This window comes from Streptomyces sp. NPDC001904, assembly GCF_040297005.1.
In the GTDB taxonomy this organism is placed as follows: domain Bacteria; phylum Actinomycetota; class Actinomycetes; order Streptomycetales; family Streptomycetaceae; genus Streptomyces.
Window position 1 is genome coordinate 224,507 of the sequence record NZ_JBEOYI010000005.1, and the last position, 114,008, is coordinate 338,514.

Consider the following 114,008-nt stretch of genomic DNA (forward strand, 5'->3'; position numbering starts at 1 on the left):
GTACCGGATGTACCCGGCGACGGCGCCGTCGGCGCCGCCGACCCGGGCGCGCAGAAAGCCGGCGTCGCGGTCGTCGTGGATCTCGATGTCGCTCATGGGCACTCATTCTGGAGCGTTCTCCGCCGGTCGGCCCGCGCACAGAACTAGATTCCACCTACACCCACATGCATCATGCGCTTATGCATAAGAAGGTTATGGACCTTGGCTCCGGGCCCTCCGCCGAGGAGTTGATGCTCGCGGTCGAGGACACGGTGCGCTTCGTCCGGCAGGGCACCACGGCCGGCGGCCTGAGCCGGGCGTCCTCGTCCCTGCTCAACCGGCTGCACCGGGAGGGGCCGCAGCGCCTGACGGAGCTGGCGCGGGCGGAGAACGTCTCGCAGCCCAACATGACGCAGGTCGTGTCCCGCATGGAGAAGGCGGGTCTGGTGCGCAGGGTGCCCGACCGGTCCGACGGCCGGGGCGTCCTGGTGGAGCTGACGGGCGAGGGCCGGCGCACCGCTGAACAGCGGCAGGGCGAGCGCGCGCTGGCCCTCCAGCAGCTCCTGGAGGCGCTGTCCGAAACGGAGTCGGAGGCGGTTCGAACCGCCTTTCCGGCACTGGCCCGCGCCGTCCGGGAGCACACGGAGGGCTGAGCGCCCGCGTCCACAGCCTTCGCGTCCGCCCCGACGGAAGAGGAAGTGGTCATGAGCACACCGCACCACCGGGCCGCGAGCCCGTTCAAGCAGCCCAAGGCCGTCTGGGCCGTGGCGTTCGCCTGCGTGGTCTCGTTCATGGGCATCGGACTGGTGGATCCGATCCTGCCGGCCCTCGCCGGCAGCCTGAACGCCTCGCCCAGCCAGGTGTCGCTGCTGTTCAGCAGCTATCTGATCGTCACCGCCGTCGCCATGATCTTCGTCGGCTGGATATCCAGCCGGATCGGCGCCAAGCGCACCCTGGTCATCGGCCTGGCCGTGATCGTCGTCTTCGCCGCGCTGGCCGGCTCGTCCGGTTCGATCAACGGCATCGTCGGCTTCCGCGCGGGCTGGGGCCTCGGCAACGCGATGTTCATCGCGACGTCCCTGGCCGTGATCGTCGCCTCCGCCAGCGGCGGTTTCGGCGGCGCGATCATCCTCTACGAGACCGCCCTCGGCCTGGGCATCGCCGTCGGCCCGCTCCTGGGCGGTCTGCTCGGTGACGTCAGCTGGCGCGGCCCCTTCTACGGCGTCGCCGTCCTCATGGCCGTCGCCCTCGTCGCGACCGTCACCCTCGTCCCCGAGACCCCCCGCCCCGAACGGCCGACCTCACCGATCGCGCCCCTCAAGGCCCTGCGCCACCGCAGCCTGCTGACGATGGGCATCGTCGCGCTGATGTACAACTGGGGCTTCTTCACGATGCTGGGCTACGCGCCCTACCCCATGGAGCTCGACGCCCTCCGGCTCGGGCTGGTCTTCACCGGCTGGGGTCTACTGGTCGCCGCCTTCAGCGTGTTCGGCGCCCCGCGTCTCCAGGCCCGCTTCGGCACGGCTCCGACCCTGTACGCCAATCTCGCCGCCCTGGGCGTGATAGTGGCGGTGATCGCCATATGGGTGGACACCCCGGCCGTGGTCGTCGTGGCCGTCATCGTCAGCGGCGCCTGCATCGGCATCAACAACACCCTCACGACCCAGGCCGTCATGCTGGTGGCGCCGGTCGAACGGCCCGTGGCGTCCTCCGCCTACGGCTTCCTCCGCTTCATCGGCGGCGGCATCGCCCCCTACGTGGCGGGCAGGCTGGCCGACGCCGCGGGGCTGAGCCTCCCCTTCGCCGTGGGCGCCGCGTCCTTCCTGCTCGCGATCCCCGTGCTGGCGACCGGCCACACGATGCTGCGCAGGGCGGAGTCCGGCCTCGCGGAGGAGGAACCGGTCGCGCCGTCCTTCACGACGATCGGAGCTCCCGTCCCGGCCGGCTCCCCGCGGGTGATCGTCGCCGTCGGGGACCACGAGCGGGCCGACGGCATCGTGGAGGCAGCCGCCCGCATCGCCGCCGACGGCGGCAGCGTCCTCGAAGTGGTTCATGTGCAGGAGACGGCCGTCGTGGAGGGGCAGGCCGCCGAGACCGAGACGGCCGGCCGGGCCCGTGCCACGGTGACCGCCCATCTCGCCCGGGCCGCCGCCCACGGAGTCACCGCCCACGGCCAGGTCCTCACCGGCATCGGCGACCACGCGGCCGCCGGACGGGCCCTCGCCCGGCACGCGGAGCGCGTGAACGCCCGTACCGTCGTCATCGGCCGTTCCCCGCGGGGCGCGCTCGCGCAGTTCGCGGACGGCAGCTTCACCACCGCGCTCACGCACGCGGCCCACTGCTCCGTCCTCGTCGTCGGTGAGGACCATCAGCCCAGGCCGCTGACCAGCGCCGAGCTGGCGGAGCTGCGGACCGGCAGGGCCTGAGTCCACCGGTCGACAGGGGTCCGGGCGTCCCTGCCCGGGCCCCTGTTCATCGATGTACGGCGATCATGGTCCGAACTGCCGCAGCCCCGCCAACTGTCGGGGCAAATGGGCCGATTCGCCGCCCGTGCGGGACCGGTGGGGCCGGAGAAGAAGTTCTGACGCGGAGTCTGTACAGCCGACTTACAGCGTTGTAAAAGGCAGGGGCAGCACTACGGGAACACGACTGCCACTCCGACAACTCCGCCGAAGGAGCACCCCCATGCCCTTGCGCCCCACCGGCTTAAGACCCGCCGGTATTCTGCTGGCCGTTCTCGCCCTCTTCCTGGGCGGCGTCACGATGCTGGCCCCTGCGGCCGTGGCGGCACCCACCGCCTGGAGCCCCAAACCCGCGCCCATGACGACCCCGTGGACCGCTCAGGTCTCCCGGGACAATCCGCTGCCGGAGTATCCGCGGCCGCAGCTGACCCGGCCCGACTGGGCCAATCTCAACGGCATCTGGGACTTCGCCGTCACCGGGAGGGACGCGGGGCAGCCGGCGTCCTTCACCGACCAGATCCGGGTGCCGTTCGTCGCGGAGTCCGCGCTCTCCGGCATCCAGCGCAAGATCACCGAGAACGACAAGCTCTGGTACAAGCGCACGTTCACGGTGCCGGCGGGCTGGAACGGCCGCCGGGTCCAGCTCAACTTCGGCGCGAGTGACTGGCGTACGACGGTGTGGGTCAACGGCCAGCAGGCCGGAGCGGTCCACAGCGGCGGCTACGACGCGTTCGGCTACGACATCACGCCCCTGCTCAACGGTGGCACCAACACCATCGTCGTCTCGGTCTTCGACCCGACCCAGACCGGCGGTCAGGCCGTGGGCAAGCAGCGCATCAACGACGTGACCCCGCACCCCGGCGGCGGCATCTTCTACACGGCGGCGTCCGGCATCTGGCAGACCGTCTGGCTGGAGCCGACCGCGGCGGCCCACGTCACCCGGCTCGACATGGTGCCGCGGCTGTCCGACTCGACGCTGCGGGTCACGGTCCAGGGCGCGGGCGTCAGCGGGCAGAGCGCGCGGGTCACGGTCGGCTCCGGCGGGACGACGGTCGGCACGGCGACGGGCGCGGTCGGCTCGGAGCTGACGGTGAGGATCACCAACCCGCACCTGTGGTCGCCGGACGACCCGTTCCTGTACGACGTGAAGGCCGATCTCCTCTCCGGCTCCACGGTCGTCGACTCCGTGGGCTCGTACACCGGGATGCGGTCGATCTCGCGCGGCACGGTGGGCGGCAAGCAACGCCTGCTGCTCAACGGCAAGTTCGTCTTCCAGACCGGCACCCTCGACCAGGGCTACTGGCCGGACGGCATCTACACCGCGCCCACGGACGACGCCCTCAAGTACGACCTCCAGAAGCACAAGGACCTCGGCTTCAACATGGTCCGCAAGCACATCAAGGTCGAGCCGCAGCGCTGGTTCTACTGGGCCGACAAGCTGGGCCTGCTGGTGTGGCAGGACATGCCCGCGATGGACACCCGCACCCCGGACTCGGCGGCCCGCACCCAGTGGGAGGCGGAGTTCGACCAGATCATCGACGAGCACCGCAGTTCGCCGTCGCTCGTGATGTGGGTCGACGAGAACGAGGGCTGGGGCCAGTACGACCAGGCCCGCATCGCCGACAAGGTGAAGGCGGCCGACCCCTCGCGGCTCGTCGACAACATGAGCGGCATCAACTGCTGCGGCGCGGTCGACGGCGGCAACGGCGACGTGATCGACCATCACGTGTACGTGGGGCCGGGGGTGACGAGCCCGTCCTCGACCCGGGCCGCCGTGCTCGGTGAGTACGGCGGCCTCGGCCTGCGGGTGTCGGGCCACGAGTGGTCGCCCGGCAACGGCTTCAGTTACGAGGACCAGGCCGACACCGCACACCTGAACAACCGGTTCGTCGGACTCATCGACGCGCTGCGCCTGCAACAGATGCCGGCCGGTCTTTCGGCCTCCGTGTACACGGAGATCACCGATGTCGAGAACGAGGTCAACGGCCTCCTGACGTACGACCGTCAGGTGGTCAAGGTCGACGCGGCGCGGGTCAAGGCCGCCAACCAGGCCCTGATCGCCGCCTCCGCGAACCCGGCGGGGCCGACGACGCTGCCCACCGGCCTGAAGTCGCTGCGGGTCACCACTCCCGGCTACACCGACCGCTACATCCGCCACCGGGACGCCCTCGCCTACACGGAGGTCGTCAACTCCGCCAGCAGCGATCTGCTGAAGAACGACGCCACCTGGCGGGTCGTGCCGGGGCTCTCCGACAGCTCCTGCTACTCGTTCGAGTCCCGCAACTACCCGGGCGAGTACCTGCGCCACCGCGAGTTCCGGGTGCACCGGGAGGCCGGTGACGGCTCGGCCCTGTTCAAGGCGGACGCCACGTTCTGCGCGGTGCCCGGGCAGGGCGGTGTCCGGCTGATGGCGCAGAACTATCCGGGCCAGTACCTGCGGCACTACAACTCCGAGGTCTACCTGGCCGTACCGGGCGGGTCCCGGGCCGCGGACAACCCGTCGCTGTTCACCGAGGACACGACGTGGTCCGTGGAGGCGCCCTGGGCGCCCTGACCCCGCGGGGACACGCAGGCGCCGGACCCCGGTCCGGCGCCTGCGCACGCCCCGCGAACGCACGCCTTCTCCAACGATGGAAGTGAACGTCATGAGTTCAGGAATACGGCGCCGCAGCGTCCTGTCCGCGGCCGCGCTGGGCGGCGCGGCCGGTTCGCTCGGCCTGTCCGCGCCCGCGTCGGCACGACCGCGCACGGCGGCTGCCGCACTGCCCGCCGAGGACGGGTACGACCTGTGGCTGCGCTATCCCCAGGTGGCCGACGCCTCTCGACTCACCCACTACCGCGATGTGCTCGAGGACCTGGTCTGGCAGGGCGGCGGTCCTCTCCAGCGCTCGGCCGTCGAGGAGTTGACCCGCGGTCTGTCCGGGCTGCTCGGCCGCCGGGTGACGGCGCGCGGCACCGCCCCGTCGGGCCCGGCCCTCGTGGTGGGCACCCCCGCGAGCTCCGCACTGGTCCGCGCGCTGGTGCCGGACGCCGACCTGGCCGGTCTCGGCGACGAGGGGTACGTCGTGCGCCGGGTCATCCGGGACGGCAGCACCCGCATCGTCGTGGCGGCCCCCGCCGACCGCGGGGTGCTCTACGGCGCCTTCCATCTGCTGCGCCTCGTCCAGACCGGGCAGCGGCTGGACCGCGTCGACATCACGGAGCACCCCGCCGCGCCGCTGCGGGTGGCCGACCACTGGGACAACATCGACGGGTCGATCGAGCGCGGCTACGCGGGCCGGTCGTTCTTCGACTGGGAGGAGCTGCCCCGGCTCGACGAGCGGTACACGGACTACGCGCGCGTGCTCGGCTCGCTCGGCATCAACGCCGCCGTGATCAACAACGTCAACACGCCCTCGGACTACCTCGCCGAGCCCTTCCTGACCAAGCTGGCCGCGCTCGCCGGAGTGCTCCGCCGGTGGGGCGTGACGCTGTACGTCACGGCGAACTTCGCGGCGCCCATCGACCTGGGCGGCCTGAAGACCGCCGACCCGTTCGACGCGGGCGTGCGCGACTGGTGGGCGAAGAAGGCCGCGGAGATCTACGACAGGATCGAGGACTTCGGCGGCTTCCTGGTCAAGGCCAACTCGGAAGGGCGGCCCGGCCCGCTGGACTACAAGCGCACCCACGCCGACGGGGCCAACCTGCTGGCGGACGCGGTGCGGCCGTACGGCGGCGTCGTGATGTGGCGGGCCTTCGTGCACGACACGGACGCGGCGTGGGACCGCCAGGGCTACCTCGACTTCACGCCCCTCGACGGGAAGTTCGCCGACAACGCCGTCGTGCAGATCAAGAACGGGCCGATCGACTTCCAGGTCCGCGAGCCCGCGCACCCGCTGTTCGGCTCGCTGCCGCACACCAACTCGATGATCGAGCTCCAGGTGACGCAGGAGTACACCGGACACGCCACCCACCTGTGCTACCTCGTCCCGCAGTGGAAGGAGGTCCTGGACTTCGACACCCTGAAGGCGGGCGAGGGCAGCACCGTGGCCGGGGTCGTGACCGGCAAGGTGCACCCGTACACGCACCACGGGTTCGCCGGGGTGATGAACGTCGGCGACGCCCGCAACTGGACGGGCTCCCACCTCGCCGCCGCCAACACCCACGGCTACGGACGCCTCGCGTGGAACCCGGACCTGTCGGCCGCGCAACTGGCCGACGAGTGGACCCGGATGACGTTCGGCAACGACCCGGACGTGGTCGGAACCGTCTCCGCGCTGCTCCTCGGTTCCTGGCGCACGTACGAGGACTACACGTCACCGCTGGGCACGGGGTACCTCACGCACCCGCCGGACGGCTCGGTGACCGGGCACTTCGACCCCAGCCCGACCACGACCACCCAGTTCCACAGGTCGGACCGCACGGGCATCGGCTACGACCGCACCGTGGCGACCGGCGACGGGTACCCCGCGCTGTACGCGCCCGCGATCCGCGACGCGTACGAGTCCCTGGAGCGCTGCCCGGAGGAACTGCTGCTGTTCCTGCACCACGTCCCGTACACCCACCGCCTGGCCGCCGGGGACACCGTCATCCAGCGCATCTACGACACGCACTTCGACGGCGCGGCCCGGGTGGCGGACATGCGGGCCGACTGGGACGCGCTGCGCCGCCGGGTCGACCACCGGCGGCTCACCGAGGTGTCCCGGCTGTTCGGGGAGCAGAGCGACCGGGCCGCCGAGTGGCGGGACACGCTGGTCGCCTACTGGTTCGAGCTGAGCCGGATCCGCGACGAGCGGCGCAGCTGGCTCCAGGCGGTCGTCGCCCCGGCGGACACGGTGCTGCTGGGCGGCGAGCGCAACGAGCTGCCCGTGCAGATCGTCAACGCGACCGGCTCCGGGCTGCGCACGGTGACCGGGCTCGACGTGCCCGAGGGCTGGCGGGCCGAGGAGGCGACCGGGTACGTGGACTCCGGGAGGGACATCACGGTCGCGCTGCCCGTCGTGCCTCCGCCGGCCCCCGCGCTGGCCACGCTGCACGCGCGGCCGCGATCGGGTGCGGTGCGGGTCCTGGACTCCTCGCTGCGCAGCCGGGCGCAGGCGGTGGTCGTGCCGCCCGCCGCCCGCTGTGTGCACGCGCTCGACGCGGGGACCGACGGGTCGCCGGTGGTGACGGACTACGACCGCCTCTCCCCCGCGAGCGTGTGGCGCGCGGGCGCGGCCTTCGGCTGGGTCGGGAACACCCCGGACGCCACCGACACCGGTCTGTTCGACGTGGTCCGCCGCGACTACGTCCGCGACAGCGCCCCGGCCGTGCTCCGTCTGACGCTGCCCGCCGGTCCGTGCACCGCACACCTGCTGACCGGTGATCCCAACACCCTCAACAGGACGCTGGTCGTCCGGGTCGACGGCGTCGAGAAGGCCCGCAGCGAGCAGCTCGACGGCCGTGCGTTCGCCTGGCTCCGGGTGCCGCTGGACGGCGGGTCCGCCGGGCGCGAGGTGGATCTGGAACTGTCGGCGAAGGAGGGCCAGACCTGGCACCTCGGCGCGTGCGTGGTGCTGGCGGACGGCCGGTAGGAACGGGGGCCGTCGACCGGCCCCACGACGCCCCGGGCCCGGGGCGGTGCCGCCGGCGCCGCTCCGGGGCCTGCGGGAGGCACGGTGTCCATGAGCCGCCGGGAAACGCCCACGGCCGGTCCGGCGATCCTCCTGCCGCACACTTGGATGGATGCGTGACGCGACACGCGACGCGTCTCGTGACCCATTACGTGGCTTCTGCAGAAGGACTCTCACATGACTGACCGGCCGTTGACGCTCATGGCTGTGCACGCCCACCCCGACGACGAGGCCACCAGCACCGGCGGAGTCCTCGCGCGGTACGCGGCCGAGGGCATCCGCACGGTTCTGGTGACCTGTACCGACGGGGCCTGCGGTGACGGGCCGGGAGGGGTCAAGCCGGGCGACACGGGCCACGATCCGGCGGCCGTCGCCCGGATGCGCCGTCAGGAACTCGACGCGAGCTGCGAGGTCCTGAAGATCAGCGACCTGGAGACGCTCGACTACGGCGACTCCGGAATGATGGGCTGGCCGAGCAACGACGCCCCCGGAGCCTTCTGGCAGACCCCCGTGGAGACGGGCGCCGCCCGGCTCGCGGAGCTGATGCGGCACTACCGGCCCGATGTGGTCGTCACCTATGACGAGAACGGCTTCTACGGCCACCCCGACCACATTCAGGCCCACCGCATCACGATGGCGGCGCTGCCCATGACCGACCTGACCCCGAAGGTGTACTGGACCACGATGCCCCGGTCGGGGATGCAGCGGTTCGGGGAGATCATGCGCGAGTTCCACCCGGAGATGCCGGAGCCGGATCCCGCCGAGGCCGCCGCGATGGCCGAGATCGGCCTCCCCGACGACGAGATCACGACCTGGGTGGACACCACCGCGTTCAGCGGACAGAAGTTCGACTCGCTGGCCGCGCACGCCAGTCAGGGCGAGAACATCTTCTTCCTGAAGATGGGCAAGGAGCGGTTCGGCGAGTTCATGGGCGTGGAGACCTTCGTCCGGGTCCAGGACACCACCGGCGCGGCCCTTCCCGAGAACGACCTCTTCGCCGGACTGCGCTGACCCGGTACGCCGCCCCCGGCCGGTCACATCAGCGAGCTGATGGCGGTGACCGCGGAGTCGAGCGTCGAGGACACGGCGGACGCCGCCGACGTGCCCGCCAGGTAGAAGCCGAATGCCGCGCCCACCGCGATGTGGGAGAGCTTTCCGCCGCCTTTGCGCAACAGGAAGAACACCGCGCCGATCAGGATGACGATCACGGGCAGGTGCAGGGCGTCCATCGTTCTCACCTCGTGGCCCGGCATGGGAGCGGGCGCACCCCCGCGCGCGCCGGTGGCAGCTTCGTGCCGGGCGCTGCCACAACGGCCAGGCTAGGACCGGTCCGTCGCTCCTGCCACTCGGGTGAACACGGAACGTGAGGGCGGGCCCTTCGGCACACGCCGTAGGGTCCGCCCCATGGACCGACTCGACATCACCCCGGACCGGCTGGCGGGCACCTGGCACATCGTCTGCTCGTCGTTCCCGCTGTGGCAGGGCGACCGGCGCACCGGAGCGACCTTCACCTACGCCCCGCTGACGCGCGACGGCACGGGCCCGCCGCGGATGACCGACGACGTCGCCTATCGCACCCGGAGCGGGCGGCAGCGGCACATCCTCGGCGTCGACACCCGTCTCACGAAACGCCCCGGCTCCGTCTACCGCTGGCGGGGGCGCGGGGTGCTCGCGGCGCTGACGAGCGAATGGGAAGTGCGTGAGATGGGCGCCGACGACGCCTGGGCGGTCATCGTCTTCAGCAAGTCCCTGGTGACGCCGGCCGGAGCGGACGTCGTGGTGCGGGCCGATCGGCTCGCCGACTCGGAGGTGATCGGGGAGGCGCTGGCGGCCGGGGTGCGTCACGAGGCGCCGCCGGTGCCGGAGTGGCGTTCCGCCTAGCCGTCCGGCTCGACCGCAGTGTCCACGGTCCGGCCGCGTCCGGGAGAGCGGTGCGGAGCCTCTCGTGGCGGCGGCCGGGCCGACAGCGCGTCGCCCCGCTCCGCGCGACAGGGCGCCGGGCCCGCCGGAGCATGGGGGCATGGAGGCTTCCTCGTGGGGTGTGCCGGGCCGGGCGCTGCCGCTGATCCTGGTGGCGGCGCCGGTCGACGTGCCCCTGGGCTGGCTGGCCGAGCTGGAGGACCCCCGCTTCTCGTACCGGCTGCAGACCTCGGGCCACGAGGTGGTGCGGGACGTGTACCGCTACCGCCCCGATCTGCTGATCCTCGGGCTGCGGCTGCGCGACCCGGGGCCCTTCGAGGTGCTTCGGCGGGTCCGCGAGATGTCCGAGGAGCTGCGCGTCGTGGCGGTCGACCGGGCGTTCCGGCGGGCCGAGGCGGAGCATGCGCTGGAGAGCGGCGCCGACGACCTGTTCTGGTACGGGATGCCCGACGGGCTGGCCAAGGCGCTGATCATGGCGCGGCTGCGCAGGGCGACCCCGGTGACGCCGTCCGCGCAGCTCATCGAGGACGGCTGGCTCCGGCTGGACCTCGGGGCCCGTGAGGCGACCGTGCAGGGCCGGTTCGTGCCGCTGACGTCGCTGGAGTTCGACCTGCTGCACGTCCTGGCCCGCAACCCCGGGCAGGTGCTCTCCGCCGAGCAGCTGCTGCGCCACGCCTGGCGGTCCCGCCCCGACGGCGATCCGTCCCGGGTGAAGTACGCCGTGCTGCGGCTGCGCCGCGCCGTCACCCGCGCCACGGGCGCCGAGGCCCCCGTCGAGACCGTGCGGGGAGTCGGGTACCGGTACGTCGTGCCCGGCCCGCACCCGGCGTAGGTCCCGGGCCGAACGTCCCCCTCCGCTCTTCGGAGTCCGCTGCAACCGTGCTGCAACCCGCGTGCTCCCGGGCCGCTCCCCCGCGCGTCCATCGTCGTGGACGTCGCCGGGCGATCCGCCGGTGACGGACCCCGGCAGAGCAAGGGACAGCTCGTCAATGACCCTCGTCGCACTCATCCCCGCGCACAACGAACAGGACCGCATCGTCGCCACCCTCGCCGGTCTGTACCGGCAGACGGTGCGCCCGGACCGGATCGTCGTGGTCGCCGACAACTGTACGGACCACACCGCGCGGATCGCCGAACACTGCGGCGCCGAGGTCTTCGTCCCCACCGCCAACGAGGACAAGAAGGCCGGTGCCCTCAACCAGGCCCTCGTCCCCCTGCTGACGGATCTCGACGACGAGGCGCTGGTGCTGGTCCAGGACGCGGACACCGTCCTGAACCCCCGGTTCGTGGAGTGCGCGGTGGAGGCCATGGCGGACGAGACGGTCGGCGCCGTCGGCGGTGTCTTCTACGGGGAGCCGGGCGGCGGTCTCCTCGGCCAGTTGCAGCGCATGGAGTACCAGCGCTACGCCCTGGAGATCCGCCGCAAGGACAACGAGGCCGTGGTGCTGACCGGCACCGGCAGCCTGTTCCGCGCGTCCGTGCTGCGCCAGGTGCGCGAGGCCCGTCTCGACGGCGTCATCGGCGGCGGGGAGGGCTACTACTCGCTGGCCTCGCTCACCGAGGACGACGAGATCACGAAGGCGGTCAAGACGCTCGGCCACCGCACGGTCTCCCCCGACGGCTGCTGGCTGGTCACGGAGGTGATGCCGTCGCTCGGCAAACTGTGGCACCAGCGGCTGCGCTGGCAGCGCGGCGCCCTGGAGAACCTGCGCGACTACGGCTGGACGCCGGTCACCAGGAAGTACTTCTTCCAGCAGTTCATGCTCGGCATCGGTGCCCTGGCCCTCGCCCTGTTCCTCCTGTTCGTGGTCCTGAACCTCACGCTGGTCGGCTGGGCCGGCTTCTCGCCGTTCTGGTCGGCGATCATGATCATCTTCGTCGTCGAACGCACCCTGACCGTGCGCCGCCTGGGCCCGCGGGCCACGCTCCTGGCGCTGCCCCTCGTCCCGGAACTGCTCTACGACCTCTTCCGGCAGGCCGTGTTCGTCCGCTCCCTGTTCGACCTCGCGCTGCGCCGCGAGGCCCATTGGGTCGCCACCTGACCGGCTGCCCCTCCCCCATCCCCCCTTCTTCTCCGTGGAGTTGACCCCTGTGTACGGAAACCCGATCAGCGCCGGAGCGCTCGGCGGCGCCGGCACCGGCGCGCTCGCCATGACCGGCCTCAGCCCGCTCGCCCTGCTGGGCCTCGTCGTCGGATGCTTCACCCTCATCGCCGCGGGCCTCGCCCTGCGCAGTCTCTCCCCCGTCATTTCGGGCCGGGACCGCGGCCCCGGCCCGAACGACTGACGGTCAGCGTCCGCGGAACGCGTTGTGGACGGCGACGGTGGACGTGTTGCCCTGCCGGTCGACGACCTCGGCGCGCAGCGCGACGCCCTTGCCCCTGGCGGGGGCCTTCAGGGACGCCCTGCCGTGCTTCACGGACAGCTTCTGCCAGGTGGCGCCGTCGTCGTACGAGGCCTGCACCGTCAGGGACTTGAGGTTGTCCCCGGCGGCGGCGCCCTGCACCTCGACCGGCACCTTCACGTTCCGGCCCGCCCTGACCGTGGACTCCAGGTCCAGTTCAGGGTGGAAGCGGACCGTCGAGGCGGGGACCGTCTTGTCCCCGTCCTTGGAGCGGAAGGTCCAGCTCGCGTCGATCCGGGTGCCGACCAGAGCGATGTCCTCGCTCCGGGTCGACGTGGTGCTCAGCGTGTACGCGCCGTCCCCGGCGGGCACGGCGAACGACGCGTACTCCACGTCCTCGTCCCTGTCGAAGAGCGTCTCGCCGTCACGGGTGAGCTTGGTGTGCGCCGATTCCACCGTCGTGGAGCCGTCGTGGCCCTGGCCGTCGTCGAACATGCGCAGGAACGCGTACAGGGTGTTGCCGCTGCGCACGATGCCGTCGCTGTCGTCCATCAGCGGGCCGAACACGCCCGTGTTGAAGACCTCCCGGTAGGTGCGACCCGCGCGGTAGGTCTCGAAGGAGACGGTGTGGCGGGATTCCGTCGGCTGCCAGCCGTTGGGCAGCGGCGCGCCGACCTGCTCCGTGCCGAGACTCCACGTGGCCTTGTCGGCGGTCGACAGATAGAGCTTCCTGCTCGTCGGCCCGGGGGTGATCCGGCCCGAGGCGAAGCCGAGCAGGGACCCCTGGACCTCGCCGATCGGGCTCAGCCACACGTCCTTGCCGGGCTTGGCCACGCCGAGCGACGCCGTCACGGCGGCGAGATCGCGCCGCTTCTCGTGGCGGGTGTATCCGGTGGCGAGGCGCTGCACCGGCCCGCCGTACACGAGCGAGTACTGCTTCGCGTCGCCGACGGCGAAGTCGGCGTCCCAGAGCTGCTGGAGGGACCCGTCGGTGATCTCGGGGCCGAGATGGGCGGCGCGCAGGTTCTTGTAGGAGTCCAGCTGCCAGCCCGACTGGAAGTTCGTGTAGCCCTTCTTGACGGCGTAGTACATGTACGCCTGCTCCGCCTTCGCCTTGCCGTCGGGCACGGTGATGTCGACCGGCTCGGCGGTACGCGCGTCGAGGGTGACCTTCTGGTCCTTGTCGACGATCAGCTTGGGCTGGGCGATCCAGTCCGTGCCCTTGGTGGGGTCGGCACGGTCGACGAGGATCACGCCCTGCACGGTGTACTCGCCGGCGGGCAGCCGTACGGTCGTGGAGTCGCTGTTCTCGTCGACGGCGTACTCGGTGCCCGCGGCGTCGCCCGTCAGCGCCTTGACGTAGGTCTGGAAGTGCGCGGCGGCCTTGCCGTCCCTCCCGATGTGGCGCAGGTCGACGGCGTACGAGGCGACTTCACGCTCGACCGCGAAGGCCGTGCGCACGCTCTGGTCCGGGCCGGCCGCCACGACGGCGCCGGAGTACCGGCCGTCGGCGGCCTCGACCCCGGTGTCGGCGGCGACGGTGACGTCGGCCGTCTTCCCGGCGGGCACGGTGACCTTCGCCGGGCTGACCGTGAACATGCCGTCCGGGGCGGTCCTGCCGTTTGCCGACGTGCCGCTCGCGGTGAGGTCGAGGGTGACGTCGGAGGTGCCCGTGTTGCGGTAGGTCAGGGTGCGGCTGACCGGCTGGTCGTCGTCGTGCGGCCAGGCGGCCGTGCCGAAGTTCAGCGAGGTCTGCTCCGCGTACACGCCGGTCCTGATCGCGTGGTCGACCTGGATGCGGCCGGCGCCCTGCTCGAACGCGCCGAACCCGGTGTCCTTGGCGGAGGCGGTGAGCACGCCCTTGAGCTGTGCGGCCTTCCAGTCCGGGTGCTGCTGCTTCAACAGGGCGGCGGATCCGGCGACATGGGGCGTCGCCATGGACGTACCGGAGATGGTGACGTACCCCTCGGGGTTCTCCCCGACCTCCTGGGCGATGGCGCTGCCCGGCGAGGAGGCGGCGGTGATGTCGACGCCCGGCGCCGTCACGTCCGGCTTGATCGCGCCGTCCCCGAGGCGTGGGCCCCGGCTGGAGAAGTCGGCGGTCTTGTCGTCGCTGTCGACGGCGCCGACGGTGAGCGCGCCGTCCGCGGAGCCGGGGGTGCCGACGGTGCCGGCGCCGGGGCCCTCGTTGCCCGCGGCGACGGCGAAGAGGACGCCGTCGCTCTCGCTGTAGTGGTCGACGGTCGCTTCGAGCGGATCGGTGTCCGGGGTGTCGGTGCCGCCCAGGCTCATGTTGACGATGTCGGCGCCCTGCGCGACGGACCAGTCGATACCGGCGATGATGTCCGAGTCGGCGCCGCTGCCGGTGTCGTCGAGGACCTTCGCGGCGACGATGCTCGCGCCGGGCGCGACGCCCTTGTACTTGCCGCCCGACTTCGCGCCGGACCCGGCGATCGTGGACGCGACGTGCGTGCCGTGGCCCTGGTGGTCCACGTCGTCGGCCGAGGTGGAGAAGTTCTTGGCGGCGACGACCTTGCCGGCCAGGTCGGGGTGGTCCGCGTAGACGCCGGTGTCGACGACGGCGACCTTCACGCCCGTGCCGTCGTAGCCCGCCTGCCAGGCCGCGGGGGCGCCGATCTGCGGGACGCTGACGTCGAGCCGGGCCTTGACGGGGGCGTCCAGCCAGACGTGATCGACGCCCTGGGCCGCGGTGGTCCGCGTGACATCGTTGTCCGACCGCGTGAGGGACTTCCACAGGGCGGGCAGGTCGTCGGCGGATGCGGTGAGGGCCTGGGCGTTGAGGGCCTTGAGGCCGCGGTGGACCGTGGCGCCCGTGTCCTGGATGTCGGCGCGGGTGCCGGCGGCGCCGCCCCGGTAGCCGACGATGACCTTGAGCCCGTTCTTGTACAGCTTGCGGGCGGCGGCGGTGTCCAGCTGCTCGATGTCGAAGAGGCGCTTGTCGAGGGTGCCGTCGGAGATCAGCCGCTGGGCTTCGAGGGGGACGACGAGGGACTGCTCGCCGTCGCTCTCGATGTGTACGGGTATGTTCGCGCGGCCGGCGGCCGGGGTGAAGCCGGTGACCTTGCCGTCCGTCACCTGGACGACGTCTCCGGTGATCAGCTGGACGCGGTGCTGCGTGGGCCGCTTCGCGGTCGCGGCGGCGGGACCGGCGGTGGCCGGGACGGCGGCGGTCGCGGTCGCCGCGACGACCGCGGTGGCGGCCAGCGCGACGAGGCCGGGTCTTGTGACGAGTCTGCGCACGGGGTTCCTTCGGTGGAGGCAGGGACGACGGTGGTGCTGGACGCGCGCGGGGTGTCCGGCGCGCGTCCGTCTCGGAGGCGCGCGTCCGGGTGGGGACGCGCGCGGGTACCGCGGGGTGGGGTCAGTGGCGGTGTGCCGACGGCGCGGCGGTGAGGGTGAGGGTCTGTTCGGCGGCGGTGCGGGCGTCGCCGACAGCTCCGCCCGTGGTGTCCTGCCAGGCCCGCACCGGGGTGGTCTCGGCGGTCCTGTCCGGGTCGCCGGAGAGCCCGACGACGAGTCCGCTGTAGCGGTTGACCAGCCGGTACGTTCCGGCCGGTGTCCCGTCGGGGTGGGTGGAGGGGATGACGAACCACTGCTGTCCGACGGTGGGACCGCCGGCGGGCGCGGCGGTCACGGTCGGCCGGGCGCCCCAGGCACGTCCGGCGTCCCCGGTGGCGTCGACGCCGAGCAGACCGCCGGTGGCCGCGTTGGCGACGCGGTACGAACCGTCGTGGTTGCTGGTGAAGACCCAGCGGCTCAGCGCCGAACTCCCGGTGTCCGTACCGGAGGTGGTCCGGGTGCTGCCGGAGACCTGGGAGAGGCGGCGGCCGTCGCCGCTCGCGACGGTGTAGGCCGTGCCCGAGGTGACGGGGGCGGCCGGGCTGTCGGTGTCGATGACCGTCTCGTAGTACTCGCCGTCGGCGCCGTTCGAGCACTGGAAGGAGCAGTAGCTGCGGAAGGTCTTCCCGACGACGGTGGAGCCGGTTCTGTTCACGGAGTCGAGCATCCAGCGGTACCAGGAGCCGGTCCGGTAGTCGCCGGTGTCGCCGAGCAGCCGCCACTTCTGGGTGGCGAGGTCGTCGGTGGCGTAGAAGCGCTGCGGCTCGGTGGAGTCCTGGACGACGGCTTCGGGCTGGCCGATGTACAGGCCCAGATGGGCGTCGTAGGCGATGTTCATCGTCAACAGGTCGGACTTGGCGGTCAGTTCACCTGCCGCCTGCTGCTCGGCCACGGTCCCGGCGTTGTCCGGGTCGTAGTCGTGCTCGACGGCCGCGTACCCGGTGGGGTGGTCGGCGTCGACGGGTTCCATGGTGCTCTCCAGGCCGCCGAGTCCGGGCTGCGACCAGGAGCCGTCGTACCACTTGCGCCACGAACCCGGCGCCATCTTGGCCGACATGGGGGCGCGGGCCACGTGCGCCAGGCTGCCGTCGGTCCAGCCGCCGGGGACGCCGCCCTTCGGGATCACACGGGAGTTGTAGTAGACGTAGAAGTAGCCGGACGCGGTGTCCACGAACAGCCGGGGGTCGCCGTCGCCGTAGGAGTAGGTCTCGTGCGGGAAGGCGGCGTCGTCGCCCCTGCGGGTGCTGTACGGCGAGGTGAGGACGTGGCTCTTGATGTCCCACGTCCTCCCCCGGTCGGTCGAGAGGGCGTAGTCGATCGCGTCGTAGTGCAGCCCGTCGTCGAACGGGCTCGGCGTGAACTCGTTGTGGACGAGGCCGTACCAGTCGCCCGTGTCGGGATCGACCCAGACGCCCATCAGGTCGCAGTAGTTCTTCCGCGCGTAGGACGACGTGTCCGGGGCGGGCGTGGCCTCACGGCCGGTGGGGCTGTTGTCGCAGCGCCAGGTGGTGTCGTCGTTGCGGTCGTCCGGGTTCGCCGGGTTCACGGCGTCGCTCAGGACGGCGTCCCGGGTCGCCGAGTCGAAGTCCGCGCCCCGGTAGAAGGTCCATTCACGGGGGTCGTCGGCGCCGTACAGGGCGTGGGCGGACTGATAGTGGAACGAGCCGTCCCTGTCGATGTACGGGGACGCGGGGCTGTCGTCCGGGTTGCCCCACCCGCCCTTGGCCCCGACGGAGACGGTGTAGCCGGGGTCGGCGGCGGACGCCGGTCCGCCGGAGAGCACGCCGAGCAGCATCGCGCTCGCGGCGGCCAGCGCACAGACGGCCTTGGTTCTGGGACGACCGGGACGAACGGACACAACTGCTCCTCTGACCGTGGGGGGTTGGCCGAGCGTGCACCACGTGGCGTGATTTAGTTCGACTAGAATCCGAACTAATGCAGATGCTGTCAAGCGATCCAGGGGACCGCGTCGAGATCCCCTCAGCCCCCTCAACCGGAGAGCCGGGCACGCGACTTGTCATCATGGGAGCGACGGCTCTCGCACCGGCCGCGGCCGGCGGAAGGAACACGGGTGAGCACGAAGTGACCGATCTCGGTACGGCGACGGCATCGCACGCCGCGCCCATGGATGCCTCCGGCACCCGGGACCGGGCCTCGATCCGGCGCACGAACCTCGGCGCGGTGCTGGAGCTGCTGCGCGACAACGGCCCGCGTTCCCGCGCGCAGATCGCCGCCGACACCGGACTGCCGAAGCCGACGGTGACCAGTCTCGTCGCCGAACTCGTCGGCCTGGACCTGGTCCGCGAGGGGCCCGCGCAGCGGGAGGGGGCCGTGGGCCGCCCGGGCACGCTGGTGCATCTGGACGGCGGCGGCCTCTGCGGTGTCGGCGTGGAGATCAGCACGAGCTACGTCCATGTGCTCGCCCTGGCGCTCGACGGCAGCCAGGTCCACGCGCACCGGGTGCCGCTGGCGGTCAGGGACGAAGGGCCGGACGCCGTACTGGACTTGACGGCACGTCATGTCGCGGACTGTCTTGCTTCCCTGGAGCGCGAGGGGTGGCGTCCGGTGGGCCTCACGCTCGCGGTGCCGGGTGTCGTCGACAGCGCGTCGGCCACCGTGACCTTCGCCCCGGGCATCGGCTGGCGCGACGTCCCCGTGGCCGACGCGCTGCGGGCGCGCCTCCAGCGGGCCGGGACGGGGACGCTGCCGCCGATCGCCCTGGACAACGACGCCAAGCTGGCCGCGCTGGCCGAGTACGCGCGGGTCCGCGGCTCCGGCGTCCGCGACATGCTCTCCCTGACCGGGGAGCGCGGCATCGGGGCCGGCATCGTCAACGACGGGCGGCTGCTGCGCGGTGCCGACGGATTCGCCGGCGAGGTCGGCCACATGCCCCTCGACCCGGCCCGCGATCCGTGCGTCTGCGGCCGGCACGGCTGCTGGGAGACCATGGTCGGCCTGGACGCCATCCTGCGGCTCGCGGCTCGCGGCAGCGATCCCCTGCACGATCCCGACGTCGCCCTGGAGGACCGCCTGGCGGACCTGCGCCACCGCGCCGAGGCGGGCGACCCGCGCACCCTGGAGGCGCTGGACCGGGTGGCGCACGACCTGGGCCTCGGCCTGGCGCTGCTGGCCGACGTCCTCAACCCCCGGCTGATCGTCCTGGGCGGCTACTTCACGTACATCGGCGACCTGTTCCTCGACCGGCTGCGCGCCATGCTGCGTACGCGCGTGATGGCGCCCCGGGCGGGCGGCTGCGAAGTCCGCCTGTCCGCACTGGGGTTCGCGGCGGCGGCACACGGAGGGGCACACCTCGCGCTCGACGCCGTCTATCTGCGGCCCGTCCCCTAGGGCGTGTGCTCAGCCGTGCAGCGTGTCCCGCGGCGAGCGGCCGTACTCGGCGCGGTAGGCGGCCGAGAAGCGGCTCGTGTGGAGGAAGCCCCACTGGGCGGCGATCCCGGTGACGGTGGCGCCGTCCAGCGGGTCCGCGGCCCTGAGCGCGGCGTGGACGTGTGCGAGGCGCACGCGGCGCAGGTGGGCCATGGGTGTGGTGCCCAGGTGTCGGCGGAAGGCGTACTGGAGGGCGCGGGGCGTGACCTGGGCGGCTTCGGCGATGTCGGCGAGGCCGATGTCGGTGTGCGCGTGATCGTCGATGTAGGCGGTGGCGCGGACGGCCGTCGAACGGGTGGCGTCCCGGGTGTCGGCCAGGAGCGGTTCGTGGCCGACCACCGTGTTGGGGAACACCTGGAGGACCGCGTTCGCCAGCAGGTCCGCCAGGGGGCCGATGATCAGCGGGACGTCGTCGGCCCCGAGGTCGCACACGCTGCGCGCGTAGGCACGGACGCGGTCCCAGTGCGCGGCGAGCCGGTGGTCGGCCGGGGCGTGCCGCGTGAACCGCAGCGGGCGGCCGCCGCGGGGGGCGACGGCGGCCACGGCCCGCGCGAGGAGTTCTCCGGGCAGGGTGACGGCGGACGCGTACAGGTCCACCGAGGCCCCGGAGCAGGGCCGCCCCGGCACATGGCCGAGGAAGCTGTCGCCCGCCGCGAAGGTGCCCTGTTCGCGCCCGAGGGTGCGCTGGACCCGGCCGCCCGCGACGCGCACGACGACCAGATCGCTCTGGGGTTCCTTGGTGAAGGCCAGCGGGGCGGGCAGGACCATCTCCCGGTACGCGAAGCGTCCGGCGTCGAAGTGCCGGATGACGTACGCCCCGCCCCGGGGCACGTCCTGCGCGCTGAACTCCCGCCCGAAGGCGGCACGCATCAGACCCCGCGCCACGTCCCCCGATTGTGTACGTGCCTCGACCGGCCCCACAGGCTTGCCGCTCACCAGCTCGACCCCAATCGAGCGCGGTCCGCTCACGCATACCGTCGTATGGACATCTGTCCTACACGGTAGTGCGACGGCCGGGAGCGACGCAGGGATTTTGCCTCACAGCGCGTGGAGGTCCGCGCGCCCCTCGGTGATGTCCGCGGCTATCTCCGTGATCTTGCGCCGGTGCGCACGGGCGTAGTTCCGCAGGAGGGTGAACGCCTCGTCGACGGTGACGTTGCGTCGGACCGACAGCACCCCCTTGGCCTGCTCGATGACGATCCTGCTGGTCAGCGCGTGCTCCAACTGCCCCACCAGATCGCGGTTCTGCTGCACCGCGCGCACCAGGGACAGCAGGTCGGCCCCCATCCCGGCAAAGGCGCGCGCCCGGGTCAGCGCCGGCTCGCCCAGGGAGAAGCCCGGGCCGCCGTGCAGGACGAGCGCTCCGACCGTGGCGTCGCCGTCGGCCAGGGGCAGCGCCGTGACTCGGGCGAGCCCGAGGGCCTGGGCGCGCGGCACCCAGCGGGGCCAGCGCACGCGGGCCGGACGGCCCGTCACGTCGAGGTCGATGAGCGGGCGGCCTGCCGTACGTGCCTCGTAGCCGGGGCCCTCTCCCCAGGCGGCGGCGTCGGCCGTGAGCGCGCGCAGTCCCGTGCTGGTCCCCTCGGTCCGCACCTCCACGTCACCGGGCGGCACGTACTGCACCCCTGCCCCCTGCGTGCCGACCAGTCGGCGGACACTCTCGACGAACGCGGCGAGGAGCCTGCCCACGTCGAGCGGCTCGGTGCCGGCCTCGTCCGTCAAACGCACGGCCAGTGCCGCCAGTTCCATGTCCGTCACCATCACGACTACCTCTCAGGCGCACCCCTGGGCACGCAACCGGCATCAAAAGACCTGAGCCGCGAAAACGCTCCCCCTCCCCCCATCTTCTCCACCGGCACCTCCTCACGCAGCCCGCAAAACGAAGGACCCACCAGGCGGGCCGGGAAACAGTCCGGAAAACGAAGCGCTTCCGTCCAAAACCCGGCGGGGAACTCGACTTTCTTACTTACCGGTAAGTAAGATCGCTGGTCCGTCGCTGCCGTCCCTGGAGGCTCCTTTGCGCCGCGCACCTTCCCACCAGCTCCTCGCCGGCCTGCTCGCCGGGGCGGGGGTCGCCCACTTCCTGCTGCCGAAGCCGTTCGACGCGATGGTGCCGCGCTCGCTGCCCGGCACACCGCGCGCCTGGACCCGTGCCAGTGGTGCCGTGGAACTGGCGCTGGCGGCTGGTGTAGCGCTTCCGCGGACCCGGGCCCGCGCCGCCACCGCCGCGGCCGCGTTCTTCGTCGCGGTCGTGCCCGCGAACATCAAGATGGCCGCCGACTGGAACGAGCGGCCCGCCCCGCTCAGGAACGCGGCGCGGGCCCGGGTGCCGCTTCAGGTTCCGCTGGTGCTGTGGGCGCGCAAGGTCGCGCGCGACGCGGCTTGACAGGCCCCTGAGCCGGGCCCGCGCTCCGTCAGGGCGTGTCGCCCGAACCGGGTGGCGCGGTGCGGGGCGGCGCGGCCCACGGTGTCCGGCAGCAGCGCCTCCTGCCAGGAGAGGTCACCGTCATGGCGATCGCCGAAGCCGCCCGGTCGCTCACGGCCCGCGTCGGGCGGCAGCTCGTCCGGATCACCGTCCTCGACATGTCGACACGGCTCGCCGCGCAGGCGTTCCTCGCCGCGCTGCCGATGCTGATCGCCGTCGGCTCGCTCTGCCCGGCGCCCGTGCGGCACGAGCTGCGGCGCTCGCTGCACACGCTCATCGGCACGAGCGGGCCCGTGGTGGCGGACGCCGACGTGCTGACCCGCGGCATGGACAGCTCGTTCTACAACTGGGGAGCCGCGGGCCTGCTCGTGGCCCTGCTGTCGGCGACCTCGTTCACCCGGGCCCTGCAGCGGTTGTGCGAACGCGCCTGGGAGCTCCCGCGTTCCGGGGTGCGGTACGTGGCGTGGCGCTGGGCGCTGTGGCTGGTGGTGTGGATCGCGGTGCTGGTGCTGCAGGGTTCGCTGCACCGGGCGTTCGGCGCGGGGCCCGTGCTCGGGGTGGCGCTCCAGGCGGTGGGATCGGTCCTGATGTGGTGGTGGACGCAGCATCTGCTGCTGGCGGGCCGGGTGCCGTGGCTGCCCCTGCTGCCGGGCGCGCTGCTCGCCGGCGGTGGGGCGGTCGCCCTCTGCGCCGCGTCCGGGCTGTGGCTGCCGCGGGCGCTGCGGGTGAGCGAGCAGCGGTACGGGCCGCTCGGTTCGGTGTTCACCCTGCTGTCCTGGCTGATCGTGTTCTTCACCGTGGTGGTGGCCGGTGTGGCGATCGGCCGGGTACTGGCGCAGGAGGAGTGGGTGCGGCGGTGGACGGGCCACCCGGCCGACTCCTAGGACCTGCCCGGCCCGCTCGGCTCGTGCCGGCTGTCCGGTTCCTCTGTCTCGGACCGCACCCGTCCTGCCTTCACCGCGGCCGTGAGCGCCGCGAAGTCGCGCTCGTTCTGGTCCGCGTACGCCTCCGCGAACCGGGCGACGGCCCGGTCGAAGGTGTCGGAGCGGCCGAGGTAGGCGGCGATCGCGACGCGGTCGCCCGAGCGTGCGTGGGCACGGGCCAGCGTGGTGCCGCAGGTGCGGCCGAACAGGCGCATGACGTCCGGACTCATCAGGTCGGCCTGCGGAATCGCCTTCCAGTCCCGCAACTGGCGGATGTAGAAGTCGCGTTGCCGCCCGTCGATGCCTTCGGCCCGCTCCCAGCCGAGGAACATGTCACCGGCGGCCTGCATGAGCCGCTGGCCCGCGACGACGCGTTCGCCCTGGTTCACGAGGTCCGACGCCCCGGCGAACGGGGCGAGGACCGAGGACTGCGCCTCCTTCGCCTGGAGCAGCAGCGGATCGCGGGCGTCCCGGCCGAGCAGCAGGATCACCCAGCAGCGGGTGCCGACGCTGCCCACGCCGACGACCTTGCGCGCCATGTCGACGACCCGGTACTGGGCGAGCAGCGCCCGCCGGTCGGCGGGCAGCGACCGGGCGTAGCGCGCGACCAGTTCCCGCAGCTGGTCCTCCAGGTGCTTGCGCTCCACGCCCGGCAGCAGCGTGTCGAGCGGGGTGATCAGCGGCGGGTCGGGGACGATGCGCAGCTCGCCGTCGACCACCCCGGCCAGTTTGTCCAGCGCCTGGAGGTGGTCACGGGTACGGGCCTTGGCGAGCGCGGCGGACATCCGGCGCCGGGCGGCCCGGTCGACACGCGCGGAGAGCCGCGCGTACAGCTCGTCGGCGTCGATCCGCGCGTACCAGACGTCGAGCGTGCGCATGGCGGCGAACTCCGCCATCGCCCCGCGGTACGCGCCCACGGCCGTCCGCACCACACGGCGGCGCTGCGCCGTGTCGAAGCCGTTGCCGCGCCCGGCGATGACCAGGCTGGCGGCGAGACGCTTGACGTCCCACTCCCAGGGGCCCGGCAGCGTCTCGTCGAAGTCGTTGATGTCGAACATCAGGCGCCGCTCCGGCGAGGCCAGCAGCCGGAAGTTCAGCAGGTGCGCGTCACCGCAGAGCTGGGCCCGCAGACCGGTGACGGGAGTGGCCGCGAGGTCGGTCGCCATGAGGGCGGCGGCGCCGCGGTAGAAGCGGAACGGGGACTGCGTCATGCGTCCGTAGCGCAGCGGCACCAGCTCGGCGAGCCGGGTGGCCGACTGCCGCTCCAGGACGTCGACGGGGTCCGGGCGGTCGGCCGGCGGCGCGAACTCGCCGTGGACCGAGCGCGGAACCCGGGAGCGGGCGCTCCTGCCCCGGTCCGCCCGCTCGGCGGGCGAGGCCGATGCGTGTGTCTCCCGGGTGTCCTGCTGTGTGCTGCGGGTCCTGGTTCCGTCCATGGCGGTGCTCCCCTCACGGCTGGCCCCGACACTGGACCGGGGCGGGGCCCCGGGCGTCACCCCGGCCGTGTGAGGTCCGGCCGAGTCGCCTGCCGGGGGTGAGGAGCGGCGGGCCCGCGGGCCGCAGACTGTCCGGCATGGAACCGCAGATCCCAGGACTTCGGCGGCGGCGCCGGCTGGCCCGCGTCTGTCTGCTCTCCGCCGTGGCGGCGCTCGCGGTGCTCGGCGTGTTCGCCGGGCTGCGCACCCTCGCCCTGCTCGTGGTGGGGCTCGCGGGTGCGGTGCTCACGCTCGCGGCCGTGTGGTGGCTCCTCAGCCGGCGGGGGGTGCTGCGGTATCTCGCCGTGCTGCTCGCGCTCGCCGCCCCGGTCTGGGTGGTCGTGGCGTACGTGCGGGCCGGTCTGCTCTGGGTGGTGCTGGTGTCGGGCGCGCTGTGGCTGGCGGCCACGGGTGCCGGGCGGGCGGCGCTGGCCGGACCGGCGGCTCCGGACACGACGCGGGAGCGGCCCGCGCCGCGGTTCCGGCGTCCCGTGCTCATCATGAATCCCCGCTCCGGGGGCGGAAAGGTCGAGCGGTTCGGCCTGCGCGAGCGGGCGGGCGAACTCGGCGCCGAGGTGGTGCTGCTGGCCACGGACGCCGAGACGGACGTCGCGGCCCTGGCCCGCTCGTGCGCGGCGCGCGGCGCCGATCTGCTCGGCGTCGCCGGCGGTGACGGCACCCAGGCGCTGGTCGCCGAGGTCGCCGCCGACCTCGGACTGCCGTTCCTCGTCGTTCCCGCGGGCACCCGCAACCACTTCGCCCTCGACCTCGGTCTGGACCGCGACGACCCGGCCGGCGCCCTCGACGCGCTGCGCGACGGGGTGGAGATCCGGGTGGACCTGGGCCGGGCGGCGGGGCGGCCGTTCGTCAACAACGTTTCGTTCGGCGCGTACGCGGAGGTGGTGCAGAGTCCGGCGTACCGGGACGGGAAGACCCGTACGACGTGGGAGCTGCTGCCCGACCTGCTGGTCGGACACCGCGGCGCCCGGCTGACGGCACGCGCGGGCGAGCACACCTTCGAGGATCCGCAGGCGTTGCTGGTCAGCAACAACCCTTACGGCGAGCGGGACATCGCGGGGCTCGGTCGGCGCACCCGCATCGACGGCGGCGTCCTCGGCTGTGTCGGCGTCCGCGTGACCAGCGCCGCCCAGGCCGCCGGGCTGCTGCGGGGCGGCCGGGCGACGGGGCTGACCCGGGCGAACGCGACCGCGGTGACCGTCGACGCCGACCAGCCGGAGCTGCCCGTCGGCATCGACGGCGAGGCGGTGCGGCTGCCCGTTCCCGTGCACTGCGAGATCCGGGCGGGCGCGCTCCGCGTGGTGGTGCCCCGGCGGCGGCCCGGCGGCTACCGGGAGCGGCCCGCTCTCGACTGGCGCACGATCGCCGAACTGGGCCTGACCCGCCGGAGTTGACCCCCCTCCGCGCGGCGCACGGCTACAGGGAGGATCCGCGGACCTTGCGCGCTTCGCGGGGCCCGTACGCCACCAGCGCCCAGATCACCAGCACGTCGAGCACGATGATGATCGCCGACCACACCGGGTGGTACGGGGTGAAGAAGAAGTTCTCCAGGGCGCTCAGGGTGGCGATGACGATACCGACCACGCGGGCCCAGGTGCGGCCCTTGAACAGGGCGAAGGCCGCGCAGAGCATCACCGCTCCGGTGATCATCTCGGCCCAGCCCCGGCCGGTGGTGTCGAAGTCGAAGGCGTAGTCGTGCTGCGCCTGGTAGTAGTTGCTGTTCAGGATCTCGGAGAGTCCCGAGATCAGATGGAACCCGCCGGTGATGCCCAGGACGCACGCGGCGAAGAGGACTCCGCCGAGCGCCATCACACTGACGTGGGGTTCCTGCGGGGGTGTGCCGGAGCCCGGGGTGGGATCCGATGAGATGTGCCCGGCCATGTCGCGTCCCCTTGTCGTCACGGAGCTTCACGGAGCTTCACCTCCGGAGCATCCCGCCGCGCGCCCGCGCCACCGTCACCCGCACGAGGTGATGCCGCCGCCCGCGCCGTCGCCACAATGGCCGAGGGCCGATGGCCGAGCCGTCGTACGGGAGGTGTCGGCATGGGCGACTTCGAGATCCGGGTGCGCGGCAGGATCGGTGAGGCCTTCCGTTCGGCGTTCGGTGAGCTGACCGTCGTCCTGCACCCCTCCGAGACGGTCCTGGTGGGCTCCGGGCTCGACCAGGCCGCCCTGTACGGGATCCTCGACCGCATCCAGGCGCTCGGCCTGGAACTGCTGGAGGTGCACAGGTTGCCCGACAAGCCTCTTCCATGACCGCGGCGACGCCCCTCACCGTGGAGGTGGTGCCCTCCACATGGGGAGGTGAGGGGCATGCCCGCAGTCCTGTACGACCGGCAACCGAGATCCGGCTCCGCGCCGGGCCCGACCGTGACGGCCTGCCTGGTGTGGGTCGCCGGCACGCTGGTCAGAGTCGCCGGCGCCGTGGCGGATCCACGCAGCGCCGTGGTCCTCGTCGACGAGGCGGCCGCCGTGCTGGCCGCGGTGCCGCACGAGGAACCCGTACGGCCGCGGACGCCGCCCGTCCAGCCGCTGACCGAATGCCAGTTGGCGGTGCTCGGCCGACTTCAGGAGGAGGTGTCGCTGCGGCAGATCGCCGACCTGCTGTACGTGTCGCACAACACGGTCAAGAGCCATGTACGCGCCGTGTACCGCAAGTTGGGTGCCAGTTCCCGGGCCGAGGCCGTGCGGCGCGGCCGTGAGCTGGGCCTCGTCGGGCCCAGCCCGGCGTCGCAGGAGAGGTTAACGGACGGAGCGTGATCACAGGATCTGGAGTTCGCGTGCCCGCCGTACCGCGGCCGAGCGCCGCGTCACGGCGAGCTTGCGGTAGACGCTCTTGAGGTGCGTCTTGACCGTGTTCACCGAGAGATACAGCTCCGCGGCGATCTCCTCGGTGGTCATCATCTGGGCGAGACGGTCCAGCACATCGCGCTCGCGCGGGCTCAACTGCTCCGCGCGGGCGGGCCGTCCGCCCACACGGTCCGGGAGGGCCGGGCCGAGGGCGCGGCCGCCGCGGGCCGCGCCCAGCACGAAGGCACAGGCCGGGGTCACGGTGCGCAGCACGGTCACCGGCAGCCGGGCGGAGCGCACCAGTTCGTCCAGGACCTCCGGGCCGCAGCCGAGGGGGCCGGCGCGCTCCACCGCCGCGGCGACGCCCGCGGCGAGGGCCCGCAGCTCTGCGAGGAACGCGTCCGGCGACGAGCGCAGCACGCCGTCGGCGCGGGCGAGTTCGTGCCGGGCCCGGCCGGGTTCGCCCCGGGCCAGCTCGACCCAGGCGCGCACCAGATGCAGGGCCGCCTGCGAGCGTTCGGCGGCGCACCAGCTGGGCAGCGGCGGCTGGGTGGCGTGGGCGGCGAGTTCGTCGGCGGCCCGGAACCGGCCGCGTACCGCCTCCAGGAGCGCGAGTTCGACGAGGCAGTCCCGGCGCAGCGCCCCGTTGCCCGCGGCGCCCGCCGCCTTCAGCGCGCCGGTGAGGGAGGCCTCCGCCGCCTTGAGGTGCCCGGCCCTGACCTCGTAGGCCCCGCGCACCGCGAGGGTGAGCGCGGGGATCTCCGGGTGCTGGGCGAGCGCCGTGTGGGGCAGCAGCGGCCCGGCCGCCTCCACCTCCAGGGCGGCGGCGTACGCCTGCTCGGGGTCGTCGGCGCGCAGCCGGTCCATCCGGATCACGGCGTGCGCCAGCCGGCAGCGCACGATCCGGTCGTTCTCCTCCTGGCCGTCGTGCTCCTGGCTGCCGGCCAGCAGCTTCTCCGCCAGTTCCAGGTGCCGGCCGCACGTCTGGTCGTCGCCGCGGACGCGGGCGACGGCCGCGGCGAGCAGCGCCGGTTCCGGTCCGCTGCCGGACCCCGGTTCCTGTGGGCCTGCGCGCGTGAGGCCGTCCGGCAGCGGGGACCTGGACAGGCCGAGGACCTGGCCGATCGCGAGGTGCCGCACGATGAGTTCGGCGGCCAGGTCCCGCTCGTCGGCGGCGAGCAGATGCCCGACGGCTTCGGCGAGGCGGCCGTGCGCGCCGAGCCAGGCCGCCGCGCGGCGGTGCAGCGGGACGACGAGGCCCGGTGTCTCGTGGCGCAGGCACATCCGCAGCACGTCGGCGAACATCTGGTGGCAGCGGTACCAGCCGTGTCCGAGCGGGTGCAGGAAGGAGTTCTCGCGGACGAGATCGGCGAAGTGACCGCCGATGTCGTCACCGCAGAGCGCGGCGGCGAGTTCGGCGTTGACCCGGTCCAGCACGCTGGTGGTGAGCAGGAGCCGGCGCATGGCGGCCGGTTGCAGGTCGAGGACCTCTTCGACGAGGTAGCTGGCGACCGCCTCGTCGTCCCCGGCGAACCGGTCGACGAACCGCTCGGGTTCGCCCTGCCGCTCCAGCTTCTCCATGGACATGGCGGCGAGCCGGATGCCCGCGGCCCAGCCGTCGGTGCGCCGGCGCAGCACGCTCACGGTCTGTTTGGGCACGTCGATGCCGTGCTGGGCGAGCAGGGCCGCGGTCTCCCGGTCGTCGAAGGCGAGGTCTGCGGTGCGCAGTTCGGTGACATCGCTGGCGAGCCGGCCGCGGCGCAGGTGCAGCGGCGGGTCGCGGCGGGCCAGGACGACCAGGCGCAGCAGGCCGGAAGTGTGCCGCAGCAGGCTGCTGACGCCGTCCGCGACCGGCGAGCCGGGTGCGGGCTGGAAGTCGTCGAGGAGCAGCACCACCGGTTCCGTGCGCCGGTTGAGCTCGGCGGCGAGCGCGGCGACGAGCAGCGGTCCCTCGCCGCCGGCGACGGCGTCCGGCACCAGGACGCCCGCGTCGCGCAGGGCCGAGGTGACCCGCGGCCAGAAGACGGCGGGCTGTTCGGCGCGGCCGTCGCAGGTCACCCAGGCCAGCGGGCCCGGGAGGCGCCGGGTGTGCGCCCACTCCAGGGCGAGGGCCGTCTTGCCCGCGCCCACCGGTCCGACGACGACCGTCAGCCTCCCGCGCACCGCGCGGGCGAGCCGGTCCGTCAGGCGGGGGCGCGACACGATCCAGGCGGGCAGCGCGGGCGTCGTGCGGGATGCCTCGTGGTCGGCTCCCTCGTCCTCGGGGCAGAGCCGCTCGGACATCGGCGGCACCTCGCTCTCGGGAAGGCCTGCGGTGCGGCACAGGACAGTGTGGGCCCGCCCGGGCGGAACGGCGGCCCGGCGGACGCCATCTCACCCGGGTGAAGTTCCGGGGTGCGGGGGCGCCCGGCCGGGCCGGCCGACGACGGTGCGATCACGCACCTTGCAGGGCGTTGACCAGCTCCTCCTCCCGGTCCTTGGTGAGGGAGGTGCGGAGCACGCTGGGCTTGAAGGGGCGCAGCGCGTCCCGGACGCGGTCGGGGGTGGAGCGGCGGACGAGGGCGAAGACGGCGGCGTGGCCGGGTTCGAGGGTGGCCGCGATCTCCTTCACGAACGCGTCGTTGATGCCGACGTCGCTGAGCTTGCCGGCGACGGCACCGGTGGCGGCCCCCACCGCGGCGCCGAACACCGGCATCAGGAAGAGCATGCCGAACAGCGTGCCCCACAGGGCGCCGCCGGTTGCGCCGGCCGCCGTGGTGCTGAAGGTCTGCTGGACGTGGATCTTGCCGTCCATGGTGCGCCAGGCGAGGGCGGCGTCCTCCAGGTCGAGCAGTTCCTGGCGGGACAGCTCCTTCGACAGGCGCAGCACCGATTCCGCCTTTTCCTTGTCCGAGAATCCGAGCACGACGAGATCGGCCATCAGGGCCTCCTGGGGTGGTGGTGCCCCGTCCGGTCGCCGCCGCCGTTCGGGGCGACGGGGTCGCCGAGCCGCTGCGCGGCGGCGGTGACCTGGACGGCGACGGGTTCGAGTGCCTCCTCGGTGAGGAAGCCTTCCGCGACGGGTACTCCGCCCGCGTCACGGATCGCTGTGCGCAGGTACTTGGCCCAGACGTGTTCCAGGAGGACGAACGCCGCGGCCGTGCCCGGGTCGAGGGCGTCGGCCATCTCCCTGATCTCGTCCAGGCTCAGGCCGAAGGCGTTGCCCTCGACGAGGCTCGGGTACTCCTTCTGGGCCGCCTTGACCTTCTCACCGGAGATGCCCAGCAGGGCCGCGACGGTCTCCCCCATGCCTTCCGCCTGGAAGTCCATGGTGAACAGGTCGCCACCGGGCTCCTTGCTGACGAAGAGCATGTCGAGGACGCGGATCTGACCGTTCGCCTCAAGGATCGACAGCTCTTCCATGATCCGGCCTTCGAACTTCGCTTCCGGCCCGAACTCGACCGTGAGGAGCTGCACCGGTCCGATCCCGGCCATCGTGTCTCCCTTCCACGTAACGGCCCCCGTCACGACCGCCATCACACCGTCCGCGGGGGCCGTGCCGCGTCACCCGCCGCAGGTGAGGGAGGGGGCCCGGCGGGCGGCGACGGTGGGACGCGGAGGTGACGCCATGTCCCAGGACCAGGGGCCGGGCCCCGTCGAACCGGCCCGGGCGGCCGAGGCCGGCGAGGTGGAGCGGCTGCGCGCCGAGGTCGCCGAGCTCCGTGACCGGGTGGGGACCGAGCGGCGGCGCCGGGCCCGGCTGCTGGTGGCGCGCCGGATGCTGGCGGCGGTGCTGATCGCGCTGGTCGCCGTGGTGGGGGTGACGTCGGTGGTGGGTCTGTGGGGTGCGCGTACGGCGTTGAGCACGGACCGCTGGGTGTCGGCCGTGGGCCCGCTGCCGCAGGACCCGGCGGTGAACAAGGCCGTGTCCACGTACCTCACCGGCCAGATCCTCGACCGGCTCGACGTGCAGCAGCGGCTGTCCGACGCGCTGCCGCCGCGCGCCGCCTTCCTCGCGGGGCCGGCCACGGGGGCCGTTCACGACTCCGTGGGGCGGTCGGTGTCGAAGCTGCTGGCCACGGACCAGTTCCAGGCGCTGTGGGAGGGCGCCAACCGGCTGGCCCACGAGAAGATGGTCGCCGTCGTCGAGAAGCGCGACACGAGCGTGCGGGTGCACGGTGACACGGTCACCCTGAACCTGCTGCCGATGGTCAACAACCTGCTCAATTCCCTGGAGCAGCAGCTCCCTTCGCTGTTCGGCAAGAAGCTGGACCTGCCGACGCTCACCTCCGGTGAACTGCCTCCGGGGCTGCACGACCGTATCGAGAAGGCACTGGGCGTCCAGCTCCCGGCCGACTTCGCGCAGATCCGGATCTACGACCGGCACGCCCTGGGCCGGCTCCAGCAGGCGGTGCTGGTGTCCAAGCGGGCACTGGTGGCGCTGCTGATCGCCGTGCCGGTCCTGCTCGCGCTCGCGCTGTGGGCCGCTCCGGACCGGCGCCGCACCCTGCTCCAGCTCGGCGTGTGGCTGGTGGTCGCGGTGACCGTGCTGCACGCGGTGCTGCGGGCGGTGCGCGGGCAGTTGCTCGGGCAGGTGCCGCAGGGGGTCTACCGCGACGGGCTGCGCGCCGCCCTGTGGACGGTGTTCACGACGCTGCGCGACCGCGGCGACCTGCTGCTGTGGCTGGGGGTCGGGCTCGCGGTGCTCATGTATCTGATCGGTCCGGGGCGGCTGCCGGTGGCGCTGCGCCGCCACGCCGCCCAAGGGGTCCGCGCCGGCGGGCAGTTGGCGGCCCGGACCGGCACACGGATCAGCACGGAGCGGGCGGTGCGGCCCTGGATCGCGCGCCACGCCGACGTCCTGCGGGTGGCCGGCGTGGTCGTCGCCGTCCTGGTCGCACTGCTGCTGTCCACGTGGTCCGCGCTGTTCGTGGTCGGCGTGCTGCTCGCCGCGTACGAGATCGCGGTCACGCTGCTCGCCCGCGGCGGTGGCTCACCCCCGGCAGGTGAGGCGGGCGGCGCGGCCCCCGCGAAGACTGGCGCATCCGGCTGACCGAGGCAGGGAGTACGCGCATGAAGAAGCAGGAACACGGCGCGGGCGTGGGGCCGACGGCCACCGGGAACCAGCGGGCGCGGCTGTGGGGGCCGTACCTGAGCGAGCGGCAGTGGGGCACGGTCCGCGAGGACTACAGCCCCGGCGGTGACGCCTGGTCGTACTTCCCGCACGATCACGCCCGCTCGCGCGCCTACCGCTGGGGCGAGGACGGGCTCGGCGGCATCTGCGACGACAAGCAGCGCCTGTGCCTGGCGATCGCCCTGTGGAACGGCCACGATCCGATCCTGAAGGAGCGCGCCTTCGGCCTCACCAACGGTGAGGGCAACCACGGCGAGGACGTCAAGGAGTACTACTTCTACCTCGACAGCACGCCCAGTCACTCCTATCTGCGCTACCTGTACAAGTACCCGCAGGCCGCCTACCCGTACGAGCAGCTCCTGTCGGTCAACCGCTCCCGCGGGCGGCAGGAGTTCGAGTACGAGCTGATGGACACGGGGATCTTCGACGAGGACCGGTACTTCGACGTGACGGTGGAGTACGCGAAGGCGGACCACGACGACATCCTGATGCGGATCACCGTGGCGAACCGGGGCCCGGACGAGGCGGCGCTGCACGTCCTGCCGACGCTGTGGCTGCGCAACACCTGGTCCTGGAACGACGGGCGCGCGCCGGATCCCGTGCCGCGGCTGCGCGCGGTCGAGGGCCCCCGGTCGGTCTCCACCGTACGCGCCGACCATCCCGGACTCGGCTCCTACGACCTGCGGTGCGCGGGTGCGCCCCGGCTGCTGTTCACGGAGAACGAGACGAACAACGAGCGCCTGTTCCACACGCCGAACGCCTCTCCCTACGTGAAGGACGGCATCGGCCGGTTCCTCGTCGAGGGCGAGGGCACGGCCGTGAATCCGGACCGGGAGGGCACCAAGGCGGCGGCGCACTACACGCTGGTCGTCCCCCCGGGCGGCTCCGAGACGCTGCGGCTGCGCCTGGGACCCGCGGGCGGGCAGTTGTCGCTGGCCCGCGGCTTCGACTCGGTGTTCAAGCAGCGCATCGCCGAGGCGGACGACTTCTACCGGGAGCTGACCCCGGCGCGGGCGAGCGAGGACGAGGCGCGGGTGCTGCGCCAGGCGCTCGCCGGAATGCTCTGGTCGAAGCAGTACTACTCCTTCGACCTGGAGACCTGGCTGGCGGAGCACCATCTGTCGCCGTGGAGCCTGCCGCGGCCCGGGGTGCGCAACCGCGAGTGGTTCCACATGATCAACGACGACATCATCTCGATGCCGGACAAGTGGGAGTACCCGTGGTTCGCCGCCTGGGACCTGGCGTTCCACACGCTGGCGCTCTCCGTCGTCGACGTCGAGTTCGCCAAGCAGCAGCTCGAACTCCTGCTGCGGGACAGCTACTTGCACCCCAACGGGCAGATTCCCGCGTACGAGTGGAACTTTGGCGACGTCAATCCGCCGGTGCACGCCTGGGCCGCGTACTTCGTCCATCTGATGGAGGAGCGCACGACGGGCCGCGCCGACATCGCCTTCCTGGAGCGCACCTTCCAGAAACTGCTCACGAACTTCACCTGGTGGGTCAACCGCAAGGACCCCTCGGGCCGCAACGTCTTCCAGGGCGGCTTTCTCGGCCTGGACAACATCGGTGTGTTCGACCGCAGCGCCCCGCTGCCCACCGGCGGCACGCTGGAGCAGGCCGACGGCACGGCGTGGATGGCGCTGTACTGCCAGTCGATGCTGCAGATCGCCCTCGAACTCGCCCAGCACAACGACGCGTACGACGATCTGGTCCTGAAGTTCGTCGAGCACTATCTGTGGATCGCGGCCTCGATGGACCGGATCGGGGACCTCGGCGACGAGTTGTGGGACGAGGAGGACGGCTTCTTCTACGACGTGCTGCGGCTGCCCGACGGACAGGCGGTCCGGCTGAAGGTGCGCTCGATGGTGGGGCTGCTTCCGCTGTGCGCCTCCACGGTGTTCCGTCCCGAGCAGCTGGCCCATCTGTCGGGTCTGGGCGAGCGGCTCCAGCGGTTCGCCGCCCGGCACCCCTCGCTGTCGGTGACGCTGAGCGCGGCGCAGTCCGGCACGGCGGGCGGGCCGCGGCTGCTGTCGATCCTGGACGAGAAGAAGCTCGTACGGGTCCTGGGGCATCTGCTCTCCGAGGACGAGTTCCTCAGCCCGTACGGGATCCGCGCCCTGTCGCGTCATCACGCCGAGCACCCGTACACGTTCTGGGCGGGCGGCCAGGAGTACCGGGTCGGTTATCTGCCGGCCGAGTCGGACTCCGGCATGTTCGGCGGCAACTCGAACTGGCGCGGCCCGGTGTGGCTGCCGATGAACGCGCTCCTGGTGCGCGCCCTGCTGAACCTCTACGGTTTCTACGGCGACGAGTTCACGGTGGAGTGCCCGACGGGCTCGGGTGTGCACAAGAACCTGTTCGAGGTCGCCGAGGAGATCACGGCGCGGCTGACCCGGATCTTCCTGCGTGACGAGGAGGGGCGGCGGCCCGTCTTCGGGGGCCAGGCGAAGTTCCACGACGATCCGCACTGGCGTGACCTGCTCCTGTTCCACGAGTACTTCCACGGGGACAACGGCGCGGGGATCGGTGCCTCGCACCAGACGGGCTGGACCGGCCTGATCGCCCCGCTGATGAAGATCTTCGGCACGCTCGGTCCCGACGCGTTCCGTGCCGACGCCACGAGGAGGCGCAGCCGATGACCCAGGTGCCCGTGCAGCCCGTCATTCATGAGGTCAACACCCGGGTCTGGTTGCGGGAGTTGGCATCGCGCTCCGGCCGGCCCCCGAGCCTCGCCGAGGTGCCCAAGGACGCGTGGGACGAACTGACCCCGGCCGGGATCGACATGGTGTGGCTGATGGGGGTGTGGGAGCGCAGCCCGCTGGGGCGGTCCATCGCCCTGGAGAACCCGGCGCTGCGGGCCTCCTTCGACGCGGCCGTCCCCGGCGTCGGCGAGGAGGACATCGCCGGGTCGCCGTACTGCATCCGCCGTTACGCGGTGGACGAGGCGCTCGGCGGCGCCGAGGGTCTCGCGGCGGCCCGTACCGCCCTCGCCCGCCGGGGCGTCGGGCTGCTCCTCGACTACGTGCCGAACCATGTGGCACCGGACAGCCCGTGGGTGGCGGAGCATCCCGAGTACTTCGTGCGGGGGGACGCCGAGGACGTGCGCCGGGATCCGGCGGGCTTCCTCGACACCGGACGGTCCGTGCTCGCGCGCGGCCGCGACCCGTTCTTCCCGCCCTGGCCGGACGTGGTCCAGCTCGACGCGTTCGCGCCACAGCTGCGGCGGGCCACGACCGGGACGCTGGCGGAGATCGGGGAGATGTGCGACGGGGTGCGCTGCGACATGGCGATGCTCCTGATGAACGCCGTCTTCGCGCGGACCTGGGGCGAGCGGGTGGGCCCACCGCCCGAGCGGGACTTCTGGGCGGAGGTCGTGGCCGGGGTGCGCGAGCGCCACCCGCGCATGCTGTTCGCCGCCGAGGCGTACTGGGACCTCGAATGGGCCCTTCAGGAGCAGGGGTTCGACTTCTGCTACGACAAGCGCCTCTACGACCGGATCCTGCACGAGAGCGCCGGTTCCGTCCGTGACCACCTGCGAGCCGGGGAGGACTACCAGCGCGGTCTCCTCCGCTTCCTGGAGAACCACGACGAGCCGCGCGCCGCGCACACGATGGCGCCGGACAAGGAACGTGCGGCGGCCGTGCTGATCGCCACGCTGCCCGGCGCGACGCTGTGGCACGAGGGCCAGTTCACCGGACGCCGGATCCATCTGCCGGTGTTCCTCGACCGCCGCGTCGACGAGCCGCCCGACCAGGGCCTGCGCGCCTTCCACGAACGGCTGCTGGCGCGGGTCCACCGCAGCGGCATGCGGACCGGGAACTGGCGGCTCCTGGAGTGCCGGATCTGGCCGGACAACGCGTCGGGCCGCGATCTGATCGCCTCGTGCTGGACCGGCGACGCCGGCCGCTTCCTGACCGTGGTCAACCTCTCGGACCATCGGGCCCAGGCGCGCATACCCCTGCCCTGGCATGAACTGGGCGCGGAGACGTGGGAGTTGACGGAACTGCTCTTCGCGGAGGACCGGTACGGCCGCTCGGGCGCCGAGCTCCTGGAGAGCGGCCTGTACGTGGACCTGCCGCCGTGGGGCACCCATGTGTTCTCGGTGGCGGCCTGATCACTCCTGCCACCGCGCCCCGCTCTGCGCCCGGAAGGCCACCACGGCCTCTTCCAGGGTGGGGAAGAACCGCTCGGGTGCGAAGGTCCGCGCCAGCCCGTACTGCTCGATCTTGCGGCGCACGGGATCCTTCATCTCCGCGAACACCAGCCGGACCCCCTTCTCCTGGAGCGCGGCATCCAGCTCCAGGAGAACGTCGGCGGCGGTGGTGTCCACGTCGGTGACCGGCTCGGTCGCGAGCAGCACCTGGCGGACCCCGGGGGCGTGCCGCACGCTGCGCAGCACCTCGTCGCGGAACGACTTGGCGTTGGCGAAGAACAGCGGGGCGTCGAAGCGCAGGATGACCAGCCCCGGCAGGTGTTCGGCGCGCGGGTGCGAGCGCACGTCGTGATAGCCCGCCAGGCCCGGCACCCTGCCGAGTTCCGTGCTGTACGGCCACCAGGCGCGCCGGAAGACGTTGAGGATCGACAGTCCGACGGCGATCCCGATCCCGGGCAGCACGCCGAGCAGCGCGACGCCCAGGAACGCGGCGATGGACAGCCAGAACTCCGCCTTGCGCTGCCGCCACAGGCGCCGCGTCCCGCGCAGGTCGGCCAGTGACAGGGACGCCGTGATGACGACGGCGGCGAGCGCGGGCTGCGGCAGATCGCGGAAGAGGCCGGGAAACAGGACCAGCATGAGCAGGATGAGCCCGGCGCCCACGACTCCGGTCAGCTGGGTGCGGGCTCCGGCCCGTTCGGCGACCGCGGTGCGTGATCCGCTGGTGCTCAGGGGGAACCCCTGGAAGAGGCCGACGGCGACGTTCGCGGCGCCGATGGCGAGCATCTCGTCGTTGCCGCGCACCTCCTGCCCGGTGCGCGCCGCGAAGGCGCTCGCGTTGGAGATGGTGTCGGCCAGGGAGACCAGGGCGATGCCCAGGGCGCCCGCGAACAGCGGCCCGAGGTCGTCGAGGCCCACGTGCGGGACGGTGAACGGCGGGAGTCCCTCGGGCAGCCGGCCCACGGTGCGCACGCCGTGCTCGTCGAGGTGGAGGACGACGGACGCCGCGATGGCGAGGACGACCATGACGAGCACGGCGGGCACCTTCGGCAGGAGCCGCTGGAGCAGCAGGATCAGGGCGAGGCCGCAGACCCCGACCGCGACCGCGGCCGGCACCGTCTTCCCGGCCGCCAACGCCCGGATGAACGCGTCGATTTCGCCGACGATGCCGTGGGCATCGGTGGAGAAGCCGAAGAGTTTCGGCAGCTGCCCGACGAGGATGGTCAGGGCCAGGCCGTTCATGTAGCCGATCATCGTGGGTTTGGAGACGAGGTCGGCGACGAAGCCGAGGCGGGCCACCGCCGCGAGCACCATGATCGCCCCGACCATGAGGGCGAGCACGGAGGCGAGGGCGACCGCCCGCTCCGGATCGCCGTCGGAGGCCACCAGGGGCAGCACCGTCGCCGCGATCATCGGGCCGAGCGAGGAGTCGGGCCCGAGCACCAGGATGCGGGACGGGCCGAAGACGGCGTAGGCGAGCAGGCAGAGCACGGAGGTGTACAGGCCGGTGATGGCCGGCAGTCCGGCGAGTTCCGCGTACGCCATGCCCTGCGGCACCAGGAGGGTGCTCAGGACGACGCCCGCGACGACGTCCTTGACCAGCCAGCCGCGGCGGTAGTCACGCAGGTTCCGTACGCCGGGCGGCACCCAGCCCATGGGGTCTCAGCCCTGCTGCCGGCGGCGGCGCGCGAGCAGCTTGCCGAGCTCCCACAGGCCGAGCAGGGCGAGGGCGGGCAGCAGCGCCCAGGCGAACTGGCCGATGTGCAGGGGGGTCGTGCCGAGCAGGCGGTTGAGAGCGTCCGTCTGGGTCGCCAGGACCGCGAGCACGAATTCGCCGAGGACCGTCCAGTTGAGCTGCTTGCTGTCGAAGGTCTCGGTCGTCAGGACGGTGCCGGTCTGGTCACGGCATTCGAGCGCGGACACGATCAGGCAGAACGCGAACGCGGTGAAGGCGATCGAGTTGCCGATCCGCAGACTGTCGTAGCGTGCCTCGCCCAGCTTGATCAGGGCGAGCAGCGCGACGGCGACGAAGGTGCCGACGAGGCCCACGGTGAGCATCAGGCCGCCGGTCATCACGGGTTCGCCGCGCGGGCGCGGGCGGCGGGCCATCAGGCCCGGCCTGACCCGGTCGAAGCCCAGGGAGAAGCCGAAGGCGGCGTTGACGAAGAAGTGGATCCAGAGCACCTGGGCGGGGCTGAAGGGTTCGCCGCCCGCGATGTCGAACAGGGTCGCGCCGAGGAAGCTGAGGACGAAGACGACCAGCAGGACGAGGACGAACCGGATGTACTTGGTGAGGTTGTCGTAGATCTTGCGGCCCTGCTCGACGGCGTGGACGATCGTCGCGAAGTTGTCGTCGGACAGGATCATCCGCCCGGCGTTCTTGGCGACCTCGGTGCCCGAGCCCATGGCGATGCCGATGTCGGCGGCCTTGATGGCGGGGGCGTCGTTGACCCCGTCGCCGGTCATGGCGACGACGTCGCCGTGCTTCTTGAGGGTGTCGGCGAGGAGCACCTTGTGCTCGGGGGCGACGCGGCCGACCACGCCGATCCGGTCGATGCGGGCCAGGCGTTCCGCTTCGGGCAGGGCCGCGAAGTCGGTGCCGAGGATCGCCTCGCCGTCGATGCCGACCTGCCGGGCGATGGCGGCGCCGGTGATGATGTCGTCCCCGGTGACCATGCGGACCCGGATGTGGGCGGCCTGCGCGGCGGCCACGGCGGCCTTGGACTCGGCGCGCGGCGGATCGGCCATGCCGACGAGGCTCGTGACGCTCAACTCCGTGACGAGGGCGAGGAGATCGCCGCCCGGTGCGAAGCGGTCGGGGTCGAGGTCCCGCACCGCGGCGGCCATGACGCGCCGGCCCGCCCGCTCCATCCGTTCCACCGCGTCCTGGGCCCGTTCGCGCAGATCGGCGTCGAAGGGGAGGTCCTTGCCCTCGGAGAGGGCCGTGGTGGTGCGCGCCAGAACGGCCGGCGCCGCTCCCTTGACGAAGCAGCGCACGACCGCCCGGCCCCTCCCGTCGCGGGCCTCGTGGAAGGTCGCCATGAGCTTGTGGGCCGGGTCGAAGGGCAGGGTCGCGAGCCGGGGCAGCTCCTGGCGCGTCGCGTCGATGTCGAGGCCCGCCTTGTGGCCGAGGACCAGCAGGGCGCCTTCGGTGGGGTCGCCCACCACCTGCCCGTCGACGAGCGTGGCGTCGTTGGCGAGGAGGTAGGGCAGGATCGCGTCGTCGATGCGCGCGGTGGAGCCCGCGGCGTGGTGGACGCGGCCCTCCAGGGAGTAGCCGGTGCCGGAGACGGTGTACCGGTCGAAGGCGTCCACGACCTCGACGACGGTCATCTGGTTCATCGTCAGGGTGCCGGTCTTGTCGGAGTTCACGGCCGAGGTGAAGCCCAGGGTCTCCACCGACGGCAGGTCCTTGACGATGGCGCCCCGCCGGGCCAGTTCGAGTCCGCCGAGCGAGAGGATCGTCTGGGTGACGGTGGGCAGCGCCTCGGGGATCGCGGCGATCGCGAGCGAGACGGCGGCCACGAAGAGCGCGTCCCACGCCTCGCCGCGGGCGCGCCCCAGGGAGAACATCACGATCATGGTGAGTCCTGCCGCGCCGACGATCCACAGGGTGAGCCGGTTCAGCTCGACCGTCAGCGGGGAGGGTTCGGGCCGGGTCCGCGTCAGCATCCCCGCGATCCGGCCGAGCTGGGTTCCGGTGCCGGTCGCGGTGACGAGCAGGACTCCGCTGCCGTGCGTGACCGGGGTGGTCATGAACGCCATGTCGGTCTGGTCCGCGGGTCCGAGGTCGCTGCCGCGCACCGGTGCCGGGTCCTTCGCCACGGGGACGCTCTCGCCGGTGAGCGCGGACTCGTCGATCTGGAGGGAGCTGGCCGACAGCAGGCGGCCGTCGGCCGGGACCTCGTCGCCCGCGGCGAGCAGCACGACGTCACCGACGACGACCTCCTCGGCCGGGATCCGTGCCTCGTTGCCGTCGCGGCGGACACGGGCGGTGGCCTTGGACATCTCCTTCAGGGCGTTCATGGCGCTCTCCGCCTTGCCCTCCTGGCGCAGCCCGATGACGGCGTTCAGGACGGTCAGGGCGAACAGCACCACGGCCGTCGCCCACTCCTGGACGGCGAGCGACACGACGGCCGAGGCGGTGAGGATCAGCTGCATGTAGGAGGTGTACTGGCCGAGGAAGCGGCTCAGTGCGCCGCGCGTGCGTTCCTCCGGCAGCGCGTTGGGCCCGTCCTCGACGAGCCGGGCGGCGGCCCGTGCGGCGCTCAGGCCGAGGTCCGGGTCGACGCCGAACTGCCCGGCGACCGCCTCGGCCGAGCGCGTGTACCAGACCTCCGGTGCGGTGTGCGCGGTCATCGTTTCCGCCTCCGCTCCCGCCCGTGGCCGGCGGCGTACGGATCCGCCGCCGCACCGGCCGGTGCCTCGCGCTCCAGCTTCTTCTTCTCGCGGGCGAGTTCACCGCGGCTCTTGTCGTCGACCTCCGGGTAGCGCGGATCGATGTCGATGAGGGTGTGCGCGAGGACGGCGGCCGCGCAGATCCGGGCGAACCACTTGCGGTCCGCGGGGATCACGTACCAGGGCGCCCACGCCGTGCTGGTCGCGGAGAGCATCTCGGAGAACGCGCGCTGGTAGGCGTCCCAGCAGGCGCGTTCGCGGACGTCGGCCGCCGAGAACTTCCAGTTGTGGTCGGGCAGGTCGATCCGTTTGAGGAAGCGGACGCGCTGCTCCTCCTTGGACAGGTTCAGGAACATCTTGACGACGCGGACGCCGTTCTCGGTCAGGTACCGCTCCCAGTCGTTGATCTCCCGGTAGCGGCGGTTCCAGAGTTTGCGGCCCGTGGTGGCGCCCGGCAGCCGCTGGCGGCTGAGGAGTTCGGGGTGGACCCGCACCACGAGCACTTCCTCGTAGTGGGACCGGTTGAAGATGCCGATCTCTCCCCGGCTGGGCAGGCTGCGGGCGTAGCGCCACAGGTAGTCGTGGCCGAGTTCGTCGGCGGACGGCACCTTGAAGCCCGCCACGCGGACGCCCTGCGGGTTCACCCCGCTCATGACGTGGCGGATGGTGCCGTCCTTGCCGCCCGCGTCCAGCGCCTGGAGGCACAGCAGCACCCCGGTCGTGCCGTCGGCGGCGAGCCGTCGCTGGTAGTCGGCCAGGAGTTCGACGCCGGTGCGCAGCAGCTCGCGGCCGGCCTTCTTGTTCTTCACGCCCGCCTTGGATGCGGGGTCGAAGTCGTCCGCCAGGTGCACCTTCGCGCCGGGCCGCACCTTCAGCGGAGCGATGAACTCGGCGATCCGCTCGGCTCGTTCGTCCGGCGTCCGTGCAGGTCCTTCGCGCATACGTCACCTCGGCCCGTCGGGCCCGACTCGGTTGGTCTCGGGGCGGGTTCAGAAGAGGGTGTCGCGCCGGACCACGCACAGCGCCCAGATGATGAACCCGTCCATCGCGATGAGGGTCAGGGACCAGAGCGGGTGGTAGGGGATCGAGAGGAAGTTGGCGATGATCATCAGTCCGGCGATGATCACGCCGATGACCCGGGCCCACTTCATCGCGACGAAGAGGCCGAGGCTCACGGCCACCGCGATCGCTCCGAGGACCATGTGGGTCCAGCCCCAACCGGTCAGGTCCCACTCGTAGACGTAGTCGGGGGTCGTCAGGAAGACCTTGTCCCTGAGCACGGCCGACAGGCCCCGGCAGAAGTCCAGGGAACCGGAGATGAACAGCATCACGGCGGCGAAGACGGTCAGCCCGCCGGCCGCGGCCATCTTTACATCGGAGCGTGGGTGCGAACCCGTCGAGGTGGCCATGTCACTACCTCCGTGTTCGGTGCCGGTGCTGAGCGCACCGCGGTGCCCCGAGTGTCGCGCCCGGTACCGGGGGTGGGTCGTCACCCTCCGGGGGTGACGACCCGGAGGGTGCCGTCCGGCACACTTTCCGCCGTCCCGCCCGTGATCCGGAGGGGGAACCGGTCAGCGTCCGTCGTAGTGGACGGCGGCCCGGACCACGAGGTCCGGCACCGCGGCCCGGCGCCGGCTGAACGGGATCCACAGCAGCCCCAGCGGGAACGACACGCTGAGCGCGGCCCTGACGAGGGCCCGGAGCAGACCGAGCCGCCGTCCCGCCCGGTCGCCGACGCGCACCCCCATCAGCCGTCCGCCGACGCTCTGCCCGGTCAATGCCCAGGCCCCGCCGAGATAGCACACGGCGAACAGCCACCCGATCGCACCGGCGAGCCGACCGTCCCAGTGGGGCACCCGCAGCGGCGGGCCGACGAGCAGCAACCGCGTGCATCCCGCGCCGAGTTGGACGGCGAGGCCGGTCAGCGCCACCAGCAGCGCGTCGAGCAACCCCGCGACCCCTCTGGTGACGAGCCCCGCCGCCTCGCCCTCCTCACTCATCGCCGCGCCGCAGCATCCGGTCGGCGAACCGGTTCACCCCACGGTCCCCCCGCCGTCCGATCCCCCGCACGGCGGTCCCCGTGTCCGCGGCCATCCCTCCCCCGGTCTCCCGCACGATCCGCCCGAGATCGATCTCGCGCAGCACGTCGCGGGTGAGTCCCACGAGGTCGATGCGGGCGATGATCCGGCCGATGTCGACGCGATCGGCGATGCCGTTCACGTCCACGCGGGCCGCGATGGGGGCGACGCGGACGCGGTCGGCGATCGCGTCCACGCCGACGCGCGCGGCCACGGCATCGACGTCGACCCGGGCGGCGACGGCATTCACGTCCACGCGAGCGGCGACGGCGTCCACGTCGACCCGATCGACGATCGCCTCCACATCCACACGCGCCGCGATGGCATCGACGCCGACCCGTGAGGCGATCGCGTTCACATCGAGGCGTGCCGCGACGGCGTTCACGTCGACGCGGGCCACGATTCGGCCGATGTCCACGCGGGCGATCACGGCGTCCAGGTCCATCCTGTCCAGAACGAGACCGACGGCGGCGCGCACCACCGCGCCCGCGACCGACTCCGCCGTGTTCCGGGCGTGACGCGTCACCCGTGCCAGGAATCGGGTGAGGGCGTCCGCGTGAGCAGGCATCATCCGAAGACCGCAGCAGAGGACCGGACGCGCGGCATCATCCGTCGCGGGTGATTCGGTACCGGAGTGTGTCAATGCCTGCACAGACAGTGGCACTGCGCCGTAACCTGTTCGTCCAGGCCGTCCCTGACCCCGGTGGCCGAATCCCGTCGTCCTGCTTCCCGGGCTTCTGTGGAAGTCCGATCGACCTAGGGGAAGTCGCCATGCTGGAAGGCAGCGCATGGCCCGCCGGGCACATCCGAGTCCGCGAGGTCCACGGAGTCACCGTGGTCGAGCTGCACGGCGAGATCGACATCGCCGCCGCTCTCGACCTCCTGCCGGCCCTCGACGCGGCCACCTACGACGCCAGGAGGACCGTGGTCCTCGACCTCGGTCCCGTGACGTTCTTCGACATCTACGCGCTGCGGCTGCTGTGCCGGGCGCAGGACCGCGTCGTCGCCCGGGGCGGACGGCTGCTCGTCGTCTGTGCCCACCGGACCGTCCTGAAGCTGCTGCGCGCGGGCGGCCTGCTGGACCGGTTCGACCCCCTGCCGACCGTGGCGGACGCCCTGGAGCGGGGCGCGCGGGAGGCCACGGGGTGACGGCGGCTCCGGCGGCAACGCGGTGCCGCCAGCGAGGAGTTCGGGCCGCGCGCCGATGAGGCCGAAGGACTGGCCGCTGCGGTCGGCGAGGGTCCGGGCGAGCCACAGGACGCTGACGCCCGCGGCGCCGAGCTGCCCGGTGTGCCGCAGGTCGACGAGGACGCCGGTGCCGCCGGGACGGATCGCCTCGTGCAGCAGCCGGCCGACCGGCGCTTCGGCGGCCGGCCCGAGCGCGGCCCGCACCTCGATCACCAGGCATCCGCCGACGCGCCGCACCACCACGGGCGCCGGTGTCCGGCGGCGGAGCCGGAGCACGGGGCTCCATGCCATGGCGCCCACCCCCCCTGGGCTCGGCGAACGCACACCGTCGCGCCGTGAGCGGCGGCGCGGGAGGGGCCACACGGCCCTCACCCGCGGGGCCGGTCGGCCCCGCATCCCGGCGCGCGCCGACTACACCGGACGGCGTACACCACTGGTCCTCGATCCCAGGGTTTTCACCGTGGCCGGGGCGCCGCCGGGCAGTCATCGTGGAGGGCACGGAAGTTGACGGGGGCTTTCGTACATGGGGGAACACGGGGGACGGGGGTGTCCGCACCGGGCACCCCCGCTGTTCCGGCCCGGCGGTCGTGGTGGTCCGCCGGGCCTCCTCGTGCCCGCTCAGGTGTCCGCCGACCGGCTGATGAGACGCACGAGTTGGGCCCTGCGGTGCACCCCGTCCAGCTTGCGGTAGATGTTCCCGAGGTGGAACTCCACCGTCTTGACGCTGAGGAAGAGCTGTTCGGCGACCTCGTGGTTGGTGACTCCGCGTCCGACGGCGAGCGCGACCCGCAGTTCCTGCGGGGTGAGGCCGTCGAGCGGGGTGTGTCCCGCGCCGCCGGTGCGGGCACCGTCACCGCCCGCGGCGCGGAGTTCGGCGGCGGCACGGTCCGCCCAGCCGCTCGCGCCGAGCCGTTCGAAGAGGCCGAGTCCGAGCCGCAGCCGGCGCCGGGCCTCACCGCGCCTCCCCTGCCTGCGCAGCAGCTCGCCCCGGGCGAACTCGGTACGGGCCCGTTCGAACGGGGCCGTCACGTCGTCGAGGCGGGCCAGCGCACGGTCCATGTGGTGGTCGGCGCGGGCCGGTTCGAGCATGCCCCGTACCCGGGCCGCCGCGGCGGCGGTGACGGGGCGGTGGCCCCGGCCCGCCTCGTGGTCGAGGACGCGCAGGACGTCGTACGCGTCGTCGGGGCGGTGGAGATGGACATAGGCGTCGGCGAGGTCGGCGGCCCAGCACAGATAGAGGCCGTCGCCGCGGCCGTTGGCGACGGAGAACTCCCTGACCTGCTCCAGGTGCCGGGCGGACTCCTCGAAGCGGCCGCGACCGAGTTCGAGCAGGCCGAGTGCCCCCTGGGCGCGGGCCGCGTCCAGAGGGAGCCCGGTGACGGCCGCGAGGGACGTGGCGCGCGCCGCGTGCCGCCGGCAGTCGGCCTCCTTGCCGCGGGCCGCCTCGGTCCTGGCCTGGGCGGCGAGCGCCCGGCAGACCTCCAGCACGCGTCCGGTGTCCTCGCCGAGCCGGACGGACTCGTCGGCGTGCGCGAGCGACGCGTTCCAGCGGCCGCTCCAGAACTCGAGCACGGCGGCCGTGCCGAGGAGATGGGCGAGCAGCCCGACGGTGCTGGAGGCGCGCGCGTCGTGCACGGCGCGGTCGAGCAGGGCGTGGCCCGCGTCCAGCTCCTCGGCCGCGAGATGGCACAGGCCGCCGACCCCGGAGACCGGGTACGGGAACGCCAGGTCCGGTGCGGCAAGGGGCTTTTCGAGGTCGTGGAGGAGCGTGCGGCCCTTCTCCGCGTCGCCGCCGAGGAGTTCGACGAGCGCGTGCAGGAGACGTACGGGCAGCGTGGCGGAAGGGTCGCCGAGCGCGTCGGCGAGCCGCATCGACTCGGCGGAGGCGGCGCGTGCCGCGGTGAGGTCGCCGATGGCGAGTTCGGTGAAGGTGATGCCGCCGAGCATGACGGCGGCGAGCGCGGGATCGACGTGCCGGGCGTCCTCGACGGCGGCGCGCAGCCGGTCGCGGGCGAGCGCCGTGCGGCCGCGCTGGATGTCGACGTAGCAGCGCACTTGGCGGATGTCGAGCCGGGTGCGTTCCCGGGCGGCGTGCCTGAGGGCACGGTCGAGCAGGTCGGCGGCCTCGTCGAGGGACCCGGCGGCCTGGGCGGCGCGGGCGGCGGCGAGCAGCCGCAGTGCCCTGCGCTCGTCCTCGGGGGTGAAGCGGGCGGCGTGGGCGTACAGCCGGGCGGCGAGCGGCAGGGTGAGGCTGCCGGGTCCGCCGGAGGCGGCGCGTTCCAGCGCGGCGGCCACCTCTTCGTCGGGGTCGGCGCCGGACTCGGCCAGGTGCCAGGCGTAGCGTTCGACGGCCGATGGGGCCGTGGCGTCGCGCAGGGCGTGGGCGACGGTGCGGTGGGCCTGCCAGCGGCGTACGGCGCTCGCCCCGTGATAGACGCTGGAGCGCACCAGCGGATGGCGGAAGACGTACGCGCCTTCCTCCACGGTCAGCAGCCCGGCCCGCTCGGCGGGTTCGAGCGCGGCGTAGGTCAACTCGTGGGCGCGCAGGACGCGTTCGGTGCCGGCGAGCGGGCGCGGTCCGAGGACGGCGAGCAGCAGCACGGCGTCCTGGGTGGACGCGGGGAGCCGGGTGACGGCGCTGTGGAAGGTGCGGGTGAGCATCTCGCCGATGGGCAGCGGGGCGCCGGTGTCGGGTCGGTGGCCGCCGCGGGCCAGCAGGGCGGGGAGTTCGACGAGGGCGAGGGGGTTGCCGCGGGCCTCGGTCAGCAGCCGGTTGACGTCGTGCGGCGAGAGCGGTTCGGCGGCGACGAGGCGGCGCGCGGATGCGGCGTCGAGGCCGCTCAGGTCGAGGGTCTCCACCGGGGCCAGCCGGGAGGCGGCCCCGTCGGCGTCGCGGGTGGCGTAGAGGGCGGCGACGCCTTCCCGCTTGAGCCTGCGGGTGGCGAAGGCGAGGGCGTCGAGGGAGTACGGGTCGAGCCACTGCGCGTCGTCGACGACCATCAGGACGGGCCCGGTCTCGCTGACCGCGCCGAGCAGGCTCAGCGTGCCCGCGGCGACGGCGTACCGGTCCTGGTCGACGGCGGGGCCGAGGGCGAGGGCGCCGGTGAGGGCGGCGGCCTGGCGGGCCGGGATCCGGTCGAGCCGGTCGGTGACCGGCCGGAAGAGGTCGGCCAGTCCCACGTACGGCAGTCCGGTCTCGGCCTCGATGCCGTGGGTGCGCAGCTGGATCAGGTCCCCGGCGACCGACGACGCGTACGCGAGGAGGCTCGACTTGCCGATCCCCGCCTCACCGCGCACCACGAGGGCGCCGCTGCGCCCGCCGCGTGCCGCGTCGACCAGGTCGTCGAGCCGCGCGCACTCCGCTGTCCGCCCCAGCAGCATGCGGCCAGGGTAGCCGCGTCGCGTGCGGTGGCGTCCGGTCGGATCGGGCCCGGCCGGGCCCGGTCACGGCGACCGTGACCGGGCCGGCGCTCACGCGGGTTCCGCCACCGTCTCGCGCTCCCCGTGCGCGAACTGTGTCCGGTACAGCTCCGCGTACCGCCCCTCCACGGCGACGAGTTCGTCGTGCGTGCCGCGCTCCACGATCCGGCCGCTCTCCACGACCAGGATCTGGTCGGCGGAGCGGATCGTGGAGAGCCGGTGCGCGATGACGATGGCGGTGCGTCCGTCGAGCGCCTCCGCCAGGGCCTCCTGCACCGCGGCCTCGGAGGTGTTGTCGAGGTGGGCGGTGGCCTCGTCGAGGATGACGACGCGCTGGCGGGCGAGGAGCAGCCGGGCGATGGTCATGCGCTGGCGTTCGCCGCCGGACAGCCGGTAGCCGCGCTCGCCGACCACCGTGTCGAGTCCGTCGGGCAGCTCGCGCACCAGGCTCTCCAGGCGGGCCCTGCGCAGGACGTCCCACAGTTCGTCCTCGGTCGCCTCCGGCCGGGCGAGCAGCAGATTGGCGCGGACGCTGTCGTGGAAGAGGTGGCCGTCCTGGGTGACCATGCCGAGGGTGGCGCGGATGGACGTGGCGCTGAGGTCGCGTACGTCGACGCCGCCGATCCGTACGGCGCCCGCGTCGGTGTCGTAGAGGCGGGGCAGCAGTTGCGCGACGGTCGACTTGCCGGCGCCGGAGGAGCCGACGAGGGCGATGGTCTGGCCGGGTTCGGCCCGGAAGGAGACGCCGTGCAGGACCTCGGCGCCGCCGCGGTTGTCGAGCGTGGCGACCTCCTCCAGGGAGGCGAGGGAGACCTTGTCGGCGGCCGGGTAGCCGAAGCGGACCTCGTCGAACTCCACGGCGACCGGCCCCTCGGGCACCTCCTCGGCGTCCGCTTTCTCGTCGATCAGCGGCTTGAGGTCGAGCACTTCGAAGACGCGCTCGAAGCTGACCAGCGCGCTCATGACCTCGACGCGGGCGCCCGCCAGGGACGTGAGCGGCGCGTACAGCCGGGTGAGGAGCAGCGCGAGGGAGACGACGGTGCCCGCCTTCAGGCTGCCGTCGAGGGCGAGATAGCCGCCGAGGCCGTAGACGAGGGCCAGCGCGAGGGCGGAGACGAGGGTGAGCGCCGTGATGAACGCGGACTGTGCCATGGCCGTGCGCACCCCGATGTCCCGCACCCGCCGGGCCCGGGCGGCGAACTCCTCCGACTCCTCCTCCGGGCGTCCGAACAGCTTCACGAGCGTGGCGCCCGGCGCGGAGAACCGCTCGGTCATGCGGGTGCCCATGGCCGCGTTGTGCGCGGCGGCCTCGCGCTGCAGCCGCGCCATCCGGGAGCCGGTGCGGCGGGCGGGGATCACGAAGACCGGCAGCAGGACCAGGGCGAGCAGGGTGATCTGCCAGGACAGGGTGAGCATCACGGCGAGGGTGAGGACCAGGGTCACGACGTTGCCGACGACGCCCGACAGGGTGTTGCTGAACGCGCGCTGGGCGCCGATCACATCGTTGTTGAGACGGCTGACGAGCGCCCCGGTGCGGGTCCGGGTGAAGAACGCGACGGGCATCTTCTGCACGTGGTCGAAGACGGCCGTACGGAGATCGAGGATCAGGCCCTCGCCGAGGTTCGCGGAGAGCCAGCGGGCGAGCAGTCCGATACCGGCCTCGGCGAGCGCGATCACCGCGATGAGAACGGCGAGTCGCACCACGACCGCCCGGTCGTGACCGCCGACGATGGTGTTGACGACGTCGCCCGCGAGCACCGGGGTCGCGACGGCCAGCAGCGCGGTGAGGACGCTCAGCAGCACGAACTGGACGATGCGCCGCCGGTGCGGTCGCGCGAACGCGGCGATGCGGCGCAGGGTCGCGCGGGCGAAGGGGCGGTTGTGGGAGCCGCCGTTCTGGGCGTTCATGACGCTGTGCAGCTGCGTCCAGGCTGTGGTCTCCATGCTCATGCCGACGACAGTAGGACCTCAACCTTTCTTGAGGTCAACACATGGGATGCGAGGAGCCAGGACGTGCCGGAGTTGGCAAGACGTACGTTGCTGTCCGCGATCGGCGTCACCGCCGCGACGGGCCGCCCCTCGGCCGCGCGGGCGGCTCCGGCGGATCCGGCGGTTCCGGCCGCTCCGGCGAACGAGGACCGGCGCGCGGGCCCGTACGAGGACAAGGTGCGGGATCTGCTCGCCCGGATGACGCCGGAGGAGAAGCTGGGGCAGTTGCAGCAGCTCCCGTGGGCCTACGACCTGAATCCGGGGTCGGGTTCGACGAAGGACGTCGAGGACGCCGCGCGCGCGGGCCTGCTCGGTTCGGTGCTCAGCGTCTTCGGCGCCCGGACGACCAACGCGCTGCAGCGGCTCGCCGTCGAGGAGTCGCGGCTCGGCATCCCGCTGCTGTTCGGCCTGGACGTGATCCACGGCTTCTGGACGACCTTCCCGATCCCGCTCGCGCAGGCCGCCGCCTTCGACCCGGAGGTGGCACGGGCGGACGCCGAGGTGTCGGCGCGGGAGGCCCGGTCCAACGGCGTGCACTGGACGTTCGCGCCGATGATGGACGTCACGCGCGAGCCGCGCTGGGGCCGCGTCGCCGAGGGGAACGGCGAGGACCCCTGTCTGACCGCGCGGTACGCGGCGGCGAAGGTGCGGGGCTACCAGGGTTCGGCTCTCTCCGCGAAGACGGCCGTCGCGGCCTGCGCCAAGCACTTCGTCGCGTACGGCGGCGCCGAGGGCGGCCGCGACTACAACACGGTCGACGTGTCGGAGTCCCGGCTGCGCAATCTGTACCTCCCTCCGTTCAGGGCGGCGCTGGAGGCGGGCGCGGCGACGGTGATGGCGTCGTTCAACACCGTCGGCGGCGTCCCGGGGCACGGCAACGCGCACACGCTCACCGACATCCTCAAGAGGGAATGGGGCTTCGAGGGGACGGTGGTCAGCGACTGGACGGGCGTCCAGGAGCTGATCGCGCACGGCTTCGCCGAGGACGGCGCCGACGCGGCGCGGCTGGCGCTGACCGCGGGCGTCGACATGGAGATGACGAGCACGAATCTGCGCACCCACGGCAGGCGGCTGCTGCGCGAGGGAAGGATCTCGCAGCGGCGGGTCGACGACGCGGTGGCGCGGGTGCTGCGTCTGAAGTACGCGCTGGGACTCTTCGACGATCCGTACGTCGACGAGGACGCGGCACTCACCCGGCCGTCGGCGGCGACCCGGGAAGCGGCCCGTGCGGCGGCCGCCCGCTCCATGGTGCTGCTGAAGAACGACGACCGGACCCTGCCGCTGAGCAGGACCCTCGAATCCCTCGCCGTGGTGGGCCCGTTCGCCGACACGACGGATCTGCTCGGTACGTGGGTGGTGCCCGCGGCGGCCGAGCGGTTCCCGGCGGTGACGATCCTGGACGCCGTCAGGAGGGCCGCGCCCGGCACGAAGGTGACGTACGCCCGGGGTGTCGCCCCGGAGGGCGGGGACACGGCGGGGATCGGAGCGGCGGTCGGGGCGGCGAGGGCCGCGGAGCTGACGGTCGTGGTCGTGGGCGAGCCGGCGGCGCTGAGCGGGGAGGCGGCGGCGCGCAGCGACCTCGCGCTGCCGGGCGCACAGGAGAAGCTGATCACGGCGATCGCGGAGACGGGGAAGCCGCTCGTGGTCGTCCTGGTCAACGGCCGCCCACTGACGGTCGGTTCGTGGCTGGAGAAGGCACCCGCCGTCCTCGAGGCCTGGCATCCCGGCATCGAGGCGGGACACGCCGTCGCGGACGTGCTGTTCGGCGCGGTGAACCCGGGCGGGAAGCTGCCGATGTCGTTCCCCCGGACGGTGGGCCAGCTCCCGGTCCACTACAACCACGAGTCGACGGGCCGCCCCTACGACCCGGACAACAAGTACACGTCCAAGTACCTGGATCTGCCGCCGACTCCGCAGTTCCCGTTCGGGCACGGCCTGAGCTACACGAGCTTCGTTCTCGGCGCCCCGAAGCCGAGCCGGGCGCGGGTGTCCGCGCAGGCGCTGCGCCGGGGGGACACGGTGGAGGTGTCGGTGTCCGTGCGCAACAGCGGGGACCGCGCGGGGGACGAGGTGGTGCAGCTGTACGTGCGCGACGTGGCGGCGAGCATCGTCCAGCCCGTGCGCAGGCTGTGCGGGTTCCGGCGGGTCACGCTCGGCGCGGGTGCGGCGACGACGGTCCGCTTCCGGCTCGGCGCGGAGGAGCTCGGGTTCTGGACGAACGATCCGGGCGGGGAGTTCCGTGTCGAGGAGGGGACGTTCAAGCTGTACGTCGGCACGAGTTCGACGGCCGACGCCGAACTCACCCTCAACGTCACCTAGTTCCACCGGGAGCAGCCCCATGTCGTCCGTCCGCGTCGAGCGCACCGCCCACGTCACCACGGTGATCCTGTCCCGCCCCGAGGCCCGCAACGCGGTCGACGGCGCGACGGCCGCCCGGCTGGCCGACGCCTTCCGGGCGTTCGAGGCGGACGACACGGCGCGGGTGGCGGTGCTGTGGGGTGAGGGCGGCACGTTCTGCGCGGGCGCGGACCTGAAGGCCGTGGGCACGGAGCGCGGCAACCGGGTGGCGGCGGACGGCGACGGGCCGATGGGGCCGACGCGGCTGCGGCTGTCCAAGCCGGTGATCGCGGCGGTGAGCGGTCACGCGGTGGCGGGCGGTCTGGAGCTGGCGCTCTGGTGCGACCTGCGGGTCGTCGAGGAGGACGCCGTGTTCGGGGTGTTCTGCCGCCGGTGGGGTGTGCCGCTGATCGACGGCGGCACGGTCCGGCTGCCCCGGCTGATCGGGGAGAGCCGGGCCATGGACCTGATCCTCACCGGGCGGCCCGTCCCGGCGCCGGAGGCCCACACGATGGGGCTGGCCAACCGCCTGGTCCCGCCGGGCACGGCCCGCGCGGCGGCCGAGGAACTGGCCGCCGGCCTCGCGGAGTTTCCACAGGCGTGCCTGCGCAGTGACCGGGCGTCGGTGCGCGAGCAGCACGGTCTCGACGAGGAGACGGCGATGCGACGCGAACTCGTCCACGGGACGGGTGTGTTGCGCGAGGGGCTCGAAGGGGCCGGGCGGTTCGCGGGCGGAGAGGGCCGGCACGGAGCGTTCGGCGAGGCCCTCTGACATGGCGAACATCACACATGGCGATACCCACGTCACCTACGGGAGCGAAAAGTCGTACCGATCCCCTAGGCTCGTTCACATGTCCTCCACCCCTGCCCCTCGCTCCGCACGCCCCGCCCATGTGGTCAACGAGCAGATTCGCGGCCTTTGGGCGCGTACGGGCGGGCAGTTGACCGCGGACGACCGGGCGGAGTACGAGGCGCTGGTGACGGAGTGGGCGGCCGCGACCGGTGAAGGAGTCGTGCAGAAGGCCTGACCGCCCCGCAACCGCACATCCTCAGGACTGAGGACGACTTCCATGGTTCGCCGCGTGCTTGCGGCGGGCCTTCTTTTTGCGTCGACGCTTCGAGGACATGAGGACCTCCTCAGGAGTGAACGGGCATTCAGGGCATTTCGCCCCATCACCATTCCACACGGCCCCCCCACGCGCGATCCGGCCCCGGCTTCCGAGTTCAGTGGGGCATGTGGGGCACATGGGGCATCGAGGCGGTTCTGCGCCAAATGTTCACAGCTTCTCCCTGAGGCGTTGACGGGGCGGGAAACGCTCTGGCAGGGTCGCGGGGCCCGTCGAACCCCCTTGGCGAGGGACTCAGGAGCCCCCGGACCCGATGAACGCCAGCGCCGCACCCGCACCAGGCCACGACCCCTCCGGCTCCGCCCCCGGTCAGGACTGGCGGCGCTTCGCGCAGGTCCACTGGGCGAGGGAGCCGGTGGTGGTCCCCGGCGTCCGGCCGCTGGGAATCGGCCCGGCCGACGCCCACGCGCTGGTGCGGGCCGCGATCGCGGCGGCCCCGGCCCGGCGGGTGCGCCTGGCGACGGCGGACGGCTGGCTGCGGGACCCTGGCCCGCTGCTGCCGGGCCCGGGCGACCCGGATCCCGCCGGTTACGCCGAGCGGCTGGCCCGGGAGCCCCGGCTCGCCGGTGACGGGTGGCTGCTCACGGTCGCCGATCCGCTCAGCCACGACTTCGCGCTCTGGTCGCGGGTGCGGGACGTGCTCGCGGACCTGTGGCGGCACGTCGGACAGGCCCCTCTGCCGGTCACCGCCGAGCTGGCCGTCGGCGACCGGCACCATTCCCTGGAGGACGCCACGGCCCGGACCGACGCGGGCGCGCTGACCTGGGTGCTCGACGGGGAGCTGACGGTGCGGGTGCGCCCCGAGCACACCGGAACCGAGTATGCGCTGCGGGCCCGCGCGGGCGACATGGTCCACTGGCCGGCCGGCGGCAGCCATCTCGACCACCGGCCCGGCCGGTGCACCACGCTGCGGCTGAGCGTTCCCGCGCGGACCACCTCGGCGCTGCCGCTCGTGGCCGACGTCCTCGCGGACCTGATCCGCGACCGCCCCGGCCGCCCGGACGGGCAGCTCGCCCTGCCGCATCCGATGCCGTCGGCGCCCGACGGCCGGCTCAGCGCGCCGCCCCGCCTCGCCGCGTCGGTGGCGCTCCTCACGGACACTCTCGCCGGGCCCGCCCCCGAGCGGGCGCTGCTGATGCGCTGGGCCGCGCTGCGCTCGGCGGCCGGTCTGGACCCGGCGCCGCCGCGGCGGCCCGCGGTCCGGCTCACGCCACGGCACCGATTACGGCGCGCCGCCGAGATCGTCCGGCTGCCCATCGAGGGCGGCCCCACGGTGTGGGCGGCGAACGGCCACGCCTGGGAGGCGCACCCGGCCGGTGCCGACGCCGTCCTCGCCCGGCTGCGCACCGCGCCCCGCGCCGTCACCGTCGCGGAGCTGGCCCGCGCGGCCCGCACATCGGCCGACGATCCCGGACTCCTCTCCCTGCTCGGTGAGGCGTACCGCGCGCGGGCCGTGACGGCGGCCCCGGAGCGTCCGCAGCGGCTGGGGCACCTGGAGCGCCTGGAGCGCCGCTCATGAAGACCCGCTCCGCGGCGCCCCTGGACATCCTCGACGCGCTGGACTGGCCCCGCTTCGCCGCCGAGTACTGGGACCGGCGCCCCGTCCTGATCCGCGGCACGGGACTCCCCCGGCCTCCGTTCGACACGAACGAACTCTTCGAGAGCGCCGTCATCGCGGCGCAGCGGCCCGGCGCCGGGCACCGGATCCGGTTCAGCGCCGGGCAGCGCCACCTCGTGGATCCCGGGGATCTGCTGCCGCGGCCCGAGGACGCCTCCTTCGACGCCTACGACCGGCGGGTGACGGAACAGCTCGCCGGAGAATCGTTCTCCCTCATGGTCCCGTGCCTGCACTCCGCCCACCATCCGCTGTGGGCACGGGAGCGGGACTTCCTCTCCGGCCTGTGGGAGCACGTGGGCCAGCCGAGCGCCGGCGCGACGACGACCCTGTTCCACGGATCCTGCACCCCCGGCCCGTCGGCCGTCCGGCGCGACGCGGGCTTCCTGTACGTGGCCCTGGGCGCCCGGCGACTGGGGCTCGGCCTCGACGGGCACTGGTCGGCGGCGGAGGCGGTCCCCGGCGATCTCGTGTACTGGCCCGCGGGCCACCGGCACAGGACGGATCCCGCGGGGGCCGTCCCCGGGCCGGTGGCGACCGTGCACATCGGCATCCCCCGCGCGCCGACGCGTCACGGCACCGGGCTGCCGTCGCTGCTCGCGCCGGGCCCGGACCCCGTCTCCCCGCAGGCGGGCTGGGGCGGTGACGGCATCCACGTACCGGACGGCGACCCGCCGGACGATCTGCCCGCCGGACTGCCGCCGGTGCTCGCGGCGGCGCTCGACCACTTCCGGCAGGCGGCACGGCCCGCGGCCCTGGAGCGACGGGTGGCCCGTGAGGCGCTGCTCCAGGCCACCAACGGCGGCCTGGACCCGGTACCGCCGCCCGCGCGGCCCGGCTACTTCACCGACGACGACGCGGTGCGGGCGACCGAGCGCGTGTTGTGGTCCGAGGTCGGCGGACGTCAGCTCGTGGCGGCCTGCGGCCATGTCCTGGAGACGGACCTTTCGGCGCCCGAACTCTCTGCCGTCATCGGTCTGTTGAACGAGGGCGGAACCGTCCTGGTGGGCGAACTCGCACCGCCCGCCCGCTCGTTGCTCTCCCGCCTGGCCGGGTTCCGGGCGGTGGAACGGCTGTGAACCCGTGGCCCGGCTACGCGCCGGTCGGGATCGCCAGGTACTTGTACTCCAGGAACTCCTCGATGCCGACCCGTCCGCCCTCACGGCCGAGGCCGGACTGTTTGACGCCGCCGAAGGGGGCGGCCGGGTTGGAGACGAGGCCGGTGTTGATGCCGACCATGCCGGTCTCCAGAGCCTCCCCGACGCGCAGCGCCCGGTCCAGGTCGCGGGTGAAGACGTAGCTGACGAGGCCCCACTCGGTGTCGTTGGCGACGCGTACGACGTCGTCCTCGTCCTCGAAGGTGAACAGCGCGGCGACCGGGCCGAAGATCTCCGTGGTCGTGAGATCGGCGTCGCGAGACACCCCGGCGAGCACGGTCGGCGGATAGAAGTTCCCGTCGCCGGGCGGCACTTCGCCGCCGGTGAGGACCTTCGCGCCGCGCTCGACCGCGTCCCGCACGAGCCGGACGACCTTGTCGCGGCCCGCGCCGTCGATGAGGGGGCCGACGTCGGTACCGGGCGCGGTGCCGTCCCCGACGTTCAGGGCGGCCATGCGGGACGCGAGGCGGGCGGCGAACTCCTCGGCGACCGCCGTGTGCACGTAGATGCGGTTGGCCGCGGTGCAGGCCTCGCCCATGTTCCGCATCTTGGCGACCATGGCGCCGTTCACCGCGGCGTCCAGGTCGGCGTCCTCGAACACGATCAGCGGGGCGTTGCCGCCGAGTTCGAGCGAGGTGCGGACGACGGTGTCGGCGCACTGGGCGAGCAGGATGCGGCCCACCTGCGTGGAGCCGGTGAACGAGAGCTTGCGGATGCCGCCGCCGCGCAGCAGGGGTTCGACCACGCCGGCCGCGTCCGAGGTGGTCAGTACGTTGAGGACGCCAGGGGGCAGCCCCGCCTCGGTGAGGATGCCGGTCAGCGCGAGGGTGGACAGCGGGGTCTGCGGGGCCGGCTTGAGGATCATGGTGCAGCCCGCGGCGACCGCCGGGCCGATCTTGCGGGTGCCCATGGCGAGCGGGAAGTTCCAGGGGGTGATCAGCAGGCAGGGGCCGACGGGCTGGCGCAGCACCAGGTGACGGTTGCGGCCGTCCGGGCTGGTCGCGTAGCCACCGTCGATCCGGACCGCCTCCTCGGCGAACCAGCGGAAGAACTCAGCCGCGTACGCCACTTCCCCGCGGGCCTCCGCGAGGGGCTTGCCCATCTCCAGGGTCATCAGCAGCGCCAGGTCCTCGGTGCGCTCCAGGAGGATCTCGTGGGCGCGGCGCAGGATCTCGGAGCGTTCCCTGGGGGCGGTGGCGGCCCAGGCGCGCTGGGTCTCCGTGGCCGCCGTCAGGGCGAGGGCGGCGTCGTCGGGGCCGGCGTCGGCTACGTGACAGAGGGTGGTGTTGGTGGCGGGGTTGTCGACGGGCATCGAGCGGTGCGCTGTCGCCGGTTGCCAGGCGCCGTTGATGTGGAGCTCTTTCGGTACGGCTGCGACGACGGGGGGCGTGGACATGGTGGGGGCTCCCTGGGGTGGGGGTGGGGTGGTCGGGGCGGGTGCGTCGGCTGCGGGTGGGTGGGGGCTGGTCGCGCAGTTCCCCGCGCCCCTGAAGCGAGCTCCGCTCGTTCAGGGGAGGCTGCGCGCAGCGCATGCCTCAGGGGCGCGGGGAACTGCGCGAGAAGCCCCACCGGGGCGCGGGCGAACGGACAAGCCAGGACGCCCGTGCTCGGCGACGAACGCGGCGGGACCCTTATGTGGCCGTCGAGACCGCCGTGCTCCACAAGGACAGCGCCTCGTCCACCTGCTGCTCCGAGACGACCAGGGCCGGGATCATGCGGACCACGTTGCCCCAGGGGCCGCAGGTCAGCAGGAGCAGCCCGGCGTCGGCGGCGGCCTGCTGCGCGCGGAGCGCCGTCGCGGGGTCGGGCTCACCGTCCGGCGTCACGAACTCACTGGCCAGCATCAGCCCCAGCCCGCGTACGTCACCGATCCCGGCCGTCTTGGCCCCGACCTCCTCGAGCCCGGCCCGCAGCCGCGCCCCCATCGCCGCCGCGTTCGCGACCAGCGACTCCTCCTCGATGACGTCGAGCGTGGCGCAGGCCGCCGCACAGGCGACCGCGTTGCCGCCGTAGGTACCGCCCTGCGACCCCGGCCGCGCCTTGCTCATCAGCTCCTGCGACGCCGCGATGCCGGACAGCGGGAACCCGGACGCCAGCCCCTTCGCGGTGATCAGCACGTCGGGGCGGACGCCGAAGTGATCGTGCCCCCAGAAGCGTCCGGTGCGTCCGACGCCGGTCTGGATCTCGTCCAGGACGAGCAGGATCCCGTACCGGTCGGCCCGCTCCCGCAACCCCTGCAGGTACGCCGAGTTGGCGGGGACGTACCCGCCTTCTCCCAGGACCGGCTCGACCAGGATCGCCGCGGTGTCGTCCGGGTCCGAGACGGTGGCGAGGAGGTGGTCCAGCTCGCGCAGGGCGAACCGGGTCGCGGTCTCCTCGTCCCAGCCGTAGTGGAAGGCGTTCGGGAACGGCGTGATGGCCACGCCCGCCATCAGCGGCCCGAACCCGGTGCGGATCTTCGTGCCGGAGGTCGTCAGGGAGGCCGCCGCGACGGTCCTGCCGTGGAAGCCGCCGTGCGCCACCACGATGTTCGGCCGCCCCGTCGCCTGCCGGGCGAGACGCAGGGCCGCCTCCACCGCCTCGCTGCCCGAGTTCACGAAGAACAGGCTGTCCAGGCCCTCGGGGAGGACACCGCCGAGCTTCTCGACCAGGCGCTGCAACGGCTGGTGCATCACCGTCGTGTACTGGCCGTGGATGAGCGTGGCCACCTGCTCCTGCGCCGCCGCCACCACCCGTGGATGGCAGTGGCCGGTGCTCGTCACCCCGATCCCCGCCGTGAAGTCCAGATAACGGCGGCCGTCGATCCCGTACAGATGGACGCCCTCCCCTCGCTGCGCGACGACGGGAGTGGCCTGACGCAAGTGCTCGGACAGTTGGGTCATGCCCCCCAGCGTCAACGCCGGGCCGAAGAGGCGTCAATGGGTCATGGACGGCGCTTGCGCGCGTGCGCCCCCGTCGTCCGCGCCGATGGGATGTGCAGGAGTTCTGCGTAATTTCCGTGCGGGCGGGGTTCCCAAGCTCGGACGGTTCTGCAACAGTCCTGCGTATTCGGACACGCGTGCTCCATCCGGCGGAGGGAGAATCCGTGGCGGTGCACGACCGGTCGCGAGGACACGACCTCGCGGCGCTGCGCGATCTCAACAGCGCGGTGGTGCTGCGGGAGTTGCGACGGGAGAGCCCGCGGACGGTGAGCGGCCTCGCCGGTGCCACCGGCCTGTCCCGGCCGACCGTCGAGGCCCTCGTCGACCAGCTCACCGGGCAGGGCTGGATCGCCGAGGCGGACGTTCCGGCGACCGGACGGGCGCCGGGGAGGCCCGCCCGGCGGTTCCGGTTCCGGGCCGAGGCCGGGCACGTGGTCGGGGTCGACATCGGGCTCAAGGCGATCGTGCTGCTGCTCGGCCGGCTCGACGGGGAGATCGTGGCCCGCGCGCGGCACGACATCGCCCCCGAGGCAACGGGCGCCGAGCGGATCGAGCTGCTGCGCGGCCATCTTCGGGGCTTCCTCGCCGGACACGGGCTCGGGGCGCACGAGGTGTGGAGCCTGGGGATCGGGGTGCCGGGCATGGTGGGCGAGACCGGGCGGATCCGCTCGGTGATCGTGCCGGACTGGACCGATCTGGACCTGGCGCGGCGGCTCGCGGACGACTTCCCCGGCCCGGGCCGGATCCTCGTCGAGAACGACGTGAACCTCGCGGTGCTCGCCGAGCACTGGCGCGGCGCCGCCCGGCTCGCGGACGACGTGGCCTGCGTGCTGCTGGGGCCGCGCATCTCCTGCGGCCTGATGATCGACGGCCGTCTGCACCGGGGCCGCCGGGGCGGCGCGGGCGAACTCGGCTTCCTTCCCCAACTGGGTCTGGACCAGGTGCGGAAGGACCTCGTTCTGGCCGGTGAGCGACTGCCCGGCGAGTCGACGACGGACGCGCTGGCCCGGGCCGTGCGCGCCGGGGAGGCCGGTGCGCTCGACGCGCTCGACCGGTTCCTGGCCGGTGTCGCCCCGGCCGTCGCCGCGCTCGTACTCGCCCTCGACCCCGAACTCGTCGTCCTGGGAGGGGCCTTGGCACCCCTCGGCGAATCCCTGACCACCCTCCTGTCCGCACACCTCGCACCACTCACCCTCCATGTGCCGCACCTCGCGGTCAGCACGCTCGGCCGCGAGGGCGTGGCCCTGGGCGCCGTGCGCCGCGCCCTGGACTCGGCCGAGACGCGACTTCCCGGTCACCGACACGGCGGCACCGCATGAGCTGACCGGACGACCCTTGGATCCGGCTTTTCCGAAAGGACGTTCATGGCAGACCTCGACGTGGGACTGATCGGCGCGGGCGGCATCGCCAGCGCGCATCTGCCCGCCTGGACCGCGCTCGGCGCGCGCGTCACGATCCTGTCCACCGACGGAAACGCGGAACAACTCGCCGCCCGTTACGCCGAGTTCGGTGTGCGCGCCGTGCACTCGCTCCCCGAACTCCTCGACAGCAGCATCGTCGTCGACGTGTGCACGCCCACCTTCACGCATCACGGACTCGCCCTCGACGCGATCGCCGCCGGCAGGCACGTGGTGTGCGAGAAGCCGCTCGCGCTCACCGTCGCCGAGGCCCGGGAGATGGCGGACGCGGCCGATGCGGCGGGGGTGCTGCTCCTCCCCGCCCACGTCGTCCGCTACTTCCCCGCGTACGCGGCACTCGCCGACGCCGTGGCGGCGGGCCGCGTCGGCGCCCCGGCGGTGCTGCGCCTGACCCGCTCCGGCCGCTTCCCGGTGTGGGCGCCCTGGTTCGCCGATCCGTCGCTGTCCGGCGGCATCCTCGTCGATCAGATGATCCACGACCTCGACATCGCGCGGCTGCTCGCGGGCGAGGTCGTCCGGGTGCACGCCCAGGTCCGCGGCCATCAGGCGCCGGATCCGCCGGAGGGCGCCGTGACCACCGGAACCGTCGTCCTCACCCACGCGTCCGGCGCGGTCAGCCACGTCCTCGGGGTGTGGGGGCCGCCGGACCTTCCGTTCCGTACGACGTTCAGGGTCGCCGGGCCCGACGGGATCCTGGAACACGACTCGACCGCCGCCACCGGCTTCCGCGTCCTCGCCCAGGGCACGCGTCCGCTCGGCGAGGGGATCCCCGGGAGCCCGATGACGGAGAGCCCCTACCTCACGGAGCTGCGGGAGTTCGCCGTGGCCGTCGGGGGCGGGCCCGCGCCCCGGGTGTCGGCGCGGGACGGGGTCGAGGCGGTGCGGATCGCGGTGGCGGCGGCCGCATCGGCCCGCACCGGTGAACCGGTGGAGATCGGCGAGGCCGACGAGGTCGCCGGGCTTGCCGGGCCTGTCGGGCCTGTCGGGCCTGTCGGGCCTGTCGGACCAAAGGTGATCGAGGAGGCCGGACGGTGAGCGGGACGACGGATCTGAAGGTGGGCGTGCTGTCGTTCGCCCACGTCCACGCGGGCGGTTTCGCACGCCAACTCGCCGCCATGGACGGCGTGGAGGTGCTGACCTCCGATCCGGTCACGGATCCGGTGGCGCCGGGCGAGGTGCGCGGCAAGGAGTTCGCGGCGCGGCTCGGCGTCGGCTATGTGGACAGCTACGAGGAGTTGTTCGCCTGGGGGCCGGACAAGGTCGTGGTCTGCGCGGAGAACGTCCGGCACCGGCCGCTGGTCGAACGGGCCGCCGCGCACGGGGTCGACGTCCTGTGCGAGAAACCGCTCGCCACCACGCCCGAGGACGGCGCGGCCATGGTCGAGGCGTGCCGGGCGGCCGGGGTGCGGCTCGCCGTGGCGCATCCGGTGCGGTTCAGTCCGGCCTATCTGGCGGTGCGGGACGCCGTGCGGGCGGGTACGGCCGGTGCCGTCCTCGCGGTGGCTGGCGCCAACAACGGCTACATGCCCGGGGCGCGGCGCCGCTGGTTCGTCGATCCGCGGCTCGCCGGGGGCGGCGCCCTCATGGACCACACCGTGCACGTCGTGGACCTGCTCGACGACCTCTTCGAGGGCAGTCCGGTGACGTCGGTCTACGCACAGACCAACAACGTGCTGTACGAGGCCGGGGGCGATGTGCCCGTGGAGACGGCGGGGCTGCTCACCCTCACGTACGCGAACGGGGCCGTGCTCACACTGGACTGCAGCTGGAGCCAGCCCCGGCACCATCCGGCGTGGGGCGGGCTCTCGATGCAGGTGGTCGGGGACCGGGCCGTGCTGGAGATGAACGCGTTCGACCAGAAGGTGTACGGGTTCGACGAGCGGGGCCGGGGTGGGGTGGAGATTCCGTACGGGGTCGATCTGGACCGGCTGATGTTGCGGGCGTTTCTTTTCGGGGAGGGGGTGGTGGGGGTGACGGACGGTGCGGCGGGGTTGCGTGCCGTGCGGGTGGTTTCGGCGGCGTACGAGTCGGCTCGGACCGGGTGTGTGGTGCGGGTCGATTAGGGGGGGCGCGTTGTCGAGTGCGGGCCGGTGGGGCTTCTCGCGCAGTTCCCCGCGCCCCTGAGGCAGGCGCTCCGCGCCGCCTCCCCTCGAGGCCTCGCTGCGCGCGCCTCCCTGCTCGAGGCTGCGCGCAGCGCATGCCTTTGATGAGGTGCCGCACGAAGTGCGCATCTCAGGGGCGCGGGGAACTGCGCGAGAAGCCCCACCGGAGCCGCGGACGAACGGACAATCCAGAAGCGCGGGGAACTGCGCGACCAGGCACGACGTGAGTGGCACCCGGCAGCGCAGGCGTTCGGGGACGTACGGCAGGATGGCCCCGGCCCGGCCACGGGCCGTCCTCGAACGAGCAGCAGGTGTCACTTGACGAAACATCACATATGCACTGTCACCGCCGGGTTCCCCCGCACCGGAGGTGAGAGATGACCCGCACCGCCGACCTCCACGACCTGATCCTCGCCGGCGCGGCACTGTGCGGAGGACTGCTGGCCGGGCTGCTGCTGCGGATGCTGCTGCGCTGGCTCGGCGTCCGGGCCGGCCGCACCCGCTGGGGCGGCGACGACGTGATCGTGGACGCCCTGCGCACCCTCGTGCCCTGGGCGGCGGTGGCCGCGGGCGCGGCGGTGGCGGCCGAGGTGCTGCCGCTGACGGCGCGCACCGGCCGCACGGTGAACACGGTGCTGACGGCGTTCGTGATCGTCGCGGCGACGCTGACGGCGGCCCGGGTCATCACGGGCCTGGTCCGCACCGTGGCCCAGTCCCGCGCCGCGGTGGCGGGCTCGGCGACGATCTTCGTGAACATCACCCGGGTCGTGGTGCTGGCGATGGGCTTCCTCGTCGTGCTGCAGACCCTCGGTATCTCCATCGCGCCGCTGCTCACCGCCCTCGGTGTCGGCGGTCTGGCGGTGGCCCTCGCGCTCCAGGACACCCTGGCGAACCTTTTCGCGGGAGTGCACATTCTCGCCTCGAAGACGGTGCAGCCCGGCGACTACATCCGGCTCAGCAGCGGCGAGGAGGGCTATGTCGTCGACATCAACTGGCGCAACACGGTGGTGCGGCAGCTCTCCAACAACCTCGTGATCATCCCGAACACCCAGCTGTCGGGCACGAACATGACCAACTTCAGCCGCCCGGAACAGGAGATGACCCTGACCGTGCTCGCGGGCGTCGGCTACGACAGCGATCTGGAGCAGGTCGAGCGGGTCACGGTGGAGGTCGTCTCCGAGGTCATGAAGGACGTCGAGGGCGCGGTGCCGGAGCACGAGCCGCTGGTCCGCTTCCACACGTTCGGCGACTCGCGGATCAGCTTCAACGTGATCCTGGGCGTCGGCGAGTTCAGCGACCAGTACCGGATCAAGCACGAGTTCATCAAACGCCTGCACCAGCGCTTCCGGGCCGAGGGCATCCGGATCCCGTCGCCGGTGCGGCAGGTGGCCATCGCCCAGGGCAGCCCGCCGATCGTGATCCCGCAGCAGCGCGACGCGTCGGTGAGCGTGGACGGGCAGGTCGTCTGAACCCGTGCGGCACGGGTTCAGGCGAGGAGCCGGCCGACGACCCGTGCCGCGGTGTCGAACATGAAGGCGTTGCGGCCCCGGTAGTAGGACAGTTCGAGCACGGCGATGCTGAGCGCCCAGCCGCGGCCGCGCGTCCAGGTGGCCTCGTCGCAGCCGACGGCCGCGCGGAAGGTGTCGCGCAGGCCGTCGTCGAGGATGTACCAGGCGACGATCAGGTCCACCGCCGGGTCCCCGACGCCCGTACAGCCGAAGTCGATGACGGCGGCGAGCCGTCCGCTGTCCGCGTCGACCAGCAGGTTCCCCGGCTCCAGGTCGCCGTGCAGCCAGACGTCGGGGCCCTCCCAGCGGGGCGCGGCGAGGGCGCTCTCCCACAGGGCGAGCGCGGCCGTCGTGTCGACGACGCCGTCGAGCCGTTCCAGGGCGGCGCGGGTCGAGCCGTCGCGCGGGGCGAGCGGTTTGCCCCGGTCCGCCGCCGGGGCGCCGGTGGTGTCGACGCGCCACAGGGCCCGTACGAAGTCGGCCAGGTCCTGCGCGAGCCGCGCGGGCTGTCCGCCGGTGCCGACCTGCGGCAGCACGCCGTCGATCCACCGGTGGACGGACCACGGCCACGGATAGCCGCGTCCGGGGTCCCCCACGCCGACCGGCTCCGGCACCGCGACGGGCAGCGCGGGGCCGAGCCGCCGCAGCCAGCGCCGCTCCCCCGGGACGTCGGCCGCCGACCCCGGGGTGCGCGGCATCCGCACCACCAGGCCGTCACCGAGCCGGAACAGCATGTTCGAGGTGCCGTCCGTCGGGAGGTACCGCAGCGACAGACCGGACCAGTGCGGGAACTGGTCGGCGAGCAGCCCCGCGATCAGCGCGTGGTCGATGTCCGGCTCGTCGTCGTGCAGCTTGCGCGGGGTCGTCATGGACGCCTTTCCCTGGGGCGGTGATCCGGCGGGCGAGGCTACCGCCGGGACCCACCGACGATCACCCGGTTTTCCCGCCGGGCGCCCGGGTCGGGCCGCCGTCGGTGTGCGCGCGGCCTCCGGGCAAGGTCAACTGGAGGTACGCGCTCCCGGGCGCGCCCCACCGGACACCCGGAGGAACCACCATGGCCCAGGCGGCACCCGGCCCACCGGACCCGCCCGCCCCGCCGGAGCTGACCGCGATCGACGCGCTGCTGACGCGGCAGGCGCGCGAGGCGCTGCGGCACTCCTTCCGGCTGCTGGGCGGGGAAGCGGTGCGCGAGGCCGCCGTGACCGCGTCCGAGCTGCCGGTGGACCCGCCGGACTGGGCCCAGGCCGTGGCGGACGCGTCGGCCGAGCCGACCGTGGTGTTCGCCCCGGTCACGGACGCGACGGGGCAGGTCGTGGACTTCGTGGACGTGGCCGTGAACGCGGCGGGCCGGGCCCTGGCGTCACGCTCCCGGCCCCGCCACGGGCAGCTGCTGACCGTCTCCCAGCCGTCGTCGGAGGCCTCCGGGCTGTTCGCGGCGCTGCGGCAGGTCCTGACCACCGGGGAGGCGGTGACCGGCCGCGACTGGGACGCGACCCTGCTGGTCGAGGGCGAGCCGTTGCACCGGCGGCTGCGGATCACCGCGACGCGTCATCGCGGTCATGTGGTGGTGACCTTCGACGGCACGGCCCGCCGGCACGAGCTGATCAGCGACCGGGTGCAGGAGCAGGGCCTCATCGGCTGGGGCGAGTGGGAACTGGCCTCGGGGCACAGCGACTGGTCACCCGGCCTGTACGTGATCTTCGACAGGTCGCCCGGAACCGCGCCGCTCACGCTGGGTGAGCTGGCCCGCCGGCTGGTGCCGGAGGACCGGACCGCGTTCCGGGTGGCCCTGGAGCACGTCGTGTCCGGGCTCCCCGTGGAGCTGGATCTGCGGCTGCGCCTCACCGACGACACCCGTCACATCCGCTTCACCCTGGAGCCGCTGCGGGCGGAGACCGGTCCCGTGTGGGGTGTCCAGGCCCTCGTACGGGACAGATCGAAGTCGTATCTGCGGCGGGTGCAGCTGGACGCGGCCGTGCACGCGGCGGAACGGCGGCGGCAGCGGGCGGACGCCGAGGCCCGGGTCGCGGCCCGGCTGCGCGAGGCGGTCCTGCCCTCTCATCCGCCCGAGATCACCGTGCAGGGCGTGACCTCCGCCGTCGCGTACCGGCCCGCCGAGACCCGGTCGTCGATCGGCGGCGACTGGTACAACGTGCAACCGCTGCCCGACGGGCGGGTGCTCTACGCGCTCGGCGACGCCGCGGGCCACGGTCTCGACGCGGTGGCCCGGATGGCGGCCCTGCGCGGCGGTCTCGCCGGGCTCGCCCACACCGGGCAGCCGGTGGAGGCGCTGACGGCCTGGCTGAACCGCATCACCGTCGACAACGGCGTGGACGGCACCGCCACCGCGGTCGTCTGCCGCTACCACCCCGACCGGGAGCTGCTGCGCTGGGTGTGCGCGGGGCATCTGCCGCCGGTGCTGCTGCGCGACGGGACGGCCACTCTGCTGGACGAGGCCACCGGGCTGCTGCTCGGGGTGCTGCCGGAGGTGACCTACCGGGCCGCGGAGCTGTACCTCCGCGCGGGCGACACCGTGCTGATGTGCACGGACGGTCTGGTGGAGCGCCGCGACGAGGACATCACCGAGGGGCTGGCCGCGCTGCTGGGCGCGGTGGAGCGGCACGCGGGTCTGTCGCCGCAGCAGCTGGTGGACACGGTCAGCGAGGAGCTGCTGCCGACACCGCAGGAGGACGACTCGTGTCTGCTGGCCCTGCGGCGCGCCCATGCGCCGGCGGGCGGTCGCGGGCAAGGAGACTGACCGCATGTGCCATTACTGCGGTTGTCGTGACATTCCCCTCATCAAGGAGTTCATCGCCGAGCACGAGCGCGTCACCGACACCGCGGGGGACGCGCTGCGCGCGCTCGACCGCGGCGATCCGGCGACCGCGCGCGCCCTCGTGGACCGGATGGCCGGGGAACTGGCCGCGCACTGGCGGGGCGAGGAGGACGGCCTGTTCCGCGTCATGGGCCGGGACCCCGAGTACGCGGAGTACATCGCGGCCCTGGAGGCCGAGCACCGGGAGCTCGCGGCGCTGCTCCCGGCACTCGACCTGAGCGCGCCCGCCGACGTCGTCGTGTTCACCGATGCGGTGCACGAACTGCGGCGGCACATCGCCAAGGAGGAGGACGGCCTGTTCCCTGCCTCCCTGACGGCACTGTCGGGCGACGCGTGGGACGCGTCGATGGCGGCGTGGCGCGAGGCCCATCCCTGAGCCCGGGCCGCGGCGCGATCAGGGTGCCCGGTGGGCGGCCATGACGTGCTTGACGCGGGTGTAGTCGTCCAGGCCGTAGCGGCTCAGGTCGCGGCCGATGCCGGACTGCTTGAATCCGCCGTGCGGCATCTCGGCCGGGATCACCTGGTGGCAGTTGAGCCAGACGCAGCCGAAGTCCAGGTCGGCGCTGACCCGCATGGCGCGGGCCAGATCGGCGGTCCAGACACTGGAGGCGAGGCCGAGGCTGACGCCGTTGGCGAGCGCGAGCGCCTCCTCCTCGGTGTCGAAGGGCTGGACGGTGATCACGGGGCCGAAGATCTCGCCCTGGACCACGTCGTCGTCCTGGCGCACCCCGGAGATCACGGTGGGCGGGAAGAACCAACCCGGCCGGTCGAGCAGCCTGCCGCCGGTCTCGACCGTGGCGTGCGCGGGCAGGGCGTCGACGACGGAGGCGACCCGGGCCGCGTGGGCGGCGCTGTTGAGCGGCCCGTGGAAGACGCCGTCCTCGTCCGGCGCGCCCGTCCGGGTCTCGCGCGCCGCGGCCACGAGCGCCGTGAGCAGCGCGTCGTGCGCGTCGCGCTGGACGAGGATCCGGGTGACGGCGGTGCAGTCCTGGCCGGCGTTGAAGAACGCCGCGTCGGCGAGGGCGCGGGCCGTGCGGACCGGATCGACGTCGGCGAAGACGACCGCAGGCGCCTTGCCGCCCAGTTCGAGGTGGACGTTCTTCACGTCCCGGGCCGCGTCCGCCATGACCTCGGAGCCGGCCCGGGTGCTGCCGGTGATCGCGACCATGTCGACGTCCGGGTGGGCGACGAGGGCGCGGCCGGTGTCGCGGTCGCCGCAGACGATGTTCACGACGCCGGGCGGGAAGGCCCGCTGGGCGAGTTCGCCGAGCAGCACGGTCGACCAGGGGGTGGTGTCGGACGGCTTGAGGACGACGGTGTTCCCGGCGGCGAGGGCGGGGCCGAGCTTCCAGACGGCCATCATGAACGGGTAGTTCCAGGGGGTGACCTGGGCGACGACCCCGACCGGCTCCCGGCGTACGTAGGAGGTGTGGCCCTCGGCGTACTCCCCCGCCGCGACGCCCTCCAGGACGCGCGCGGCGCCCGCGAAGAACCTCAACTGGTCGGCTCCGCGCAGGATTTCGAGGGTGCGGGTGGTCTCGCGGGGCTTGCCCGTGCCGCGGATCTCGGCGTCGAGGAGCTGGTCCGCGTGCTCGACGACGAGGTCGGCGAGGCGCAGCAGGGCCTCCTGGCGCCGGGCCGGGGTGGCGCGCCGCCAGTCGGGCAGGGCGCGACGGGCGGCCGCGACGGCGGCGTCCACGTCGGCGGCCGTCGAGCGGGGCGCGGTGCCGTAGACCTCCTCGGTGGCCGGGTCGGTGAGGTCCATGCGGTCGGCGGCGTCCGCGGCACGGCCGTCGACGACGTTGTGCAGGGTGAGGTCAGACATCGGCGGTCTCCTTGCGCAGGTCGGCCACGGTGACGCCGGGGGCGAGCCGCCCGGCGGTCACCTTCAGCTCGATGAGGGCGGCCCGGCCGCAGTCGAGCGCGCGCTCCAGGGCGGGCCCGAACTCCTCGGTGGAGGTGACGGTTTCGCCGTGGGCGCCGAAGGCGCGGGCGAAGGCGGCGAAGTCGGGGTTGCCGAGCGCGGTGCCGCTGACCCGGCCGGGATAGGTCTGTTCCTGGTGCTGGCGGATGGTGCCGTACTGGGAGTTGTTCAGGACGAGGATCAGCGGGGTCGCGCCCTCGGTGACGGCGGTGGCGAGTTCCTGACCGTTCATCAGGAAGCAGCCGTCGCCCGCGACCGAGACGACCTGCCGGCCCGGGTGGGCGAGGGAGGCCGCGACGGCGGCGGGGATGCCGTAGCCCATCGAGCCGTTGCGCGGGGCTAGTTGGCGGCCGCCTTCCCGGTATGTGAGGAAGCGCTGCGCCCAGATGGCGTGGTTTCCGGCGCCGAAGGTGACGACGGTGTCCGCGGGCAGCCGGGCGTCGAGCGTCGCGAACACCGCGCCGAGGTCGAGCGGGTCGGCCTCGGGCGCCGGGATGCGGAAGGCGAGGTGTGCGGCCCGGTCCTGCTTGGTGCGCAGCGCCCAGGCCACCGGTCCGGCGGGCCGCAGGGCGCGGACGGCGGTGCCGAACGCCTCGGGGCTCGCGAGGAGCGTCAGTTCGGCCGGGTGCAGGACGCCCGGGGGCTGGGCCTCGGGGAGCACCTGCACCAGGAGCGGGCCGGTGCCGTCGTGCGGCAGGAGCGTGAAGCCGTCGGTGGTGACGTCGCCGGGCGCGGCGCCGATACCGATCAGCAGGTCCGCGGTGCGCACCCGCTCGGCGAGCCGGTCGTCGCGGCCGTAGCCGAGGTGTCCGACGTAGGTCTCGGCCTCGTTGTCGATGAGGTCCTGGCAGCGGAAGTCGACCGCGACGGGCAGCGACCAGGCGTCGGCCCACGCCTGGACGTCGGCGCGCGCGGCGGGCGTCCAGCGGCTGCCGCCGAGGATCACGAGCGGACGCTCGGCGGTGCTCAACAGGGCTTCCACTCGGGCGAGTTCGGCGGGAGCCACGCCGCCGTCCGGGACCGGCAGCGGGGTGGCGTCGGCGACGCGCACGACGTCGGTGAGCATGTCCTCGGGCAGCCCGATGACCACGGGTCCGGGGCGGCCGCTGCGCGCGACGGCGTAGGCGCGGGCGACGTACTCGGGGATCCGGGCGGCGTCGTCGACGGTCTCGACGAGCTTGGCGCTGGCGCCGAACGTGCCGCGCAGGTCCAGCTCCTGGAAGGAGTGCCGGTCGGTGTGGCCGCGCGGGACGAGTCCGATGAAGAGGATCAGCGGGGTGGCGTCCTGGTGGGCGGTGTGCAGGGCGACGAGCGCGTTGGTGGCGCCGGGGCCCCGGGTGGTGAAGCAGATGCCGGGGCGTCCGGTGAGCTTGCCGTGCGCCTCCGCCATGTAGGCGGCGCCGCCCTCGTGGCGGCAGACCACCATGCGCACGGGGGCGTCGTGCAGGGCGTCGAGCGCGGCGAGGTAGCTCTCACCGGGCACGCCGTACGTGGTGTCGGTGCCGTGTGCGGCGAGCTGGTCGATCAGGACCTGTCCGCCGGTGCGGGCAGGGTGGTGCCGGTTCATGCGGGGACCTCGACGTTCTGGGACGGGGCGGAGAGGGTGGCGGCGTTCCGTCGCAGGACGGTGCCGGCGGCGAGCGAGCCCGCGACGGTGCAGGCGGCGATCGCCATGAGCAGCAGGGCGGCGCCCCACGAGGCGCCGTCGGCGGCGCTGGTGAGCGAGGTCGCCATGAGCGGCACGAAGCCGGACAGGACGCCCGCGAGGTTGTAGGACATGGCGACGGCGCTGTAGCGGAACTCCTCGGGGAACATTCCGGAGACGACGGCGCCGATCGGCGCGTAGGGGATCGACAGGGCGCCGATGCCGAGCGAGACGCCGAGGTAGACCAGGCCGGTCTGCTTGGTGTCGACCAGCCAGAAGGCCGGGAACGCCACGATCATGGTGGCGGCGGCGCCGAGGGCGCAGACCCGCCAGGCGCCGATCCGGTCGGCGAGACGTCCGGCGAGGACGAGCACGACGATCTCGACGACGGAGCCGATGACGGTGGAGTTGAGCATCGTCTGCTTGTCGATGCCGAGTTCGTCGGTCCCGTAGGAGATGACGAACGTGCTCATCAGGAAGAAGCCGCCGACGCCGAGGAACGCGGCGCCGACACCGACGATCATGCGGCCCCAGGTGCGGCGGAACGCCTCGACGAGCGGCGCGGGCTTCGGGCCGTCGCGCTCGGCGTCGTCGAGCATCTTGCGGAAGACCGGGGACTCCTCGATGTGCATGCGCAGGTAGAGCGCGAAGCCGAGCAGCGGGAAGGCGACGAGGAACGGCAGGCGCCAGCCCCACGAGTAGAACGCGTCGTCGGGCAGCAGGCCGACCAGGGCGAAGGCGCCGGAGGAGAGCAGGGTGCCGACCGGGGAACCGAGCTGCGGGATCGAGGAGTAGCTGCCGTGCTTCTCCTTCGGGGTGTGCTCCAGGGTCAGCAGCATCGCTCCGGACCACTCCCCGCCGACGGATATGCCCTGGAGGAAGCGGAGGAGGGAGAGCAGCGCGGGCGCCCAGATGCCGATCGTCTCGTACGTGGGCAGCAGGCCGATGCAGCCGGTGGTGGCGCCCATCATGACGACGGTGATGATCAGGGAGACCTTGCGGCCGTAGCGGTCGCCGATGTGCCCGAAGACGGCGGCGCCGATGGGCCGGGCCACGAAGCCGACGGCGAAGGTGACGAAGGAGGCGAGGGTGCCGACCGTCGGGTCGAGGTCGGGGAAGAACAGCTTGTTGAAGACGAGCGCGGCGGCGGTGCCGTAGAGGAAGTAGTCGTACCACTCCAGGGCGGTGCCGCTGAACGCGGCCGTCAACAGCCTTCTGATGTCCTTCAGGTCGGGCTTGTCGGGGGTGCTCACGCGTTCTCCTGGAGAGGGGCGGCCGCGGTGGCCGGAGGGGACGGGGGACCGGAGCGTGCGGGGGTGCGGATGAGGCCGTGCGGGTCGTGGACGGGATCGCCGCCCACGACGGTGGCCAGGACCCGGATCGCGCCGATGCGGTCGGGGTCGGTGCGGACGGGGTCGCCGTCCAGGACGATGAGGTCGGCGAGCTGTCCGGGGACGAGGCGTCCCTTGCGGCCGCCGAAGCCGGTGGCGAGGGCGGATCCCTCGGTCCAGGCGTGCAGCGCGGCAAGGACCGGAATGCTCTCGTCCGGACCGTAGGGCACGCCAGTCCCGGTCAGTCGCGTGACCATCGACTGGATCGCGGGCAGCGGTGCGCCGGGTGCGACGGGCCGGTCGGAGCTGCCGGGGACGGGCAGCCCGAGGTCGGTGAACGACTTCATCCGGTACGACCAGGCGGTCCGCTCGGGGCCGAGCGCCGCCGCCATGGCGTCGCCGAAGGCGTGCAGGAAGTTGTGCTGCGGCACGGGGACGACGTCCAGGGCGGCGAAGCGGGCGAGCTGGTCGGGGCGGACCACCCCCGCGTGCTCGATCCGGTGCCGCACGCCGGGGCGCGGCCGTTCCTCGCGGGCCCGGGCGAACGCGTCGAGGGCCAGGTCTACGGCCCGGTCGCCGATGGCGTGCGCGGCGACGGTCCAGCCGGATCGGTGCGCGGCGACGACCAGATCCGTCATCGCGTCGGTGTCGCCCTGGAAGTAGCCGGTGGGCCGCTCCTCGTTGTGGGGGCAGCCGCAGAACGGATCGGTGACGGCGGCCGTGCGGCCCAGCAGCGATCCGTCGAGGAAGATCTTCACCGGTCCGAGCGAGAGCCGGTCGTCGCCGAACCCGGTGCGCAGGCCGAGGTCGAGGCCGAGGGTGATGTCGTCGTCGGCGTGCGCGGTCAGCGGGTGCAGCACGTCGGACGCGGCCATCAGCTGGGCGCGGGTGTGCAGGCGGCCGGTCTCCCGGGCGCGTTGGTAGGCGCCGAGTTCGACGGGCGTGTGCCCGATCCAGCCGCCGCCGATCCCGGCCTCGGTGAAGCTGGTGATGCCCTCGGTGAGGTAGTGCCGGGTGGCCGCGCCGACGGCGTCGGCGACGGTCTCCACGGGGTAGGGCAGCACCTGCCGCTGCACGAGCCGCTGGGCGGTCTCCTCAAGGAGGCCGTCCGGGCGGCCGCCCGCGTCCCGGGAGACGACACCGCCGTCCGGGTCGCGGAAGCCCTCGTCGAGCGCGCCCGCCGCGGCGAGCACCGGCGTGTTGACGACGCAGGCGTGCCCGGAGGTGTGTTTGAGCCAGACCGGCCGGCCGTCCGCGGCGCGGTCCAGGGCGTCGCGGTGCGGGTAGGCGCCGCCGAGCCGGTTGTGGTCGAGCCCGGCGCCGATCACCCAGGCGTCCGGCGCCAGGTTCTCGGCGTACGCGGCGACGGCGGCGTACACCTCGTCGGCCGTGCGGGCGGTGGAGACGTCGAGCTGGGTGAGGGTCAGTCCGAACCAGGCGGTGTGGCAGTGCGCGTCGTTGAACCCGGGCAGCACGGTGGCGCCGCCGGCGTCGAGGACGCGCCGCGCGGGCAGCCCCGCGACCTCGTCGTCGAGGCCGACGATCCGGCCGTGCAGCACGCCGAGGGTGTGCGCGGTGGGCCGGTCGGGGTCGAGGGTGCGGACGCGGGCGTTGCGGACGAGCAGATCGAGTCGCATGGGGGTGCGTGCCTCTCAGGCCAGGTGGTGCAGTTGCGCGAGCGGCAGCTCGGTGGCGGGCGCGGTGCCCGTGGCGACTCCGTCGACGAGGACGGGCGCGGGCTCGCGGGGCACGACCACGCGCGGCGTCGCGGTGTTGTGCAGCATGTCGGCGCGGGTCAGACCGCGGCTGCCGCGGATCGGCGCGTAGTTGAGTCCGCCGGGCAGGGCGGCGCGCGCGGCCCGGTCCTGGAGGGCCGCCTCGGCGACGAAGACCTTGGCGAGCCGGGCGGGCGCGGCGCCGAGGGCGCCGTAGTAGGGGCGGTAGACGCGCGGCTGGGTGAGCCGGGTCGAGCCGGAGCCCGAGCCGGTGTTGCCCCAGGCCACGAACCCGGACTTGATGACCAGCTCCGGCTTGCTGCCGAACCACTTGGGGTCCCACAGCACGAGGTCCGCCATCCGTCCCGCCTGGACGGTGCCGACCTCGTGGGCGAGGCCGTGGGCGATCGCCGGGTTCAGGGTGATCTTGGCGAGATAGCGCAACGCCCGTACGTTGTCCACCTTCTCCACTCCCCCGCCGCCGTTCGCCAGCGCCTGGACGTGGGCGAGCTGCCAGGTGCGGCGGACGGTCTCGGCGATCCGGCCCATGCCCATGGAGTCGGAGTTGACGATGGAGATGGCGCCCAGGTCGTGCAGGGCGTTCTCGGCGGCGATGGCGTGCTCGCGGATCCGGCCCTGGGAGATCGCGACGTCGCTCGCGGAGTGGTGGTTCTGCCGGTGCACGGTCATCGTCATCGGGAAGAGTTCGCCGACCGTGTTCGGGGTGTACGGGATCGTGGGCGTCGTCGACGACGGCAGGATGTTCGGCTCGGAGAGGATCTCCAGGAGGTCGGGGTGCCCGCCGCCGCCCTCCACGTGGTACGCGTGCACGGTCCGCCCGCGCGTCGCGCCGATGGTGTCCCGCAGATAGCCGGACTCGTTCATGGAGTCGGTGTGCAGGGCGACGGGCAGGTCCGCCTGCTCGGCGGTGTCCAGGCAGTTGTCGATGATGCGGGGCGTCGCGCCGAAGTCCTCGTGGATCTTGAAGCCGCCGGCTCCGGCGAGCGTGATCTCGTCGAGCAGCGCCCGCGAGCTGGACGATCCCCGGGCCAGGAACGCGATGTTGAGCGGAGTGCCCTGCCAGGCGCTCATCAGGGTGTGCAGGTTGTGGGCGGGGTTGCAGCCGATCTCCCACACCCCGCCGAGCCCCATGCCGACGAGCGTCGTGACGCCGGCGGAGAGCGCGGCGGGCGCGACCTCGGGCGAGGAGAGATGGACATGGCTGTCGACGATCCCGGGGGTCGCGATCAGACCCTCGCCGGGGACGACGGAGGTGTGCGAGTCGATGGCGAACTCGACGTCCATGACGTCCGGGTTGCCGACGCCGCCGACGGAGACGACGCGCCCGTCCTTGATGCCGATGTCGGTCTTGCGGACGCCGAGCACCGGGTCCATCAGCACCACGCCCGCGACGACCATGTCGAGCGCCGAGTCGCGGTCGGAGCGCGGCGAGGCGAGCAGTCCGTCGCGGACCGTCTTGCCGCAGCCGCCGAGGAGTTCGTCGCCGGGCGTGCCGTCGTCGGCCTCGACCTCCACCCACAGACAGGTGTCGCCGAGCCGGATCCGGTCGCCGGTGGTGGGCCCGTAGAGGGCGTGGTAGGTGCGGCGGTCGATGCTGGTCATGCGCGCTCCTGGGTCTTGCGGCTGGCAGGGACGAGGACGACCTCGCGCTCCTCGCCGGGCGCGAAGGTCAGGGCGGTGCCCGCGGCGATGTCGAGACGCAGGCCGCGGGCGGCCTCGCGGTCCAGGGCGAGGGCCTGGTTGACCTCGTGCAGGGGGTAGTGCGAGGAGACGTAGACGACCGTGTCGCCGGTGTTGCGGACGGTGAGGGTGGTGCGCGGACGGCCCGCGTTGATCTCGATGGGCTCCTCGCCCGTGCGGACCGCACCGGGCGGGGTGGCGCTGCCGGGGCCGATGGGACGGTCGACGGCGACGAGCGAGGTGCCGCTCGGGAACAGCGCCTCGACCTGGACGGTCGTGACGATGTCGGCGACGCCGTCCATGACGTCGTCGGCGGTCAGGACCCGGCCGGCCGTCTCGATGACCTCGTCGAGACTCATCCCGTCCCAGGCGGCCTCCAGGATCTCGTCGCAGATCAGGGCGATCGCCTCGGGCGCGTTGAGGCGGCGGCCCCGGGCGCGGCGGCGGCGCGCGAGTTCGGCGACGGTGAACAGCTGGAGCCGTTCCTGTTCGCGAGGGGTCAGATGCACGGTCGTCAGGCCCTCCTGTCGGGCGGGACCCGGGCGGTTCGCCGCGGGACCGCCCCAGCTTCCGTGGCAGCGGGCACAAAACCAACGTTGAAATAACCCCCGTGCGTCACCCAGGATTGGTCACATGCACAATGCTGGTCACGCCGGTCTCCCGGACTCCGAGCTGCCCCCGCCGTCGCCGCGCGTCGCAGAGCTGGCCGGGCAGCTGCTCGACAACATCGACGGACTCATCGGCGACTGGCTGGAGATGGTGCGTCCGGTGCGCACCACGTACGCGGACCGGGTGCCGGACACCCAGTTCCGGGACACGGCCTGGCACGCCTTCGAACTGCTGCTGCGCACGGTCGCGCAGTTGCCCGTGCCGCCGCACATCGCGGACGTCTCGCAGCGGGTCGGGGAGGACCGGGCCCGGCAGGGCGTCCCGCTCGACTCGCTGCTGCAGGCGGCCCGGCTGGACTTCCGGGTGGTGTGGGCGGCGCTGGTGCGGCGTGCGGAGCCGCAGGACATGGCGGAGCTGGTGGAGTCGGCGTACCACGTGTGGGAGGCCGTCGAGGGGCATGTCACCGGGATCATGACGGCGTATCAGCGCACGGTCCTGGACATGGGGCGGCGCGAGGAGGACGAGCGGCGGATGTGGTTCGCCCGGCTCCTGGAGAGCGAGGGCCGCAATCCGACCGTCGTCCGGGACGCGGGTCTCGCTCTGGGCTTCTCGGCGACGGGCCGCTACTTGTGTGCGGCGTCGTCCGCGGGGGACGGGCCCGGTCTGCGCCGGGCGGCGGCGGCACTGCGGGCGGCGGGCGCGCCGGTGCAGCAGCAGATGACCGGCGGCGACGCGGTGCTGGTGGTGCAGTTGGGCCGCCGCACCACGCGCGCGTGCGTCCTCGACCAGCTCGCCGGTTCGCCGTGCGGGGTCGCCCCGCCGGTGTCGGGGCTGGCCGCGGTGCCCCGGGCGACGGTCCTCGCGGTGGCGACGGCGCAGGTGCTGCCGCCGGAGGCCGCGGCGCCGCGGCTGCTCGAGGACAGCTGGCTGGACGTGCTGACGCACCAGGCCGGGGACTTCACCCGGGATCTGGCGGCGGACGTCCTCGGCGGTCTCGACGGTCCCGGCGTGAGCGGTACGGAGGCGGACCGCCTCCTGGAGACGGTCCGCACCCATCTGTCGGGCAGCGGGTCGATCGCGGAGACGGCCGACGCGCTCTACTGCCACCGCAACACGGTGCAGCACCGCTTCGCCCGCTTCCACCAGCTGACCGGCCGCGATGTGCGCAGGCCCGACGACGCGGCGCTGGTCGCGGTGGCGTTGCGGGCCCGCGGCTGACCGGGCGGCGGCTCAGTCCTTGTAGTCGGGCGCCACGCGCTCGACGAGGCGCAGCAGGGCGCCCCAGGCCAGGTCGTAGGCGTCGTGGTCCTCGAAGTCGGAGGCCGCGTCGCCCTCTCCGGTGAGCTGCTGGGCGGTGTACTCGGCGACCTGGTCCGAGGGGAGGATCAGCGGGGCGCCGCCGGCCTGGGCGGTGACCTGGATCTCGCAGGCCTTCTCCAGGTAGTACATGCGCAGGAACGCCTGCTTGGCGCTGTCGCCGACGGTCAGCAGGCCGTGGTTGCGCAGGATGAGCGCGGGGTGGCCGCCGAGGTCGGCGACGAGGCGCTGCTGCTCGTCGAGGTTGAGCGCGACGCCTTCGTAGTCGTGGTAGCCGACGCGGTTGTGGAACTCCATCGACATCTGGTTGACCGGCAGCAGGCCGCCCTGCTGCGCGGCGACGGCGCAGCCCGCCTTGGTGTGCGTGTGCAGCACGCAGTGCGCGTCGGAGCGGGCCTTGTGGATCGCGCTGTGGATGACGAATCCGGCCGGGTTGACCGGGTGCGGCGTCGGCTCGACGGGGTGGCCGTCGAGGTCGATCTTGACCAGGTTCGAGGCGGTGATCTCCTCGAAGAGCAGCCCGTAGGGGTTGATGAGGAAGTGGTGGTCGGGGCCCGGCAGCCGCTGGGAGATGTGGGTGAAGATCAGGTCGGTCATGCGGAAGTGCGCGACGAGCCGGTAGACGGCAGCGAGTTCGCGGCGCAGGCGCAGTTCCTCGGCGGCGGCGTCGGCCGCCGGGGCAGGGGTGGTGAGGATGTCGGTCACGCGGGGGCTCCTTGCCGGGGTGTGGTGCCGGGGGCGGTGGTGGTGGCCGGGTCCGGTCCGACGACGGGGGTGTGGGGACGGCCGGTGGTCCACCAGGCGATGACGTTGCGCGCGGGGTCGGTGGCGTAGGCGTGCAGCGAGGCGTCGGTGAGGAAGGCGCTGTGCGGGGAGAGCAGCAGACGGGGGTGGGTGCGCAGCGGGTCGTCGGCGGCGGGCGGTTCGGTGGGGAAGACGTCGAGGGCGGCGCCGGCGAGCGGGCCGCGGTCGAGCGCGGTGAGCAGGGCGCCGGGGTCGACGAGGTCGCCCCGGGCGACGTTCACGAGGACGCTGCCGGGCCGCATCCTGGCCAGCAGCGGGCCGTCGATCATGCCCTGGGTCCGTGGGGTGGACGGGATGTGCAGGGAGAGCACGTCCGCGTCGGCGATCAGGGTGTCCAGGTCGGTCAGCTCGACGCCGGCGGGCCCGTCGGTGGCGTGCGGGTCGTGGGCGAGGACACGGCCGAAGAGCGGGGCGGCGATGCGGGCGAAGGTGCGGGCGATCCGGCCGAAGCCGAGCAGCCCGAGCGTCAACTCGCTGGCGCGGCGCGGCACTTCGGTGAAGTCGTCGCTCCAGCCGCCGCCCCGGACCAGGGTGTCGGCCTGCGGCAGCCGGCGGACGAGTGCGAGCGCCTGGGCGAGGGCGTGCACGGCGACGTCCTCGGTGGCCGCGTCCGGCAGATTGGCCACCCACAGGCCGCGCCGCTCGGCCTCCGGTACGTCGATCATGTCGATCCCCGCGGACATGGTGGCGAGCATCCGCACGGTGGGCAGCCGGTCGAGCAGCGCCGCGTCGATCCGCGCGTAGCCGACGATCAGCGCGACGGCGTCGTGCGCGGCGGCGGCGATGACCTCCGGGTCCCGGCTGCCGACGAGGCGGGCCTCGAAGCCGGCCTCGGCCAGCAGTCGCAGGCCCGGCCCGGGATCGAGCTCGGCCGTGTCGGTGATCACGACGACGGGGCGTGTCACACCGTCCTCCAGGAATGATTCGATCGCAACATGGGAAAGAAACTTACGTTTCGACTGTCAATTTTGTCCACTCCCGACGGTACGGCCGCCCAGTCCGCGGACTGTCCGAGAATGGGCCCAGACCCCGGCCGCGCCACGGCCGGGCCGAACCGCTGACCGAGGGGACCGACCCGTGGATCTCGACGAGACCGACCTGGCGATCGTGCGCGAGCTGCAGACCGACGGGCGGCTGACCTACGAGACGCTGGCCCGGCGGGTGGGCCTGTCCCGGCCGGCGACCCGGATGCGGGTGCAGCGGCTCCAGGAGTCGGGCGCGGTGCGCGTCGTGGCCATCACCCATCCCGCCGTGCGCCGGCTGACCGCCTCCGCGCATCTGGCCATCGGCACGGAGGGCGCCGCGGGTCCGGTCGCGCGCGCGATCGCCGAGCTGTCCGCGGCCCCGTTCGTGACGCTGACCAGCGGGCGCCGGTCGATCATGACGGAGCTGCGGACGGCGGGCTTCGGGGAGCTGGAGCGGACGATCGAGCACATCCGGGCGCTCGACGGGGTGCGCAGCGTGGATCCGCTGATCGCGACGCGGCACGTGAAGGATCCGTATCTGCCGGCCGAGGAGCCCACGGTCGCACCGCAGGACGACGTGGACGAGCGGATCCTCGCCGAGCTGGAGGAGGACGGCCGGCTGCCGTTCGCCGAACTGGCGGCGCGGATCGGCCTGTCGGCGGGCGCGACCCGCTCACGCACGCTGCGCCTCCTCGACGGGGGTGTGGCCCAGGTGGTCGCGCTGGTGCGGCCCGAGGTGCTCGGGATGGGCTATCTCTGCGGGTTCAGCCTGCGGGTGACCGGTGCGGCGGCGGACACCGCGCGGCGGGTGGCCGCCCTCCCCCGGGTGACGTTCCTGTCGACGTGTCTGGGCAGCGCCGAGGTGGTCGGCACCGTCACCGCCGAGTCCTTCGCCGCCGTGCGCACCACGCTGGAGGAGATGCGGGGACTGCCGCAGGTGCGCGAGGTGGAGAGCTGGCTCCACCTCGAACTGGTCAAGGAGCGCTACGACATGGGCCCGCACCCCGCCTGAACACCGCGGCCCCGCCGCCTCACCGGTCCCGGCGGACCGTCGCCGCCCGCCACTCGACGATCCCGTCGAGGTCCGGCGGGCGGTAGCCGGGTCCCTTGAGGACCTTGCCGTCGGCCCGGCGCAGGACCTGTCCGTCCGCGTCCACCTTGCTCATGTTGGAGCGGTGGACCTCGGCGAAGACGGCCGGGAGGTCGATGCCCAGCGCGTCCGCGGCGCCATAGGTGACGTACAGGACGTCGGCGAGCTCCTTGGCCAGCTCCCGGTACGCCCCGGCCGGATCGGCGCCGGTGCGCAGGGACTCGGCGAAATCGGTCAGGGCCTCGGCCGCCTCCCGCGCCTCCTCGGTGAGCAGCTCCCGCCGCAGCTCGGCCAGTTCGGCGCAGGCGGCGTCCGCCTGCCCGTCGAACGCCGCGCGGAACTCGGCGACGCGGCGCATCGGTTCATGATCCATGCCCCGACCCTAGAGGAGCGGGGGCAGCCGTCTCTCGTACAGCCACGCCTCGAAGAGGTCGTCCAGCGGCCGGGGCGCGTAGCGTGCGGCGTGGGCGGTGAACATCTCCGTGGTGACCACTCCGTGCTTGTGGACGGCGGTCCACTCGCGCAGCATCCGGAAGAACGCGGCGTCCCCGAGGGCGCCGCGCACCGCGTGCACGGTGAGCGCGCCGCGCTCGTAGAGGCGGTCGTCGAACATCGACTTGCGTCCCGGGTCGGCGAGTTGGAGGTCCTGGGGCCGGCCGACCAGCGTGCGGTGGGCGGTCAGCGCCAGTTCGTGGGCGCCGTGGGCGCCCGAGCGCTCGGACCACAGCCACTCCGCGTACTTGGCCAGGCCCTCGTTGAGCCAGATGTGCCGCCAGTCGGCGACGGTGACGCTGTTGCCGAACCACTGGTGGGCGAGTTCGTGCGCGACCAGCCGCTCCGCGCCGCGGGCGCCGTCCACGTGGTTGACGCCGAAGAGCGACAGCCCCTGTGCCTCGACGGGGATGTCGAGTTCCTCGTCGGTGACGACGACGGCGTACTCGCCGAACGGGTAGGGCCCGAAGAGCTCTTCGAAGAGGTCCATCATCTGCGGCTGCCGGGCGAAGTCCCGGGAGAAGTCGGCGAGGAGCCGGGCCGGGAAGTGGCCGGTCTGCGGCACGCCCCTCAGCCCCGGGTCGCCGAGCAGCGCCGTCTGGTACTTGCCGACGGACAGGCCGACCAGGTAGCTCGACGTCGGTGCTGGCTGTTCGTAGAGCCAGGTGGTGGTGGAGGCCCGGGTGGTACGGGTCAGCAGCCGGCCGCCGGTCACCACCTGGTACGCCGACGGGGCGGTGAGGGAGATCTGGTACGCGGCCTTGTCCGCGGGCCGGTCGTTGCACGGGTACCACGACGGTGCTCCCACCGGCTGGCTGGCGACCAGCGCGCCGTCGGTCAGCTCCTCCCAGCCGAGCCCGCCCCAGGGGCTGTCGACCGGTTTTGGGTTTCCGGAGTAGTGGACCTCGACGGTGAACGGGGCGCTCGCGGGCAGCGACTTGGCGGGGCGCACACGCAGCTTGCCGCCGCGCAGGGTGTAGTGCGGGGGCCGGCCGTCGACGCGGATGCGGTCGATGCGGAAGTCGCCGAGGTTCAGCTGGAACTCGGTCAGCGGGGCGCGGCCCGCGATGGCACTGAGCCGGGCGGTGCCCGCGAGCCGGTTCGGCACCGGCCGGTAGTCGAGGGTCAGTTCGTAGCGGTGAACCCGGAAGCGGGCGTCGCCGTGGCCCGGGAAGTAGGGGTCCGGTGCCGTTCTGTGGTGCACGCTCACGCCTGGTCCGCTCCCCTGCCCTGTCCTCGTACGGTGCGCCGGCGGGCCGCCCTCGGCAGCGGCCCGCCGCCTCAGGGGCGCCAGGCCTCGATCGGGTTGCCCAGCCAGCGGGTGTCCGCCGGTACCGACTCGCCGGCCATGACGAGGGACGCGGGGCCCAGGGTCGTACGGGCTCCGATCTCGCTGCCCGGCAGGACGATTCCGCCCGGGCCCAGCGTGGCTCCCGCACGGAGAACCACAGTATCCGTCCGCAGGATCCGATCATGGAAGAGGTGGGTCTGCAGGACACAGCCCCGGTTCACGCTCGCGGCGGGCCCGACGGTGACGAGGTCGGTCTCCGGGAGCCAGTAGGTCTCGCACCACACGCCCCGGCCGATCCGCGCGCCGAGCGCCCGCAGCCACAGCGTGAGGACCGGCGTGCCGGGGACCGCTCCGGCGAGCCAGGGCACGGCGACCGTCTCCACGAAGGTGTCGGCGAGCTCGCCCCGCCACACGAAACCGCACCACAGCGGGTGTTCCCCGGGCCGGTGCCGGCCGACGAGCAGCCACTTGGCGACGACGGAGACGAGACACCCGAACACCCCGGCGCCGAGCAGGACGACGCCGGACACGAGCGCCGCGAGCCACCAGGCACGGGTCGCGGCGGCGGTGAGGGCCGCGGCCACGAGGACGACGAGCGCGGCCGAGCAGCACACGGGGACGAGCCGGCACAGTTCGACCAGGGCGCGGGCCAGCTTGAGCCGGGCGGGCGGCGCGTAGGTGCGGCGGTCGTCGCGGACGGCGACCGTGCGGGGCAGTTCGACGGGGGGCAGGCCCAGGTAGGAGCTGCCCCGCCGGGCCTTCTTGGGGGTGGCCGACAGCACGCCGACGAGGCCGTCGTCGGGGACGGCGCGGCCGGGTGCGGTCATGCCGGAGTTGCCGAGGAAGGCACGCCGTCCGATGTCCGCGCGGCCGACGCGGATCCAGCCGCCGCCGAGTTCGTACGGGGCGGTCAGGGTGTCGTCGGCGAGGAAGGCGCCCTCCCCGACGGTGGTCAGGCCGGGCAGCCCGAGCACGGTGGACACCTCGGCGCCGCGCCCCACGCGCATGCCGAGCAGCCGCATCCAGACGGGGGTGACGAGCCCGGCGTAGAGCGGGAAGAGGGTCTGCCGGGACAGGTCCATGAGCTGGGTGACGGTCCACGCCTGCCAGCCGGTGCGGCTGTGCGTGGGGCGGGTGCCGGTGCGCAGGCCGAGGCTGAGCAGCCGGACGCCGAGCAGGATCAGTGCGGCGTAGGTGAGGCCGAAGACCAGGGTCGCGGGGACGAGCGCGCACAGAGCACCGCGCACGGCCCCGCCGAGAGCGGCGTCGGCGGGCACGAAGATGCGGGCCAGACTCAGTGCGGGGAGCGCGGCGAGGACCGGCAGGAGGCTGAGCGTACTGCCCGTCAGGCCGTACATCGCGCGCCAGTGCACGGCGCGCGGTGGTCGCTCGCGCGGCCAGTCGCGCCGGGCCCGGCCGAGTTTGACGGCGGGTGAGCCCGCCCAGCGCTGGCCGGTGGGGAGCTGTCCCCGGACGGCGGAGCCGGGGGCGACCTCGGCGCGCTTGCCGACGCGGGCACCCGGGAAGAGGACGCTGCGGGTGCCGACGACGGCTCCGGCGCCGACCTTGACGGCGCCGATCTCCAGCCGGTCGCCGTCGAGCCAGTGTCCGGACAGGTCGACCTCGCTCTCGACGGCGCAGCCCCGTCCCAGTTTGAGCAGGCCGGTGACCGGGGGCAGCGAGTGCAGGTCGACGTCGGCGCCGATCCTGGCGCCGAGCGCCCGTGCGTAGCGTTCGAGCCAGGAGCCGGTCAGGGAGGTCGCACCGCTGTACTCGGCGAGGCGTTCGGCGGTCCACAGGCGCAGGTGGACCCGGCCGCCGCGCGGATAGGTGCCGGGTGCGACGCCGCGCAGGAGCAGCCGGGCGCCGCCTGCCGCGATGGCCAGGCGGCCCGGCGGGCTGTACAGGACGAGGGCGCCCGCTGCGACGAGCCACCAGGAGGCGGACGGCGCCCACGGGGCGGGGCCGAGCCGGTGCGCGATGTTGCCGAGTGCCGCGAGCGCGACCGTCCAGCGCAGTCCCACGAGGGTGAACAGCGGGAGCAGCAGGGCGGTTTGAGCCAGCTGGGTGCGCAGCGGCACGGGGGCGACGGTGCGGGCGGAGCCGTCGCTCTGCGCGGACTTCTCCAGCCTGCGGGCCAGCTTGCGCAGGACGGGCCGTTCGTAGATGTCGATGACGGCGGCGTTCGGGTAGCGGGTGCGCAGCCGTGTGGTGAGCCGGGCGGCGGCCAGGCTGCCGCCGCCGAGCGCGAAGAAGTCGTCGCGGGCGCCGGTCACGGGGATGCCGAGGATGTCGCTCCACTGCTCGGCGAGCCAGGCCTCGGTGCCGTACAGCTGCTCGGCCGCGCCGCCGTCCCCGGCGTCCGTGCCGGGCAGCGGCCAGGGCAGCGCGTCGCGGTCGACCTTGCCGGAGGTGCGGGTGGGCAGGTCGTCGACGGGGGCGAGCAACGGCACGAGGGCCGCGGGCAGTTCGGCGCGGAGCCGGCCGAGGGCGGCCGTCCGGTCGAAGCCGTCCTGGGTGACGAGGTAGCCGACGAGGAGCTGATTGCCGCCGGGTGCCGTACGGACGGCGGCGGCCGCGCCCGCGACACCGGGCAGCGCCGCGAGCGCGGCGTCGACCTCGCCGAGTTCGATGCGCCGGCCGCCGAGCTTGATCTGCTCGTCGCCGCGCCCGAGGAAGACGAGCCCCTCCGGGTCGGCCTTGACCAGGTCGCCGCTGCGATAGGCCCGTTGCCAGCCCAGCGGCTCCAGCGGCGCGTACTTCTCGGCGTCCTTGGCGGCGTCGAGGTAGCGGGCGAGTCCCGTGCCGCCGATGACGAGCTGGCCGCTGCCGCCCATCGGTACGGGCCGGCCCGCGTCGTCGACGACGGCCAGCTCCCATCCGTTCAGGGGCAGTCCGATCCGGACCGGCTCGGTCCCGGTCAGCAGGGCGGCGCAGGCGACGACGGTGGTCTCGGTGGGCCCGTAGGTGTTCCACACCTCGCGGCCCTCGGTGACCAGGCGCCGGGCCAGCTCGGGCGGGCAGGCCTCGCCGCCGAAGATCAGCAGCCGGACGTCGTCGAGGGTCTCGGGCTCCCAGAGCGCGGCGAGGGTCGGCACCGTGGAGATCACGGTGATCTCCTGCTCGACGAGCCACGGTCCGAGGTCGGCGCCGCCGCGCACCTGTGCCCGTGGTACCGGCACCAGGCAGGCGCCGTGCCGCCAGGCCAGCCACATCTCCTCGCAGGACGCGTCGAACGCGACGGACAGCCCGGCCATCACCCGGTCGCCGGGGCCGATCGGATCGTCGGCGAGGAACAGCGCGGCCTCCGCGTCCACGAACGCGGCGGCGGCCCGGTGGTGCACGGCGACGCCCTTGGGTTTGCCGGTCGATCCGGACGTGAAGATGATCCACGCGTCGTCGCCGGGCGTCGGCCGTGCGGCGGGTACGTCCGCGGGCTTGTCCACCGTGAAACGGTGTCCGGCGCCGATGACGGTCCTGACCCGCGCCTCGCCGAAGACCAGGTCGGCGCGGTCGTCGGGGTCCTCGGCGTCGACCGGTACATAGGCCGCACCCGCGGCGAGGACCGCGAGGATCGCCACGTACAGCTCGTTCGTGCCGCTCGGGAGGCGGATGCCGACGCGGTCACCGTGTCCCACTCCGGCCGTGTCGAGTCTGCGCCGTAGGAGTTCCACCGAGGCGGCCAGTGCGCGGTACGTCAGCTGGCGGGTGCCGTCGTCGAGGGCGGGCTCGTCGGGGTGGGTCCGCACCGTCGCGTCGAGCAGGTCCACGAGGGTGCGCGGCGGTGCGGCGTCCCCTCCGGTGAAGAGGGCGAGGTCCTCGGGCCGCTCGGTCATCGCCGCTTCGAGCAGGCCGAGTTCGGCGTTCGCACGCGTGGCAGGCATCGGGTCCTGACGTCGGGGGCCGCGCATCCCTGAGGGTGTGGCCGTTCTCCTCCAGGTCTGCCTGAGCCCGTCCGCCCCGGGGGCCGGACAAGCGCCACATCCTAATCCCGGGCCGGGAGTCGACCGCCTCGACTCCGCCAAACTGCGGCTCCGATGGGGGCTGGTCGCGCCGCTGTGTCCGCGAACGCCTGCGGAATTGTCCGTGATCGGTAACGGAGGGAGCCGCGGGCCCACCGGTCTCGTCCTGCCAAGTGGCCACGACGTCAGCGGCGACGACGCGGCACGGCGCGGGAGGAACGGACATGGCACGGCGGAGCGGCGGGCAGGGCTGGAACAGCAGAGTGGTGGGGGCGGCGCTCGCGGTGACCGTGCTCGCCGGGGGCGTATCGGTGTGGACCGCGCAGGCGGGCGAGGCGACCGGAACGGCGCCGAGGGCGAGCGCCGCGCACGACGGCAAGGCTCCGAAGGCGGTCGCGGTGACCATCGCGCACGCCTCCGACGCCGGGGCCCGCGGCGTGAACATCACCATCGACGACGGCCCCGACCCCGTCTGGACTCCTCAGGTCCTCGCCGTGCTGAAGGAGTACGGGGTGAAGGCGACGTTCTGCATGGTGGGCACCCAGGCGCAGGCCCATCCGGATCTCGTCAAGAAGGTCGTCGCGGCCGGGCACCGCCTGTGCGACCACACGGTGTCGCACAACACGGCCATGGACAAGCGGCCGAAGGCGTACCAGTCGCAGCAGATCCTCGACGCGGAACGCATGATCACCAAGGCGTCCGGCGGGGTGCGCCCCCAGTACTACCGGGCGCCGGGCGGGGCCTTCACCCCGTACAGCCGCACCCTCGCCGCCTCCCGCGGGATGCGCCCGCTGGGCTGGAACGTGGACACCAAGGACTTCGAGCGCCCGGGTACGGCCGCCATCGTCGCGACCGTGGAGCAGGAGCTGCCGGGCGGGCCGACGCTCCTCTTCCACGATGCGGGCGGCGACCGCAGCCAGACGGTCGAGGCCCTGCGTCAGGCGCTCCCCGAACTCAAGGAGAAGGGCTACTCGTTCGGCTTTCCGGTGCGCTGACGTCCGGCGCTCCAGCGCGCGAGGTTCCGCAGCAGCGGATCGCGCCCTTGCAGGGGCACGGTCCACAACTCGTGCCCCCGCACCCGCCATTGGCTCAGCAGCGCGTTGGCGGCGAGCATGCCGCTGGTCGCGGCGCGTTCCATCAGCGCCACCGGCAGATCGGTGCGGACCAGGTCACCGGCGATCATGAGGCGGGGGTTGGAGGTGCGCACCGTCGGCCGGTCGCCGTATCCCGACACCGCGAACATCGGGCAGTCGTCGCGCCATTCGTGCCGGACGTCGACGACGCGTGCCGCGCGGGTCTCCGGATACACCTGGTGCAACCGGTCGATGAGCCGCTTCTCCTCGGTGGCCCGGTCGACGAGGCCGTCGAGCGCGTAGGCGTGGAGCTCCACGACCGAGCCGCCGGTGCGGCGGAACCACTGGTGGGCCTCCTTCTCCCAGCGGTCCAGGACGCTGACGTTGTCCAGGGTGCCGTAGCCGCTGGTCCCGAGGAAGCCGGCCCGTTCGGCGGCGACGGGCCGGTCCAGCCACAGCCGGGAGACGAGGAAGGAGGGGGCCGTGCGCAGCCGGGCGATCCGGTCGTACCACGACGCGTCGGCGACATCGGGGCTGCTGCGGACCAGGTGTTGCAGGCCCTTGGTGTCGAGGGCGAGGACGCAGGCGTCGTAATGCCCGCTGTGCGCACCGGCGTTGAGGGTGAAGCCGCCGTCGGGCGACGAGGCGAGATGGTCGACCGGCTGGGCGACGCGGATGTCGGCGCCGAGTCCTTCGAGGTAGCGGGCGAGGGGGTCCCACAGGGCGGTCGGGAAGGGGTCGTCGGGCACGTCGAAGAGCAGGCCCTCGGCCGAGCCGAGGAAGTAGATGTGGAACATCAGCACCATCTCGGCGGCCGACAGCTTGCGCGGGTCGGCGAAGAAGCTCCGGGAGAACACCTCGAACGCCAAGTGGTGGGCGGCCTCGGGGAATCGGACGGCCTGCAGGAAGTCGTGCGCGCTGACGTCGTCGAGCCGGTCGTAGACCTCCGGTACGCGTACGTCCATCAGGGGAAGGGCCGCCCGGGCGTTGATCCCGGGCAGGTCGCGGAGGGTGAAGGTCGGGCTGCGCAGGGCGAATCCGAGGGCGCTCCACGGTGGGGTGCGCGGGACGTGCCGGAAGCTGTCGCGCAGACCGTCCGCGTGCCACAGCGGGTAGTCGGGCAGCGCGGTCAGCCGCTCCAGGTGCGGATCGGTGCGGCGCAGCAGGGCCCGCAGGTTGTAGTACTGGCGGAAGAAGGCGTGGAAGCCGCGGCTCATCGTGGCCGTCGAGCCGTCGGCCAGCTCGGTGGTCCAGCCGGCCAGCCGTCCGCCGAGCGTCGCCTCCCGCTCGAAGAGGGTGACGCGCACGCCGCGTTCGGCCAGTGCGACGGCGGTGGCGAGTCCCGCGATCCCGCCGCCGACCACGGCCGTCGTCGGGGCCGGATCGGTGACCCGGGACGCGCCGGGCCCGGCCGGGATGTGCGCCGCCCGGCGGTCCCGGGCCTGCGGTGGCAGCTGCGGCCGGCGCTTCATCATCGGGTCCTCTCCTGCGGCACCTGGCCGACGACGGTGTGGGTGATGCCGGTCTGCCAGCCGGGGAGCGGCAGGGCCCTGACCCGGGTGAAGCCCGCGGCCGTCAGCCGCTGGGCGAAGCGGGCGGCGGTGTCGAACTCGATGACGCTGCGCCACAGATGCCGGTAGAGGGCGCCGTCCCCCAGCGCCGTGGTGACGGGCAGCAGTCCGGCGCAGACCGCCGACCAGACGGCACGGTGGCGGACTCTGCCGCTGAGGGTGTACTCGTGCACGGCCACCCGGCCGCCGGGTGCGAGCGCGTCCCGTACGGAGGCCAGGACGCCGTCGGGGTCGGCGGTGTTGCGGAACAGGTAGGCGGCGAACACCGCGTCGAAGCCGTCGTCGATGCCGGCCGCGGCCAGCTGTTCGGCCGGGGTGTGGACGAAGGTGACGCTCGACGGCCAGCGTTTCGCCGCGGCCCGCTCCAGCATGCCCGCGGAGGCGTCGACGGCGGTGATCTCCGCGTCGGGCAGTACGGCCAGCAGCGCGGCGGTCGACGCGCCCGTGCCGCAGCCCAGGTCGAGGACCCGCAGACCGCGCCCCTGCGCGGGCAGGCCGAGGCGGCGTGCCGAGCGCCGCAGGTGGGCGTGGTAGCCGGGGTTGGCGCTCACCAGGGTGTCGTAGGTGCGGGCGGCGTGGTCGAAAGCTGAGGCGAGCGCGGCGTCGCGCAGCGTGGGCATGGTTCTCCTCCGGACCCGGGCGGGTCAGGGTGTGGGGGCGGGCCGCAGCGGTCGGGTGGGCAGTTCCACCGCGCTGCGCAGCAGGGGCACGATCGGACTGTTGAGGCCGATCGACAGGTCTTCGTGCAGGGCGGTGTCGCCGTCGAGGAAGCGCAGCAGGCGCTCCATGGGCACCCGTGAGAAGAGCCGGGTGAAGAAGGCCGCTCCGTCGATGCGGCCGCTGTCCAGGCCGTGCAGCAGGACCGCGTCCATGGCCATCGACCGCTTCGAGTGCGGGGCCGGCGGGGCCGGGTCGCGTCCGGCGAGCAGGGCCGCGGCGATCGCGGCGGTCTGGCGCTGGATGGCGGCGAAGGTGTAGCCCGTCGCCGGGCGGGTGGCACCGCCTGCCGCGCCGATCCTGAAGGTGCTCCGGCCGACCCGGCGGGCGAAGCGGGCGTCGGTCATCGGGATGACCCCTTCCTCACGTGCCTCGATGTGGACGTCGCGGACCCCGAGCACGTCGTGGAGATGGGCCCGCAGGGCGGTGTCGTAGCGCTCGGCGGGCAGGACGGACCGGGAGAACTGGGTGTACTCCACCAGCGCGGAGCGCTCCCCGGTCGGCAGGACGTAGGTGAAGGCGAGGCCCCGCTCCGGCTGCGGGGTGCGGAAGTCCATCAGGTCGACGGCGCGCGGGTCGAAGGCCGGCTCCCCGGTGCGGACGAACCAGCCGCGGAAGTGCTGGAGCAGCGTCGTGCGGGCGGGCGGCAGACTGCCGAGCGGCCGCGAGTCGAACACCCAGCGGGCCGGGAAGCTCTCCCGCCGCCCCTCGGCGGTGCGCACGATCACGCGCGCGCCGTCCGCGTCCTCCTCGACCGTCTCGACGGTTCCCGGGGTGCGGGTGAGCGAGCCGTGGGCGTCGAGCCGGGGTGCGACCGCCGCCTCGAAGTCGGTGGACCGGATCATCTTGTAGCGCAGCGCTCCGGTTTCGGCGTCGATCAGGCGGCCGTCGGGGGCACGGACCCGGATCCGGTTCCAGGACGCGGTGACGGCGTCGTCGTAGCGGCCGGGTCCGCGCTCCCAGAAGCACCAGGTGCGCGGCGGGGGCCGCAGCGGTCCCGCGGGCGCGTCGATCAGCCGGACGGACGGCGTCGGGCCCGCCGCCGCGCACAGGCGCTCCGCCAGCGAGAGCCCGGCGGCACCGGCGCCGATGATCACCACGTCCGACCCCACGCACGCCTCCTGTTTCACGTCACTTCTGCCGAGTCACTTCGCTCCGGACACCCTTCTGCCGCGGCCCCGCCCGTGGATGCGCCACTACGCGCCGTTCTCGCGGGCGCCCGCACGCAGAACGCGTGAACGACGTTGCTCCGGTTGCCGCAATCCACCGCATCCGATCACCCGGGAGGCGGGGAATGCCCTACATACTCTCCCCGGTCACCGGCATCCCTAAGGAGCTGACATGCCCCCCGATCAGGCCCTGGGCGTCGCCACGGCGGTGCTGCCCCACGGTGGGGCGCCCCGTCGGAACGCGTCCGGTCCCGCGCGTGGCGCCCTCCCGTCCCGGTCCGTGCGGGTGCGTCGGATCGATGCCGATCTTCCCCGTACGGTCCACGAGCGGCTGACCCTGTTGCTGGCCCGGCGTGTCGAGCGGGCCACCGCGGTCGACGCGACGTTCGGTGCCGATGTCGCCGAGCGCGTCGCGCGGTTCACACTGGGCGGCGGGCGGCGCATCCGCCCGCAGTTCCTGTGGTGGGGGCTGCGGGCCTGCGGTGTCCCCGACGACGAGCAGATCGAGGCGGCCCTCAGGCTGAGCGCGGCGCTCGAACTCATACAGACCTGCGCCCTCGTGCACGACGACGTCATGGACCGGGCGGCGACGCGCCGCGGCCGCCCCGCCGTGCACGTCGACTTCGCCGCTCAGTACCCCCAGGAGGCGCCCGCGGGCGGCAACCGGTTCGGCGAATCGGCGGCGATCCTCGCCGGTGATCTGGCGCTGTCCTGGGCGGACGACGAGGCGGCCGGCCTCGATCTGACGGGCCCGCAGGCGCGACGGCTGCGCGAAGCGTGGTCGCAGATGCGGCTCGAGATGGTCGCCGGGCAGTACCTGGACGTCCAGGGCGAGCACACCAGCAACAGGTCGCTGCGCCAGGCCATCAGCGCCGCCTGCCTGAAAACCGCGCTCTACACGGTGGAACGCCCCCTCCAACTGGGCGCGATCCTCGGCCACGCGGACGACGGCACGCTGCGGGCCCTCTGCTCGGCCGGGCGGGGCGCGGGCCTCGCCTTCCAGCTGCGCGACGATCTCGACGACGCGTTCGGCGATCCCGTGCGGCGGGACAAGCCGGCGGCCGGTGATCTGCGGACCGGCAAGCCCACGTACCTGGTCGCGCTGGCCCGGGCCCGCGCCGAACGGGACGCCGACCACCGCGCTTTGGCGATCCTCGGCCGGTCGGGACGGCAGGTCCTGGACGACGACGATCTCGACGACCTGCGGTACGTCCTCGAACGCACGGGCGCTCGGCAGCTCGTCGAGGACAAGATCCGCCGTCTGATCGCGCAGAGCGCACGCCATCTGGATTCCGTGTCGCTCGACCCCGTGGCCCACGCCCGGCTGCGGCTCCTGCTGCGGCAGGTGGCGGGAACCCCCACGGCGCCGGGCCGGCCGGCCGGCGCGGTCGAAGGAGCGGCACTGTGAGGACCGTACGCGGCAGGACGGACCATGTGGTCGTGGTGGGCGCGGGCCTGTCCGGCCTGGCGGCCGCCCTCCACCTGCTGGGCGCCGGACGACAGGTCACGCTCGTCGAACGGGACGACCAGCCCGGCGGCAGGGCGGGCCTGTTGACCCGGCAGGGCTATCGGATCGACACGGGACCGACGGTTCTGACGATGCCTCACCTGGCCGACGAGGCGTTCGCCGCCGTGGGCGAACGCCTCCGGGACCGGGTGGAACTCGTCCCGCTGCACCCCGCCTACCGGGCGAGGTTCGCCGACGGCAGCTCCCTCGACGTCCATACCGACGCGCAGGCCATGGAGCAGGCGGTCGAGGAGTTCGCGGGTGCGCAAGCGGCGGCCGGTTACGTGCGGCTGCGGCACTGGCTCGAGCGTCTGTACCGGGCGCAGATGAAGCACTTCATCGACACCAACTTCGACTCGCCGCTGCAACTGCTCACCCCCGACCTGGCCCGCCTCGCCGCGCTCGGCGGCTTCGGCCGCATGGACGCCCGGATCGGCCGGTTCATCGAGGACGAACGGCTGCGCCGCGTCTTCTCCTTCCAATCGCTGTACGCGGGCGTCCCGCCGGCCCGCGCGCTGGCCGCGTATGCCGTCATCGCCTACATGGACACCGTCGCGGGCGTGTACTTCCCGCGCGGCGGGATGCACGCGCTGCCCCGGGCCATGGCGGACGCCGCCCGAGCGGCGGGCGCCGACCTGCGGTTCGGCACGACGGTGCGGAGTCTGGAGCGCTCGGGCGAGCGGATCACCGCCGTGGTGACGGACACCGGGCGGATCCCGTGCGACGCCGTCGTCCTGACCCCCGACCTGCCGGTCGTCTACCGGCTGCTCGGCCGCGCCCCGCGCCGCTCGGTCGCCCTGCGCCACGCTCCGTCGGCGGTGATCCTGCACGCCGGGACCGACCGCACCTGGCCCCAACTGGCGCATCACACCATCTCGTTCGGGAAGGCCTGGCACGGCACGTTCGACGAGCTGACGCGGCGCGGCCGGCTGATGAGCGACCCGTCACTGCTCATCACCCGGCCCACCGCCACCGATCCGACGCTGGCGCCGCCCGGTAAGCACCTGCACTACATCCTGGCGCCCTGCCCGAACACCGACATCGGGCCGAGTCCCGCCCAGTGGGGCGACCTCGCGCCCCGCTACCGCACCGAGCTGCTGACCGAGCTGGAGCGGCGCGGTCTGGACGGCATCGGGGACGCGATCGACGAGCAGTGCTTCGTCACCCCGGCCGACTGGCACGCCCAGGAGCACGCCGCGGGCACCCCGTTCTCGGCCGCGCACACCTTCGCCCAGACCGGCCCGTTCCGGCCCCGCAACCTCGTGCGCGGCACGGAGAACGCGGTGCTGGCCGGGTGCGGGACGACGCCGGGCGTCGGCGTTCCCACGGTGCTGCTGTCCGGAAAGCTCGCCGCCGCGAGGATCACGGGCGCCCGCACGAGCGGGACGTCCCGGTCCCGCTCCCCGCACGACACACTTCGAAGGGCACGCCTGTGACCGCGCGAGAACTCGATGCCGCGGGCATCACCGATCCCGGGCTGCGCAGCGCCTACACCCGGTGCCGCGACCTCAACGCCCGCCACGGAAAGACCTACTTCCTGGCCACCCGGCTGCTGCCCGCCCACCGCCGGCCCGCCGTGCACGCCCTGTACGGTTTCGCCCGCTGGGCCGACGACATCGTCGACTGCCACGGCGGCAGCACCACGGTGCGGGAGCGCACCGCGGCGCTGGACAAGCTGTCGGCGGAGCTGCGGCACGGGCTCGCCACGGGAGCCGGCGACGAGCCCGTCGTGCGGGCCCTCGCCGACACCGCGCACCGCTACGCGATCGACCCCGCGCACTTCCAGGACTTCATGACGGCGATGCGCGACGACCTGACGGTGACGGACTATCCCGGCTACGCCGATCTGCGCCGCTACATGCACGGGTCGGCGGCGGTGATCGGGCTGCAGATGCTCCCCGTCCTCGGGACCACGGTGCCGCGCGCCGAGGCGGAGCCGTACGCGGCCGCCCTCGGCGTGGCCTTCCAGCTCACCAACTTCCTGCGGGACGTGGGCGAGGACCTCGACCGCGGGCGCGTCTACCTCCCGGCGGACCTGCTGGCCGCGCACGGCGTCGACCGTGAGCTGCTGCGGTGGAGCCGGGACACCGGCCGCCAGGACGCCCGTGTCACCGGGGCGTTGAAGGCGTTCGAGGCGCTCACCCGGGACGTCTACCGGGAGGCGGTGCCGGGTGTCGCACTGCTCGACCCGGTGTCACGGCCCTGCATCCGCAGCGCCTTCGTGCTGTACGCGGGCATTCTCGACGCCGTCGCCGACGACCGGTACGGCGTGCTGCACCGCCGGGCCGTCGTGCCCCGGCGCCGCCGTGCGGTCGTCGCCCTGGACGGGCTCGTCCGCATCGCGCACGCCCGGATCCGGCATCGCGGCACGCCCTCGGCGTCCCTGCCGCACCGGCCCGACGCGCACCACGCGCCGGCCCGTGCGAGCCGCGCCCCGCTCATGGGCAAGGAGGCGGCATGAGCAAGCGGCCGTGGTCGGCGCGGATTCCGCTGACCGTGCGCAAGAACCCCCTGCCGTGGGAGCGGCAGGAACCCACCTGGCGCCAGGCGCGGCCCGCCGTGATCGAGAGCGCCCTGAAGCGGTCCCAGGCCCGGCCGTCGGGCAACTGGTACGTCGTCGGCGCCTCCGGCGACGTACCGTCCGACGCGCCGCTCGGCCGCACCGTGGCCGGCCGTGAGCTGGTCGTCTGGCGTGGCGCCGACGGTGCGCTGGCCGCCGGGCCGGGCGCCTGTCCCCATCTGGGCGCGCCGCTCAAGGACAGCCCGCTGCGGTGCGGGACGCTCGTCTGCCACTGGCACGGGCTCGCGCTCGACGCACAGGGCACGGCGGGCTGGCGGACGCTGCCCGTCCACGACGACGGCGTCCTGATCTGGGTCCGCCTCGACGGGACCGGCGGTGAACGGCCGCTGGAGCGGCCCGTGATCCCGCCGCGCCCGGACCGGGAGCGGTCCGTCGCGGCCGTCTACACCGGATTCGGCCGCTGCGAGCCCGAGGACATCGTCGCCAACCGGCTCGACCCGTGGCACGGCGCATGGTTCCACCCGTACTCGTTCGTCGACCTGCGGGTCGTCGACAGTCCGTCCGGTGACGGCGCGGAGCCGGAGGACGACGGGTTCGCCGTGGACGTGTCCTTCCGGCTGACCTCACGGCTCGTCGTGCCCGTCCGTGCCGTCTTCACCGCGCCGGAGCCGCGCACGGTGGTCATGCACATCACCGACGGCGAGGGGCGCGACTCGGTGGTGGAGACGCACGCGACCCCGCTGACACCGGCGGACCATCCGGCGCCGCGCACCGCCGTGGTGGAGGCGGTGATCGCCACGTCCGAGCGTCCCGGCTTCACCGTGGCCCGCCAGGCCGCCTTCGCGCTGCGGCCGCTGATGCGGGCCGCGGCGAAGCGCCTGTGGCGCGACGATCTGGCCTACGCGGAGCGCCGCTGGACGCTCCGCACACGCGCGGGGCTGCCCTACTGACGCTCCGGGCGGACGGGCCGGATCACAGCCCCCAGATGCGGGCCACGAAGAAGCCCGCCACCAGGACGGAGCCGACGAGGATGAGCAGCACCCACCAGGTGGGGTGCTCCCAGATCCCGCCGTCGGCCCGCTCCTGGTGGGCCTCGGCGATGGATCCTTCCGCCGGCGGCGTCTCCGACGGCGGGACGCGTGATGAGGTCATGTCTCCACCGTCCTCCCGATGGGCCGGAACCGCATGCCGGGGAACCGGCGTCGCATGCGTCGCATCCGCCCGGGGAAGCACAGCGAAAGAAGAGCAGGAGGTGTGGTCATGGCCGTCGTCGCTGCCCGGGTCGTCGAGCCGCTGCGGCTGCGGGCCGGAAAGGCTCTGTTCGCCCGGGTCGCCGGACCGGAGGGGCCGCGCAACCGCGAGGCCATCCACGGGACTCCCGGCCCCCGCTGGTTCCCGGAGGACAGCCCGATCCGCCGGGTCCACGCCGACGGCGCCATGTTCGTCGGCGGACTGTCCGCGCTGCTCCTGCAGACGCTCCATCCCTCCGCGATGGCGGCCGTCGCGGCGCACTCCGGCTATCGCGGCGACCCGTGGGGCAGGCTGCACCGCACCAGCACCTTTCTGGCCACCACGACCTACGGGACCGCGGACAGCGCGCAGGCGGCCTGCGACCGGCTGAACGCCGTGCACGCCCGGATCCGCGGGATCACCGACGCTGGGGTGGCCTACCGGGCGTCGGACCCGCACCTGCTGGAGTGGGTCCACATCGCCGAGGTCGACTCGTTCCTCCGCGCCCACCAGCGCTTCGCCACCCCTCGCCTGACGAGGACCGAATGCGATGGTTACGTCGCCCAGACCGGCCGTGTCGCCGAGGCGCTCGGGGTCGCGGAGCCCCCGCGGACGGTGGCCGAGCTGCGCGAGCGGTTGACGGCCTACCGCCCCGAGCTGCGGGCCACGCCGGAAGCGCTCGACACCGCCCGCTATCTGCTGCTCCGTCCCCCGCTCCCGGTCGCGGCCCTGCCGTTCTACGCGGCCCTGGCGTCCAACGCGATCGCCCTGCTGCCCCGCTGGGCCGCGGCGGAGCTGCGGCTGCCGCGCTGGGAGCCGGCCGAACGGTGGGCGGTGCGGCCCGGCGGCCGGCTGGTCACCGGCCTGATCCGCTGGGCGATGCACGACCCCGGCAGGGGCGTGAGCCGCTGACAGCCGTGTGCCGGTGACGGCGCGCGTCGACCCGGCCGGTGCGGCCCGCCTGCCCCGGGCTCAGGGACGCACCAGGCGGCGCAGCGCACGACGGGCCAGCGGGGCGTAGGCCAGGACGACGGGCGCGAATCCCGTGAGGGTCAGCCGTGTCGCGGCGCCCGATCTCCCGCACCGCTCGACGGCGTGGTCGAGGCGCAGGCGGATCGGTCCCGCCTGTACCCGCCAACTCCAGGTGCGGGCCTCCTGGTCGACCGCCGTGACGACGAACCGCACCGCCGGTCCGGCGACGGGGCGCACCCTCCCCCGTATCCCGGCGCGCAGTTCGGGTTCCGTCTCCACGGACCGGATCTGCGGGGCCCACGCGGGCCAGCGGGCGGGCTGCGCGTAGCGCCGCCACACCGTGTCCGCGTCGGCGCCGCCCTGCTCACTCAGCGTCAGTCGCACCCGCCCAGCCTGTCACGGGCCGCAGTCCGACCGGCGCCGCCTCACCGGGTCAGGGATGCCCTCCCCCGGTGAGACGGGTCAACAGCCTCACCAGTTCGGCGCGCTGAGTCTCCGTCAGCGGATCCAGCAGCTCCTGCTGCGCCTCGGCGATCAGACCGTCCAGCCGGGTGAGGTGGCGACGGCCCGCGGGGGTGAGGGTGACGACGTTGCGCCGGCGGTCGCCGGGGTCGGGGGCGCGCTCGACGAGCCGCCGCTGCGCCAGCTCGTTGAGGACGGCCACCATGTCGCTGCGGTAGATGCGGGTGCGGCGGCTGAGCTCGGCCTGGCTGGCGGGACCGCTCTCGGCGAGGACGGCCAGCACCGCGTAGTGCCAGCGCCGGGCGTCGGCGCCGGCCAGCTTCTCCCCCACCACCCGCTCGGCGTGCAGCGCGGCGAGGCTGAGCAGCCTGCTGGGAAGACCGTCGAGACGGGCGGGGACCCGGGGTACGGACTCTGGGGGTTCCGGGGACTCCGGGCGCTCTGCGGGCATGGCCGGATCGTACCCCTTGCGTTAGTGAGCCTAACGACCTACTTTCGTTAGTGTAATAAACGTTAGTGGAACTAACACATGGAGGTTTCCCATGTCCGACGCTCTGCTCGACGACCGCACCGCTCTGCTCGATCTGCTCGCCCGCTGGGACCGCTGGCTGGACGAGAGCCGGTTCACCGCCGACGAGACGGCGGCGATCTTCGCTCCGGACGCCGAGGCGGTGACGCCGGGCGGGATCTCCCGTGGCATCGACGCGCTCACCGCACAGGCGGCGCGCGGCCGGGCGAACTGGGCCGCGACCCAGCATCTGCACACCAACGCGGTCGTGGAGATCGACGGCGACAACGCCGCCATCGGCCTCAACCGGCTGATCTTCCTGGTGGCCGACGACCCGGCACGGACCCCGGAGACGGTCCCCGCACCGGCGCTCAGCCTGGGCGAGCGGTGCCGCATCGAGGCCGCCCGCACGGCGGACGGCTGGCGCATCACGCGTCTCGGCGGCACCCTCCTGTGGGCCTCCGACCCCGAGGTCCTGGCCCGGGCGACGGCGCGGGGCAAAGCCGCGGCGGCACAGGCCGGGTGACCGATGTCCGGGTCCCGGCGACGGGTGAGCGGCCGACGGCCGCCGTGCGCACGCCCCGGTCGGGCGGCGTGGCGCGGGTGGGAGAATGACGGTCTCGGCAGCCCGTACGGCCATGGCCGCACCGGCGGTGTGCGTCGGCCTGCCCGTCCGCCGCCGCTGCCGGAAGGAAGCACGAACGTGATCAAGTGGGTGTTCCTGAGGGCCGGGCAGCGCCCCGTCCCCCGGCCCGTGGCGACGCCGCTGGTGTGGACGGCCGCCTGCGCCACCGCACTGCTGTTCGTGGCCCTCCTCAACACGGTCGCCGGACAGACCCGGCCGCTGCTCGCGCTCACCGTCCTGTCCGTGCTCGCGACGCTGTTGGGGTTCTTCGCCCGCTTCACGGCGGCGCCCGGCACCGCCGTGCTGTGCTGGCTGTTCCTCAACGGCTTCGCGATCCCGCCCACGGGCACGCTGAGCTGGACCGCGGACCGCGACAGCCTCTGGCTCACCTGCCTTCTCGGCGCCACTCTCGTCGGCACCACGGCGGCACGCGTGGCACACGCCCGCGCCGCCTACCACTCCCTCACCCCGGCGTCCGCCGCTCCTTCGTCCGCCGTGAACGACGAACCGCACACCGCCTGAACAGAAGGTGTGCCCGGTTCGTCCGTCCCGGATCGGGTTCAGGCCGGGCCGGAGACCGACGCGAACTCCCCCGCGTGGTGCACCAGCGCCGGAGCCTCCTGCCGGACGTCGCCCGCGTCGATCTGGCCGACGACGAGATAGTGATCGCCGAGGCGCTGCAGGGAGACGACGCGGGCGGTGAGCCAGGCCGGGGCGTCGGACAGGACGGGCAGACCGTCGGCCTCGCGCCGGTACCGGACGCCGTCGAAGCGGTCGATGCCGCTGCGGGCGAACTGCCGGGCCAGGTCGGTGTTCTCCGCGCCGAGCAGGTGGACGGCGAAGCGCTCGGCGCGCTGCACCGCGGCGGCGGTCGACGCGGTGGCGCCGAGGCAGAAGGAGACGAGGGCCGGGTCGAGCGAGACGGACGTGAACGACGTCGCGGTGAATCCGGCGGGTCCGGGAACCGTGATCACGGTGATGCCGGAGGCGTGCCGGCGCAGGGTGCGGCGGAGGATCGCGTCGGCCCCCACGGCATCGGCGGCCGCGGGCTGGTGAACGGGCTGAAGGGAAGTGGTGGTCATGGCGCTCGCCTTTCGGTCGGTCGCGGTCAGTGTTGTCCGAGCGGCTCGAGCGGCTCGAGGGTGAGGATCGGGCGCAGTCCGTCGTCGGCCCGCAGGCGTTCCAGCCACTGGACGACGGCGGCGGCGGTCGTGCGGTGGGAGGCGTCGTTGAGGACGTCGTGCACGCCGTCGTGCACGACACCGAAGTCGGCACGCGGAAGGCGTCGGGCGAGCGCGCGGGCTTCGTCGACGGACGTCAGCGGGTCGGCGTCGCCGTGCAGCAGCAGCGCGGGTACGGCCGGGGCGACGTCCCCGGGCAGGAGGTGGTCGGGGATCGCTCCGGTGAGCTGTCCGCGCCCGAACGCGACGTCACCGGTCAGCTTCTGACGGTGTGTCGGGCAGGAGGTGCGCGCGGTCAGCTCCGCGTCCCAGTCCAGGGCCTGCGCCGCGGATGCCAGAGCCGTCCCGGCGAGGACGAGTCCGGCGAGCGGCACCTCGTCCCCGGCGGACGCAGCGGCGTTCAGGGCCTGGAGGGCGCCCGTGTCGCTGCCGACGAGGACGACCGGGGCGGCGGGATTCGGGCCGAGCACCCCGGTCACCGCCAGGACGATGTCGGCGGAGTCGTGCTCGGGCGTGGTGTCCAGGGCGTGCACGACGTAGCCGTCGGCGGCCAGGCGGCGGCCGAACCGCTCGTAGACCGGGCCGTGTTCACCGCGTCCGGGGAGGACGACGAGAGTGCCGCGCGGGGCGATCGGTGCGGGCGGCGGCCAGCTGTGCGCGGTGGCGGCCGGGGCGACGTGGGTCATCGGGTGCTTCCTGCGGGGCTGAGGGCGGCGCGGTGGGCGAGTTCCTGGCGGACGAGGGGCAGCAGATGCCGTCCGTAGTCGATGGCGTCGTCGAGCGGGTCGTACCCGCGGATGAGGATCGTGGTGGCGCCGATGTCGATGTAGTCGAGCAGGGCCTGCGCCACCGTCTCGGGGGTGCCGACGAGGGCGGTGGTGTTGCCGCCCGCGCCGCTCGCGGTGGCGGTCGGCGTCCACAGGCAGCGGTCGTGCAGGTCGGCCTTGGCCGCGGCGGCGAGCAGGCGCTGGGACCCGGTGTTCTGCGGTGCAGCGGCGGAGTCGGGGAAGAAGGGGCGGCCCGGTCCGGCCTTGATGGTGTCGAGGATGCGGTGGGCGCGTTCCCAGGCGAGTTCCTCGGTCGGGGCGAGGACGGGACGGAAGGAGACGCTGATGCCCGGGAGGTCGGTGCGGCCCGCGGCCTCGGCGGCGGCGCGGACGGCGGCGATCTGCTGGGCGGTCTCGGCGAGCGGCTCGCCCCACAGCGCGAACGTGTCGGCGTGCTTGCCGCCCACCCGGTACGCGGCCTCCGAGGAGCCGCCGAAGTAGAGCGGGATGCCGGACTCGTGGTGCGGCAGCACGCCGGGGGTGTAGTCCTCGAAGCGGTAGTGGCGGCCCTGGTGGCTGAAGGACGTGTCGGCGGACCAGGAGCGCCGGAGGATGCCCAGGTACTCGTCGGTGCGGTCGTAGCGTTCGTCCTTGTCCAAGTAGTCGCCGTCGCGCCGCTGTTCGGTGTCGTTGCCGCCGGTGATGGTGTGCACGGCGACGCGCCCCTCGGTGAAGCGGTCGAGGGTGGCGAAGCTGCGTGCGGCGAGCGTCGGGGCGATGACGCCGGGCCGGTGGGCGATGAGCAGCCCGAGGCGTTCGGTGCGGGCGGCGACGTACGCGGCGACCTGGGCGCCGTCGGGCCGGGTGGAGCTGTAGCCGATGAGGATGCGGTCGAAGCCGGCGTCCTCGTGGGCGCGGGCGAACCGGGCGGTGTACGCCGGGTCGATGACCGGGCCGTGGGCCGGCCGGGTCTCCGAGGCGTCCTGGGTGCCGATCATGCCGATGAACTCGACGGACCGGGAGGGAGGTTGGGTCGTGGTCACTGGGTGCCCTTCGCTGCGAGGGGATGGCGGTCGAGGGCCGCGCGGCCGGCGGCGGTGAGGAGGGAGTCGTCCTGCGGTGTGTGGATCCGGCTGCAGAGCACGTCGCGGTAGTGCCGCTGGAGCGGGTTGGCGCGGGTGAGGCCGTGGTTGCCGGTGAGCTGGAGGGCCTGTTCGACGGCGCCGATTGCGGCGCGGGTGCCGAGCAGTTTGGCGGCGCCCGCCCGGCCGGGGGCGTCCGGGTCGCCCGCGTCGACGTCCGCCGCGAGCGCGTCGACCAGGACGGTGGCGCCGGTGAGCGCGGTCTCGATCTCGCCGACGGCGCTCTGGAAGCGGGGCAGGGTGGCGAGCGGGGCGCCGAGTCCGGTGGGGACGCGTTCGTGGAGGAAGCCGACGAGCCAGTCGCGGGCGGCCTCGGCGACCCCGAGGTACAGGGCGGTGAGGCCGAGCGCGCCCCAGGCGCCACCGACGGCGTCCGGCGTCGCGGGACCGGGGGCGGCCAGTGCGACGACGTCGTCCACGGGGACGCGTACGCCGTCGAACAGCACGTCGTCGCTGCGGCTCGCCCGCAGTCCGACGTGGTCCCAGGTCGGCTCCACGGTCACCCCCGGGCTGTCCCTGCGGACCAGGAACGAGCCGACGCGCACCGGGTCCTCGTCGGTACGGGCCCAGACGAGCATCCGGTCGAGTCCGACGGCGCCCGTCGAGTAGATCTTGCGGCCGGTGAGCCGCCAGTGGTCGCCCGCGCGGTGGGCGGTGGTGGCGGGCAGCCCGCCGCGGACCGGGCTGCCCAGCTCGGGTTCGACCCGCAGATGGTTGACCAGGGCGGGGCGGAGCGCCGCGGTGCCGAGGAACTCGCCGTAGGCGGCCGTGGGCCAGCGCGGTGTGCGGGCCTCGGCCGCGTGCACGAACAGCGTCATGGCGCTGATCAGGGCGACGGCCGGGTCGCCCGCGCCGAGGGCGCGCAGGATGCGGACGGTTTGCGTGAGCCCGGCGCCGGGTCCGCCGTGGCGGGCGGCGACGGTCGCGGTGAGCAGTCCCGCGTCATGGACGAGGGCGATGCCGTCGGCCGGGAAGGACGCCTCGCGGTCGTGTGCGTCGGCGCGGGCGGCGAGGGAGCGGGTGACGTCCGGAAGCCGGTCGAGCCGCAGCTCGGGCAGGGCGGCTTCCTCGACGGCGGTGGGGTCGGGCCGCTCCCCCGTACGGGCCACGCTCACGCGGGCACCACGGCCTCGTCCGCCGCGTCGGCCGCCGCGGGCGAGGAGCGCACCAGGTCGATGAGGGCGCCGTAGTCCCGGGCGTCGGCGAGCGGGGAGAAGCCGCGGATGAGGAGGGTGGTGACGCCGAGCCCCACATAGTCCAGGAGGGCTTCGGCGACCTGCTCGTAACTGCCCACCAGCGCGGTGGAGTTGCCGGCGGCCCCTGTCGTCCGGGCGATCTCGGTCCACAGCCGCTTGTCGTGGACCTCGCCCTGGGCCGCGTACTCCAGGAGACGCTGCGAGCCGCGCTGCTCGGAGTGGTCGAGGGGGAAGGCTTTGCGCAGGCCGTCGAAGCGCTCCTTGGTGAGCCTCAGGATCTCCCTGGCCCGCTCCCACGCCTCGCTCTCGGTCGCGGCGGCGATCGGTCGCAGGCTCACGCTGAACCGCGGGCTGCGGCCGTGCGGCGCGGCGGCGGTCCGCACCTCGCGGATGCGCTCGGCGATGCCGGCCAGCGGCTCGCCCCAGAAGGCGTAGACGTCGGCGTGCTTGCTACCGGTGCGGACGGCGTCGGCGGAGGCGCCGCCGAAATAGACGGGGATCGGGGCGGCGGGGCGTACGGAGGAGAGGCCGCCCTCGACCCGGTAGAACTCGCCCTGGTGGTCGAAGGGTTCGGTGGCCGTCCACTCCTTGCGGACCACGTCGAGGAAGTCGTCGGTACGGCGGTAGCGGGTCGGCTTGTCGGTGAAGTCGCCGTCGCGTGCCTGGTCGGCGTCGTCGCCGCCGGTGATGACGTGCAGCGCGACCCGGCCCGGGTGGAAGGCGTCAAGGGTGGCGAACTTGCGGGCCGCCAGAGTCGGGGCGACGAAGCCGGGACGGTGTGCGAGGAGGACGCCGAGGCGGCTGGTGTGCTGGAGGACCTGGTCGGCGACGGTGAAGCCGTCGGGGCTCGCGGAGGAGTGCGCGATCAGGACCCGGTCGAAGCCGGACGCCTCGTGGACGCGGGCGACTTCGCGGAGGTACTCGGGCTGGACGACGGGCCCTTGGGGGCGGGGGCCGCTCTCGCTGGACTCATGGGTGGCGGCGAAACCGATGAATTCGATGGGCATGACGGGGTGCCTCCGAGAAGAAGGGAAGGACAAGAGAGGGGAGATCAGGGGAGAGAAGAGCCGCGATGGCAGGGTCAGTCGATGCGGTCGCGCCAGGTCTCGGCGTGGTGGCAGGCGACGGTGCGCTCGTCGGTCCGGACCGTGCCGGGCTCCGTACGGCAGGTGTCGTCGGCGAACCGGCAGCGCGGGGCGAACACGCAGCCGGTGCCGTCCGGCCAGGGCTCTCGGTCACCCGGCGCCCGCACCTGGGCCGGAAGCAGCCGGTGTTCGGCGCGGACGCTGGGGGCGGAGGCGGTGAGGAGGGCCGTGTACGGGTGGCGCGGACGCTCGAGGACGGCGCCGATGGGGCCCTGTTCGACGAGGCGTCCCCGGTAGAGGACGGCGACCCGGTCGGCGATGCCGGCGAGGGAGGACAGGTCGTGGGAGATGACCACGACGGCGAGGCCCAGTTCCCGGCGGAGCCGGTCGAGGAGGGCGAGGACGAGGTTGCGGTTGGAGGCGTCGAGGGCGCTGACGGGTTCGTCGCTGAACAGCAGCCGGGGCCGGGTGACGATGGCCCGGGCGAGCGAGACGCGCTGCCGCTGGCCCCCGGAGAGCTGGGCGGGTACGCGGTCCCTGATCTGGCCGGCGTCCAGCCCGACGAGCGCCAGCGCTTCATCGGCGCGCACGGCCCGCTCCTGCCGGGTGAGCGTTCCCGCCACCGTCAGGGGCTCGGTGACGATCTGGTGGACCGTCAGTTCCGGGTCCTGCGAGCGCAGCGGGTCCTGGAACATGTACTGGACCTGGCCGGAGCGCCGGAACGCGCGCAGCGCGCGCCGGTCGAGTCCGGTCAGCTCCCGTCCGCCGAAGCGCACGGCGCCCGCGTCGGGCCGCACCAGTCCGACGGCGGCCCGGGCCAGGGTGGTCTTGCCGGAGCCGGTCTCGCCGATGACGCCGACGATCTCCCCCGCCCGGACGTCGAGTTCGATGCCGGTGAGGACCCGGGTGCGCCGGGCGGCCGCGCGGACGGCGCCCCGGCGCCCGAAGGACACGTCGAGGCCGCCGAGTTCCAGCAGGGGTGGTTCGGGCGTGATGGTCACCGGGTGGCTCCTTCCGGTGCGGTGGTGCTCGCGGGGCGGACGCAGCGGGTGCGGCGGCCGCTGCCGAGAGTGCGCAGGACGACGGGCCCGTCGACGCACTCGCGGGTCGCGTGGGCGCAGCGCTCGGCGAACCGGCAGCCCGGCAGGTCGGCGCCCGTCTCGGGCGGCCGGCCGGGGATCGTGTCGAGTTCCCTGCGTCCCCAGTCGCCGAGGGACGCCACCCGCAGCAGCGCTTCGGTGTACGGGTGCGCGGGCGCGGCCAGCACCTCGGCGGTCGGGCCGTCCTCGACGATCTCGCCCGCGTACATGACGATCACGCGGTCGCAGGCCTCGGCGACGACGGCCAGGTCGTGGGTGACGAGGAGGAGTGCGAGACCGCGTTCGGCCCGCAGGGTCCGCAGCAGTTCGAGGATCTCCGCCTGGATGACGACGTCCAGTGCGGTGGTCGCCTCGTCGGCGATGAGGAGTTCCGGCTCGCAGGAGACCGCGATGGCGATGAGGACCCGCTGGAGCATGCCTCCGGACAGTTCGTGCGGATACTGGTGGAACAGTTCGCCGGGCCGGTGCAGTCCCACCGCCGCGAACAGTTCGACGGCGCGCCGCCGTGCGGCGGACCGGCCGAGGCCGCGCCCCACCCGCAGCTGTTCGGCGAGCTGTCTGCCCACGGTGAGCGAGGGGTTCAGGTACGAGGCGGGGTCCTGGAAGACGGCTCCGACGCGCCGGCCGCGTACGGCGTTCCATTCGCGGCGGGTGAGGGCCGTCAGGTCGGTGGCGTCCCCGGAGAGCGTCGCCCGTCCGGCGGCGACCTCGCATCCGTGCGGCAGGACCCCGAGGACGGACCGGCAGGTCAGGCTCTTGCCGCTGCCCGACTCCCCCACCAGGCCGACCGCCTGGCCGCGCTCCAGGGTGAAGGACACGTCCCGCACGGCGGTGACGGAGGGGCCGACGGTGACGTCGAGGCCCTCGACGGTGAGGACGGGGGCAACCGCCTCCGCTGCGGTGGGTTCAGCCAGTGGTGACACGGCGCTCGGCCTCCTCGGTCTGCCGGGACTCCACGACACGGACCGCCGGCTCGGCGGCGGGCTTCGCGGGCGCCGGACGCACGGGGGTCGCGGAGGTGAGGGCCACCGGCCGCGCCCCGCCGTCGCGGATCGCGTCCGCGAGCAGGTTGAGCGCGCCGACGGTGATCATGATCGCGGCGCCGGGGACGAGCGGCGCCCACGGCTGCTGGGCGAGGTAGCCGAGGTCGGAGGCGAGCATCCCGCCCCACGTCGGCGCGGGCGCCTTGACGCCGAGGCCGAGGAAGGTGAGCGAGGAGACGACCAGCAGCGCCTGCCCCGCGACCTGCGCGGTGGTCACCGCGATCGTCGGCAGGATCTTGCCCCAGACGTGGGTGCGCAGGATCCACCGGCGGGAGGCGCCCATCAGCTCGGCGGCCTCCACGTACTGCGCCTGCTTCAGGCCGAGTGCGGCGGCCCGGGTGACGCGGAAGTACAGCGGGGCGAAGAGGATGCCGAGGGCCAGCATGGCCTGGTGCACACCGTTGCCGAGGGCGCCGACGACGGCGATCGCGAAGACCGTGAACGGCATGATCATCAGCGTGTCGGCGGCCCGCTGGGTGGTCCATTCCACGGCCGGGCCGAGCCAGACGGACGCGAGCCCCGGAAGGACGCCGACCAGCAGGGCGGCGCCGACGGCCTCCAGGGCGCCGCCGATCGAGAGACCCGTCCCGGACACGACCCGGCTCAGGACGTCCCGGCCGAGGTAGTCGGTGCCCAACAGGTGTGCGGCGCTGGGCCCTTGGAGCATGTCGGCGGGGTGCTGCGTCAGCGGGTCGGCCGGCGCGAGCGCGCCGCCCGCGACGGCGAGCACCGCCACCACGGCGAGCACGGCGAGGGCGGCCTTGGCCGATCGCTGCCGCCAGGTGATCCGGAGCACCCTCATGCGGTCTCCCCCTTGCGTGCGGAGCGCCCGTCCCTGCGGGCGGCCGGGTTGAGCGCGCCGAGCGCCGCGTTGACCGCGATGTTGGCGACGAGCACGACGGCGACGGTGACCAGGAGCGTGCCCTGCACGACGGGGATGTCGTGCCGTTCGGCGGCCTGGAGGGACAGCTGCGCGATCCCCGGCAGGTTGAAGATCTTCTCGGTGACGACGGCACCGCCGAGGATGACCGGCACGCTCATCCCGAGGACGGTGAGGGCGGGCCCGGCCGCGTTGCGCAGGACGTGGCCGAACAGCACCCGCCGGGCGGAGAATCCGCGCATCTCGGCACCGATGACGTAGTTCTCGCGCAACGCCCCGACCAGGGAGGTGCGCAGTTGCCGGGCGAGGGATGCGGCGGCGTCCAGGCTGAGCGCGAAGGCGGGCAGGATCGCGTAGCGCAGCCAGGGGCCGGCGCCCGCGTTCAGCGGCTCGTAGCCGCCGGTGGGCAGCGCGCCGAACTGGACGGCGAAGACGACGATCAGGACGATGCCGATGAGGAACGGCGGCAGCGTCGCGAGCACCGAGCAGACGAGGGTGACGGCCCGGTCGACGCGCCCGCCGGCGTGCAGCGCGGCCGCGATACCGGCGCCGCCGCCGATGACCACGGCGAGCAGCAGCGCGAGCCCGGCGATGGACAGGTCGACGGGGAGGGCCTGGGCGATGCTGTCCGCCACCGGCACCCCGGTGAACCAGGAGACGCCGAGATCGCCGGTGAGCGCGTGGCCGAGCCAGCTGACGTACTGGACGGGCAGCGGGCGGTCGAGGCCGAACTGCGCCTCCATGCGCGCGATGTCGGCCGGTGTGGCGAGGTCGCCGAGGACGGCCGCGGCGGGGTTGGCCTGTGAGAGCGCACCGAGCGCGAAGGTCAGCAGCGAGGCGAGGAGGAAGACGGTGACCGTGGTGACGGCGGTCCGGCCGAGGGAGCGGGGCGCCGCGGCGAGCCGGCCGAGCGGCCGGGCCCGCCGGGAGCCGACGGCGGGCGCGCTCATCCGACGGTCACCCCGTCGAAGCGCTGGACGACGGTGTAGGCGGGGATCTCGGAGACCGCGGGGTTGCGGGCGAGGATGCGCGGGACGGTGTACAGGAACACGTTCGGCATGTCCCGTACCGCGATGCCCGTCGCCTTCTGGAGCGCCTCGGGATAGTCGGCCGAGTCCAGCGGGGTGCGGCGGACGACGTCGAGGGCCTTCTCCAGTGCGGGTGTCGTGGTGCGCCCGGGGTTCATCAGGCCCTCCTTGCCGAACAGCACCTGGAAGGCCTGGGTGGCGGAGTCGCGTCCGGCGAACTGGTCGACGTTGAGCGCCTTGGCGCGCTGGATGTAGACGATCTGCGTCGCCTGGTCGGCGGGGATCGTGTCGATGGTGGCGGTGATGCCGACCTTCTTCAGCTGGGCCTGGATCAGTTCCGGGACGCCTTCCGCCTTCTGCGTGGTGATCTTGAGCTTCAGCCCGTCGGCGTGCCCGGCCTTCGCGAGCAGTTCCCTGGCCTTCTTCGGGTCGTAGGGGAAGAGCTTGTCCAGCTCGGGGTCGTAGCCCGCGTAGCCCTTGGGGAAGGGCTGGCGGGTGGTCTCGCCGTAGCCGAAGGAGGCCGTCTTCAGCAGTTCCTCGCGGTCGATGGCGTACTTCAGGGCGAGGACGACGTCCGGGTCGGTGAAGGGCTCGCGGCCGTTGTGCACATCGAGGACGGCCACCACCATGGACGGGATGACCTGCACCTTGAGCCCGGCCGCGCGGGCCGCCTTGACCTGGCTGCCGGGGATCTGGGCGACGTTGTACTGGCCGGACTTGAGGGCCGCGACGACGGTGGAGGGCTCCGGGAGCGGATACAGCTCGAAGTTCTCGATCTTTGTCTTCTTGGCGTCCCAGTAGGCGGGGTTGCGCTTGAGGACGGCCTTGGAGTTCTCCACGTAGGAGACGAGTGTGTACGGTCCGGCGCCGGCCGGTTTCGTGGCCAGGCTCGTGGGGTCCTTCGCGAAGACCTTCGGATTGACGATCATCCCGGTCTTGCCCGCGAGCAGGGCGGGTATCTGGAAGTCGGGTGCGGCCAGGCGGAGTTCGACGGTGTGGGCGTCCAGGGCGCTGATCTTCTTCACGCCGGTCAGCTGGGAGGCCACGAGGGACTTCGCGTCGTCGCGGCCGCGTTCGAGGCTCTTCTTCACGGCCGTGGCATCGACCGGGCTGCCGTCGCCGAACGTCGCCCCGGACCGGAGCGTGAAGGTGACCACCGTCCCGTCGTCGTTGTAGGTCCACGCCTTGGCGAGCGCGGGCACGGCGTTGCCCTGCGGATCGAGCTGGGTGAGGGCGGCGTAGACGAGGGAGAGGGAGTGCACGTCCCAGCCCGCCGACGAGGTGACCGGATCCCATGAAGTGGGCAGGTCCCAGCCCCACTTGAGGGTTCCGCCGCCGCTCCCGGCCGACGAGGTGGACTGTCCGCCGCAGGCGGTCAGGGCGAGGGAGGCCCCGGCGGCGAGCGAGACGCCGAGGAAGGAGCGCCGGTCGAGCGGGCGGGACGACGACGGCCCCGAGGGCGGTCGGGGGACGGTGGACAGGCGGAACGCAGGCATGGGAGCACACCTTTCTGACCGCGCCGCGCCGGACGGGCGCGCGGGCGGGTCATGGAACGCCCGGACGGCGGAGCGCGGGCACAGGAGGTGGAGGCCGAGAGAAGGCGACGCGGAGACGGGTCCGCGCCGTCACAACAGAGGGCGGGTCGGGCCGGCTTCGGCAAGAGCCTGCGCTGCCGGGAGGGGCAGGCGGCGGCCGCAGGGGTCAGCGACAGAGTGCGCTGGAGGTGCGCCGGAAGTCCACGTAACGGCAGACCACGCCGGGATGCGTCGAAGGCATGCTCATATCCTCACGGCCGCCCGTCGGGCTGTCAATGGACACCTTTAGGTGTCTCATTGTCCGAGACCCCTGCGGCCTGCACTTTCGTCGCCGGGTGGTGCTCCGCCTCGTCGGGGTGGAGCCACAGCGGGCCGTTCGCCGTCGCGAGCCGTACGGCGTCGGCGGGCGGCTCCGATCCCCCGGTGAGCAGCCGGAGTTCGGGCCCGGTGAGGCTGCGCCAGAGCTCCGACACGGCGTCGGGGCCGAGCGGCGCGGGCAGGCGCAGGGGCGCACCGGCGGCCGTCGACACCGCGTCGAGGTAGTCCTTCAGGGGCCGCCATCCCGGTACGCAGATCCGCCCTCCCGGCCCGTCGAGAAGGAGCGTCGGCAGGGCGTAACGGTGCCCGTCGGACAGTTCCTTGGCGCGGCCCGGGTGGGGTCCGGGTCCTCGCAGGCCGTACACCTCGGCCAGCGGGCGGCGGGTCTCCGCCCGGTCGGCGCGGACGGCCTCGCGCGCGGCGGCCAGGGACCGCTCGTCGAAGAGCCGGCGTACGTCGAGGCCCGGCACTCCCCGGACGGCTTCCTCGGCGGCGGCCAGGGAGTCGGCGGGGCGGCCCAGGACGAAGGTCGTCTCGCGGAGTCTGCGCAGCACGCGGTCGGCCACCTCCCGGCCCTGGTCCTCCGCGGCCTTGGCCACGACCGACGCGGGCCAGCTGGTCCGGGTCAGCCAGTGCAGCCGGGCGGCGTACGGCGCGCGGGTGTGGCCCGCGACGCCCTCGACGAACCCCTCGTACCAGCGCGCCTCGGCGTCGGGATCCGGCGCGGGGTCGTCGTCCTCGTCGAAGAGGATGCCGAACACCCGCCGCCAGCGCAGTCGGGGCGCCAGACCGTGCCGCAGCAGCCGGAAGACCGGCTCGGAGCCCCACGCCCACGGGCAGGCGGGATCCGTGAACTCGGTGACTTCGACGACGAGTTCAGGGTCGTCCGCCGCGGGCCGGGGCAGGGCGTCGGCCGGCTCCCCCGCCCTCATGCGGTGACAGCCTTGCCGTCTGCTCCCTGCCGGGCGAGGTCCGCGATGGTGGTGCGGGCGAGCAGCGTCTCGGCGGCCGATTCGACCCCGTGCCACAGCCCCGGGAGACCGGCCGCGGCGCCGGGATAGCCCAGGGTCTCGGGGCGCTGGCCGCGCACGGTGAAGAACGCGCCGTCGACGGCGGTCATCACCTCCGCGACGGAGATCTCGGCCGCGTCCCGCCCGAGCCAGTAGCCGCCCTCGCAGCCGCGCTGGCTGCGCACGAGTCCGGCCGAACGGAGGTCGCGGAAGACCGACTTGAGGAAGCGGAACGGAATCTCCTGCGCCGAGGCGATGGACTCGCACGTCAACGGCCGCGCGCTGTCGGCGGCCAGTTCGGCGAGTGCCCGCACGGCGTAGTCGACCCTGGCGGAAATCTGCATGTCACCGTCTTCCCAAGCGTCGGTCCAGGCGGCCCGCCCCGCCCCGCTCGGAACGCGCCGGAGCCGGGCCGCCAGCAATGGACACATCTTGACATCCTTTTCTCCGGCTCTCTACGGTCGCCCCAAGGATCTTGCGTTGCGCCCTTCGACGAGCAGGACTTCATCCCATGACATCGCACCCCGGACACGACGCCTTCCACCCGCACCTGGCCGGGTCGGGCGAACTCCCCCTGAGCGCGCGGCTGCACCACATCCGTGCCGACGGGCTCGACGGTGACACCGCCCAGACCGGCGGGATGCGCCGGTTCGCCGCGATCAGCGGGGACAGCGTCGGCTCCGAGCGGCTGTGGATGGGCCAGACCCACGTCGCGCCCGTCACCGCGTCCTCCAACCATCACCACGGGGCCTCCGAGACGGCGATCCATGTGGTGAAGGGACACCCGGAGTTCGTCTTCCTCGACGACTCCTCCGGCACCCCGGAGGAGGTCCGCATCCGCACGGCTCCCGGCGACTACATCTTCGTACCGCCGTTCGTCCCCCACCGGGAGGAGAACCCGAGCCCCGACGAGGAGGCCGTCGTCGTGATCGCCCGCAGCACCCAGGAGGCGATCGTGGTCAACCTCCCGGAGCTGTACGTGCTGGGCAAGGAGCCGGGCGGCGACACGCCCTAGGGCGTGTGTCGAAAGTCCCGTCGTCCGTCCGGAGGGCGGGCCCCGCGGTGTCTGGTGCGTGCGATCGCAAGGCGCCGGAGCGCCCTCATAGCGGAGCTATGCGGGCGTTTCGGCAACGCCGCGAGCGTGCGTGCCAGACACCGCGGGGCAGGCAGGACTTTCGACACACGCCCTAGGTCCCTGCCCCGCGGATCAGGCCGCGGCCTCCCGCGTGACGGCCGCCAGCCGGGCCCGCAGCGCGGCGAACCGCGCGTCTCCGCGCAGGGCCGCCACATCGGTCGTCGCCGCGCGGGGCAGCGGCACGGGCAGTTCGTCGACGATCCGTCCCGGGCCGGCCGCCATCACCACGACGCGGGAGCCGAGCAGGACGGCCTCCTCGGCCGAGTGCGTCACGAACACCACGGTCGCCCCCGTGACCGCCGCCAGCGTCCTGACCTCCTCCTGGAGGCGTTCGCGGGTGAGCGCGTCCAGCGCGGCGAACGGCTCGTCCATCAGCAGGATCTGCGGTTCGGCGGCGAGCGCCCGCGCGATGGCCACCCGCTGCTGCTGCCCGCCGGACAGCTCCCAGGTGCGCCGCCCGGCCATCCCGGACAGCCCCACCAGGGACAGCAACTCCTCGGCGCGGGCGGCCCGTTCGGCCCGTGCGACACCGTGCCGGGCCAGCGCGAAGGAGAGGTTGCCGCCCACCGTGCGCCAGGGGAAGAGGCGCGGCTGCTGGAAGACGACGCCGACCTTGCGGCGGACCTCCGCCGACCCTTCCGCGGGCCGCTCGAACCCGGCGATCAGGCGCAGCAGTGTCGTCTTGCCGCATCCGGACGGGCCGACCAGCACCACGAACTCTCCGGGCCCGACGGTCAGCGACACGTCGGCGACGGCGGTCACGGGGGCCTTGGCCGTGCCGTAGCGGACGCTGACCCCGGACAGTTCGACGTCGGAGCCGGGCGCCGCGCCGTCGGCTTCCTCAACGCGCGGCACGGGACAGCTCCTTGACCGCGAGCGCCCGGTCGAAGACGGACTGGTCCGGCACCGCGTCGATGGCCTTCTGGCTCTTGAGGAAGACGGACGCGTCGTGCAGGTTCCGGGCGAGTGCGCCGGGGGCGCCGGGCTTGCCGAGGTAGTCGCTGCCCTGCTGCTCCTTGGCGGTGAGCAGGACGAGCTGGGCGAGCTGCTTCTTCGCCTGCGCGGGGCTGAGGTTGAGTTCCGCGCCGATGGCGGTGGCCGCCTTGCCGGGATCGCTCTTGGCCAGCTTGACGGCCTGGTCCTCGGCCCTGAGCCAGGCATCGACGATCTTCGGATGCTTGGCGGCGAACGCGGTGGTGACCACGCCGAGGTCCGCGGTGGGCCTGCCCTGCTCGGCGATCTCCCGGCTGGTGACCAGGACCTTGCCGTCCTTCTCCAGGTCGGTGAGTGCGGGTGTCCACACGTACGCGGCGTCGATGTCGCCGCGCTGCCAGGCGGCCAGCGCGTCCTGCGGCTGGAGGTCGACGAGCGTCACGTCGCCCGCCTTCAGGCCGGCCGATTCCAGTGCGGCGAGCAGGGAGTAGTGGGAGGTGGACCCGAAGGGCGTGGCGATCTTCTTGCCCTTGAGCGCCTTGACCGACCCGATGCCCTTCTTGGCGACGAGGGCCTCGTTCTCGCCGATCACGTCGTGGATCCACACCACCTTGTACGGGATGTTCAGCGGCGCGGAGAGCCCCTTGGTGACCGGGCTGGAACCGGCGAGCCCGAGGTCCACGGCTCCGGCGATCACCGCCGTGTTCACATCGCCGCCCGACTCGAACTACACCCACTTCACGTCGGCGTCCGGGAGCGCCTTCTCCAGGAGCCGCTGGTTCTTCACCACCAGGTCGGCGTTGGGTATCGCCTGGTAGGCGATGCGCACCTGGGTCTTCCCGCCGCCTTCGGCGGCGTCGGCGCCGTCGCCGCAGGCGGACGCGGTGAGCGCGACCAGGGCGACGGCGGCGGCGAGGAGGGCGGTGCGGGGAGGTGCGGCGGGCATGGCGGTTCCTTCGGACGTGGGGACTACGGGTGGAAGAGACGGGCCGGAGGTCAGGTGCGGCCGCGCCACGGGACCGCCAGCCGCTCGACGCCCTTGAAGAGCGCGTCGAGGACGATCCCGGAGAGGCCGATGGCGATGATCCCGGCGATGACGACGTCGGTCTGGTTGTAGCGCTGCGCGTCCCGGATCATGCCTCCGATGCCCGGTACACCGTTGATGGTCTCGGCGGCGACGACCGAGGTGTACGCGATGCCGACCGCGATCCGCACGCCGGTCAGGATCTCCGGCAGGGCGGCGGGCAGCCGGACGGAGAGCAGCAGTGACACGGGTCCCGCGCCCAGCGCCCGCGCGGCCTCCACCAGGTCGGCCGGGACCGCGCGGACGGCGGCGGCGGTGGCGGCCGCGATGGGCGGCAGCGCGGCGATGACGAGCAGCCAGATCTTCGGGGACTCGTCGATGCCGAACCAGATGACCAGGAGCGAGAGGTACGCCAGCGGAGGCAGCGTGCGCAGGAAGGTGACGGCGGGTTCCAGGATCACGGCGACCGGCTTGATCACGCCGATCAGCAGGCCGAGCGGCACGCCGGCCAGCGCCGCGTACCCCGTGCCGATGCCGATCCGGCGCAGGGAGACCCCGAGGTGTTCGACGAGCAGGTGGTTGCTGAAGCCACGCACCCCGTCGTGCACGGTCGACGCCTCGACGAACGCGTGCCAGACGTCTCCGGGTGACGGGACGAGGACCCGCGGCCAGACGCCCGCGACGACCACGGCCTGCCAGGCGGCGACGAGCACGACGAGGGCGAGCAGGCGCAGGGCGGTCCAGCGCAGCGCGGCGGCCGCCGCCCAGGTGCGCTGCCGAGGGGGCTTCGCAGGCCCGTCCGGCGCGGTGCGGATGCCGGGTGCGGCGCCGTGTTCGGTCTTCTCGGTCAGGGTCACGCCGCCGCCTCGGTGAGGGCCCGCAGCCGGGGTGCGACCTCTTCGCCGACCCGGTAGGCCTCCTCCAGGTGCGGATAGCCGGACAGGATGAACTCGTCGATCCCGAGCTGCCGGTACTCGAAGAGCCGCTGGGCGACCTCGTCGTGCGAGCCGACCAGCGCGGTCCCGGCGCCCTCGCGGACGAGTCCGATGCCGGCCCACAGGTTGGGCGCCACGGTGAGGTGCTCGGCCGAGCCGCCGTGCAGGGCGGCCATCCGCGCCTGCCCGGTGGAGTCCATGCGGGCGAAGCGTTCCTGGGAGGCGCGGACGGCCGCCGGGTCGAGCCCGGCGAGGATCCGGTCGGCCTCCGCCCAGGCCTCGGCGGCGGTGTCCCGGGTGATGATGTGCAGCCGGATCCCGAACCGCAGCCGACGGCCCCGCTGCGCGGCCTTCTCCCGTACCCGTGCGATGCGTTCGGCGATCGCCGCGGGCGGTTCGCCCCACAGGAGTTGGACCTCGGCGTGGCGCGCGGCGACCTCCTCGGCGGCCGCGGACGCGCCG

96 protein-coding genes and 1 pseudogene (2 of these 97 running past the window's edge) are annotated in these 114,008 nt (G+C 73.3%); 41 read left to right on the plus strand and 56 right to left on the minus strand.

All coding sequences use genetic code 11. The annotated features are described in order from the left end of the window. Positions 1 to 96: the 5' portion of a GNAT family N-acetyltransferase gene (locus ABT127_RS10355; protein ID WP_351446678.1), read on the minus strand. The gene continues 258 nt to the left of window position 1, outside the view; the window shows 96 of its 354 coding nt (coding positions 1-96); its start codon is at positions 94 to 96; its stop codon lies beyond the left edge, outside the window. 83 nt (positions 97 to 179) lie between these two features. On the opposite strand from ABT127_RS10355, the gene ABT127_RS10360 reads away from it, so the two are divergent. From ABT127_RS10360 to ABT127_RS10380, 5 genes are all read left to right on the plus strand, one after another. Continuing rightward, complete coding sequence (locus ABT127_RS10360; RefSeq protein ID WP_351446680.1) at positions 180 to 632, plus strand: MarR family winged helix-turn-helix transcriptional regulator; 453 nt, start codon at positions 180 to 182, stop codon at positions 630 to 632. Positions 633 to 683: 51 nt separating this feature from the next. Further along, entirely contained in the window at positions 684 to 2,405 is a 1,722-nt protein-coding gene (locus ABT127_RS10365) for an MFS transporter (protein WP_351446683.1), read from the plus strand. Positions 2,406 to 2,664: 259 nt separating this feature from the next. After that, positions 2,665 to 4,995: an AbfB domain-containing protein gene (locus ABT127_RS10370; RefSeq protein WP_351446685.1), complete on the plus strand. Its 2,331-nt coding sequence runs from the start codon at positions 2,665 to 2,667 to the stop codon at positions 4,993 to 4,995. Between the two features lie 91 nt (positions 4,996 to 5,086). After that, positions 5,087 to 7,993 carry an alpha-glucuronidase family glycosyl hydrolase gene (locus ABT127_RS10375; protein ID WP_351446687.1) on the plus strand — a complete coding sequence of 969 codons (2,907 nt, stop codon included), beginning with the start codon at positions 5,087 to 5,089 and terminating at the stop codon, positions 7,991 to 7,993. A 216-nt stretch (positions 7,994 to 8,209) separates the two neighbouring features. Next, positions 8,210 to 9,043, plus strand: coding sequence for a PIG-L family deacetylase (locus tag ABT127_RS10380; RefSeq protein ID WP_351446690.1), 834 nt, complete (start codon positions 8,210 to 8,212; stop codon positions 9,041 to 9,043). Between the two features lie 23 nt (positions 9,044 to 9,066). Here ABT127_RS10380 and ABT127_RS10385 read toward each other — a convergent pair whose 3' ends face one another. Beyond that, positions 9,067 to 9,261: a DUF2304 domain-containing protein gene (locus ABT127_RS10385; protein ID WP_111661371.1), complete on the minus strand. Its 195-nt coding sequence runs from the start codon at positions 9,259 to 9,261 to the stop codon at positions 9,067 to 9,069. Between the two features lie 175 nt (positions 9,262 to 9,436). On the opposite strand from ABT127_RS10385, the gene ABT127_RS10390 reads away from it, so the two are divergent. The 4 genes from ABT127_RS10390 (at position 9,437) to ABT127_RS10405 (ending at position 12,238) form a co-directional block, all read left to right on the plus strand. Then, positions 9,437 to 9,913 carry a hypothetical protein gene (locus ABT127_RS10390; RefSeq protein ID WP_351446692.1) on the plus strand — a complete coding sequence of 159 codons (477 nt, stop codon included), beginning with the start codon at positions 9,437 to 9,439 and terminating at the stop codon, positions 9,911 to 9,913. A 139-nt stretch (positions 9,914 to 10,052) separates the two neighbouring features. Beyond that, complete coding sequence (locus ABT127_RS10395) at positions 10,053 to 10,784, plus strand: winged helix-turn-helix transcriptional regulator (RefSeq protein WP_351446695.1); 732 nt, start codon at positions 10,053 to 10,055, stop codon at positions 10,782 to 10,784. Positions 10,785 to 10,941: 157 nt separating this feature from the next. Beyond that, positions 10,942 to 11,994: a glycosyltransferase family 2 protein gene (locus ABT127_RS10400; RefSeq protein ID WP_351446698.1), complete on the plus strand. Its 1,053-nt coding sequence runs from the start codon at positions 10,942 to 10,944 to the stop codon at positions 11,992 to 11,994. 34 nt (positions 11,995 to 12,028) lie between these two features. Further along, on the plus strand, positions 12,029 to 12,238 hold the full coding sequence (locus ABT127_RS10405; RefSeq protein ID WP_351446700.1) for a hypothetical protein: 210 nt from the start codon (positions 12,029 to 12,031) through the stop codon (positions 12,236 to 12,238). 3 nt (positions 12,239 to 12,241) lie between these two features. Here ABT127_RS10405 and ABT127_RS10410 read toward each other — a convergent pair whose 3' ends face one another. Next, on the minus strand, positions 12,242 to 15,556 hold the full coding sequence (locus tag ABT127_RS10410) for a S8 family peptidase (RefSeq protein WP_351446702.1): 3,315 nt from the start codon (positions 15,554 to 15,556) through the stop codon (positions 12,242 to 12,244). Between the two features lie 121 nt (positions 15,557 to 15,677). Beyond that, on the minus strand, positions 15,678 to 17,513 hold the full coding sequence (locus ABT127_RS10415; RefSeq protein ID WP_351446704.1) for an RICIN domain-containing protein: 1,836 nt from the start codon (positions 17,511 to 17,513) through the stop codon (positions 15,678 to 15,680). A gap of 224 nt (positions 17,514 to 17,737) precedes the next feature. On the opposite strand from ABT127_RS10415, the gene ABT127_RS10420 reads away from it, so the two are divergent. Further along, positions 17,738 to 19,003, plus strand: a complete 1,266-nt coding sequence (locus ABT127_RS10420; RefSeq protein ID WP_351446707.1) for an ROK family protein — start codon at positions 17,738 to 17,740, stop codon at positions 19,001 to 19,003. 9 nt (positions 19,004 to 19,012) lie between these two features. Here ABT127_RS10420 and ABT127_RS10425 read toward each other — a convergent pair whose 3' ends face one another. After that, positions 19,013 to 19,927, minus strand: a complete 915-nt coding sequence (locus ABT127_RS10425) for a helix-turn-helix transcriptional regulator (protein ID WP_351446709.1) — start codon at positions 19,925 to 19,927, stop codon at positions 19,013 to 19,015. A gap of 153 nt (positions 19,928 to 20,080) precedes the next feature. Beyond that, positions 20,081 to 20,803 carry a GAF and ANTAR domain-containing protein gene (locus tag ABT127_RS10430; RefSeq protein WP_351446712.1) on the minus strand — a complete coding sequence of 241 codons (723 nt, stop codon included), beginning with the start codon at positions 20,801 to 20,803 and terminating at the stop codon, positions 20,081 to 20,083. 256 nt (positions 20,804 to 21,059) lie between these two features. On the opposite strand from ABT127_RS10430, the gene ABT127_RS10435 reads away from it, so the two are divergent. Next, a complete protein-coding gene (locus ABT127_RS10435; RefSeq protein ID WP_351446715.1) occupies positions 21,060 to 21,428 on the plus strand; it encodes a DoxX-related protein in 369 nt (122 codons plus the stop codon). 35 nt (positions 21,429 to 21,463) lie between these two features. Further along, positions 21,464 to 22,351 carry a YhjD/YihY/BrkB family envelope integrity protein gene (locus ABT127_RS10440; RefSeq protein ID WP_351446717.1) on the plus strand — a complete coding sequence of 296 codons (888 nt, stop codon included), beginning with the start codon at positions 21,464 to 21,466 and terminating at the stop codon, positions 22,349 to 22,351. Here ABT127_RS10440 and ABT127_RS10445 read toward each other — a convergent pair. Further along, positions 22,348 to 23,826: a DUF2252 domain-containing protein gene (locus ABT127_RS10445; protein ID WP_351446720.1), complete on the minus strand. Its 1,479-nt coding sequence runs from the start codon at positions 23,824 to 23,826 to the stop codon at positions 22,348 to 22,350. The genes ABT127_RS10440 and ABT127_RS10445 overlap by 4 nt on opposite strands. A 137-nt stretch (positions 23,827 to 23,963) precedes the next feature. Between ABT127_RS10445 and ABT127_RS10450 the strand changes: the two genes are divergently transcribed. Continuing rightward, positions 23,964 to 25,277, plus strand: a complete 1,314-nt coding sequence (locus tag ABT127_RS10450) for a diacylglycerol/lipid kinase family protein (RefSeq protein WP_351446723.1) — start codon at positions 23,964 to 23,966, stop codon at positions 25,275 to 25,277. Between the two features lie 22 nt (positions 25,278 to 25,299). On the opposite strand, the gene ABT127_RS10455 is transcribed toward ABT127_RS10450, so the two are convergent. Next, entirely contained in the window at positions 25,300 to 25,764 is a 465-nt protein-coding gene (locus ABT127_RS10455) for a DUF7144 family membrane protein (RefSeq protein ID WP_351446725.1), read from the minus strand. Between the two features lie 162 nt (positions 25,765 to 25,926). Here ABT127_RS10455 and ABT127_RS10460 point away from each other — a divergent pair, with 162 nt between their 5' ends. Both ABT127_RS10460 and ABT127_RS10465 read left to right on the plus strand, forming a co-directional pair. Then, entirely contained in the window at positions 25,927 to 26,139 is a 213-nt protein-coding gene (locus ABT127_RS10460; protein ID WP_351446728.1) for a DUF8691 family protein, read from the plus strand. Positions 26,140 to 26,196: 57 nt separating this feature from the next. Beyond that, positions 26,197 to 26,643 carry a LuxR C-terminal-related transcriptional regulator gene (locus tag ABT127_RS10465; RefSeq protein WP_351446730.1) on the plus strand — a complete coding sequence of 149 codons (447 nt, stop codon included), beginning with the start codon at positions 26,197 to 26,199 and terminating at the stop codon, positions 26,641 to 26,643. On the opposite strand, the gene ABT127_RS10470 is transcribed toward ABT127_RS10465, so the two are convergent. From ABT127_RS10470 to ABT127_RS10480, 3 genes are all read right to left on the minus strand, one after another. Beyond that, positions 26,644 to 28,956: a winged helix-turn-helix domain-containing protein gene (locus ABT127_RS10470; protein ID WP_351446732.1), complete on the minus strand. Its 2,313-nt coding sequence runs from the start codon at positions 28,954 to 28,956 to the stop codon at positions 26,644 to 26,646. It lies immediately after the preceding gene. 151 nt (positions 28,957 to 29,107) lie between these two features. Continuing rightward, positions 29,108 to 29,593 (minus strand): DUF1269 domain-containing protein, encoded by a 486-nt coding sequence (locus ABT127_RS10475; protein WP_351446735.1) that lies wholly within the window; start codon positions 29,591 to 29,593, stop codon positions 29,108 to 29,110. Then, positions 29,593 to 30,147, minus strand: a complete 555-nt coding sequence (locus ABT127_RS10480) for a DUF1269 domain-containing protein (protein ID WP_351446738.1) — start codon at positions 30,145 to 30,147, stop codon at positions 29,593 to 29,595. Before ABT127_RS10480 ends, ABT127_RS10475 begins: the two co-directional genes overlap by 1 nt. Before the next feature lie 133 nt (positions 30,148 to 30,280). Here ABT127_RS10480 and ABT127_RS10485 point away from each other — a divergent pair, with 133 nt between their 5' ends. The 3 genes from ABT127_RS10485 to ABT127_RS10495 are packed head-to-tail and all read left to right on the plus strand — an operon-like array spanning position 30,281 to position 35,900. Further along, complete coding sequence (locus ABT127_RS10485; protein ID WP_351446741.1) at positions 30,281 to 31,705, plus strand: hypothetical protein; 1,425 nt, start codon at positions 30,281 to 30,283, stop codon at positions 31,703 to 31,705. Between the two features lie 20 nt (positions 31,706 to 31,725). Then, the gene (locus tag ABT127_RS10490) at positions 31,726 to 34,425 is read left to right on the plus strand and encodes an MGH1-like glycoside hydrolase domain-containing protein (protein ID WP_351446744.1); all 2,700 of its coding nucleotides are present in this window, start codon (positions 31,726 to 31,728) and stop codon (positions 34,423 to 34,425) included. Further along, a complete protein-coding gene (locus ABT127_RS10495; protein ID WP_351446747.1) occupies positions 34,422 to 35,900 on the plus strand; it encodes an alpha-amylase family protein in 1,479 nt (492 codons plus the stop codon). Before ABT127_RS10490 ends, ABT127_RS10495 begins: the two co-directional genes overlap by 4 nt. Here ABT127_RS10495 and ABT127_RS10500 read toward each other — a convergent pair whose 3' ends face one another. From ABT127_RS10500 to ABT127_RS10525, 6 genes are all read right to left on the minus strand, one after another. Next, positions 35,901 to 37,595, minus strand: a complete 1,695-nt coding sequence (locus ABT127_RS10500) for a SulP family inorganic anion transporter (RefSeq protein WP_351446750.1) — start codon at positions 37,593 to 37,595, stop codon at positions 35,901 to 35,903. Positions 37,596 to 37,601: 6 nt separating this feature from the next. Then, positions 37,602 to 40,298, minus strand: coding sequence for a cation-translocating P-type ATPase (locus ABT127_RS10505; protein WP_351446754.1), 2,697 nt, complete (start codon positions 40,296 to 40,298; stop codon positions 37,602 to 37,604). After that, positions 40,295 to 41,278: a polyphosphate kinase 2 family protein gene (locus ABT127_RS10510; RefSeq protein ID WP_351446756.1), complete on the minus strand. Its 984-nt coding sequence runs from the start codon at positions 41,276 to 41,278 to the stop codon at positions 40,295 to 40,297. Before ABT127_RS10510 ends, ABT127_RS10505 begins: the two co-directional genes overlap by 4 nt. 48 nt (positions 41,279 to 41,326) lie before the next feature. Then, on the minus strand, positions 41,327 to 41,746 hold the full coding sequence (locus tag ABT127_RS10515) for a DUF7144 family membrane protein (RefSeq protein WP_351446759.1): 420 nt from the start codon (positions 41,744 to 41,746) through the stop codon (positions 41,327 to 41,329). 162 nt (positions 41,747 to 41,908) lie between these two features. Then, entirely contained in the window at positions 41,909 to 42,337 is a 429-nt protein-coding gene (locus tag ABT127_RS10520) for an RDD family protein (protein ID WP_351446762.1), read from the minus strand. Continuing rightward, complete coding sequence (locus ABT127_RS10525) at positions 42,330 to 42,860, minus strand: hypothetical protein (protein ID WP_351446765.1); 531 nt, start codon at positions 42,858 to 42,860, stop codon at positions 42,330 to 42,332. The genes ABT127_RS10520 and ABT127_RS10525 overlap by 8 nt, the downstream gene beginning before the upstream one ends. 326 nt (positions 42,861 to 43,186) lie before the next feature. Between ABT127_RS10525 and ABT127_RS10530 the strand changes: the two genes are divergently transcribed. After that, a complete protein-coding gene (locus ABT127_RS10530) occupies positions 43,187 to 43,564 on the plus strand; it encodes an anti-sigma factor antagonist (protein WP_351446768.1) in 378 nt (125 codons plus the stop codon). A 657-nt stretch (positions 43,565 to 44,221) separates the two neighbouring features. Here ABT127_RS10530 and ABT127_RS10535 read toward each other — a convergent pair. Both ABT127_RS10535 and ABT127_RS10540 read right to left on the minus strand, forming a co-directional pair. Further along, a complete protein-coding gene (locus tag ABT127_RS10535; protein ID WP_351446770.1) occupies positions 44,222 to 46,984 on the minus strand; it encodes a helix-turn-helix transcriptional regulator in 2,763 nt (920 codons plus the stop codon). Positions 46,985 to 47,074: 90 nt separating this feature from the next. Then, positions 47,075 to 48,967, minus strand: a complete 1,893-nt coding sequence (locus tag ABT127_RS10540; protein ID WP_351447233.1) for an ABC transporter ATP-binding protein — start codon at positions 48,965 to 48,967, stop codon at positions 47,075 to 47,077. 243 nt (positions 48,968 to 49,210) lie between these two features. Here ABT127_RS10540 and ABT127_RS10545 point away from each other — a divergent pair, with 243 nt between their 5' ends. The 3 genes from ABT127_RS10545 (at position 49,211) to ABT127_RS10555 (ending at position 52,377) form a co-directional block, all read left to right on the plus strand. Continuing rightward, positions 49,211 to 51,331: a glycoside hydrolase family 3 N-terminal domain-containing protein gene (locus tag ABT127_RS10545; RefSeq protein WP_502971683.1), complete on the plus strand. Its 2,121-nt coding sequence runs from the start codon at positions 49,211 to 49,213 to the stop codon at positions 51,329 to 51,331. A 19-nt stretch (positions 51,332 to 51,350) separates the two neighbouring features. Further along, positions 51,351 to 52,121: a crotonase/enoyl-CoA hydratase family protein gene (locus ABT127_RS10550; protein ID WP_351446775.1), complete on the plus strand. Its 771-nt coding sequence runs from the start codon at positions 51,351 to 51,353 to the stop codon at positions 52,119 to 52,121. A 79-nt stretch (positions 52,122 to 52,200) separates the two neighbouring features. After that, positions 52,201 to 52,377 (plus strand): hypothetical protein, encoded by a 177-nt coding sequence (locus ABT127_RS10555; RefSeq protein WP_351446777.1) that lies wholly within the window; start codon positions 52,201 to 52,203, stop codon positions 52,375 to 52,377. Between the two features lie 21 nt (positions 52,378 to 52,398). Here the strand turns inward: ABT127_RS10555 and ABT127_RS39310 are convergent, their stop codons facing one another. Then, complete coding sequence (locus ABT127_RS39310; RefSeq protein WP_502971673.1) at positions 52,399 to 52,596, minus strand: hypothetical protein; 198 nt, start codon at positions 52,594 to 52,596, stop codon at positions 52,399 to 52,401. Between the two features lie 133 nt (positions 52,597 to 52,729). On the opposite strand from ABT127_RS39310, the gene ABT127_RS10560 reads away from it, so the two are divergent. Further along, positions 52,730 to 53,995, plus strand: a complete 1,266-nt coding sequence (locus tag ABT127_RS10560; RefSeq protein WP_351446782.1) for a hypothetical protein — start codon at positions 52,730 to 52,732, stop codon at positions 53,993 to 53,995. Then, positions 53,992 to 55,170: a hypothetical protein gene (locus ABT127_RS10565; protein WP_351446785.1), complete on the plus strand. Its 1,179-nt coding sequence runs from the start codon at positions 53,992 to 53,994 to the stop codon at positions 55,168 to 55,170. The genes ABT127_RS10560 and ABT127_RS10565 overlap by 4 nt, the downstream gene beginning before the upstream one ends. Before the next feature lie 13 nt (positions 55,171 to 55,183). On the opposite strand, the gene ABT127_RS10570 is transcribed toward ABT127_RS10565, so the two are convergent. Beyond that, positions 55,184 to 56,644, minus strand: a complete 1,461-nt coding sequence (locus ABT127_RS10570) for an NAD-dependent succinate-semialdehyde dehydrogenase (protein WP_351446788.1) — start codon at positions 56,642 to 56,644, stop codon at positions 55,184 to 55,186. A gap of 235 nt (positions 56,645 to 56,879) precedes the next feature. Then, positions 56,880 to 58,130: an aspartate aminotransferase family protein gene (locus ABT127_RS10575; RefSeq protein ID WP_351446790.1), complete on the minus strand. Its 1,251-nt coding sequence runs from the start codon at positions 58,128 to 58,130 to the stop codon at positions 56,880 to 56,882. A 203-nt stretch (positions 58,131 to 58,333) separates the two neighbouring features. Here ABT127_RS10575 and ABT127_RS10580 point away from each other — a divergent pair, with 203 nt between their 5' ends. The 4 genes from ABT127_RS10580 (at position 58,334) to ABT127_RS10595 (ending at position 63,158) form a co-directional block, all read left to right on the plus strand. Then, complete coding sequence (locus tag ABT127_RS10580; protein ID WP_351446793.1) at positions 58,334 to 59,488, plus strand: ROK family transcriptional regulator; 1,155 nt, start codon at positions 58,334 to 58,336, stop codon at positions 59,486 to 59,488. Positions 59,489 to 59,533: 45 nt separating this feature from the next. After that, the gene (locus ABT127_RS10585; RefSeq protein WP_351446796.1) at positions 59,534 to 60,622 is read left to right on the plus strand and encodes a Gfo/Idh/MocA family protein; all 1,089 of its coding nucleotides are present in this window, start codon (positions 59,534 to 59,536) and stop codon (positions 60,620 to 60,622) included. Next, complete coding sequence (locus ABT127_RS10590) at positions 60,619 to 61,650, plus strand: Gfo/Idh/MocA family protein (protein WP_351446798.1); 1,032 nt, start codon at positions 60,619 to 60,621, stop codon at positions 61,648 to 61,650. The genes ABT127_RS10585 and ABT127_RS10590 overlap by 4 nt, the downstream gene beginning before the upstream one ends. 416 nt (positions 61,651 to 62,066) lie before the next feature. Next, entirely contained in the window at positions 62,067 to 63,158 is a 1,092-nt protein-coding gene (locus ABT127_RS10595) for a mechanosensitive ion channel family protein (RefSeq protein WP_351446801.1), read from the plus strand. A gap of 17 nt (positions 63,159 to 63,175) precedes the next feature. On the opposite strand, the gene ABT127_RS10600 is transcribed toward ABT127_RS10595, so the two are convergent. Next, positions 63,176 to 64,066 carry an aminoglycoside phosphotransferase family protein gene (locus ABT127_RS10600; protein WP_351446804.1) on the minus strand — a complete coding sequence of 297 codons (891 nt, stop codon included), beginning with the start codon at positions 64,064 to 64,066 and terminating at the stop codon, positions 63,176 to 63,178. Positions 64,067 to 64,251: 185 nt separating this feature from the next. Between ABT127_RS10600 and ABT127_RS10605 the strand changes: the two genes are divergently transcribed. Then, positions 64,252 to 65,955, plus strand: coding sequence for a PP2C family protein-serine/threonine phosphatase (locus ABT127_RS10605; RefSeq protein WP_351446807.1), 1,704 nt, complete (start codon positions 64,252 to 64,254; stop codon positions 65,953 to 65,955). A 4-nt stretch (positions 65,956 to 65,959) separates the two neighbouring features. Then, complete coding sequence (locus ABT127_RS10610) at positions 65,960 to 66,409, plus strand: hemerythrin domain-containing protein (RefSeq protein WP_351446810.1); 450 nt, start codon at positions 65,960 to 65,962, stop codon at positions 66,407 to 66,409. Between the two features lie 18 nt (positions 66,410 to 66,427). Here ABT127_RS10610 and ABT127_RS10615 read toward each other — a convergent pair whose 3' ends face one another. From ABT127_RS10615 to ABT127_RS10640, 6 genes are read right to left on the minus strand one after another with little or no spacing between them, the layout of a single operon-like run. Next, the gene (locus ABT127_RS10615) at positions 66,428 to 67,858 is read right to left on the minus strand and encodes an aminobutyraldehyde dehydrogenase (protein ID WP_351446813.1); all 1,431 of its coding nucleotides are present in this window, start codon (positions 67,856 to 67,858) and stop codon (positions 66,428 to 66,430) included. Continuing rightward, positions 67,851 to 69,524 (minus strand): thiamine pyrophosphate-dependent enzyme, encoded by a 1,674-nt coding sequence (locus ABT127_RS10620; RefSeq protein WP_351446816.1) that lies wholly within the window; start codon positions 69,522 to 69,524, stop codon positions 67,851 to 67,853. Before ABT127_RS10620 ends, ABT127_RS10615 begins: the two co-directional genes overlap by 8 nt. Beyond that, the gene (locus tag ABT127_RS10625; protein ID WP_351446818.1) at positions 69,521 to 70,855 is read right to left on the minus strand and encodes an MFS transporter; all 1,335 of its coding nucleotides are present in this window, start codon (positions 70,853 to 70,855) and stop codon (positions 69,521 to 69,523) included. The genes ABT127_RS10620 and ABT127_RS10625 overlap by 4 nt, the downstream gene beginning before the upstream one ends. Beyond that, positions 70,852 to 72,570 carry an amidohydrolase gene (locus tag ABT127_RS10630; protein ID WP_351446820.1) on the minus strand — a complete coding sequence of 573 codons (1,719 nt, stop codon included), beginning with the start codon at positions 72,568 to 72,570 and terminating at the stop codon, positions 70,852 to 70,854. The genes ABT127_RS10625 and ABT127_RS10630 overlap by 4 nt, the downstream gene beginning before the upstream one ends. Before the next feature lie 15 nt (positions 72,571 to 72,585). Beyond that, positions 72,586 to 74,271, minus strand: coding sequence for an urease subunit alpha (locus ABT127_RS10635; protein ID WP_351446823.1), 1,686 nt, complete (start codon positions 74,269 to 74,271; stop codon positions 72,586 to 72,588). Then, positions 74,268 to 74,858: an urease subunit gamma gene (locus tag ABT127_RS10640; RefSeq protein WP_351446825.1), complete on the minus strand. Its 591-nt coding sequence runs from the start codon at positions 74,856 to 74,858 to the stop codon at positions 74,268 to 74,270. Before ABT127_RS10640 ends, ABT127_RS10635 begins: the two co-directional genes overlap by 4 nt. Positions 74,859 to 74,982: 124 nt before the next feature. On the opposite strand from ABT127_RS10640, the gene ABT127_RS10645 reads away from it, so the two are divergent. Further along, a complete protein-coding gene (locus ABT127_RS10645; protein ID WP_351446828.1) occupies positions 74,983 to 76,176 on the plus strand; it encodes a PucR family transcriptional regulator in 1,194 nt (397 codons plus the stop codon). 12 nt (positions 76,177 to 76,188) lie between these two features. Here ABT127_RS10645 and ABT127_RS10650 read toward each other — a convergent pair whose 3' ends face one another. Both ABT127_RS10650 and ABT127_RS10655 read right to left on the minus strand, forming a co-directional pair. Further along, entirely contained in the window at positions 76,189 to 76,980 is a 792-nt protein-coding gene (locus ABT127_RS10650; protein ID WP_351446830.1) for a class II aldolase/adducin family protein, read from the minus strand. Beyond that, positions 76,977 to 77,984, minus strand: coding sequence for a C-terminal binding protein (locus ABT127_RS10655; protein ID WP_351446833.1), 1,008 nt, complete (start codon positions 77,982 to 77,984; stop codon positions 76,977 to 76,979). Before ABT127_RS10655 ends, ABT127_RS10650 begins: the two co-directional genes overlap by 4 nt. A 172-nt stretch (positions 77,985 to 78,156) precedes the next feature. Here ABT127_RS10655 and ABT127_RS10660 point away from each other — a divergent pair, with 172 nt between their 5' ends. Continuing rightward, positions 78,157 to 79,056: an Lrp/AsnC family transcriptional regulator gene (locus tag ABT127_RS10660; protein ID WP_351446836.1), complete on the plus strand. Its 900-nt coding sequence runs from the start codon at positions 78,157 to 78,159 to the stop codon at positions 79,054 to 79,056. Positions 79,057 to 79,075: 19 nt separating this feature from the next. Here the strand turns inward: ABT127_RS10660 and ABT127_RS10665 are convergent, their stop codons facing one another. The 3 genes from ABT127_RS10665 to ABT127_RS10675 form a co-directional block, all read right to left on the minus strand. Next, positions 79,076 to 79,507, minus strand: a complete 432-nt coding sequence (locus ABT127_RS10665) for a pyrophosphohydrolase domain-containing protein (protein ID WP_351446837.1) — start codon at positions 79,505 to 79,507, stop codon at positions 79,076 to 79,078. A 9-nt stretch (positions 79,508 to 79,516) separates the two neighbouring features. Then, the gene (locus tag ABT127_RS10670) at positions 79,517 to 80,836 is read right to left on the minus strand and encodes a M1 family metallopeptidase (RefSeq protein WP_351446840.1); all 1,320 of its coding nucleotides are present in this window, start codon (positions 80,834 to 80,836) and stop codon (positions 79,517 to 79,519) included. 71 nt (positions 80,837 to 80,907) lie between these two features. Then, positions 80,908 to 84,801, minus strand: coding sequence for a Pls/PosA family non-ribosomal peptide synthetase (locus ABT127_RS10675; RefSeq protein ID WP_502971674.1), 3,894 nt, complete (start codon positions 84,799 to 84,801; stop codon positions 80,908 to 80,910). Between the two features lie 302 nt (positions 84,802 to 85,103). On the opposite strand from ABT127_RS10675, the gene ABT127_RS10680 reads away from it, so the two are divergent. Further along, positions 85,104 to 85,874, plus strand: a complete 771-nt coding sequence (locus ABT127_RS10680) for a polysaccharide deacetylase family protein (protein WP_351446842.1) — start codon at positions 85,104 to 85,106, stop codon at positions 85,872 to 85,874. On the opposite strand, the gene ABT127_RS10685 is transcribed toward ABT127_RS10680, so the two are convergent. Genes ABT127_RS10685 through ABT127_RS10695 form a run of 3 tightly spaced genes read right to left on the minus strand, consistent with a single transcriptional unit; the run spans position 85,847 to position 89,352 of the window. Further along, a complete protein-coding gene (locus ABT127_RS10685) occupies positions 85,847 to 87,427 on the minus strand; it encodes an FAD-dependent oxidoreductase (RefSeq protein ID WP_351446845.1) in 1,581 nt (526 codons plus the stop codon). The two genes, ABT127_RS10680 and ABT127_RS10685, sit on opposite strands and share 28 nt — an antisense overlap. Then, on the minus strand, positions 87,424 to 88,143 hold the full coding sequence (locus tag ABT127_RS10690; RefSeq protein WP_351446848.1) for a class I SAM-dependent methyltransferase: 720 nt from the start codon (positions 88,141 to 88,143) through the stop codon (positions 87,424 to 87,426). The genes ABT127_RS10685 and ABT127_RS10690 overlap by 4 nt, the downstream gene beginning before the upstream one ends. A gap of 24 nt (positions 88,144 to 88,167) precedes the next feature. Then, positions 88,168 to 89,352: a lycopene cyclase family protein gene (locus tag ABT127_RS10695; protein ID WP_351446850.1), complete on the minus strand. Its 1,185-nt coding sequence runs from the start codon at positions 89,350 to 89,352 to the stop codon at positions 88,168 to 88,170. A gap of 229 nt (positions 89,353 to 89,581) precedes the next feature. Here ABT127_RS10695 and ABT127_RS10700 point away from each other — a divergent pair, with 229 nt between their 5' ends. The 4 genes from ABT127_RS10700 to ABT127_RS10715 are packed head-to-tail and all read left to right on the plus strand — an operon-like array spanning position 89,582 to position 94,387. Continuing rightward, positions 89,582 to 90,817 (plus strand): polyprenyl synthetase family protein, encoded by a 1,236-nt coding sequence (locus ABT127_RS10700; RefSeq protein WP_351446853.1) that lies wholly within the window; start codon positions 89,582 to 89,584, stop codon positions 90,815 to 90,817. After that, positions 90,814 to 92,352, plus strand: coding sequence for a phytoene desaturase family protein (crtI, locus tag ABT127_RS10705; RefSeq protein WP_351446856.1), 1,539 nt, complete (start codon positions 90,814 to 90,816; stop codon positions 92,350 to 92,352). Before ABT127_RS10700 ends, crtI begins: the two co-directional genes overlap by 4 nt. Beyond that, positions 92,349 to 93,377, plus strand: a complete 1,029-nt coding sequence (locus tag ABT127_RS10710; protein WP_351446858.1) for a phytoene/squalene synthase family protein — start codon at positions 92,349 to 92,351, stop codon at positions 93,375 to 93,377. Before crtI ends, ABT127_RS10710 begins: the two co-directional genes overlap by 4 nt. Then, positions 93,374 to 94,387 (plus strand): Rieske (2Fe-2S) protein, encoded by a 1,014-nt coding sequence (locus ABT127_RS10715; RefSeq protein WP_351446861.1) that lies wholly within the window; start codon positions 93,374 to 93,376, stop codon positions 94,385 to 94,387. The genes ABT127_RS10710 and ABT127_RS10715 overlap by 4 nt, the downstream gene beginning before the upstream one ends. 22 nt (positions 94,388 to 94,409) lie before the next feature. On the opposite strand, the gene ABT127_RS10720 is transcribed toward ABT127_RS10715, so the two are convergent. Continuing rightward, complete coding sequence (locus tag ABT127_RS10720; RefSeq protein ID WP_351446863.1) at positions 94,410 to 94,589, minus strand: DUF6480 family protein; 180 nt, start codon at positions 94,587 to 94,589, stop codon at positions 94,410 to 94,412. Between the two features lie 108 nt (positions 94,590 to 94,697). Here ABT127_RS10720 and ABT127_RS10725 point away from each other — a divergent pair, with 108 nt between their 5' ends. Further along, entirely contained in the window at positions 94,698 to 95,579 is an 882-nt protein-coding gene (locus ABT127_RS10725) for an oxygenase MpaB family protein (RefSeq protein ID WP_351446866.1), read from the plus strand. Between the two features lie 60 nt (positions 95,580 to 95,639). Here ABT127_RS10725 and ABT127_RS10730 read toward each other — a convergent pair whose 3' ends face one another. Together ABT127_RS10730 and ABT127_RS10735 are read right to left on the minus strand one after the other, a co-directional pair. Beyond that, on the minus strand, positions 95,640 to 96,023 hold the full coding sequence (locus ABT127_RS10730; protein ID WP_351446868.1) for an SRPBCC family protein: 384 nt from the start codon (positions 96,021 to 96,023) through the stop codon (positions 95,640 to 95,642). 49 nt (positions 96,024 to 96,072) lie between these two features. Next, positions 96,073 to 96,552 carry a MarR family winged helix-turn-helix transcriptional regulator gene (locus tag ABT127_RS10735; RefSeq protein ID WP_351446871.1) on the minus strand — a complete coding sequence of 160 codons (480 nt, stop codon included), beginning with the start codon at positions 96,550 to 96,552 and terminating at the stop codon, positions 96,073 to 96,075. A 91-nt stretch (positions 96,553 to 96,643) separates the two neighbouring features. Here ABT127_RS10735 and ABT127_RS10740 point away from each other — a divergent pair, with 91 nt between their 5' ends. Beyond that, positions 96,644 to 97,135, plus strand: a complete 492-nt coding sequence (locus ABT127_RS10740; protein WP_351446873.1) for a nuclear transport factor 2 family protein — start codon at positions 96,644 to 96,646, stop codon at positions 97,133 to 97,135. A 177-nt stretch (positions 97,136 to 97,312) separates the two neighbouring features. Continuing rightward, positions 97,313 to 97,756, plus strand: a complete 444-nt coding sequence (locus tag ABT127_RS10745) for a hypothetical protein (RefSeq protein WP_351446876.1) — start codon at positions 97,313 to 97,315, stop codon at positions 97,754 to 97,756. A gap of 38 nt (positions 97,757 to 97,794) precedes the next feature. On the opposite strand, the gene ABT127_RS10750 is transcribed toward ABT127_RS10745, so the two are convergent. From ABT127_RS10750 to ABT127_RS10805, 12 genes are all read right to left on the minus strand, one after another. Further along, the gene (locus ABT127_RS10750) at positions 97,795 to 98,316 is read right to left on the minus strand and encodes a flavin reductase family protein (protein ID WP_351446878.1); all 522 of its coding nucleotides are present in this window, start codon (positions 98,314 to 98,316) and stop codon (positions 97,795 to 97,797) included. Between the two features lie 26 nt (positions 98,317 to 98,342). Next, positions 98,343 to 99,101, minus strand: a complete 759-nt coding sequence (locus ABT127_RS10755) for an alpha/beta hydrolase (RefSeq protein ID WP_351446881.1) — start codon at positions 99,099 to 99,101, stop codon at positions 98,343 to 98,345. After that, entirely contained in the window at positions 99,098 to 100,225 is a 1,128-nt protein-coding gene (locus tag ABT127_RS10760; protein WP_502971675.1) for an LLM class flavin-dependent oxidoreductase, read from the minus strand. Before ABT127_RS10760 ends, ABT127_RS10755 begins: the two co-directional genes overlap by 4 nt. Continuing rightward, complete coding sequence (locus tag ABT127_RS10765) at positions 100,222 to 101,439, minus strand: acyl-CoA dehydrogenase family protein (protein WP_351446884.1); 1,218 nt, start codon at positions 101,437 to 101,439, stop codon at positions 100,222 to 100,224. The genes ABT127_RS10760 and ABT127_RS10765 overlap by 4 nt, the downstream gene beginning before the upstream one ends. Continuing rightward, positions 101,436 to 102,527 (minus strand): LLM class flavin-dependent oxidoreductase, encoded by a 1,092-nt coding sequence (locus tag ABT127_RS10770; RefSeq protein ID WP_351446886.1) that lies wholly within the window; start codon positions 102,525 to 102,527, stop codon positions 101,436 to 101,438. The genes ABT127_RS10765 and ABT127_RS10770 overlap by 4 nt, the downstream gene beginning before the upstream one ends. Positions 102,528 to 102,601: 74 nt before the next feature. Continuing rightward, positions 102,602 to 103,606 carry an ABC transporter ATP-binding protein gene (locus tag ABT127_RS10775; RefSeq protein WP_351446889.1) on the minus strand — a complete coding sequence of 335 codons (1,005 nt, stop codon included), beginning with the start codon at positions 103,604 to 103,606 and terminating at the stop codon, positions 102,602 to 102,604. After that, positions 103,603 to 104,628: an ABC transporter ATP-binding protein gene (locus ABT127_RS10780; RefSeq protein ID WP_351446892.1), complete on the minus strand. Its 1,026-nt coding sequence runs from the start codon at positions 104,626 to 104,628 to the stop codon at positions 103,603 to 103,605. Before ABT127_RS10780 ends, ABT127_RS10775 begins: the two co-directional genes overlap by 4 nt. Next, positions 104,612 to 105,550, minus strand: coding sequence for an ABC transporter permease (locus tag ABT127_RS10785; RefSeq protein ID WP_351446895.1), 939 nt, complete (start codon positions 105,548 to 105,550; stop codon positions 104,612 to 104,614). The genes ABT127_RS10780 and ABT127_RS10785 overlap by 17 nt, the downstream gene beginning before the upstream one ends. Next, positions 105,547 to 106,578 (minus strand): ABC transporter permease, encoded by a 1,032-nt coding sequence (locus ABT127_RS10790; protein ID WP_351446898.1) that lies wholly within the window; start codon positions 106,576 to 106,578, stop codon positions 105,547 to 105,549. Before ABT127_RS10790 ends, ABT127_RS10785 begins: the two co-directional genes overlap by 4 nt. Then, positions 106,575 to 108,152, minus strand: a complete 1,578-nt coding sequence (locus ABT127_RS10795; protein ID WP_351446901.1) for an ABC transporter substrate-binding protein — start codon at positions 108,150 to 108,152, stop codon at positions 106,575 to 106,577. The genes ABT127_RS10790 and ABT127_RS10795 overlap by 4 nt, the downstream gene beginning before the upstream one ends. Before the next feature lie 311 nt (positions 108,153 to 108,463). Continuing rightward, positions 108,464 to 109,441: a DsbA family oxidoreductase gene (locus ABT127_RS10800; RefSeq protein ID WP_351446904.1), complete on the minus strand. Its 978-nt coding sequence runs from the start codon at positions 109,439 to 109,441 to the stop codon at positions 108,464 to 108,466. Next, entirely contained in the window at positions 109,438 to 109,863 is a 426-nt protein-coding gene (locus tag ABT127_RS10805; RefSeq protein WP_351446907.1) for an RrF2 family transcriptional regulator, read from the minus strand. Before ABT127_RS10805 ends, ABT127_RS10800 begins: the two co-directional genes overlap by 4 nt. 167 nt (positions 109,864 to 110,030) lie before the next feature. On the opposite strand from ABT127_RS10805, the gene ABT127_RS10810 reads away from it, so the two are divergent. Then, positions 110,031 to 110,534 carry a cupin domain-containing protein gene (locus ABT127_RS10810; protein WP_351446910.1) on the plus strand — a complete coding sequence of 168 codons (504 nt, stop codon included), beginning with the start codon at positions 110,031 to 110,033 and terminating at the stop codon, positions 110,532 to 110,534. A 192-nt stretch (positions 110,535 to 110,726) separates the two neighbouring features. Here the strand turns inward: ABT127_RS10810 and ABT127_RS10815 are convergent, their stop codons facing one another. The 4 genes and pseudogenes from ABT127_RS10815 to ABT127_RS10835 all read right to left on the minus strand — a co-directional run. Then, positions 110,727 to 111,509 (minus strand): ABC transporter ATP-binding protein, encoded by a 783-nt coding sequence (locus tag ABT127_RS10815; protein ID WP_351446913.1) that lies wholly within the window; start codon positions 111,507 to 111,509, stop codon positions 110,727 to 110,729. Continuing rightward, positions 111,496 to 112,533: pseudogene (locus ABT127_RS10820) on the minus strand (taurine ABC transporter substrate-binding protein). The gene ABT127_RS10815 and the pseudogene ABT127_RS10820 overlap by 14 nt, the downstream one beginning before the upstream one ends. A gap of 50 nt (positions 112,534 to 112,583) precedes the next feature. Continuing rightward, positions 112,584 to 113,468, minus strand: a complete 885-nt coding sequence (locus ABT127_RS10830) for an ABC transporter permease (RefSeq protein WP_351446920.1) — start codon at positions 113,466 to 113,468, stop codon at positions 112,584 to 112,586. After that, a protein-coding gene (locus ABT127_RS10835) for an LLM class flavin-dependent oxidoreductase (protein WP_351446922.1) crosses the window boundary here: on the minus strand, positions 113,465 to 114,008 show its end. Its footprint extends 563 nt past the window's final position; only the last 544 of its 1,107 coding nucleotides appear in the window; its start codon lies off the right edge, out of view; the stop codon is at positions 113,465 to 113,467. The genes ABT127_RS10830 and ABT127_RS10835 overlap by 4 nt, the downstream gene beginning before the upstream one ends.

Bases quoted from the DNA above. Each gene is read 5' to 3' on its own strand.
- ABT127_RS10375 (WP_351446687.1), top strand. From the start codon at position 5,087: ATGAGTTCAGGAATACGGCGCCGCAGCGTCCTGTCCGCGGCCGCGCTG.
- ABT127_RS10600 (WP_351446804.1), bottom strand. From the start codon at position 64,066: ATGACGACCCCGCGCAAGCTGCACGACGACGAGCCGGACATCGACCAC.
- ABT127_RS10495 (WP_351446747.1), top strand. From the start codon at position 34,422: ATGACCCAGGTGCCCGTGCAGCCCGTCATTCATGAGGTCAACACCCGG.
- ABT127_RS10690 (WP_351446848.1), bottom strand. From the start codon at position 88,143: ATGCCCACGCTGCGCGACGCCGCGCTCGCCTCAGCTTTCGACCACGCC.
- ABT127_RS10665 (WP_351446837.1), bottom strand. From the start codon at position 79,507: ATGGATCATGAACCGATGCGCCGCGTCGCCGAGTTCCGCGCGGCGTTC.
- ABT127_RS10735 (WP_351446871.1), bottom strand. From the start codon at position 96,552: ATGCCCGCAGAGCGCCCGGAGTCCCCGGAACCCCCAGAGTCCGTACCC.
- ABT127_RS10450 (WP_351446723.1), top strand. From the start codon at position 23,964: ATGGAACCGCAGATCCCAGGACTTCGGCGGCGGCGCCGGCTGGCCCGC.
- ABT127_RS10390 (WP_351446692.1), top strand. From the start codon at position 9,437: ATGGACCGACTCGACATCACCCCGGACCGGCTGGCGGGCACCTGGCAC.
- ABT127_RS10720 (WP_351446863.1), bottom strand. From the start codon at position 94,589: ATGACCTCATCACGCGTCCCGCCGTCGGAGACGCCGCCGGCGGAAGGA.
- ABT127_RS10460 (WP_351446728.1), top strand. From the start codon at position 25,927: ATGGGCGACTTCGAGATCCGGGTGCGCGGCAGGATCGGTGAGGCCTTC.
- ABT127_RS39310 (WP_502971673.1), bottom strand. From the start codon at position 52,596: ATGTGCCCCACATGCCCCACTGAACTCGGAAGCCGGGGCCGGATCGCG.
- ABT127_RS10570 (WP_351446788.1), bottom strand. From the start codon at position 56,644: ATGTCCACGCCCCCCGTCGTCGCAGCCGTACCGAAAGAGCTCCACATC.
- ABT127_RS10575 (WP_351446790.1), bottom strand. From the start codon at position 58,130: ATGACCCAACTGTCCGAGCACTTGCGTCAGGCCACTCCCGTCGTCGCG.
- ABT127_RS10635 (WP_351446823.1), bottom strand. From the start codon at position 74,271: ATGACCAGCATCGACCGCCGCACCTACCACGCCCTCTACGGGCCCACC.
- ABT127_RS10795 (WP_351446901.1), bottom strand. From the start codon at position 108,152: ATGCCTGCGTTCCGCCTGTCCACCGTCCCCCGACCGCCCTCGGGGCCG.
- ABT127_RS10540 (WP_351447233.1), bottom strand. From the start codon at position 48,967: ATGGAGACCACAGCCTGGACGCAGCTGCACAGCGTCATGAACGCCCAG.
- ABT127_RS10365 (WP_351446683.1), top strand. From the start codon at position 684: ATGAGCACACCGCACCACCGGGCCGCGAGCCCGTTCAAGCAGCCCAAG.
- ABT127_RS10465 (WP_351446730.1), top strand. From the start codon at position 26,197: ATGCCCGCAGTCCTGTACGACCGGCAACCGAGATCCGGCTCCGCGCCG.
- ABT127_RS10475 (WP_351446735.1), bottom strand. From the start codon at position 29,593: ATGGCCGATCTCGTCGTGCTCGGATTCTCGGACAAGGAAAAGGCGGAA.
- ABT127_RS10805 (WP_351446907.1), bottom strand. From the start codon at position 109,863: ATGCAGATTTCCGCCAGGGTCGACTACGCCGTGCGGGCACTCGCCGAA.
- ABT127_RS10385 (WP_111661371.1), bottom strand. From the start codon at position 9,261: ATGGACGCCCTGCACCTGCCCGTGATCGTCATCCTGATCGGCGCGGTG.
- ABT127_RS10785 (WP_351446895.1), bottom strand. From the start codon at position 105,550: ATGAGGGTGCTCCGGATCACCTGGCGGCAGCGATCGGCCAAGGCCGCC.
- ABT127_RS10700 (WP_351446853.1), top strand. From the start codon at position 89,582: ATGCCCCCCGATCAGGCCCTGGGCGTCGCCACGGCGGTGCTGCCCCAC.
- ABT127_RS10370 (WP_351446685.1), top strand. From the start codon at position 2,665: ATGCCCTTGCGCCCCACCGGCTTAAGACCCGCCGGTATTCTGCTGGCC.
- ABT127_RS10755 (WP_351446881.1), bottom strand. From the start codon at position 99,101: ATGACCCACGTCGCCCCGGCCGCCACCGCGCACAGCTGGCCGCCGCCC.
- ABT127_RS10740 (WP_351446873.1), top strand. From the start codon at position 96,644: ATGTCCGACGCTCTGCTCGACGACCGCACCGCTCTGCTCGATCTGCTC.
- ABT127_RS10675 (WP_502971674.1), bottom strand. From the start codon at position 84,801: ATGCCTGCCACGCGTGCGAACGCCGAACTCGGCCTGCTCGAAGCGGCG.
- ABT127_RS10480 (WP_351446738.1), bottom strand. From the start codon at position 30,147: ATGGCCGGGATCGGACCGGTGCAGCTCCTCACGGTCGAGTTCGGGCCG.
- ABT127_RS10595 (WP_351446801.1), top strand. From the start codon at position 62,067: ATGACCCGCACCGCCGACCTCCACGACCTGATCCTCGCCGGCGCGGCA.
- ABT127_RS10605 (WP_351446807.1), top strand. From the start codon at position 64,252: ATGGCCCAGGCGGCACCCGGCCCACCGGACCCGCCCGCCCCGCCGGAG.
- ABT127_RS10455 (WP_351446725.1), bottom strand. From the start codon at position 25,764: ATGGCCGGGCACATCTCATCGGATCCCACCCCGGGCTCCGGCACACCC.
- ABT127_RS10620 (WP_351446816.1), bottom strand. From the start codon at position 69,524: ATGAACCGGCACCACCCTGCCCGCACCGGCGGACAGGTCCTGATCGAC.
- ABT127_RS10555 (WP_351446777.1), top strand. From the start codon at position 52,201: ATGTCCTCCACCCCTGCCCCTCGCTCCGCACGCCCCGCCCATGTGGTC.
- ABT127_RS10645 (WP_351446828.1), top strand. From the start codon at position 74,983: ATGCACAATGCTGGTCACGCCGGTCTCCCGGACTCCGAGCTGCCCCCG.
- ABT127_RS10430 (WP_351446712.1), bottom strand. From the start codon at position 20,803: ATGGTGACGGACATGGAACTGGCGGCACTGGCCGTGCGTTTGACGGAC.
- ABT127_RS10615 (WP_351446813.1), bottom strand. From the start codon at position 67,858: ATGTCTGACCTCACCCTGCACAACGTCGTCGACGGCCGTGCCGCGGAC.
- ABT127_RS10680 (WP_351446842.1), top strand. From the start codon at position 85,104: ATGGCACGGCGGAGCGGCGGGCAGGGCTGGAACAGCAGAGTGGTGGGG.
- ABT127_RS10380 (WP_351446690.1), top strand. From the start codon at position 8,210: ATGACTGACCGGCCGTTGACGCTCATGGCTGTGCACGCCCACCCCGAC.
- ABT127_RS10810 (WP_351446910.1), top strand. From the start codon at position 110,031: ATGACATCGCACCCCGGACACGACGCCTTCCACCCGCACCTGGCCGGG.
- ABT127_RS10560 (WP_351446782.1), top strand. From the start codon at position 52,730: ATGAACGCCAGCGCCGCACCCGCACCAGGCCACGACCCCTCCGGCTCC.
- ABT127_RS10565 (WP_351446785.1), top strand. From the start codon at position 53,992: ATGAAGACCCGCTCCGCGGCGCCCCTGGACATCCTCGACGCGCTGGAC.
- ABT127_RS10525 (WP_351446765.1), bottom strand. From the start codon at position 42,860: ATGGACCTGGACGCCGTGATCGCCCGCGTGGACATCGGCCGAATCGTG.
- ABT127_RS10770 (WP_351446886.1), bottom strand. From the start codon at position 102,527: ATGCCCATCGAATTCATCGGTTTCGCCGCCACCCATGAGTCCAGCGAG.
- ABT127_RS10545 (WP_502971683.1), top strand. From the start codon at position 49,211: ATGACGCCGGAGGAGAAGCTGGGGCAGTTGCAGCAGCTCCCGTGGGCC.
- ABT127_RS10520 (WP_351446762.1), bottom strand. From the start codon at position 42,337: ATGAGTGAGGAGGGCGAGGCGGCGGGGCTCGTCACCAGAGGGGTCGCG.
- ABT127_RS10610 (WP_351446810.1), top strand. From the start codon at position 65,960: ATGTGCCATTACTGCGGTTGTCGTGACATTCCCCTCATCAAGGAGTTC.
- ABT127_RS10715 (WP_351446861.1), top strand. From the start codon at position 93,374: ATGAGCAAGCGGCCGTGGTCGGCGCGGATTCCGCTGACCGTGCGCAAG.
- ABT127_RS10685 (WP_351446845.1), bottom strand. From the start codon at position 87,427: ATGATGAAGCGCCGGCCGCAGCTGCCACCGCAGGCCCGGGACCGCCGG.
- ABT127_RS10470 (WP_351446732.1), bottom strand. From the start codon at position 28,956: ATGTCCGAGCGGCTCTGCCCCGAGGACGAGGGAGCCGACCACGAGGCA.
- ABT127_RS10535 (WP_351446770.1), bottom strand. From the start codon at position 46,984: ATGCTGCTGGGGCGGACAGCGGAGTGCGCGCGGCTCGACGACCTGGTC.
- ABT127_RS10515 (WP_351446759.1), bottom strand. From the start codon at position 41,746: ATGGCCACCTCGACGGGTTCGCACCCACGCTCCGATGTAAAGATGGCC.
- ABT127_RS10485 (WP_351446741.1), top strand. From the start codon at position 30,281: ATGTCCCAGGACCAGGGGCCGGGCCCCGTCGAACCGGCCCGGGCGGCC.
- ABT127_RS10750 (WP_351446878.1), bottom strand. From the start codon at position 98,316: ATGACCACCACTTCCCTTCAGCCCGTTCACCAGCCCGCGGCCGCCGAT.
- ABT127_RS10790 (WP_351446898.1), bottom strand. From the start codon at position 106,578: ATGAGCGCGCCCGCCGTCGGCTCCCGGCGGGCCCGGCCGCTCGGCCGG.
- ABT127_RS10395 (WP_351446695.1), top strand. From the start codon at position 10,053: ATGGAGGCTTCCTCGTGGGGTGTGCCGGGCCGGGCGCTGCCGCTGATC.
- ABT127_RS10800 (WP_351446904.1), bottom strand. From the start codon at position 109,441: ATGAGGGCGGGGGAGCCGGCCGACGCCCTGCCCCGGCCCGCGGCGGAC.
- ABT127_RS10510 (WP_351446756.1), bottom strand. From the start codon at position 41,278: ATGCGCGAAGGACCTGCACGGACGCCGGACGAACGAGCCGAGCGGATC.
- ABT127_RS10490 (WP_351446744.1), top strand. From the start codon at position 31,726: ATGAAGAAGCAGGAACACGGCGCGGGCGTGGGGCCGACGGCCACCGGG.
- ABT127_RS10630 (WP_351446820.1), bottom strand. From the start codon at position 72,570: ATGCGACTCGATCTGCTCGTCCGCAACGCCCGCGTCCGCACCCTCGAC.
- ABT127_RS10360 (WP_351446680.1), top strand. From the start codon at position 180: ATGCATAAGAAGGTTATGGACCTTGGCTCCGGGCCCTCCGCCGAGGAG.
- ABT127_RS10400 (WP_351446698.1), top strand. From the start codon at position 10,942: ATGACCCTCGTCGCACTCATCCCCGCGCACAACGAACAGGACCGCATC.
- ABT127_RS10505 (WP_351446754.1), bottom strand. From the start codon at position 40,298: ATGACCGCGCACACCGCACCGGAGGTCTGGTACACGCGCTCGGCCGAG.
- ABT127_RS10445 (WP_351446720.1), bottom strand. From the start codon at position 23,826: ATGGACGGAACCAGGACCCGCAGCACACAGCAGGACACCCGGGAGACA.
- ABT127_RS10725 (WP_351446866.1), top strand. From the start codon at position 94,698: ATGGCCGTCGTCGCTGCCCGGGTCGTCGAGCCGCTGCGGCTGCGGGCC.
- ABT127_RS10530 (WP_351446768.1), top strand. From the start codon at position 43,187: ATGCTGGAAGGCAGCGCATGGCCCGCCGGGCACATCCGAGTCCGCGAG.
- ABT127_RS10500 (WP_351446750.1), bottom strand. From the start codon at position 37,595: ATGGGCTGGGTGCCGCCCGGCGTACGGAACCTGCGTGACTACCGCCGC.
- ABT127_RS10550 (WP_351446775.1), top strand. From the start codon at position 51,351: ATGTCGTCCGTCCGCGTCGAGCGCACCGCCCACGTCACCACGGTGATC.
- ABT127_RS10585 (WP_351446796.1), top strand. From the start codon at position 59,534: ATGGCAGACCTCGACGTGGGACTGATCGGCGCGGGCGGCATCGCCAGC.